The following is a 115,343-nucleotide window of genomic DNA, read 5'->3' as shown; positions in this document are numbered from 1 at the left end:
ACTTCACCCTCACCCGTAGCAACTAACACACCGCCAGTCAGTAAAACGCCAGATAACCCCAGCGCCAAAAGCCTAGTTTTAATATTCATGCAGCACCTGGTAAATATGAGCAAAAAAATGGGCTCCAATACAGGAGCCCAACGGCGACGATCTAACGAGAGCGTATGCAAAAAGGAGCAAAAAGGAACTAGAGAGAAAGCAAAGCCCGTTACGCAGTGGTATCAAGCTTATATAAACTATAGCTGTTTTTAGGGGTAAAAATACGCCATATATGGCGTGTTTTACGCCACATATGGCGTTGGTAGAATGGGATTTGTGTGATATGTAAAACCGATAATTTCTAGGTTTGATTTAAAAGTTATCGGTTTAGTTAGTTGCCAAATATAAGAATTTAGCAATAGCGCTTTAATACGCTGAGTCACATTCTGCGAACGATAGTGGGTTGAGATTAGCGCCGCGTTAAGCGGCGAATGGAATGAGTCCGAATAGATTTTTTTGTTAGAGCCAATTCCGCTTCCATTTTTTCGATAGATACTTCTTTTATCTTAAGGTCAAGTTTCAAACCCAAATCCATTGGCTTTTGAATCTTTGAGTACCACCCGCGAAATCCAAAATAAAAACAGGATACTGCTAAAAATATAATTCCATAGACAATATTTATAAACCCAGTTTCTTTCACCAAGTCAAATTGATATCCATAGTCAGGTTTCGGCTTTGAATCGTAGTCTTTAACTCTTTGAAGATGGCTTTGTTTAATTTGCGTAATAAACTGCACTTCATCTGAACCTTCTGAACGAGGTGTCCAATCTAGAATGTTTTCATCGAGCTTATCTTCAGATATAGATTTCAATCTACGATCAATTTCTCGAACTACGCTTTCTGAAAACATCATTCGGCTTTGTTCATAATTTAACTTCTTCAACTCAAAAGTCAAATAACCTAAGTACATAAAAAAAGCAGTGACAATTGCAACTAACCAAGTACCAGTAATGGCTAAAAATTTATAGAGATTATCTGTTGGTGGTTTTGGGAAAAAATTCATCGATACATCTCAACTTCAATGTGTAGGCTCTAACGAGAATGTAGAATTTCTAAAAATAAAAACACAGTCTAATTTTTATTCATAAAATGGTTAAAAACACGAGGCTTTAATCGTACTCTCCGTAATCAGGCTCTAATGTACCAAAATTGATCGAAGTTATAGGGTTTACAACTTCAATTTCTTCAACATCTAAGTCATATAAATCACCTGCTAAATCACCTGATACAGTAATTAATATTTCAGAAGTAAACTGTTCTTCAACCGAAGCTGTAACATTACTAATATAAACATGCTCTCTGTCTATTGAGTCATATTGATAAAGGGAGAACTCACCTTCAACTTCTACGGTGATATTGGCACTTACTTCGAGGACAATATAATCCTCTGCATGATCAACTATTTTAAAATTAGTGTCAGCTAGCTCGAAGTCATTTAACCAGCCGTGACAACCATCAGGCTCCCAGTAATGAAAAGAGTCTGCTTCTTGATCTGGCGTAAACCCATTAAAGTAACTTTCTACACCGCTTCGTATTTTTCCAACAAAGTCAGCAGCATCATCTTCTTCTTTCGCCAACTTAGAAATTAGAAGAGATAAGAATGCAAAAGGAGCTGTTGCCTTATTAAACTTACTCAAGGCGTCTGCAAAATCTTCGCTGTAATCTATGTTGTCTGATGTTTCACAATAATTTTCCCAATCACCATCACGAGCAACTGCTAATACTTGAATACCACTTTCTTGAGCCCATTTTTCCACCGCTAAAAGAACAATAGCATCTGGGAATTCGTTTTTCTTTTTACCAGTTTCAGCAAAAGGAGCTTTGTTTTCAAAGTATTGCGTTAATAGCTCCGATACTGATAAATAATCACCGCATTCAAGAACTAAAGCACCTGTATTTTCTATGAATTTATCAACACGACTTGTTGCAATTCCCTCAATTTCATTGCTATCTATTAAAATTGATTTGGCATCATTAAGCTCGCTACCTTCGAAAAAAAGATGATCACCAGCATCATTTAGAGCTTTTTCTAAAGATGCTCTGGCACTTTTGACCTTATTTTCCAAGTGGCTTTTAACTTCACCTTTTATGACATCAGGCAATAGATAATCTATATCGCTATCTTTGAATTGGCTTAATTTTCCAAGCAAGCCCTTTTCAAGCTTTAATCCATGCGCATCAAATATAGAGGTATCAACAAGAATTGCTCCATATTCTTCGTTTTCATCTGAACTCATTTGCTACCTCGTAAGTGCACATAACGCTTATTGATCGATTCGTCCGATAAAGCAGACCATTTAAGTTATTGATTAATATCATCCTACATTTTCTATGTCTTTGAAGCAAAGCAATTTAATGACTCTAACACTCAAATAAAAACTTAAATTGCACGTTAAAAGTGTCAACGCCTAATGTAAAAATAATCGTGGGTGGCCATGTTTCGTTACTTATTATGTGCCATTTTACTTTCAATGATTTTTTGTAATTCATCAGAAAATATTTTTATATCTGATATTGCCTCATAAAGGTCATGAGGCAATATATCAATTACTTTATTTTCTTTGGTATAACCATTTCTATGAACGATATCATGTCTTATTTCAACAATTGATTGCACCTTCGAAATATCTAAATTTATTTTACAACCTAGTGTTTTTTCGTAAACACCGATGACTTTATCTATTTTATGAAATAGCATTTCACTAACACATCTAATTGCTAACGCACTTAAATCTGTACCGAAGTTTGTTAAATCAGAAAGTGAATACCTTGCGTTTTTTAGTTGATCAATACGAGTAATAGCATTATTTAAATATACCGAATTTTCAGACATTAAAGCTTTTAATGTATCACCTAAAAATGCCTCAAGCAGTGTTACTGAATATGAGTACGACATTTTAATAACAAGGTTTTCATTTAGAGGCATTTGTTCAGAAAGTGATTTTTGGGCAAGTTTCTTAACGGTTCCTAACTCTTTGGTAAAATTGTAATATATATCGACAGAACCATTTTCTTTTAACCATTTGATCTCTGAAATCCACTCGTACTCGTCATTTAAATGATCTTGATACGCTGAATATTCTAGCAATAGGTCTTGCCATTCTTCTGATTCAAGTGTCAAGTCTTGATCGCTCAATCTTTCACGAATCCATTCTTCAGCTTGCTCTTCTTGTTTATCAAATAAATATTCTTTAATTGAGCTCAAAATACTTCCTTATGGTACCAAAACATAACGAGGCTGTAGAATAACTCTAACAGCCAAATCCAATTAAAAAACGAGTTCCTGAAATCAATCCTAAGCGATTTTAAGACATTAGGTAATACATTTAAAACCCATAAATAGGCTGTTTTTCTTAAAAAAGAGAAATTCTACAGGCGCAATGAAAAAGCCGTCGCCGTGCCTGCGATTATTAAGTGCTAATTACCGGATTTTTCTGGCATATCCCTTTTTGACTACTCTACCGATATAGCTATTTAAGCCTTGCCCGGCTCTTGCTAGTCTATGCATTTCGTTGATGCTGGCGGCACCGGCACTTTGATTCGTGTATAGATAGACTGAACCATCACCGAACTGAACGGTGATTTCGCCTTCTCCAATTTCGTATGCAACAACATTCGAGTTCCCTCCCAAGTTTTTATAACGTTCCATCATCACTTCCTTTTTAGTTGATACTACTTCGATTTGGAGCTCAGGCCCCTTAACAGCTTAATGAACGATTCGACCGATAAAGCCGCCCGTTTAAGTTATTGATGCGCATAACCTTAAATTTTACATGTCTTTAAAGTAAAGCAATTTAATGGCTATTACACTCAAATAAAAAACTTAAATTGCACGTTAAAAATGTCAATATTAAATGTAAGTGATAAAAATAATAATATCAACACATTAGAGCAAGGCGTTACCGCAACTAAACGGTTAGCTTATTATTGCCCATTATTTGCTAAATCTTTAAAACGCATACGTTTTGCTTTAGGCAGCCAATAGCCGTGTGATCAAAGGTTCGCGATTGCGTCTAGCTGTATTTATAAGATGGGGTTAAATTCGAACTAAAAAAAGGCCACCTCGGGGTAGCCATATTTATATTAAAGTTTAAAGCTGTTTAAGCTCATCCCTTAACGATGCAATTTCTCTATCGATTGATTCAACTTCGGTATTGGCCTGCTGCATTACAGCTGTCATTTCCTGTGCGAGGCTTTGTTGCCAAGTTGCGCCAGCTAAATTATTGTTTGCGCGATTACCTTTAGACCTAAGTTGAGCAATTCTTCTATCTCGACTGATAAACGCTTTCTTTTTATCTTGTTCAAGATTTTTAATTAGCCGTTCTATTTTTTGCTTTCTTAGATAAGCAGAAAAATTTTGCTTTTTAGCTGCACTTTTAGTGTCAGATTTATCACTAATTGTAGGGCTGCTTTCGCTTTCGACAATACCAACGTCACCAGACTGAGAAACAACACTGCCCACTCCACTTAAGTCAAGGGGCAGGCTTTGTTCATCACAAGGGTCTGCTTGATACTTGCCATCAGCACACTTATACACTTCTGCTATAACGGGGTTTGCCATCATGGCAATAATAAAAGTTAATATTTTTCTATCCATAGAACACCACCTTGTTGAATTGATTTGATTCTACAACGAGGACAACCTAAAAACAAAAACCAAATTACAAAACTCAGTTAAGCGATAACAAATTGACAAATGCGCCTAAGTGGGGCGATACTAATTAGGTATTGGCAAAATCCAATGCCGGGATTCGAACCCCGCAGTATCACAGGCGCAATAGTCGCCAGCCTTTCGTGCTGGTTTTTTATTGCGTGACTCGGCGCACCACTACTATGGTGGGCTGGGTGAGGCAGCCATTTGGCTGGCCGTTCCTGTGACGGTAGTTCGAACCTTGCTCAGCTCATCACCCAATGATTCGAACCGTTTGGTGATGATTACTCTCGAACACAGGAGTGTCACCCATGAACTTACAACAGTCTAAAAATTACCCTGCACAACTGGTCTTTATCAACGGCCAACAAACCATTACCAATTCACTGATCGTCGCTGATTATTTTGGCAAACGTCATAGTCATGTTTTACGAAAAATTGATGAAATACTTGCTGATGCGCCAAGTGAATTTACGTCAGCCCACTTTTGGGCTAACGTGCAAAATCAACAGGTTGGCACCAGTCAGCGTGATTTAAAGTGCTACCACCTGACCAAAGACGGTTTTATGTTTTTAGTCATGGGCTTTACCGGTGCCAAAGCTGCCGAACTCAAGATCAACTTCATCAATGCCTTTAATGAAGCCCAAAAGCGACTTAGCCGCACTCAACACCCTTTTGAGCGTCAGCGCATGATGTTTACATGGGAAGGCGGCAAAATAGTGAGCTCGCAACCGATACATGATGACCAGTTTGTCACCAGCCGCGACAAATTAGTGCAGTACATGCGCGAACCCCGCTTTTTATCTCTTGAGCAATTGCTAGAAATCAGTGAAGCCGCAAACCAACAAATAGCGACACTAGCAAGATTGGCAGAGAAACAAGCCCGTTTACGCTAAAAACACCGCTAAACGCCCATAAAAATGGCTACATCAAGTAGCCATTTTTTGTTAGGAGGTAATTAGCGTATAACGCCGCCAGCAGCGGAAAAAGCTTGATGGCGCTTTTGTTGCGTCGTTTGCAAAAAAAGTGACAGCGAGTTTTTGTCCGATTTGACTGGCCTTGTTAGCTCTCACTTTGCACCCTAAATGTAGATTTATCTGTAACCTCATCAATCCAAGCCATGTAAGGGCTTGAATTAAAATATCTGCGGAAGACTCCAGCTTCAGGGAACTCTGTATCGCCAACAATTAGTTGAATCTTTTCCGGATTACCCGATCTGTTGTTGACGAAAGTTTGTAAAATTTCCCTATCGCCAAGTGCAGAATACTTAATAAGGAGAGCTCTCGTAAACTGAAATGCCTCATCAGAACTGATGCGATGATTCGGAACATGTTCGTGAAACAACTCGACAAATTCCCCAGCATTGTATTCAAAAAGACGAAAGCACCGTTCGCTCGATTTCAACTGGCTGCATACGCTATAACTTGTGTTCATCTGAGATCCCATAGACGGAGCTAACGTTTTAGTATTTGTGCGTTGCGCTGTTTGCATGGCACAAATCGGTTGTTGGACTTGGCCGTTGCCGAGTCCAGGTTAATGGGTACGCTTTATGCTATAGGAATTTGCTTTTTTTTGATGCCGGCTCTGGGCTGCAAAGCAATGTTGAATTGATTATGAGGCTTGATTTGTATGTGTTCAATTGCAATTCCCTTGTCATAGTGGTGTTCCATCACACTTTTTTAAGTCTAACTGATTCAATGAGGTTAATACACTCGATTGAGTCAGCATTTGGCTCCGCGCAGCGGCTTAGTTCAACGCCCGCATTTGCGGCGACTGAAGTGAAGCGTAAGGGGTCCGGCAGCGATAGCAGCGAACAACATGCGCTTGTTAGTGCTTTGTTGAATAGTATTGATAGATACCTCCGCCTAATAACGAAAAAACTGCCAAAGCTGCTGGAACTTTCATTGATGCTAAGCCCCAAGTGGAAAAATCTATACTAGGGCCTAGAAAAATCACATACACAACAAGGAGGATATATGTTGTGATGGCGAAAAACCCGGCAAACCACCATTTTTTTACGCTAGAAATTTTAACGCAGATGTAGCCCGCTATCACGATTAAAAGCAGCTGTACGATATTTGCCAAATAGCTATCAATGGCTGATTTTTCCTCACTCCAATAGTGCAGCAAAATAAGGACATGAGCCAATGCAAGCACGCCAAAGAATAGAGTGGATATAAATACTGCAATTATGTTTTTCATATAGTATTGAGCACTAACGCCTCATTAAGAGGAAATTTAAAGTTGGCTAAAATGTTGAACGCAGTGAAAACAGCCAACTGTAAATTTTCCTGCTTTAATGTTTTGTTATGTTTAACTAAACCACTGCTTTAGCGTTTCTTTTGCTTTTTCTGCGTGCTCTTTTTTTATATAAGCTGCTACAGCAGCCGTTGCAGCGACAAGAACACCTAAATCATCAGAGTAACCAACAATAGGTGTTATATCTGGAATTGCATCTATTGGTGAAACAAAATATCCAAGAGCACCATAAACCGTAGTTTTAGCCCAAATTGGTGTATCGGAATCTTGAGCAGAATAATAAAGCTTTAGTGCTGGTTCTAAAACAGTTTCCCCTGCGACTTTTGCAAAGTTCTTAGTTTTATTCCAAAAACTATCGTCACTAAATTCTTTTTCAAATTGACTTTCTGACATTGTTAATAACTCCATTTATGATTGAAAAATATAACAGCTTATTGAACGGCTCGACTGATAAAGCCGCCCGTTTAAGTTATTGATTAATATCATCCTACGTTTTCTATGTCTTTGAAGTAAATCAATTTAATGGCTATTACACTCAAATAAAAAACTTAAATTGCACGTTAAAAGTGTCAACATCAAATGTAAAAAAATAAACCAAACAATATCAATACATTAGAGCAGCCCTATTTTTCTCAACGTAGTCCTTTAGGCTGCAAAAAGCCACAGCAAAACGCCCATAAAAATGGCTACATCAAGTAGCCATTTCTGTTTGAAAACCTCATAGGGTATAACGCCTCTTAATGACTTGTTAGGGTTGTTATGAATAATGATTCTTCGAGACTTATTAAAATATCAACACTGTATACATCATTCTAACAGGTTTCAAAATATCGTAGAGGTATATCGCTCTTAGAGCATGGTATTACTTCCGTATACAATATTTCAGTCTCAATATCAGGATTATGCCTACCCGTTTGACTAATACTACTTTTATACAGATTTTTCTCATGGACATTATATAGCGGTAAAATCCCGTATGTATCGCTTACCGAATACGGTCGATATTCTTCTAGTTCATCTATAATCTTTCCGCTTGCATTTATAATAACCCCCGAAATAGATTTCCTAAAAATATTTCCGTCTTGATTAAAATGACACCATTTATCAGTATCTTTTTCTGACAAAACAACCAAATATTTTGATGTGCCAATTTTCCAGAACATATGTATATGACCCTAACGTTTTAGTATTTATGCGTTGCGCTGTTTGCATGGCACAAACCGCTTGTTGGACTTGGCCGTTGCCGAGTCCAGGTTAATGGGTACACTTTATGCTATAGGAATTTGCTTTTTTGATGCTAGCTCTGAGCTGCAGAGCAATGTTGAATTGATTATGAGGCTTGATTTGTATGTGTTCAATTGCAATTCCCTTGTCATTGTGGTGTTCCATCACATCTTTTTAAAGTCTAACTGATTCAATGAGGTTAATACACTCGATTGAGTCAGCATTTAGCTCCGCGCAGCGGCTTCGTTCTGCGGCGTGCCGAAGCGCAGCGAAGGCACGTAACAGCCGATTGTTAGATTTATTACTGCTCATTGAGGCGGATTCGATCCAGTATGAAATCGGCCATTTGCACGGGACTGAATCTATTCATGTCAATGTACCCATCGTGCGCAAATACTCCTGGGATTTCCGCATCATCTGACCGAACGAACATAACGGCATGATCGCTCTTATTATTAATGATCCCACGAATCGCACGCCACTCAATGCCACACCATATTTTCCTTTCGTAGTCACCTGAAAGGAACACTACGATCAAATCTGAATTCTTGAGGTAGACAGTTTGAAGTAGACTATCGAGATTTGGGCGCGCTAGTTGTGCTGTAAAATCATCGTCGTAGAAGATACTTCCCGCTGGCAGAGAACTTTTCAATCTATTGACAATGGATAGAACGGATTCTCTAACTTCGCCGGGGAATGAAAATGCAACCTTAAACCTTAGCTCTTCAAGTTTGCCCGTTCGCCCCACTGGATTGATGAACTTGCGATCAATTAACCCGGCTGAATGTAACAGCCCAAATAAGTCTTTATCTTTTACAGCCCAGTGCGTTCGATTCATTTCCCACTCACCTATATCCAGCAGGTTGCGAATAGGCACTATTTCAGAAAACGGAATTGGGGGAATATCACTCTCAAACTCATATTCGAACATGATCGAACGGCTTCTCTCCTTTATGGAGCGAATATATCCGACTCGCACTGGTTCACTCTTACCTTCATAAGCAAATAGGCAAGGGAATGATTTTAGCAATTCAATGTGTTCAGCTGTAAGAACCTTAAATAGAGTTTTCTCTTTATCGTTAGTATGTTCAAGAAACCTATCTCTTGTGTACTCATAGGCGGGAAGTTCCCATGCCCCATCATGGGCAGTCACTAAAAGGTTGTACATTGCTCATGGCCCCTTGAGAAATCTAACAAGACTGTAGAATAACTCTAACAGCCAAATTCAATTAAAAAACGAGCTCCTGAAATCAATCCTAAGCGTTTTTAAGACACTAGGTAATACATTTGGAACCCATAAAACAGGCTGTTTTTCTTAAAGAAGAGTAATTCTACAGCCTCAACGCCTCATTAAGAGGCTAAAAACAGTTGGTTATATTTTATTTTGGAGGTGGAAGGCCATTTCCATCTTTATCATTTTTAGGTGACATTTTTTTAGAGAGAAAGTCTTCTATATCTTTATCTTTACTATCATCTTTTTTTTGTAGAGTTTTACTATAAGATTTTGCTTCATCTTCATTCCCAAAGGTTTTCATTACATTCCCTTCCGCGTCCAAAACATCAAACAACTCTTTTTCATTATCTAGCCTATTTTTTACCGGATAATTATTTACTGATGCGTCTGAATCCAAGATATTACTCCTTTAAAATATAACGCTTACATAAGCGGAAATTTACAGTTGGCTAAAATGTTTGAGGAACGAAAAACAGCCAACTGTAAATTTTCCGTTTAATGTTCTTGTTAGTTTTTGTCTTGCAACTCTACTCTTTTTAAAGCGATTGAAGCAACTATACCTGCGAAAACTGCAAACCCCATAAAACCTATAATAGATTGGATGGTTGCAATAACCTCTGCAACAATATCGTTAGGAACTATATTACCGTAACCCAGTGTTGTGAGTGTTACGGTACTAAAGTAAAAGTGTTTCCAAGTGCCTTGAATTTCATTTCCACTCGCATCAACAACACTCCCAAACATATAAAGACAGGCAAATAATGCTATATAGTTGAGAATAATAAAAGGAACACTAATTTTTAGCATCGCGGAGTCATAAACAGGCTGAGAAGATTGCTTAATTATCAAAGCCCAAGGCTTATAAACACCTTGTGAAAACCAAAAGCCAAAAAGCATAAATACTATATAAGGCCAAGGTGAATACCAAGCTGTAGCCCAATAAAACAAGTGAGTAAAAAGAATAAAGATTAAAACAGATGCTCTAATTCGAAACTCTGAAGAAAAGGCAAATTGGGCGAATCGAGTTTTAGCTAACCAATGGGAACATTTGATTAATCGGCTTTCTTCTTTATTTTCCATAACTTAATTCAAACTCCGATCAATGGATTAACACTGAGAAAACTAACGCCGCGTTAAGCGGACAAAAATTGTGGGTTATAATGTGTAGCGAAACGTAACCCACTGTTTTTTTGTTCCGTTTAAACGCCTTGTTATGTTAATTTTCACACATTTCACGTTTATTATTTAATATATTCAGTTCATTGGAACGCGTGAAATTTCATTACCATTTGAATCTGTTCTTATCATCACCCCTGACATATTCTCTAGAAATTTTTCATAATATTCATGAGGTGCAAGCGGTTCGTGATAAGGCATTTCACCAGAGACATGGTTCTCTATTAAATCGACTAGAGTGTCGATATGCCAGCATTTCCCTAAAGCTAATTCTTGAAGTTTTGTTGAACCAACAACTCCAGAATAGACCCCTAGTATGTTAAAATTCTTTACCTTCTCATTAGTTACATCATTTTCGTCAAACTCTAATAATGCTGATGTATCGCCAGCATTTATCCGTTTAATTATGTCATTACCTTTCTCATTTTTTGCGGTCATTACATCTACATATTCACTTATTACCACAGGGGAACCTGACATTCCAGGGCGACTCATTGAATCAATCAAAATTAATTTATCTGCTATTTTTAATTTTGGTTCTGTGGCTATGCTACCTCTTTTCCACACAGGCAGATAATAATGATTACTATCCCCAAAAGCATCAAATAATTGATCTTTACTAAATGGGTAACCAAGAATAAATGCGTCTGTTCCGACCGTTTGTTTTATTTGAGAAGAATCTAATTTTGATAATATATCGAAAACGTAGAAATGCTTTTCTACTTCTCTTGAAATTGGTAAAACTACTATATCTACAGCATTTCGTTCAGGATGCTCATCCCAAAGTGGCTTCAAGTTTTTATCATATAGTGGAAACGAAAGCTCGGTTAAAGTGTTTTCCTTGCTAATAACTGTAACCTTTAATATTTCAGGAATGCATACTCCTGTCATTTTTGAAGGCTCAGAAGGATTAAGTCCTGTAACCACATGCCAATTGGTAACTAATAATATTTGATCTTTTGTTTTTACAAAAAAACCCGTGGCATGAGATCTCTTGACCATATCCCCATTACGTCGATCGAAAGCATAGCTTTCGATATATGTTGTTACTCTTGAAAGTTTGTTTATCATTTTAAATTTTCTTAAATAATTTAATTATAGTGGATGCGGACTCATCAAAAACATTTTGAACATAACAGCTTACTGAACGGCTCGACCGATAAAGCCGACCGTTTAAGTTATTGATTTATATCATCCTACATTTGCTATGTCTTTGAAGTAAAGCAATTTAATGACTCTTACACTTAAATAAAAAACGTAAATTGCGCGTTAAAAGTGTCCGCATTAAATGTAAAAAAATTAAACCAAATAATATCAATACATTAGAGCAGCCCTATTTTTCTCAACATAGTCCTTTAGACTGCTTTTTGTTCACATATTCTTATTATGCCCTCAAAACTCATTATAACTGTACATAAACACAGTACAGGTCACGTAAAGGGGGAAGTTATGACTGACACAAAATATTTAGCAGCAAACTAAAGCTATGGACACAAAGATTTAAGCGATCAAAAGTTGCGGTTTAAGACGATCAAAAGTTGAGTGGAATTGTGCATCATCAAATGTAGGGTAAAACACTATTAATTCATTAACTTAATAGGTTTATTTTTTAGGTAAAATTGATTGGCAGAGATCAAGCCTATAAAACAACAACACAACCCCCTAAATTTTTCATATGTAGTGAAGCACTGCGCTTGTCCCCCCCCGCAGTGCACCGAGCCAGAAGGACCCATTAAAAAAGTAATGACGAGTAAAAACAAAAGCTACATAAAATTAATCACTTATCAAAAATCACACTGTCACCATCAATAATATTTATAATCACAACTCACTCCACTAACCCTACCTCTGCCCTTCTCAACCAATACAAATAAGACTTCTTGCTATCGAATCCCATCAAGGCCCACTGCCCTTTGCTGATGTAGTGCGTTCTAATGGCCCGTATACATTGTGGTGTTAACCGTTCAATCATCACATCGAACTGCCTAACCTCACGTGGGGGCGTTATCTCGACCACTGCCGAACTACCGTAAACAATCACTTCACCTAACTTGTCGCACTGGCTTCGGCTTGCGAACCCTTGACCATATTCTTGATGGGCCCAATAGTTACCCCAGCGTGTTAACCCATGACGCAACGCTTTCATGTTCAGCGTCACTTGTTGATGCTGCAGCTGCGGCACATTAATCTTCGCCATCAATCATCGTCCTTATGTCATCAATCCCTAACTTAAACACCTGGGCGCATATTGCCGAAACATCATCAAATGGCACTCTCACATCACCCCGCTCCCAACGCTGATAAGTCCGTTCACTTACCCCGTAAATCTCGGCCACTTCGGTCTGGGTTAGCCCGCGAATATTCCTGCCTGTTTTCAAAAAATCAAACCCGCGTAATGCCATTTCGCCCCCAAAAACCTCTAATTGCATATTCTTCTAATAATGATGCAGTGATCATCACAGCCACCCACTCGCAGTCAGGGTTTGACCGTTCTCACTTTTCACTGACGATCTAGGCAATATCTCGGGCGCAACAGAAGAAAACCCACGATAAATTAAATATTGATGATATTGCTCTAACGCTAAACTCATGCCCTTATCCAAGGTCGATTTAACGTACTTACGCAGCAACACAGGCAAGGCATGATTCAACAAACGTTCACCAATCATGGTATCGACACCTAAGTCAGCAACAATGGTCCTGAACAATCGACGTAAATCATGACTAGTGAAATGTTTAAAGCGGATTTGAGTGTGCCAATCATGAGCACAACGAATGGAAATAGCCCCACTGGTGCCAGGGAACAAATACGCGCGTTTACCAACATGCTTAAGCTGCCAACATTTATAATGCTGAATAAGTGCCTTAGCTGAATCCGTCATCGGTACTCGATGTTCTTCTTTGTTCTTGGCATTACTGGCCGGAATAACCCAATAATCACCTGCAAAATGTTCCCACCGAGCCAAACGAGTTTCGTTAATACGAGTACCAAACATCATCATCAACACAAACAACATCTGCACCGGCATCACCACTGCACCTAAACGAGTAAACAACTCGGCCAAATCTGACTCAAACAAGCGCGTATCCATGGCATCATTCACTTTGATTGAATACGTCACTCGATAACCGGCTAACGGATTAGTGTTAATCAAACGAAGCTTTGAAGCCGCAGCAAACACCGCCTTAAGCTTATTCACCACCTCACGAATATACTTTGGCGCAAACCCCTCAACCAACATCGGTTTAACCAAAATGCCGTCAACCGCAATAAAACTGACTTCATGCAATCGAACATCAGCCAACCGAGGCAACAGGTGACACTTGATCATCGACTTAATATTGCTTCGCCAACTCTTGCTGTAGGTCGTGTTATTGGCAATATGTTCCTGGTACCACTCAAGCAAACTGCCAACCGAATCAAACTGGCCTGTCACCATGCCGCCCACATTACGTTTAGCCAACATCACCGGTAAATCAGCACATAAGGTCTTAATACACATGCTTGGCCAAGTGCCCACCTTTTGCCAAACTGTCTTACCGTTTTCATTCAATACCAAATGAACACTCGCCCGCGTTCGGCCAGCTGCAGCACGTAAACGAATTTCAGGAAACTGCGGATCACGATAATCACGACTCACCCCAGCGCGTAACCAACGCTTTAACGCCGCATCGTTTAACTTGCCAACCTCAACACCAGATGCCGCCTTTACCATAATCAGGCCACCAACCTATATTCCCAAGCGGTGCACTTTTCACGGCGGCGCTTTTGCTTAACCGAATTGGGCAACTCGCGCCAACGGGCACTTAACGCGGTTTCGCTATCGTGCACACCAAACTGGTCAAAACACTGTTGTTGGATTTCGTACAAGGTGAGAAAACGGTCACCGCTTAAAATCCGCATCAAACGCTCTTTTTGAGTCAAAGATTGATTACTCATCGTTAGCACTCCTTAAGCCAAGTTGACGCCTAAACTTTGCCACCAACGCTTTACCCTCAGCAGGTTCAATCCTGCGGGTAGCACGAGTCGGTAACGCTTTAGGCAACTCAACATCAACCAACTCACCATTGCCGTATTTACGACATAAAATCTCGTATTGGCGGGTAAACATGGTTAATACGTCTTTTTCAATGCCGGTAGCAAACAACCAGGTACCACATTGGCGCACAGCCAAGCCAACAACATCATGGCTCCACTTATGGCCCACTACATTGTGATAATGGCGCTTAGCCTCACGATATGCCGAATCTAAATCAGGTAAACCATAGTCATAAGCCGTTGGCTGACACCACAACGCAAACTGGCGTGGTGTTGGCCAAAACTGGCGATCACCCTGCTCGCGTCTTGCCCGAGTTAATCCCATTTGCACTTGATCACGGCTACTCACACCTTGAACGGCAAGCGTTTTAACCCACTCGGCTTTGTGCAACGACTCAACATCATCCTTAGGCGCACCAACCGGAAACAACACGCGCAGCTTTGCAAACACACTATCGACAATCGCCACATCCATTTCAGACAGCTGGCGGCTTGAGCCATTGCCCTGCATAGCGCCAACAATTGAACCGGTATTAACCAATGTTTGAATAGACTTCATATCAATGGATCCTCTGGGTCAAAAACTGAGTGACTCCAATCGGCCTTAATCGCCTGTTTAGCAATCAAGCCAGCGTTAACTAACCAATCGAACTCAAACCCAATCCAGCAACGTGAAGCGCACAACTCAAAAACGTCATCAACAGAACAACCCGCAGCAACCGCTTTCATCAAATGCGGTGCCAGGCGATTAACCGCTGTTTGGGTTAACTTGGCTTTTTTCTGTTTGCGAATGGCTAACCAGTCTTTAAAAACTTGGTCGCTTGGCAAATCAGGCCACTTTGAAAAATCCAAAGGTGATTTTTTCGATGTGGTGACTACATCTTTTAAAGATTCATTGACTGGTTCTAAAGTGACTGGTTCTGGGTGCAGGAGATTCACTAGGGGTAGTGCAGCAGATTCACTAGGTAGTGCAGCAGATTCACTAGGGGGTAGTGCGACAGATTCACTAGGTAGTGCAGCAGATTCACCACCTAATCCTGTATTTTCATCAAAATCCAGATGAAAAACATTAGACGAATTACCCTTAACACCCTTGCGATATTCACGACGCAAAAAGCCCGACTTTTCGAGTTTTTTAACATGGTCCATCACGCTACGACGGCTCATTTCACACTGTTCAGCAATGTAATTATAACTAGGCCAACACTCGCCCTGGTCGTTCGCGTTATCCGCCAATTTCAATAACACCAACTTGCGCAGTGGATTACCCACCTTCGCCTTCATGGCCTTAACCATTAATTCCATACTCATGGGCGTAATCCCCACAAAATCAACTCAGCAAACGCTAAATTGACGTAACACAAATGCTTGCGTAACATGTAATTGCCTCTCTCTGTAGGTATTAACCCCGTTCGGTCGCCAAACTTAAGCGGGGTTTCTTATTTTCAAAACACACATACAAAAAAGTTGATCATTCATTTCTGCTTTCAACATAAATATCTCGCGCCAAGTTAGTCCGTAACTGATAATAAATATCTCGCCGCTTGATGTGCTTTGCCTGATTAACTGGGTCTATTCTAGTTTCTTCAATAGAACGCTCCGCGCGCTTTTCTTGCATCAGCAAATAACCCATAAACCAATCCACGCTGACTTGTGGTAACAACAAGGTATTTGAATCACCTAACAGCACTTTACTCACAATCTTGCCCGCAATAGCCTCCAAACGGTCTGCCTTAACCTCAAGCAATTCGGGTTCACGCTTTAACACATCAATAATTCTGCCAACCTGTGAACGGCTAAAATTATCTAACGCAGTAAATCCATAAAAACATGCTAAATCATGCTTAAATTTGACTTCGCACATTGGTGTATTCTGCTTATTCAATTCAGAATCAGCTTGATTACACGAAGTAAGTTTATCGAGATAGTACAAACAATGTGGTGGTTGAAAACCTTGGACAATAGCCGCCGCATAGATACCCGCAACTTCTTGTGAGACTGGTGCATAACTTTCGTGAACCTGATCTCCCAACCATCGGGTGAAATGATATTTTTCGCCCGTTTTTTCAATAACCCACTTCTCTTTCTTTTCAATCAAACTGTTATCACTTAACTGAGTCATCACCCGCCCCCTTAAACATCAAACAAAAACCAACGGTTAATATCACTGCCAACACAAGCCAAACTAAAATAAATGACCACATATCAACCTCGTTTACGCATCTGTACACTGCGCTGTAAGCGCTCATAATCATCACGACAATCTGCATCACAAAAGCGTTCAGCCGTCGGTGACTCGCAATAAAAACAACGGCCAGTCAATGGCGGTAAAATCGCTTTCGCCTTGGTTAACTCGCTGGCTAAATGCAGTTCAGCTATTTTGTTAGCTTCATCAACGTTATCAGCCATACTAACCAGCCGACTTAAGTGATTTATTGGTTAAATAAGGGAACTTACGCTCAAGCACATCCAAAGACATTGATGTCACCCCGCGAGATTCACGTAGTTCACGGTAAGCGGTTTCAACTTGATGACGGCTTGGATTAATGCCTAAACGAATAACAGCAACTTGTGCATCACAGTTTTCTTTGGTTAACGTAGCCGCCATGTCATCTGCACTTAACGACATAGCATCACTCACATGGTCAACAACAACGGTCACGCCAACCATGCCGTAAACATCGTTTAAATACCCAATGCGTAACTCAACTGGCATCGCCGCCAATATGGCCTGTTCAACATAAAACAAACGCTCAGGTACCGCGTTTTGGTCAGCGTACTGCCCAAGCCAACGGAAAATCTTTTGCGCATTCACTCGAGCATCGTTGTAAATATCATCCGAGTAGGTAAACGAAATCCCCTCTTTAGCCAATACCGTCGCTAGCTTTAAGTCATCGACCGCCTGCACTACCGCAGTGGCCAACGCCGAACGGCTGACTTTAGGTAATTCAAGCCACGTATTAATGGCTTTCATCAATAAATCTAAACGTGATCTTTGTTTCATGCTTTTTCTCCATGCTTACGATTAAAATCAACTTACTTGCTCAAGCTGTGGAATATCTGCTTTTAAAACACCTTCGGTTAATCGTTCAATCTGATAAGCGCGTAACTCAGGCACATCATCAGGCCACTGTGAAATGGCGCCTTTCGTAAGCCCTAAGTTTTTTGCCAACTGACTCTTAGAACCAAAATACAAAATTGCGTCTTTTGTTTTCATAACAACTCCAAATATTCACCAAACACAAGGTTAAGAAAACTATACCAATAAGTCAACAAAAAGGAGCAGATTCTTAACCGATAATTAGTTAAGATGTCTAAACTATGATGAATGAACGAATTAAAGAACGCAGAAAGCTCGTAGGGTTAACGCAGCCAGAGCTTGCTAAGATGATAGGCGTAACAAAAGCAACCATTTCACAATGGGAGTCTGCGGCTACCTCGCCTAAAGGTGAAAACCTTTACAATTTAGCAAAGCACCTGCAATGCGCTACAGATTGGCTTCTTTTTGGTAAAGAATCAAAACCAACAAGCAATGCCGAATGGGCTGGTCCAATGGAAACATGGGATAGCAACACCCCGCTAAATGATGATGAAGTAGAGATACCGTTTTATATGGAAGTAGAACTCGCTGCTGGACATGGCATCGCTGAAGCACCTCATTACAATGGCCCTAAATTGCGCTTTGCAAAATCAACATTGCGTAAATCAAGTGTTGATCCAACCAATGCCGCGTGTGTGCGTGTTAGCGGTAATAGCATGGAACCGGTATTACCCAACGGCTCAACCGTCGGGGTAGATACATCACAAACAGACGTGATCGACGGTAAAATGTACGCCATTAATCACGATGGTATGTTACGCATAAAAACCCTATACAAGTTACCTGGCGGTGGTTTAAGGCTTCGCAGTTTTAACACCGACGAGTGGCCAGACGAACGCTACGAAGGCGAAATCATCAAACAAATCAAAATCATCGGTAAGGTGTTTTGGTATTCGGTGTTGCTTTAAATCTAATCCTGCCAATTAACAACAATCCCATCTTTGACGTAGGCATATCGCTGATAAATACCTTTCTGAAAAACCCATTGTTCAGGCCCATACGCTGAGCGGTTTATTCTCCTCACTGTGCCCCAACTAAACTCCAAAGCCTTAACACTCATACCGACTTCTACTTTATGCGATTTAATCAGTTGATTCTCAAAGTCGCTAAATTCAGATGGATCATAAGGCGCTGGTTGATAAGGTTTGTACTTCTTTGAGGTATCATTTTGGATGACAACTTTTACAGTGCTTTGATCAACGCCTTCAGGACATGGTATATCCTGCATCACAAGCTTCCCTTCTATTTCGCACTTATAAATATCAGCACTCACAGGTACTGGTATAGCCAGAAAAATCGAACTCAACATCAAATATTTACTAACCATAAACCCTCCTTAGTTCAATCATTAATTTATACCATCATTAAGTCAAAAAACTAGCAAAACCCAAAAAGTATAGAAATCTTTACTTTTTACCTTGACTGATGTGTATAGTTATCTTAACCTTTAGCTGTACCCAATAACTGAGGACGGCAAAATGATACTGACAAAAACCCCTACAACAGACAAACAACGTGCTGAACATTTCCACCTGGTCAGTATTCGTTTTGCCTGCCTGCTCACCACCAAACAAGACCCAATGGACTGTGAACGTGTTGCATTGCGTGTAGCAAAACTTGAACGCCAATTAATGCATAGCAATCCAAGCCAACTGTTCATAAGCCAATTTGAAAACCAAGCCGGTGAACTCGGTGACAACCTCGCCATGCGTTACAACCACCACTCTGGCCGCATTACCATTTGGCGCAATACCCCATTACATCAAAGCGGCAAAGTGTTCCAACTGAGGGCGAGTATATGAGTGCAGCAAACGAATACTGCGATCGTGAAATAGCCAAGTGCAAAGACATGATCCGCACTTGGCCCCACGAAGCACCATGCCTTAAGCGCTTAATTAAAGGCTGGCAACGCACTAAACAACAGTTACAACAAAGTTCAACGGTCAAAGAAGTTTTGTAGGGGTTTCTATGTTTTTTGTATTCGGAGTGAGTGAAACATTAGTTAAGAAAGCAGCTGATAAAAAGTGCAGCAGGTTCACTGGTACTTATCCAAATAGACGAGAACTCACTATTGAAGAATACCAACAAAAGCTAGCTAAAACCCGTGATGAACTGTTTTTCAAAATGAAAGTACAAAAACTAAGCCACAGTTTATCGACCCCAAGCTTAGCTAAGCAGTATTCAGAGTTAACAAAAGCACAAGAAAAGTGTCGAGATATAGAAATTCGATACCGAAAACCAACAGGAAGTATCAACCCTAAAACCAAAAAAGAAGTTTTGGAATGGGCAACTTACATAGGCTAACAATCGAAGAGAGCAGCGATTATGAGTTACTTCAAAATTACCAACAATAACGCAGTACAAGCATTTAAATCATTTGAAACAAGCAAAGCGGAGTTTATTGAACAAGCAACTAAATTGGCAACTCACTTCGGTGGTAAACCTATTTTTAGCAACCGAGTTGAACGAGTTTCATTTGCTGGAATCAATTTCCACAACTTTAACCAACTTGAAAAAAATCACCTATGGATGAAGCCTAAAGCGGCAAGTTCGTTTGCTTCATCACCTAAATACGGCAAACCGAAAGCTGCTGACCGCGAGGCATTAGAAGCTATCAAAGCTAAATATAACGCCATGGTTCCCGATGAAGTATCACGCGAACCGCTTCTGGAAGCTATCGGCACTAACTCGGGCAATTGTTTCTTTACTCCTCTTTCACTGTTTCTTCACGATGACGTTATTTATCTCAACACCCGCCTTAGTCTTGCTGATGCAACAGAGATATTCGGCAGTGAGTATGATGCAGCTAAAAGCGCTTATGACACGGCTAAGATTGAGGTAGCAGCATGAGCTATTCACAACTAATCAATGACCCTCGCTTAGATGGGTACACCCAAAGAATGCGCAATGGAAGCACTCAGACCTTTTACCACGGTGACGACCATCGTGACTTTGAGCGTTACCGTGCAGAGGGTGGCCCATCAAACAGCAGTGAGATAAAAATGCACGATAAACCCGACACTATCTATATCGAACCGCCTGAAAAACACATTTACGCGGAGCTTATAGACGGTCAATGGTACTGGGTAAATGGCTGCGGATCATGTAACGGTAAACAGCGTGATTGGACGACATATATTGAATGCGACAAACACAACGTATGTGCTAGCTGTGGTTGTAGTCGTTCACAACTAACAGAGGCACCTTGGGGCGGTAAAAATGGTTGGGTTTGTAAACCATGCGCAGATAAAGAGGATACAGCTAGAAAGGAAAAGGCTTTAGAAAGAGTTGCTGATTATGAATATAACGAGTGGGATTTTTATAGTAATGATGAAATCACCTGTCCTCACTGTAAAGCAATTATTGAATCAGATTGTGATGATTATGAATGCGATAGTGACGATCGCGAGTGCCATGACTGTGGCAACACCTTTGAGCTAACAGCAGTGCACACTGTTACATGGACAACTAAACGCAAGGATGAAGCAGCATGAAATACCTGATTCAAGGCGGTGAAAGCGCTGAACGCCTGCAGCTGCTATTGCAACTCACCAATATTGAATCGCCCGACATAGTGGCCGCATTACAAGACCACTTCGTCACAGGCCACCAAGACTCGGTGGCAGCTATTCGAAACAAAGTTAAAAAAAGCAATTTATCACGGGCAATAGCACGATTAGAGCAAGTGACATTCACAGTCGAACAAATCAAAGAACTGGATTGGCAAAAACTTAAACCAGGCAAGGTGGCGTAAATGAAATCGAAAGCAGCGTTTAACCATATCTTAGGCCACTATCGCGCCCAAAAAGTGGGGTTGCCATTTAATATCCATAGTGGCGACCGAATCAAAGTGGCCATGATACTTGGTGCACTTGATTGTCTTTATTGGCAAGCATTGGGCAATGGCCTAACTAATCTCGCAAAAGGGATTGGTAGAACGATTATTCATTCTTACAAGTACCACCAAATTCGATTACCTGGTCACCCTGTAGCGGGTTACCAAGTTAACGGTTACCCAAAAATAGACTTAAAAGCGGTATTAGGCGGTGCAGCATGAATAAGGTAACCAAAACGTTCAGTACAAAACAAGGTGTGGTCACGTTATCAACCCCGTTCTTCACGCTAATGCACGAACAGCAGCAAGTTGAAGCAACTTATAAACCCAACAACTACAACGGCTGGGGTATGTGCAAAACGTTTAACGCTAGTGAAGTCAGTAACTTTACCCAAGCAGATGCTGAGTTATTTGCGACAACCGCCGATTCAAAACTACGACTACAGGGGTATGCAGCATGAAAAAGTCAGACGTTATCAAAGAAGCATTAAAACAATGGTATGCCCTTCCCCGGGATCAGGTCGGCTCATGCCAGCATTACATGAAAACACTAGCAGAAAAGCTTAAAAAGGAAGGTCAATAATGAGTAATTTAAATCAACAAGAAAGTCACACCAATACAGGAATACAACAAGAACCATTGTTCCTCAACACCAAAGAAGTCATGGTGCGTTATCGGATCGGCTCTACTGCTACATTATGGAAGTGGCGCAAAACTCTTGGTTTCCCAAACCCAATCCATAATGGGCGATTTTACAACATACAAGCACTTAAAAAGTGGGATGAAGAGCAATTGGCATCTTAAGGCAAGGTATCCAACAACATTGCATTTCTATCCCCTTTAGCAGACAGCAGCAGTTTTTCCGTCCACATTTGGTATGCTGCTGCTTGCTCATCTAGCCAATCATGCTTGTTATAAACAGCCATCACACCACCAAGGACATGACCTAGCATTTTTTCTGTTACATGCGGCAAAACACCAAGCTCAGAAAGTCTCGTTGAAATAGTTCTTCTGAAATCATGCAGTCTCCAGTCTGGAATATCTACTCTTGGTCTGATTTCTCTGACTAATTTATTAACCGACGCAATACCAACAGGTCTTTTAAAGTCATTTGGTGCAGGAAAAGTCCATTGAGAGCGATGTAAAGACCATTGTTCTTGAAGCAGATCGAGTAAAGCTGGGCTTATTGGCCGCCTGATAGGTTGGTTAGTTTTACTGTTAACAACCGGAACAGTCCACACCATGCTGTCTAAGTCAAAATCAGCACGACTTGATTTAAGTAGCTCAGACACCCTCGCCCCTGTCATCATGCAAGCCTTTATAGAATTGGTGATGGTTCTTGTTGCTCTTGTTTTGTCTAACTCACGCCAAATTTTCCCGCATTCGAGTACGGTTAACACTCGAGAGCCAACTGTGGAGGCAGAGCCAATGTCTGATACTCTAAGCTGTAACACATCAACCGATTTGATTAATTGTCTTCTTACAGACCAATTTAGTATTGTCTTTAACTGTTTCAGTATCGCGCCAGAGGTTACTCGACTCACTTTTGATTTCTCATCAAAAAAGTCAATCCATTCTCCAAGTGTAATATCATCAACTAACCTATCATCAAAAGCATCAAACAAATGCACACGAAAACATGATTGATAGGTAGCAATCGTTCCAGGTTTTAACGAACTACCTTGTTTAAGTAAAAACTGTTCGCAGCAATATCTGACATTCACTTTGCCTCTTCTTGTATTGCGTTGTTTCCAATACACTCTTGGATCTGTATCATTCGCTAATGCGTTTCTCAGTTCAGGTACGAATTTTCGAGCTTCAGATAATTTAACATCAGGATAGCGACCTAATGTTAGACGTCCAACAGAAGAACGAAAACGGAAGCGGTACTGCCAAGTTATAGTGCCGGCATTACTAATGCGGACACTTAAACCGTCACGGTCAGCAATCTCAGGCTTACCAGTATATGGTTTTCCGTTTATAGAACGTAACTGCGTGTCAGATAAAGACATTTAAAAAATCCGTGTACAGATTTATTACTCGATATAATGAGTTTATGACACAAAACCAAATATGTACACACAGGTGTACGCGGAAGCTAAAGCAGCACAAGAAAACCAACTAAATTAGAATGAAAGGTTTAAAGCGGATTTAACCATGATTTACATAAAGTTAAATGCAAAAATGAGCAGAATAAAATGAAAATAAATCATGAAGAAACCCCATCACTTTACTGGCACGATTATGAAACATTCGGGGCAAACCCAAGCAAAGATCGTCCGTCTCAGTTTGCGGGTATTCGAACCGATTTAGAACTCAACATTATCGGTGAGCCTGAAACCTTTTATTGCAAACTCGCGCCTGACTATTTACCGTCTCCCGAAGCCATATTAATTACGGGGATAACCCCACAACTGGCCAACCTTAAGGGCGTACCAGAAGCTGAGTTTATGAAACGTATTAATACGCTGTTTAGCCAACCCAGCACCTGTGTTGTGGGCTATAACTCATTACGTTTTGATGATGAGGTCAGTCGCTATGGTTTCTATCGTAATTTTATAGACCCTTACGCGCGAGAATGGCAAAACGGTAATTCTCGTTGGGATATCATTGATTTAGTTCGAGCTTGCTATGCATTTCGTCCAGACGGAATAAATTGGCCGAAGAAAGAAGATGGCTCACCGAGTTTCAAGCTAGAGTTACTCACCCAAGCGAATGGTTTAAGTCATGAAAAAGCCCATGATGCTATGTCAGACGTTTATGCCACGATTGCTATGGCTAAACTGATAAAGCAGACACAACCCAAGCTGTACGAATATTATTTTAATTTAAGGCGTAAACAAGCGGTTGCGGATCATATTGATGTCCTTAAAATGCAGCCTTTGGTTCATGTCAGTTCAAAAATTAGTGCGCTGCAAGGCTGTACTACGTTAATCGCGCCAGTGGCATATCACCCAACTAATAAAAATGCGGTGATATGCGTTAATTTGGCCATGGATATCTCGCCATTATTAGAATTATCTGCTCAAGAAATAAACGACCGTATGTATACGTCTCGTCAAAACTTAGCTGAAAATGAGCTCGCAATACCACTCAAACAAATCCACCTTAACAAGTGTCCCTTTATCGGATCGCCAAAATTACTTGACGACGAGGTAGCTGAAAAATTACAGTTCGATAAAGCATTTGCACGTGAGCAATATAAACGCTTAAAAAACCACCCAGAATTGCGCGAAAAGCTTAACCAAGTATTTGAACTTGAATCAGATCGTAAACCGATCACCGATCCTGATTTAATGCTATATAGCGGTGGATTTTTCAGCCATGCTGATAAAACAAAAATGGACATTATTTGCCATACTGCACCACATAATTTAGCAGCTTTGGCATTGCAATTTGATGATCCGCGGATCAATGAAATGTTGTTTCGTTTTCGGGCACGTAATTATCCAGAAACATTAAGCGACAGTGAAGTCCGTAAATGGCGTGATTTCTGTCAACAACGCTTATCGGATGCCGATTATGTGATTAAACTCGAGAACCTGGTCGAAGAAACCAGCGAGAATGAACACAAACAAAAGCTATTAAAAGCCCTATATCAATATTTACAGTCACTATAGTAAATTTTATTTTTACCCAATTTATTTCATCTAAGGATTAAGGGAATGCAAAATCGTTTTTTAGAAAGCATTACTCAACTAGACAAACCTCTGGCCAATGCGCTTGTGCCATTATTACACGAGCAATTTTGCGGTCATATTGATGCAAGTCAATTTGCAGGCCTAGTTAACGCAAGCGGTAAAACAGAGCAACAAGTGCTCATGGATTTATTACCTATTGCCGCAGCACTCGCTAACCCACCGATAAGCGAATTTTATGTCGGTGCTATTGCAAAAGGTGGCAGTGGCGACTTGTACATGGGTGCTAATTTAGAATTACCCGGAGAAGCGTTATTTCACAGTGTTCATGCTGAACAAAGTGCCATCAGTCATGCATGGTTAAGTGGTGAAACAGAAATTGTTGATATCATTGTAAACTTCAGTCCTTGTGGTCATTGTCGCCAATTTATGAACGAACTAGTCAATGGCAGTAAGATAAATATTCACCTGCCTAATCAACCAACCCAAACATTAGCGCATTATTTACCTTATGCGTTTGGGCCGGCAGACTTAGATATAACCGTGCCACTATTATGTAAGCGCGAGCAAGAATTTAATTGTGATTCAGATGACCCAATGATCATCGAAGCCATTGATCAAATGGGCCTCAGTTACGCGCCATATACTAATAGCAATGCCGCTGTTGTATTAGAAACTAACGACGGCGCCACTTTCTGTGGTCGTTATGCTGAAAGTGCGGCATTTAATCCATCAATGCAACCGATGCAAATGGCATTATCCAATTTAATCCGCCATAACCGTCAATACAGCGAAATAAAGCGCGCGGTATTAGTCGAATCATCAGTAGGCAAAATTACCTTGGTCGGCGCTGCTATGGATGCTCTGCATGCAATCGCACCGATTGAGCTTCAACATATGGTTGTAGAACCATTGCTGGGATAAATAACAGCAAACTTACTATGTTAAATATTCAGATAGATGGAAGGCGCTAATAAGCGCCTTTTTTTATTTGGATTAACACTACATTAAACCTAGATTAATAATGTATTATATTTTAACAATCTACTGCTGATACCATGCTAAGCTAATTGACATTTTTAGCATGGATAACATTAAATTATCGGTGTACACATCGTTAAACAAACAACTGTTTATTGCTATTTTAATTATTTACTGGCTAATAATTTTCATCTAATGCAGCGTTTAATCAACAACAGTCTGTAGATAATTTATCTCCTTTAATGGCAGATAATGAGTAGGATTATTACCATGGCCGATATTAATCAATCTTATAGCCAAATTCAGATAATAACTGCAACATTATTAACGGGCACATCGTTATCAATGAACAAACAAATGTAAAGCGAGTCACTATTGCGCATATCGAGCCTTAGCAAAGTTTTACTCTTTATGCTGTTTTGTACAGTCGCTTTAGTATGGGCCATTATCGAAAATGCCAAACCTCTTACGGTCAAAATACTCAACAACTTATTAGCCGACAACCACATAGAAGTGCTTAATTTTGATGCCGAATATGTCTCATTTAATCATATTCGGATCCCCAGGTTAGTCCTAAAAATTGAAGACAGTCATATCGCTATCCAAGAGTTCAATCTTGAGCTGCGTGACAGCCTGCAAATTCTTAAAAACCAACAAATCAACGCCGACGATATCGTTAGCATCAAAACCCAGAGTGTCTATGTTGATTTGGGCGACAGTTTTTTCATTCGTCAATCACAACAAACTGAAGAATCTCCAGCGGCAATGCAACTCAACCTCGCAAAATTACCCACTATTGAGCTAGGTGAAATAAACATTAAGCTACCAGTGCTGGATAAAGATCTCCCACAGCAACACACTTTAAAGATGGACCAGCTTACGTTGACCCAAAAAGGTCAACTAAATACCTTGTGGCGATTTAATGACTTCCCGCTATTTAGCCTAGATGCCAGCTTAGACAAACGTGCTTGGCAATTTAACACCCTTGTTGATTTAGGGTTAAGCTATCAAGGGCTTGATTCATTAGAACAATATTTAAGCTTATTAAACAATAAACAACAGTCACAACAAGCGCAAAGCAACAATATGCTTCATGGTTTGCATACGCAGCTATCACAACTTCTACAACCCATTCGTCAACAGCAAGTCACCATAGAAGGCCAATGGACAGCCAACAGTAAAATTAACTTAATCAGCGGCGAGATGAGCAGTCAGCAATCGATAGACGGATTATCTTTGCACTCGCCACTTTGGCCTAGTGTCTATTTTTCGCCGCAACAACCCATTAAGGCGATGCTTAATTTGGGCAATTACCCGCTACAGGCCTCACTAGACAACAGTAAAACCATCGATGCCTTCGCGCTAAAACTTGATATTGCCCCGCTACACTACCAACTGTCGCCCTCACAAGACGACAGAAATAAATTAATTGCATTGTTAGCCGATGATCACGCCAATCAAATAGTTCATATCATTGAACAGTTAACCCCTAAATCACCTTCTCAGCTAGCCAGTATCGATGTAGGCATGGCCTATCCCGTTGAAGTCGTTATCCCGCTGCAAAATGATGCTCTACCTCTGCAGGTGTCAATTCCTGACCTAAGCGTCAGCATTGAAGGGTTATTGCTCCAAAGCAAATTAAAACTGGCGCACACCACATTCAATAGTCATCAACAATTTAACAGTCATTTCGATTGGGGTATGGCATTGTCGACCCCGGAAGCAACAGCCAAGACACAACAACAGCCAGTTAACACACTCACCACAGCCAACACAACCGTAACCGTTAGTGAAAATATATCCGAACCAACATCAGCACCAGTAACCGCGATGGCTCCAAGTCTAATTGATATAAAAGCCTTATTCCCTGAGATCCCGTTAGAGCAGCTGTCACTTTCTAATGCGAAAGTGAATCTAGTCGGTCAAATATCGCAGTGGCAACAAAATCAACTCGAACTGTCATTGCTGCCAAGCTCCAGCGTAGCCGTCAACAACACAAGTATATTGCGCAGTATTACCAGTGAGAATGAACAACATACCAAGCAGACCAAAAAATCTTCTGCACTATTAGGGTCATTCGGACTTGTGCTTAACGACACCTCGACCATGTCATTCAAACGAAATAATACTCAACTCAATCTATCTCCGTTTACACTGCAAATTGGCCAATTGATTGTTCAGCAAGCAACCCAAGTGGACAACAGTAAACTATCAACCACACTGGCCTCGGTTAACAAAGCCGATATTGCCATCAATCAAGGTATAATCTTGGCGTTACATCAAGATGAGCCCATCGACAAGTCGCTAGAACGTTGGTTACAAAACCCTGCAACCAACGACATAGCTTGGCGTATCAATAAACTCGATATCACCAAGCAACTGGGCAAAAGTCGCCGACAACCACTACTTGCACTTGATAATATTACGGTTACTCAGCAGCTCAATTTATCCAAAGGATTACTGGTTGGTAGCGAACAATGGCAACTCGATACCCTTAACTTAAGCAGTTATCACTTACTTAAATTTGCCGATAAAAAAAGCCCATTATCATTAGCTGGCCAATGGACTTTTGATACCGACATTGAAATAGCACTGAAGACATTACAAAAAGTCCAACCCCTGCCAGATAACTTTACAATTCAAGGCCACAGCAAACTAATCGCAGGTTTTGCATTAAGCGAAATAGGCAACACCAGTCAGTTTGAAATGAAAATTCAACAACAGTTGTCATCTTTGTCAGGTCAATGGGAAGATAAAACCTTTAATGGCGGTGACGTGTTTGCCCAATGCCAATTTAACTGGCAGCAAACTCACGATGGTCCTAATACTCCTGCGGCTGAAAAACACTTTGCTCACAGTCAATTAGTCTGCCCACAAACCGCAATCAGTTTACAGCAAGCTAAACTTGGTTTATCGCTAACAAACTTGAATTTGAATGCCGATATCGAACTCAATAAAGACGGCAATAAAACGCCGACCAATTGGTTACAGCAAGTTACAGGGTTAAGCGAGACCAACATCAACCTTACCGCCAGCGGCGACATGCTTGATGGACGCTTTTTATTACCTGAGTTTGTACTAAAACTGCATGATAAATCTTATGGATACTTATTATTACAAGGGTTGAGCCTAGAAAAATTCTTAGAAGAGCAACCGCAAGTGGGTGTTAAAGCCAATGGCTTATTTGATGGCGTATTACCCGCGGTACTGGTTGATGGCAAAGTGACTGTTACTGGTGGCAAACTGGCTGCGCGAGCACCTGGAGGATTAATTGAAGTTGCCGGAAATCCTGCAATGGATCAGCTAGAATTATCTCAGCCTTATCTTGGATTAGTCTTTACCGCACTTGAGCATCTTAACTATACTGAATTGTCGAGCTCCTTTGACATGATACCCAACGGCGATGCACAGATTAATATTGCAGTAAAAGGTAACAGCCGTGACATTGAGCGCCCTGTTCACCTTAATTACTCTCACCAAGAAAACTTAATTCAGTTATACAAAAGTACTCAGATCGGTAATCAGCTACAAAGCAAAATTGAAGCAAAAGTCCAATAGCAGCATAAAAGGATCGTCCACGTGAAATATTCATCGACATATTTAGTCAGTATCAGCACCATAATGGCATCGTTATGGTTATCAGCTTGTACGCCTACCGTAAAGATAGAGCCACCTGACAAGCCAATTGTCATTAACTTAAATGTTAAAATTGAGCATGAAATTAGAATTAAAGTGGAAAAAGAACTCAATAATTTACTTGAGAATGACGAGTTATTTTAAGCAGAGGTTATCAAGATGAAATCTAGATTCGTTTTAGCCACTGCCGTATGCTTAACCAGTTTATTATGGTGTGCCACTGCTTGGGCAATGACATTGCAACAAGCCAAAACGGCCAGACTAGTAGGTGAGCAAACAAACGGTTATTTAGGTGTTGTCATTCAATCAAAAGAAACACAACAGCTAGTACTCACGGTTAATACCAAACGCAAACACTATTATCAACTCATCGCTGAGAGAAATAAAATTAGCCTAGATAAAATTGCCACTCTTGCGGCTCAAAAAGCGATTGAAGCAGCGGAACCTGGGCATATGATCCAAACGCCACAAGGGCAATGGCTAAAAAAATAACCACGAGAGTTGCCTCTACGTGGTTATGTCTATATCTAACAAACCATTACATGGTCGCCATAACCCAATAATCTAAGCGCTTCTGTGGGTCTGTGACAATCGATTTGCAAGAGTCTTTGTATTTTGACATCAATGCGCCTAAGTTATTCGACCCAGCTAATTTATCAATTTGCTTTTGTTTAGCAGCAACAACATCTTTTTCAACTTGCTCTGGGGCACGGTACTTACCCGCTATCGCCACGGCATCAATTGCAGAGGTTTTTAAACGATCACCCACCGCTTTCATTTGTGGGGCATTCATCGCAGCAATCGCTTCCGAGCTAATTTGATAATACGCTGCACATTCAAGTAGTTCATCAGTGAATGCTTTTTCTGCAGCATCTTCTGCGTGTGCAGTTACACTCATGCATATAGCCGACACAGTAAAAACCCACATAGCAGATTTGTTCATGGTTGTTTCCCTTCGTTTTTAGAAATTTGGAGATAAAGTTAACGATTGATAATGCGCTAAACGAGATGTTAAAAATTGTTCAACTTGAGGCCATTCGGTTTCAATAATCGAAAACACCACAGTGTCACGAATAGTCCCGTCAGCTTGAATTTTATGATTGCGTATAATGCCATCTTGCTTAGCACCCAACCGTGCGATAGCGTTTCGAGAGGCATGATTATGCCAATGCGTCCTGAATTCGACCGCGATAGCATCTAAGGTATTAAATGCATAGCGGAGTAATAATAACTTGGACTCAGTATTAATAGCACTACGTTGATAAGATTTAGCGTACCAAGTGTAGCCTATTTCGAGTCTACGATTAGGTTGGTCCCAGTGGCAAATTCGAGTACAACCAATAATATTGCCAGAGACTTTATCACGCACCGCAAACGCGACCGCTTCGCCTTTGTTTTCACGAGCTAAAGCATGCTCGACATACGCTTTCATACCATCGGCATTAGGAATTTGCGTAAACCATAATGTCCACAAATCGCCATCACTGGCAGCCACAGTTAATCCAGGAACGTGATCGAAAGACAGTGGCTCTAGGATAACATGTTCGCCCATTAAGCAATCTTGTCTATTAATCCAGCTCAAATTAACGCTCCTTATAGTAAAAGGTTACATTACCTTAACTGCATATAGATTTACAGCCAGCAACTACAATGTTTTTATCTATCGCGTAAAAACATTGTTTTGCTGTTGCTACAACCAATCACTAAAGACGGATCCCTTGCCAACGGTAGAATTAAAAACCGTGATTCGCGTTACTCACCCTAAACCAGCCGGCAATACTATTACGGGTTTTTGTGGTCGGCCTGACTTCATGCGGAAAGCGTTCACTTAAAAACAATACCAAGGTACCAATTTTAGGATTAACGACTTCTAAAGGTGCATCAAACTCATCATAAATGATCAATTCGCCACCATCGCTGTGTTGCCAATCTGGATTCAAGAAAAATACTGTCGATAAAATACGATTTTGGCTGCCATGCAACGCATCAACATGTTTTTTATAAAAAGCACCAGGCTCATAAACAGCATAGTGACTTTCAAAGTCAAACAGCCCCATAAACAAACGACGATTTAACCCGTCTTTCAATTGGCTCATAATCGATAAATATTCACGGTCAATATGATCTTGATTGTCTAACCAGCTAATTTTATCCGAGCGAATTTCAGTATTGATTTGTTGTTCAATCCCTCGACCAATGGCGGCTTTTTTAAAATCAATATCTTGCTGAGCTTGCACTTTGTCAAGCAAGGCTAAACTTACATAATCAGGAATGATATCAGATAAAAGGATATACCCTTTATCGACTAACGCATCTGCGATCACATCCAGCATTGCTTCACTTACTTGCGAAACCATATATGCCACATCCAACAGAAAGACTACGCTTTTTACTTTACTCAAGGGCACAGAAAGGAAATTAAGGGCCTGATTTTCGAGGGGGCGTCATTACAAAGTATGATTGCCATACCTTGGTTATTTTCGGCGATTTTATAGAATAAAACCGCCATGAACAACATTTATTAAAATCTTTAAAATTCATAAACTTAAACCAAGCTAACACACAGTACCAGCTAAACCTAATGGTTAAATTTGACTATGTGTTAATACGGCCTCGGTTGAATCATCGCTATGACTATCATCAAGCTTTTGTGCTTCACACGCTGCAACATGACTTTGTTGCATTTTTAAGGCGAGATATAAATCTGAGCGAATAGTAATACCTTCTTCGCCAGACACCATATCTGTTTGTTCAAACCAGCTAATTAACTGCCGCTTACGCCCTGCCAACACTAAACTGACACCACGCTTTCTTAATAACACATCGATGTCGGTCAGCATTGCCATTACGCTTAGATCTAAATGAGTAAAGCAAGGTACCGCATCTATAATCACACATTCGACCGTTTCAAGTTGGTTCTGCCGAGCAAAGCGTTCCAGTAGACGGCGCTTAAAATAGGTGGCATTAAAATAGGTCAACGGAGAATTGAACCGATAAATAAACACACCAGGTACCGATGAGGCTTTGTCGCTGCTATCTAAGCTGCGAATAATGCCTTTAGCATCCAGTCCCAACACTTGATCCGTCGGTCGCATAACCGTACGAAGAAACTGAAACAATCCTAATAACACTGCAAGGGTGATCCCAGGGATCACGCCAATAAAAAGTACTGCGAGGAAAGTGGTTAAAGCTAAATAAAAGGCTTGGCGATCACGTAAACGTAAGCCCCAAATCGCTTTTAAGTCGATAAGGTGCACAGACGCTATCACTAATACTACCCCGAGCGCTGCGCTGGGAATAAACTCTAACGGCGCGGTTAAAAACACCGCCACTACGGCGATTAACACTGCAGCAATCACCGACACTAACTGAGTTTTACCGCCATTCGCATCGTTTACCGCAGTACGAGAATTGGCACCACTCACGGCAAAACCTTGCGATAATGCGGAAGCAATATTGGCTAAGCCCAAGGCTTTAAACTCTTTGTCAGCATCAATGTCGTAACCATTTTTAGCGGCAAAACTGCGCGCGGTCAGCATCATACTCACAAAACTGACCATGGCTAAGTTGAGTGCCGGCATCACTAATTCACGCGCAATACCAATGTTAAACACAGGAGCTTGAAATGATGGCAAGCCACCTGCCACGCTACCAATAACCGCCACATCATAATCGGTTAAATGAAAAGCCCACACCAATGCACCACCGACTGCAATAGCAAACATTGATGCTGGCCATGTCGGTTTTAACCGCTTCATCACAAAATAAACAACCACAGTGAGAATAGCCATCATCAATGTCGGTATGTGAGTTTGTGATAAATAACTTGGCGCACCGCCTAGGCGTTCAAGCAAGTATTTTTCATCAAAGGTAAAACCGAATATTTTTGAGAATTGCCCCACAATAATGGTAATGGCGACACCGTTAAGCAGCCCCATCAGAATGGGTTTGGATAAGAAATCGGCTAACACGCCTAATTTAAATCGACTTGCAATCAAGCACCAAAACCCTGTCATCACGGTCATGGTCATCACTAATTGCCAATGTTTTAGGCTATCGCCGGCCGCTAGAGGGGTCACAACGGCGGCAATTACCGCACATGTTGCAGCATCAGGGCCAACGATTAGTTGTCTTGAGGTGCCAAATAAGGCGTAGATGAGCATCGGCAACACGCATGAATACAAACCTACAGCTGCATTCACGCCCGTTAACTGCGCATACGCAATTGCCACGGGTAAAGCGACTGCAGCAACAGATAAACCAGCACGAACATCATCTTTAAGCCAGCTTCGCTCGTAACGAGAAAAGGTTTCTAAACCAGGCATAAATCCATATAACCGACTCAGTAACACAACAACCTCAATAATAATAAAGCAGGTTGTTATCATAGTTTTATTTCAAATTAATTACGACATATTCACCAACGATAAATAAAATTTCATCCAATAAAAAACGCCAAGCGAGTTAGACTTGGCGTTTTGAGTTACTAATTTGTGGCTAATATAAAATAGCCGTAATGATACAGAAGTAGCGATATCGTTACTGTAAACGTAATTGATATACCACAGTGGTGCCGCTGACTTCATTACCAATTAACAATAATGGCAATCCGGTAGGGCTGTATTGACTAGCAATAAACTTCATCCCCTCAGGACCTAAATCACCCGCTAAAGAGGCATCACCTTCTACTTCGCCAGTGTCGGTATCAATGGCAAAGTCGGCATCAAAATTACGATTACGAACATAATCGACAAACGATACGGCAAAAGGGTTAGTAATGTCGTAGATCATAAAACCACCGGTGCGTTCTAAACCAATAAAGGCATAAGTATGTGAACCTATTTGGCCAATAGCTAATGCCTCTGGCTCCGGGCCTTTGTCGTCGCTGCGGCTATCACCTTTGTTTTCATCGTTGTTGTTATTGAAGTTCATCGCTAATAACGCCGCGGTAATACGCTCGAAATCACTACCACTGTCAAAAACTTGTTGCCCTTCTGCAGTCCAAATCGAAAATGAACGGCCACCGTAAGCGACTATTTTATCCATTAAGCCATCATTATTCTCATCGCCCATACTCGTGGTGACTTTTAAGCGCCCAAGTTGGGTTTTATCTTGTGCGGCAGCAAACTGCGGATGGTTAGGATCTAAATTCAAATCTTCAGCTCGAGCTTCTTCAGAAAAACCGTCATAGTCGCGGGCATCACCTTCGTTGGCCGTTACGATAAAATCAGTATTATTCCATCGATAACTAGCAATAGTATCAGGTTGATACATACCATAAACACCTTCGTAAGTTTGTAAATTTATGGCATCGTCTTTGTCACTGGCATCAATTTTATTAGCGTCTAAACCAAAATCTTTAAGCCCTAATGCAATAATACGCTTTACCGTTGCTGTTGCTATATCAATCACAGCAATAGCATTGTTTTCTTGTAAACTGACATACGCAAATTGACTGTCAGCTGACACTGAAATGTACTCAGGTTCTAAATCTTGCGCCACACTCGCGCCAGGACCATTAATTTTAATCAATGGATTAAGCTCTGAATTACGCGTACCACCAATATTAAAATCTTTAAAATCAATGACAGTTGCCGTGGTTGCTGGCACACCACCCACAATGGCAATTAACGCAACAGAACCTTCAGGGTCAACATCATAAGCGCTATTAGGCTCACCTTCACCGGCAACTAACAACACACTACCGTCAGGGCTAAAAGTGACATTATCAGGTAATGCACCCACCTCAACAAACGACAAATAAACGGGTAATGCGCTTTCAGATAATCGATAGAACGCCACTATACCATTACCTTGAGTAGCGTTACCTAACGCATCGCCTCGCTCAACGGCTGCCGCTAACAAATTACCCGAGACACTGACACTGTTCACGGCGCCCAGTAAGGTTAACCCGGTATCGACGCTAATATTCAATTCGGTCTTTTTGGCAATATTATTTAAACTGTAGCCTGCTTCATCTTGAACGGCTGTTTGAGTTAATGTCGATAAATCGAGTACATCTACTTTGCCACTTTGAGCATTCACCACAAATGCGCTCTGACTCAACGGATGATAATCGACAATTTCTGCAGCACTTAAGCCATAAACACCAGACTGATAACGCCCCACTAAATCAACTGCCAAAGTATTTTGGGTAACATTACAAATCGTTTGAGTTTGGTTGCTATCAACCTCACTCATCTCTAATACGCCGTTACTATTAGTGTCTAATCCAGTGTCAATTTGCTGACCACCAAACGCGCACTGATCATGACCTACAGCAAGAGGGGTTACACTAACCAAAGCAGATAAACCATTATTACCACTGGCTCCATCTACGCCACTATCACCCTTTGAGCCCATTTGGCCGTCATCGCCATCGCACGCTGTTAGTAGCATGGTGGTCATTATTGCAGACACTAACAGTGCCGTTTTTCCTTGAACAAAGCGCATCATAAACTAAAGTTCCGAATAGAGGTTGGTAATCTAAAGCGAATAATCTAATCAAAAACAATGAAGCTTTAATGACAATAATGTTGCATTTATGTGCCATCAATAAAAATCAATATAATGAAAATGTAAGCACAATCTGTATATATTATTCATTACAAAATCAGCCGCAGTAAATGTCTAATATCGTGGTAAACTAGCGTTGATTAAATTAGCATCGTCTGCAACACCTAAAGCACATGAGGTTCACGTGGTATCGCCATCAAAATTCGACTCGTCTCCAGTCTCTGCGGGTATTCCCCACTTAGCGATGCTAATCCCTATGCTTGCCGCTATTGTCGCCATTACGCCTTTAGCCATAGACATGTACTTACCGGCAATGTCCATGCTGGCATTAGGTTTTGAGACCGACATCACCACAGTACAACAGTCTCTCAGTATTTATCTTGCAGGTTATGCCTTAGGCATGCTGATTTTTGGCCCCCTTGCCGATAAAATTGGTCGTCGACCACTGGTGATTTTTGGGTTGTTAGGTTTCACCATTATCAGCTTGTTAATTGCACTTAGTACCAGTATTGAACAGTTTTTAATATTGCGTTTTGCACAAGCTCTCATTGGCGCAGCGGCCACGGTTGTGGTGCCGGGTTATATTAAAGAGATCTATGGCGACAACACCGCCAAAGGTATGTCTTATGTAAGTCTTATCATGATGCTAGCACCATTGCTCGCCCCTACTTTGGGCAGTTTAATTATGGAGGTCGGTGATTGGCATCTTATCTTTTTAAGCCAAAGTTGTTATGCCATCACGTTATTGGTATTAGTATTATTTAAACTAAAAATGCCCAGCGATAAAGATCTTGGCAGTCGCAGTCAAAAGACATTTTTAGGCGGTTACTACACAGTCTTTGCTCGCAATGGCGTCAAACTGAATTTATCCAGCGGTGTATTAACGTCATTTGCTTTCTTTTGTTACTTAACCGCTTCGCCATTTATTTACATGGAAGTGTTTAATTTAGATAAATCGCTGTTTGCGATTTTATTTAGCACCAATGTGGGAGCCTTGATGCTCGCTAATATTGTTAACTCTAGAGTGGTAACCCGATTCGGCTCAAAACGGATGTTACACGTAGCAACATTCTTCGGCGTCATTGCCGCAACCGGCCTACTAGCGGTTAATTTACTTGATTTAAGTTATTATTTTACCGTGTTAATGCTTATCCCTTTAATGGGTTCGCTCGGGGTCATGTCGGTCAATGCAGACGCCATTGTATTAATGAAGTTCAAGCAAGAAACCGGCACCGCAACTGCCGTCATTGGTACGCTAAGATTTGGTTTTGGTGCAGTAGCAGGGCCACTGTTGGCGTACTTTTATGATGGTACTGCCGTGCCCTTTTCAGCGCTGATGCTTGGCGCAATATTGCTAGTCGGATTATGTCAGTTTTTTCAAAGTACCTTACCTAAAACTGAATAACGCAAAATATTTCTGAAATAACATTATGCAGAGACCACTATTTTAGTGGTCTTTTTATTGCCTTATTATTGGTGATAGACACTATCAATCCCCTTTCGCCGAGCAAATAGCAGCACTTAAACATCAAACTCATCACAACAACCAAAAAACAGCTCATAAACATGAAATGATTTCAACCTTGAAAAATAATTAACTAAAGGGGTTGCAGTAAAAATAAATTTACATAAGATGGAGGCTAGTTACTTGTTCAGTAACAATGAAATCAGCCATTGAATATTGCGACAGCAATTTCAATCTTCGAGTTTGGATTATCCTTCAAACTTATTTTTTAAAACGATTACCGTCGTTGTATACAAGATACTGTTTACCATACGGTAACTTAACAAGGATTCATTTCATGGAAAAGCTTTCTGGCGCGAGTATGATCGTGCGCTCATTAATAGATGAAGGTGTCAGCCATATCTTCGGTTATCCCGGTGGTTCGGTATTAGACATCTATGATTCTCTGCATAAAATATCTGGTATTGAACACATCCTAGTTCGTCATGAACAAGCCGCTGTGCACATGGCTGATGGTTATGCCCGTGCAACTGGCAAAGTTGGCGTCGTGTTAGTCACTTCAGGCCCTGGTGCTACCAATGCTATTACTGGTATTGCCACTGCTTACATGGATTCAATCCCACTGGTTGTGTTGTCTGGTCAAGTGCCGAGTAATTTGATTGGTAATGATGCCTTCCAAGAATGCGACATGATTGGTATTTCTCGCCCAATCGTTAAGCACAGTTTTTTAATAACAGATGCAAAAGACATTCCAGAAACGGTTAAAAAAGCCTTTTTCATTGCCGCTACCGGTCGCCCTGGCCCTGTGGTCATTGATTTGCCTAAAGACTGTTTAAGCCCAGATATACTGCATGATTATGTTTATCCGGACAGCGTTAAAATGCGTTCGTATAACCCCACTACATCGGGTCATAAAGGACAAATTCGTCGCGGTTTGCAAGCCCTGTTAGCGGCTAAAAAACCGGTATTATATGTCGGTGGTGGCGCGATTATTTCGGGTTGTGATGCACAAATACTTGCCCTTGCCGAACGTTTAAACATCCCTGTCGTGAGTACTTTGATGGGCTTAGGCGCGTTTCCTGGCACCCATAAGCAGAGTTTAGGCATGCTAGGAATGCATGGTTTATACGAAGCGAATATGGCAATGCACAACACCGATTTAATCTTTGGTATTGGGGTCCGTTTTGACGACCGCACCACCAACAATGTTGAAAAATATTGTCCTAACGCCACCATTTTACACATCGATATTGATCCATCTTCTATCTCTAAAACGGTTCGGGTCGATATTCCAATTGTTGGCTCTGCCGACAATATTTTAGACGGCATGTTAGATCTACTTGATGAATCCAAGGACACCAATGATGCTACTGCTATGGCAGCATGGTGGAGTGACATTGAAATTTGGCGTTCACGAAAGAGCTTAGAGTTCGATCGCACTACAGATAGAATCAAACCACAGCAAGTTATTGAAACATTGTACAAACTCACCAATGGTGACGCTTATGTGGCGTCGGATGTCGGCCAACATCAAATGTTTGCCGCGTTATATTATCCGTTCGATAAACCACGCCGTTGGATTAACTCAGGTGGATTAGGCACCATGGGCTTTGGTTTGCCTGCGGCAATGGGCGTTAAAATGGCGTTCCCTGAAGCGACTGTAGTGTGCGTTACGGGTGATGGTTCTATCCAAATGAATATTCAGGAGCTTTCAACGGCACTGCAATATGATACTCCGGTTAAAATTATCAACTTAAACAACCGCTTCCTTGGCATGGTGAAACAGTGGCAGGACATGATTTATTCAGGTCGTCATTCCCATTCTTATATGGATTCTGTGCCTAACTTTGCCAAAATTGCTGAAGCCTATGGCCATGTGGGAATGAACATTAATCATCCAGATGAATTAGAATCTAAGCTGGCTGAAGCGTTGGCGATGAAAGACAAGTTAGTGTTTGTTGATATCAGCGTAGACGAGACTGAACATGTGTACCCAATGCTGATTCGCGGCGGCGCGATGAACGAAATGTGGCTAAGCAAAACGGAGAAAAGCTAATGCGTCGTATTATTTCTGTATTACTTGAAAACCAACCAGGCGCTTTGTCACGAGTGGTGGGATTATTTTCTCAACGCGGTTACAACATCGAAAGCTTAACCGTTGCGCCGACTGAAGATGTGACCTTGTCACGCTTAAATATTACCGTGATTGCTGATGCCAATATTCTTGAGCAAATTGAAAAACAATTGCATAAGCTTATCGATATTTTGAAAGTGGCTAACATTACCGAGTCGGCCTATATTGAACGTGAAATTGCCTTAGTTAAAGTGAAAGCTCAAGGCGATCAACGCGAAGAAGTCAAACGCACTGCTGATATTTTTCGTGGCCAAATCGTTGATGTTACCGCCAATATTTATACGATCCAAATGGTCGGAACCAGCGATAAAATTGATGCGTTTATCCATGCGATCACCGATATGACCAAAGTGATTGAAATATCGCGTTCTGGTGTGGTTGGTTTAGCCCGAGGTGAAAAATCAATGAGAGCCTAATTACAGGTTGTCTGACACAAAAAAGCAGAGTCCTATTGGGCTCTGCTTTTTTATTGCAATTAAGACAAGTGGCCATAAATAGCTAACTCACACTGTATCGCGGTTTTGTATCGATTGGTTTAGCTTCAACAATATAGCGATATTCGGCATTGCCACTCAGTTGGTCAAACGGATAACAGGTTATCAAGGTTAAATGACTTTCTGCTGTGGGAGCCAGCACATCTAAGTCGGTTTCATGCACCACATGCGTGGTAGTAATTTGATATAACACTCGCTCACCTGCAGTGCTATAAAGCTCAATCATGTCGCCAACCTTAACGTATTGTAAACGCATAAAATGACTGTCTCGATGGCCGGCAATTATCATATTGCCCTGCTCACCCAACGCCGCCCCCGCTAACATTAATCCAGGGCCAAAGGCTAAATTACGCCCAGAGGCCCCCGCTAATACGTATAAGTCACTGCCTAAAGGTTGCAAGCTATCATTGTGTTGTTGCAACACACGCATCTTAGCTACCGGATGAGTGTCTGCCCAAGACCAGGGTTTATGTGGTTGGCTATCTGCCAAGGTTTTTTCAAAAGCCCGTTCAATTAAAAACTGGGCAAAATGGGCTTTAGCTTGCATATAACCTCCCTGTAATAATAATGCACATCCCAGTACGCTTAGAAGCACAATCACAATCCAATGCTTGGTCGGTGATATTGTTCGCTGCATATTTCCGCTCCTGTTTAATCATGTGATTCAATCACTAACAATTGGCCTGGTAAGCGCTGCCTTAACCATAAATAGTGCAACAATCCTAAGCCAAGCAAACTAAAACCAATTAATAACCATAATCGACTAGCGGTACCGGTTTGTGGCAATACTTGCGACGACTGCGATGCATTTAATCCATGGGGCATATGCGGCTGTAACTGCACATCTATAGGGCTATCAATTAATGGGTTAACCGGTGTCACATCCACCGCAACTAAACTGGTTTGACTGGTCACTAAGTGATACAACAAGCCTAATGCTTCAACTTGCTTATTGACGCGGTCGCGGCTGGCATTGTCTTTATAAAGCTCAAGTGATGTTATTTGCGCATTTGCCCATAACAAATCAATCCCCTTAGCTGCTTGATTTTCTTCAAAATCAAGTTGTTGTTGCCAATATTGACCATTAATATTGCCAGACACTATGATGGGCTGTTGTTGGTGTGACGCCGATTTAATACTTACCCAAAGGGGTTCATTTTGGTATAAATCGCTAATGGTGGTCGGCCAATAATCCGGGACACTGCCATCAAGATAATACAAGCCAATATTGGTCAGCACGGGTTGCTCAATTTTATTAAGTAATTGTTCAATTTTTTGCTGCACTTCAGACTCATTGCCAATATAGGTAAATGTTCCTCGACCCATTGTTGCCGCTCGGCGCATAAAATCGGAATTCGGTGCAGAGCCAATTCCGACCGTGAATAATCGGCTGTCACCCAATTGATCATTAATAAGCTGATACAACTCATGTTCGTTGCCAACGGCACCGTCGGTCATAAAAATCACTTGGCGTAACATTTCGCTGTGAGCATCGGTTTGATCTGAATCTTGCTGTACGCTGTCCACCAGCGCAGTTTGTAATGCACTGCGCATTTCGGTGCCGCCATCAGCATCTAGTGACTGAATAAATCGGTTTGCTTTACCAATATTACGGCTATTAGCAGACAATGGCGTGGCAGATAACATTGTTACGTCACTATTAAATTCAATAATATTAAAGCTGTCGATGTCACGCAGTCCCGCTAGTGCGAACTGTAATGCTTGCTTGGCTTGAGTAATAGACTGGCCAGACATAGAACCAGACGTATCGATAACTAAAATCAGTTCTCTGGCAATAAGGTGTTGCTCGCTCACTTCCACACTCGGCGGCATTAACATCAAGAGCGAGTACATATTGTTATCAACCGGATTTGGTTGTCTTTGTGCTGTCTGTTCATGTCCAACGCTATTGTTTATCACATGGGTTTTACCGGTTTGATAAAACGTCGCGGCTTGTGGTAATGCCCCTACGTTAGCCTGCCATTGCAGCACAAAATCACGGTCAGCAATTTGCTTGCCGTCAAAGTTAACACTGTAATGATTACCGGCAATAGACTGTTTAATCGGATGATAAAGACTGTTTAATGAGGTTAGTTCAAAACCGGCATCAATGTTCACCTGCATCTTCACATTTAGTTCAGGTATTACTTGTTTAACAGATGTCGCCGTATTAGCGCTCGATGGCATGGCCAATGGCGGCTGCTCGGTAGTGCGATCTGCTTGCGGGTTATAACGCGGTGTTATCGCTAATGGAAAACGTAAACTAAACAGCCCATCACGATACTCAACCTTTTGTTGATAACTAATTTCTACCACGAGTTGCTCGTGTGGCCCTAAATTGGCCACATCTGAGGTAAACAAATTGCGTCGTTGTTGCTGTAACAAACTCGCTTGTTTACCTTGTTTCTTGGCAGTTTCAAAAGTCTGTAATGCTTGTTTTTTAGGTTGTATTTGTCCTGCTATGACTTTGTCGCCAATGCGTAACTGCATGCTATCGACAGCTGCAGTTTCAGGTAACGGAAATAGGTATCGCCCATTCACCCATTGATCAGAATCATTGATAAACACTTGCTTAACGGTGACCCGATTGAGTAATCCCGACACATCCATGCTCACTTGTGTATCTAGCGCAAAAGCTTGTATCACTTGATTTTGTTGAAAGTACTCTAATGTTCCTTGAGTGATATCGTCTTCTTGATACCCAGACGGTGATGCAAATGCCGTTGTAATACTGGCATAAATGACAAACAACAAACCAAAACACAGCGATTTACAAACAGGTTTAATAGACAAATGTGAGATTAAAAACAACGGGCGCATACTCGCTCCTCACCCATTTAGGCTACAACATCAATGTTTGCGCCTAGATGGGTAATATTCAAAACAAAAAGGAAAATCGACGTGTAAATTTAGTTAGCAGCAAGTTCAGCACCTGGGGCTAATAACTTGAGCGTCACCCGACGATCAAAAAAGTCGTTTTCAAAATTTTGTTCCTGGTGCATTGGCAACGTTGAACCATAAGCCTGTCCATGCAAACGCTCGCGGGCAATGCCTTGGGTAACTAAGTATTGTGTCACTTCAGCTAAACGCTGTTCAGACAAGGCTTGGTTGAAATCATTATCGCCACGGCGGTCGGCATAACCGGTTAAATCTATGGTCAATTCTGGTGACAAGCTCATCATGTAAGCCACATTATCTAATTGTTGTTCAAATAACGGCTCAATATGGCTCGAACCGGTTTTAAACTGCACATTCATTCCAATGGTTAACTCATTAAGCGTTTGTTGTTGATTCGCTTTTTGTTCAGCCAAGTTAGACTGTAATTGATAATATTTCTCCGACACTTGCTCCAACGACTGCTGCTTAGTGCTCAATGCCATTAATTGCTCGTTAGTTTGCGTTAATTTTTGTTCTTGCTGCACTAATTGTTGTTTCTGGACGCTGAGTTCTGCTTCATCGCCAACCGACTTACCAATAAACGTACCGGTAAATGCACCAATAATGGCACCCACTGGGCCGCCGATAACAGCACCGAGTAAAATCCCAGAGCTCAAACCCACTAGCTCTTCTGTGTGTTCGCGCTCTTCGCTCATGTCATTGTCATTGTCATTTGCCCAACTGACGTTTGAAATCATCATGGTAGAAATAATTGTTGCGGCAATAAGTTGCTTTTTCATAAAGAATCCCTTTTAGCGGTTGTTTAAAGTGGTTGTTTAAAAAATGATGGTTATCATCAATACATGAGTTAATGCGTTGCTGATTAACTCTATGTCGCTATTAAACACCTCATAGGTGGCTTTATTGGGGAGCAAAAATGGCAATGTGGCGATCAAATGTGGCAACAATATGGCAATTGCCGTCAACGGCTTTTTTGGTCGATAAAATCCTGTATAGTCAGTACTGTATCTAATTATCAGCCTATTAATTGAAATCATCCCATGAAACGAATTGCCATTGTTGAAGACGAAGCCGCTATCCGCGAAAACTACAAAGATGTCCTGCAACAGCAAGGGTATAGTGTTCAAGCCTATGCAAATCGCCCCGCAGCCATGCTCGCCTTTAATGCCCGCTTACCAGACCTAGCCATTATTGATATTGGTTTAGAGCATGAAATAGACGGCGGCTTTACCCTATGCCAGGCACTGCGTGCAATGTCGAGCAGCCTACCAATCATCTTTTTAACCGCACGCGACAGTGACTTTGACACCGTGTGTGGTCTGCGTTTAGGGGCCGATGATTATTTAACAAAAGAAGTCAGTTTCCCCCATTTAATGGCCCGTATTGCCGCCCTGTTTCGCCGTTCAGAATTAATCGGTTCAAGCCCAATAGAAGACAACTTACTTGAGCGCGGCCACCTCACCATCGATGGCAATCGCATTCAGGTATATTGGAAATCGCAACCCATTGAACTGACCGTGACCGAGTTTTGGATGGTTCATGCCATGGCCAAACATCCAGGACATGTGCGCAGCCGTCAGGATTTAATGCAAGAAGCTAAAATTTACGTCGACGACAGCACGATCACCTCGCACGTTAAGCGCATTAGGAAAAAGTTTATCGTCATCGACGCTGAATTTGACTGTATCGATACCGTTTATGGCATGGGCTACCGCTGGGACAATATCTAACAGATGAATTTACCGATAGGGCTGCGTGCCAAGGTCGTCATTTTGTCGCTGTTTTTACTCTGCCTACCATGGCTTGGGTATGAATATGTGTGGGAAATGGAAAAGTACCTGCGTTATGGCCAAGAAAAAACCCTTGAAGGCACCACTCAAGCGCTTGCTACGGCGCTACATGAGCGACCAAAATTATTTGATAACCAAGCCAGCTTTTTAAACCAAGTTGAAAAAGGCCGCGACTTATACGCCTACCCGTTAGCTGGGCCCATTCAACTCGACGGTAAACTGAGTGACTGGGACTTATACCAACATCGCACCCTCAACTATTCAGACAAACATGTTATTTATCAGCGCAGCGAAACTGAGCCAATCGATATTAGCTTTAGTCATATGGTGGGCAAATACGGCGGCTATTTATACGGCTTTTTCAACGTCAATGACCCGAACCTGATTTTTCGTAACCGTAAAAGCTTACGCATTGATAGAAACGATCACTTAGTCATGGCAACTCAATCGCCCGATGGCATGTTCAGGCGTTATATTATTGCCAATACCCAAAGTGGTTGGCTTAGTGCGTTTGAATTACCCGCCGACCCCAGCCAATCGATGCCCGTTACCCCAGAAGTGCGCATTCAAGGCCAGTGGTTAAAAACCGACAAGGGATACAATATTGAGTTTAGACTGCCACTCGAAATGGTAGGCAGCAAATTAGGTTTTGCGATTCATAATGTAAACGATACAAAAACACGTCAATTAGTGAATGTTATTGGTACCTCTGCCACCGACTCAGTAGCCAGTTTAGGCACGGTATTAGTGCCCTCGCCTGAAATTGAAAATATCATTAAAGGCATGAGCCACAACAGCTCACGTATTTGGGTCGTCGATAATCATGGCCGCGTACTGGCAAAATCGGGTGATATTCGTTCATCGTCCAACACCTGGGCAGATGATATCGAGGTCAATCAACCTGAGTCGTTTTGGCTGCACTTTAAGCAGCAATATATTCTGCCGTTATACTACAAAATATTAACTCGTCCGCCACAAGACTTTATCGATTCACTGCAAGACTCAACTGAACTCACTGGCAGCCATATTGAAAAAGCCTTAAGCGGCAAACAAGGCTCTACATGGCGCTTAACGCCAGACAACAAAGCCGTAGTATTAGCCGCAGCAAGCCCAATTTGGATTGACGATAAAGTCATGGGAGTCGTTATTGCAGAAGAAACCACTCACGGCATTCGCAGCCTGCGTAACCGCGCCCTGGAAAAACTGTTTAACGTCATATTAACTATTATGAGCATGGGCACATTAGCCTTGTTTATTTTTGCCTCGAGTATTTCAAGCCGCATTCGCCGTTTACGTGATCAGGCTGAACTCGCCATCGACAGCCAGGGCCGAGTAAGACAGCAGATTGTGGCATCAAAAAATCGAGATGAAATCGGTGATTTGTCACGCAGCTTTTCAAGTATTGTCAGCCGCCTTGGGCAATACACTCATTATTTAGAAAATATGTCGTCGCGTTTATCGCACGAACTTCGTACCCCTGTTGCCGTGGTGCGCAGCTCACTTGAACACTTAGGCTTGCAACAACTGGACGAGCAATCACAAAAATATGTTAGCCGTGCCCAAGAAGGTGTCAGCCGCCTACACCTTATTTTAAATAACTTAAGCGAAGCAACTCGCTTGGAAGCCAGTTTAACCCAAGCTGAAAGCTGTCGTTTTTCATTAAAGAAAGTGATTAGCGGTTGTATGCAAGGCTATCAAATGACTTATCCAGACCAGCTCTTTAGCATCCACATTGAAGATAAAGCCATGTCTTGTGACGGTGTACCGGAATACATCGCGCAATTAATGGATAAACTGATCAACAACGCCATTGAATTTCATCAGCCCGATAGCGCCATCACCGTCAGCCTGACCCAATATCATAAACAGGCAATATTAAAAGTCAGTAACATTGGTCCTTTACTGCCAAAAGACATGAACAGCCAAATTTTTGAATCTATGGTGTCTATCAGGCCTCAAGGTATTAATGGTAAGCCTCATCTTGGTTTAGGCTTATACATTGCCCGATTAGTTACCGACTTTCACCATGGCAGCATTAAAGCAACCAACATAATAGAGAACGACATTGAAGGGGTTGAAATATGCCTGACGTTACCTTTGAGTGATGAAAAATAGTCAACCACAGCATTTAGGCGCTTTTATTTAGGTTTGTTGGTGCTAGGATGATGAACATCAGTAGATCATTCACCGTAGCGCATTTATCCATGTCATTGATATTTGCTAATAAACATTAGCTAAAACATAAACCATGGACTCTACACATAATGGAAATAACAACATGAGCAAAGACGATAAACTGGCCACCCAAATTGTTAGCGTTGGCCGCGACAAAAAGTTCACTAAAGGCATTATTAATCCGCCAGTATTTAGAGCCTCTACCGTGGTGTTCGACACCATGGATGAGATGCGTTTTGCGATTAAAAACAAAACCAACGGTGAAATGTTTTACGGTCGTCGCGGCACCCCAACCCATTTTTCATTTCAACAAGCCATATGCGAACTTGAAGGTGGCGCTGGCACGGCGTTATACCCTTCTGGTGCGGGCGCGATCAGCAGCGCTTTGTTATCATTTTTAAAAAGTGGCGACCATTTATTAATGGTCGACACAGCCTATGAACCAACCCGCGATTTATGCAATAAAATGCTCGCGGGCTTTGGTATCGAAACCACCTATTACGACCCAATGATTGGCGTAGGCATTCGTGAGTTAATTCGTCCTAACACCAAGGTATTATTTTTAGAATCACCAGGTTCTATCACCATGGAAGTGCAGGATGTACCATCGCTTTGCCGTATCGCTCACGAACATGATGTCATTGTAATGCTGGATAATACCTGGGCTTCACCGATTAATTCTCGCCCATTTGATATGGGGGTCGACATCTCTATTCAAGCTGCCACCAAATACATTGTCGGCCATTCTGATGTGATGATGGGTACGGCTACTGCCAATGAACAACATTGGGAACAACTGCGCGAAAATAGTTACTTAATGGGCCAAACCACCTCGCCTGATGACGTTTATTTAGCCGCGCGAGGCTTACGTACCTTAGGGGTACGTATGGCACAGCATAATAAAAATGCCTTAAAAGTGGCTAATTGGTTGGCGACTCGTGCAGAAGTGGATCATGTCCGTCATCCGGCGTTCGATACTTGCCCTGGTCACGAGTTTTTTAAGCGCGACTTTAGCGGCGGTAATGGTTTATTCTCGTTTGTACTCAAGCAAGGCGACTTAGCGTCAGTCACTGCTTTTGTTGAAAACATGGACCATTTTAAAATGGGCTTTTCATGGGGCGGTTTCGAAAGCTTAATTTTAGGGGTATTCGGTATTAACAATATCCGTACCGCTACTCAATGGGACAGCAGCAAACCATTAATACGCTTACATATTGGACTTGAAGATGCCGACGATTTAATTGCCGATCTCGATGCGGCATTTAGCCGATATAATGCAATACTACAAAAGTAGCCTCTACTCAGCTGCTGAAACGTTTTGCAAAAAACGTTAATGGAATGTTCAAACAATAAGGGAATAAATGAATATCATCAAATTAGTCATACTCAGCCTGTGCATTAGCATTGGCTATTATGCATTAACTATCGTGGCAATTGGCCAGTCTGCTGCTGGTAACTTATTGTGGTGGTTTAATAGCAGTGAATATCCAATACTGGCTCACCTTGCACAGAACTTTGTTGGTATCGGCTTAGCCGCGTTAATCCCTGCGTTTCTAGTGAGAAGTTACGAGCCCGCAAGACAATGGATTGCCATTACCATTATGATTTTAGGCGCCATGTTATTACACGGTAATATCCATTACATGCCATGGGATCCTATGGGTATTGTAAGGTTTGTAAACAACACCTTATTCTACGGTGATATCGGTGCAAAAGTGCTGTTTTTCTATATCTTACTGCTCCCTATACTGTGGTTGTTGCTGCTTAAACGTATGGCACGTATTTAACAGAATCCGAATTTGAGCGCTAAACAAAAGCAAGGTGAACATATCTTGCTAGTCAACATTGCCATCAATCTAAGCCTTGAGCCGTCATCGTCTCAGGGCTTTTTATTATCAATAATAGTTATAAAAACAAAGGCTAAGCAGTTAGCGAAACCGTTGTTCAAAACATACTTTAGGGAATTATAGAAGTGATAAATATCTCAGCGTACTTATGTGATGATATCGCCCGCAAAATGTAAATTACGCCACAAATGAAATGTTATCTCACTCTTGTCGGTCTTATTAAGTACACCACCATTTGCCAACTAGAGTTTAACTATGTGTAGCACACCAAAAACCAATCTAGCCGCTGCCACACCCAAAGTTCCTTTTCGGAGCTTTATGGCCAGTATGACATTGGCACAAAGACAACAGTTCGCCGAAGTCGCGAACCGTGCTGATGAAAGGCGAAAAATAAGAGAAGATCGACTCAAAGGTCAATCTAATAGCAAAAGTGCGGCAAACACGGCTGTAAAACCAAACATGCCATTTATCAAAAGACTGCTTCAATTTTGTAAACAACATATTGTGATATAAGCCTGTATGCCTTTAATGGCTAAACGGCTTATTGCAGATTAGTCTTCTAATACTGAGATAAAAATTCTGTCTGCATTCCACAGTTCAATTATCTTGCGTGTCTTCTTTGAGTTCCAAAAACATTTTCCAAACAAAATAATCCCCGCACCTTCTAACTGACGCCCTTCCGATACATTGAAACGTTCTAATATTGCCGATTTAAATTTAGAGATAGGAATGCCAACATCAGTACAATCAGATGGATTTAACCAATCAAGTTCTTTGTCTAGATGCGAAATCGTACCCCAGTACATTTTAGGCTTTGCCTGTTTAGCATTATCGCTTGGCTCAGCCTCGGCAAAGTTAACAAATAAATTCTTCGCTTTGAATTTATAACCCGTATCAAGCTCAATCAAAGTACTCGACTCAGCTAAGTCGCTACCACGCATTAGGCTATTGAGTATTTTCTCCAGCCCTAGCACTTTGACCTTGGTTTGTTCATTGTTGCCATTGTGTTTACGACTGGCATTATCGATTTTTGGGAGGCTGCTTGAAATGAGGCTTGATGTAGAGGCAACAGTTTGCACCTCTGTAACTGGCTTTTTGGTGTTTGATAACATGAAATCAATGCTAATAATATCAGCATCTGAAATGACTTTATTCACTTCTACGCTATGCCGAGTCTCTCGGTCTCGTTGAGTTGAAAAATGACCTTCATCGCATTCTGCAACATGATATCTAGAGCCAAAACACGCCGCTTTACCGTCTGAGCTTCTCTTACGATAGTAAGCTTTTCCTTTGCACTCAGGGCATTGTAAAAATTGCCTAAACTTTTCAATTTCTGTTTCAGTTAACGCCTGAAATTTCAAAATTGAAAAAGTGTGCTTTTGCCCACCATAAGTACAAACCGCATCAATCATTTGCTAATCCACATTTTCTATAAAAACGTACTTTTAAAATAAGCGATTAAAGGAACCTTAAAACCTAGTGAAACAATAGCAAGTTATTAATAAAAATCCTATTTTCAGGGGAATTACCCATTAACACCATATTGATCATTGCGATTTTACATGTTTTCTGTAAACCATTTGGTAATCTCATTGTGAGCTTTTGCGGTGTTAGATGAAATGAAGTGATTATCATCATAAATTACTAATTTATGCTCAATCTCAGTTTCTTTTAGTGCTTTTGCAAATGTTTTAGAGTGAGAAGCAGAGACTCGATCATCATTTTCGCCATGAATTAATAAAATTGGAACACCAGAAGGGAGTTTGTCCACCCAATTGATAACTGACCTTTCAGCGAGTTTTTTGTTTTCGTTTCCTTTGTAATCTGGAATTCGGTGTTTATATACTTTTTCCATTTCAGGTCGCGTTGCTAGATCTGCATTTAGATCGTCATTTAGTGCAATCGTTGCAACTGCTTTTATATTATCAAGTTGTTTTAGAGCAAGAAATGATTGCATGCCACCTCTACTAGCTCCAAGCATACCTATTTTACTTGTATCAGCTCCGTCAAACTCTCCAATCAGATTCACTAGTTCAACAACATCTTGGACATCAGAACCACCAAATTGATCTTGTTCACCTTTATCTGGTGAACCAAATGTGCCTCGATACTGGCTACCTACGATCACAAATCCCTTATTGGCTATAGGAAAAAGATTGTTCATCATTGCACCAAATACAACGCCACCGAAATTACCATTCCCGCCCCTATTGTAAACTATTACAGGTAGGTCAGTAGTTGACTCTTTAGGTTTGATGACAAAACCAAGAACATCAGTCCCGTCGACATTGTATGTAAAATTAGTACATGAAAGGTTGTTGCTGTAGGTATTAAATTCATCCTTATCAAATTGCTTCTTGAAGCCATCCATTTTATTTTTTAATAACTCGGGATTTTTAATCTTTCTAGAAAATTTTCTCTCCATGAAATTTATCCAATTATCATAACTGGTAAATGGTCCTGAGAAACAATCCCTCTGATTGTATATCTTGCCATTTTGATCAACTTCGTTGGCGCCAAGGGTCGTGCTTATAATTGATAAAAATATCAACCCTAAATATTTCATAAGTTTCCTTATATTATGACTATATTACTAATTTTGAATTTATAGACTCTATCCAATAGCTGCATACTCCCCGAATTCAAGTGTTAATTTTGTCTATGAAAATTAAACTTGGATTCCAGTTTTGAAGCTGTACGTTCTGTAGTGACCACTACATAACGAGCACAGTAAAAGGCGGAAAATAGTTTACTCAAACTTGCAATGAACGAACACAAGTCAGCTACTTTGCTTAATAGCCTTTATTAGATTTTCTGGATCGTTTGTACCCAGACAAACCGTTGTGCCATCTTTAAGTTTTAATTCAACAGCCGTTAGACCAGAAACGTTATATAACCATCCAGTTGAGATTAACCGGATGCCGAGCCCATAGTACCATTTTGTTCTTATCTCTTGTGTCGACTCAATTTCAGATATTTTTATTGATTTATTCCAAAATTTTGGACCAAAAAACCATTTAACTTTCCCATCTTCAACTTTGATTGTTAATGCTGAAAAAAGAATTGAAACCACACCTACAATTAAATACGCAAATCCGATCGGTTCGGTAGGTTGAGTTGCCGAAGCAAAGATAAGCACTAATGTTACAATTCCCATAACTGAAAGCATCGCGATTCCAAGCTGAGTGTTTTTATACTGCATGACGAGCTCCTTTTACAGTTAATCGCTTATTATCCAACCTCGGACAACTCCCTACCTATAATTAATTAACATCACTTCTTTAGCTTGAAGTGCGATAGCTTCCGACACTATTAAAGTAAGGCATGCCTTCTAGACTAACGATAGTTTATCTTGGTCTGGCCATCTTTAATCATTATTTTGAAAAAGTAAATAAACTCTGCTTTATTTACCGAGCAATCTTGGGAGACCGTATTGCAGTGCTTTGACACCCAAATAGTAGGAAATGCGCGGCATGGAATATTGAATAAAAGCGGCTTAAAATCTCTCCAGAAATACTTGATCATTACAGATTATTTAATTTGCTTCAAAGGGAATATTTAAGTTGAAAGTCATAATGACAAAAACAAGTAAGTATCAGAGATGAAGCTCCACGGCACCACGAAAGAGAATGGCGCTTTCTAACGATCATTTGTTACTTTTATTCTTTCCACTAAAAAGTCTACTGCCGCTTTTACTTTTGGGACTAAGTAGCGCTGTTTTTGATACAGCAAGTAAACCGCCATATCAGAATGTTGAGTGATAGCTAACTCATGCTCAAACTTAAGTTCTAGCAATTTACCAGACTCAAGATAAGACGCTAACGCCCATCGAGTTGACATTAAGATACCTTCCCCATCACAAGCCTTTTTCGCCAGCCAGGGTCCGTTATTTGAAATCGCCACCGCCGGTCCTGAAACGTCATGCCATTGACCGTTCATATTACATAACCAAGGAGTTGGACCTGTTGGCGCTTTAAAATACAGGCCATTATGTTGCGTTAATTCCATCGCATTGTTAGGCACACCGTGTTTCTCTATGTAACTTGGTGACGCCACAGGAATAAAGCCATTGTCCATCAGTCTTATTGCTAACACGCGCTCATTGGGCGCGTAACCACCGCGAATAGCAATATCGACATCGTCACGTCCGAGTGTTGATAACTCGTCGCTTAAACTGACATCTAAAACAATTTGAGGGTATAACGCGCTAAATTCATCTAACAACGGCAGTAATATCTTTTCACCAAAACCCACCATCGAACTGATCCGTAAACGCCCCATTGGCGTTGTTTGGTAACTACGAACCGTTTCATTACTTTGCGCTAGTTGATTCAATATTTGCTGTACATCGTTATAATAAATTTGCCCCACTTCGGTTAGTTTAACGATTCGGGTCGAACGCTTTAACAAGGTCGCCCCCAAACTCTTTTCTAAATCAGCAACTCGTCTAGACAAGGATGATGGCGGCACATTAAACGCACTCGCCGCTTTGGTAAAGCTGCCCGTTTCGACTACCTTACTGAAATACCGCATTGCACGTAGTTGATCCAACTTACTTCTCCATTAAATCTGAGTGCTTTGGCTTTATTGTTGTCTTAAAAGCAATAGTGATTAGCATTTTCCCTTATATATAACCAAATTAAAACAGGTAATAATACAGTTAACTTAAACATTGCAACCTTAACCCTGTTGCCGCGTGTTAAAAACAGAGGTGTTAATTGCATTTTTCGGCAAGTAGCACCAGCCTTCACGTAAATGATGGACACTGACTTATGATTACTTTGCACGGTTTTGCAGCTAGCAACTATTACAACCTAGTGAAACATGTACTGCTATACAAACAACTGCCATTTCAAGAAAACCTTATTTACGGTGGTAGTGACGAGTTACTGAAAGTCAGTCCAGCTGGCAAAGTACCTGCTATCACAACGACTGAAGGACTGAATATTTCAGAGTCGAGTGTTATTTGCGACTTTATCGAAGAGACTTACCCTGCAACGTCGCTATACCCTGAAAATGCCGGAGAGCGTGCAGTTGTGCGTCAAATTATGAAAATGGCAGAGCTTTATTTTGAACTGCCAAGCAGACGACTTATACCTTATGCATTTTCTGGCACAGAAGTTCCTGAATCGGTTAACGCTGAGGTCCGCCAAGTGTTAACCCGTGGCATTACCGGTTTAAGTCGTTTGTGTCAGTTTTCACCTTGGATTGCCGGCGAACAATTCACCATGGCAGATATCTACGTTTATTACGTCAACACCATAGTCAGCTCGTTTGGCTCGAGCCAGCTTAACTGGGATGTACTGGCTGAAATACCAGGCATGAAACAGTGGAAAGATGCCATGAGCCAAACGGTTATTGCCCAACAGGTGGAATCCGATCGCCTAGCAAACATGCCCGAATTTATGCAAAAAGTGAAAGCTCAAATCCAAGCGGCGAACGCTGGATAATACTTATTTATACGAAATGATATTAGAGATAAAAACAATCAATACTGACGTTTGACTTGAATTCAATTACAAACAGAAATAGCCAATACCATAAAGTGATTGGCTCAATGAATTAATTATTTTGCAGGAGAGAATCCCAATGACAGATACCAATATCCAACTGACTTCATTGATCAGCGAAGACAATAAATTAACGCTTGCGTTAAAAAACATCGACATGCCACAACCAGGTGCCGATGAAGTGGTTATTCGCATTGAAGCTGCGCCATTAAATCCGTCTGATTTAGCCGTTCTGTTCAGCGCTGCAGATATGACTACTGCGACACAAGCAGGCACTGAACAAAGCCCCGCTATTATTGCGGATGTTCCGGCTAAATTTATGCCAGCGGTTAAAACCCGAGTCGGTAAAGCCATTCCTGTTGGTAATGAAGGTGCAGGAACCGTTGTCGCAGCGGGTTCATCGCCTGCAGCGCAAGCATTAATGGGTAAAACCGTTGCTGTCATTGGCGGTGGAACGTATCGTCAGTACCTATGTGCCAATGTGCAAAGCTGCCTAGAATTGAAACAAGGCACTACCGCTAAAGAAGGTGCATCTTCTTTTGTTAATCCGCTTACGGCATTAGCAATGGTCGAAACAATGCGTGCTGAAGGCCATAAAGCCATTATTCATGCAGCAGCTGCGTCTAATCTTGGCCAAATGTTAAACCGTATTTGTATTGCCGATGGCGTCGATTTAATTAACATCGTCCGTAAAGCGGAACAAGAAACGCTATTACGTGACATGGGCGCAAAATACGTTGTTAACTCAAGCAGTGATACTTTCCTAGCTGACTTAACCGCAGCAATTATTGAAACAGGTGCAACGATTGCGTTTGACCCAATTGGTGGCGGTAAATTAACCAGTGACATTCTTAACTGTATGGAAGTGGCTGCATCGCGTGATATGAAAGAACACAGCGTTTATGGTTCTGACACTTTCAAGCAAGCTTATATTTATGGCGCATTAGACCGTGGTCCTATTACGCTTAACCGTAACTTTGGTTTTGCATGGGGTGTTAATGGCTTCTTATTATTCAATGCGCTAGCCAAGTTAGGCACTAAATCGGTTATGGCGATGCGTAAACGTGTTGCAGATGAAATCACCACCACATTTGCTAGCCACTACACCCATGAAGTGTCATTGGCTGAGGTATTACAATTAAAATCAATAGCGGGTTATTCTAAACATGCTACTGGTGAGAAGTACTTAATTACACCGCAAAAGCAGTTAACCTTCAAAGACCATAACAGCTTAATCGATTGATTTTTAAAGCAATAAAAAGCAGATACTGATTATAGTATCTGCTTTTTATTTGCCTGTTCATCATAGCAACAATCGTGGGTGGCCATGTTATCTTGTATCTTGGACGGATTTTTTTCGACCTTTTGCACATAAGATGACAGTTTCAGGAGTTCCAGCCGAAGGCGAGCATGCCTAACCTTGTTATGTGTATTTGCTTTTATCAACTTGAATCTCCTTAAAAGAGCCTGAAGAAACTAGTATTTTTGAAATCTGCTCGATTACTTTTTTATGATTGGTTTTAGGGATAATAAACAAGCCACCCCAATCATCATTTAATTCGAAGATCCCTCTCTCAAATTCGACTTCCCAAACATAATCATCAGTTACGTAGTCTTCCATTATAATTCTTGAAGGCTTGAGAGCATTTTTCAATATGTAAAGGACATCAGGAAAATCACCAGATCTGTGATCACCGCTAAACTCGATCAAATTATGATCTGATTTATAACCCAGACGGATAAAGAATGAATTCATATTATTTACCAACGCTTCACTCACCGGAACTTTGGGAGCGAAGCGAGAAAAATTCCGACTACAATGATTTGTTAGGCCAACTCTTGAATGCCATATTGACGTTCTATCTTCTCGAACAACAATCGTGGGTGGCCATGTTATCCTCTCTGACACAACTAAACTCACTGTGAATTTAATTACGCTGCTACAACTTCTTTAAGTTGATTGGCCTCTCCATCAAAAAGCTCTTCCCCACACATCATCATGTCGTAGTGCGATTCATGGCCTGACTTCAAAAAAATATTCTTAAAAACGGTCAAGTAAACTTCAACTTGATCATCAATGGCTTGGATAAACAGATCATCAGGTATGCAATGCGAACCATCATTGATCCAGTGCAGAAGTGATAGACAAATTTGTTGCTCTTCATGATTTTCAAATTTAGCAACTATGTCTTCATCACTGAATTTACCCAATATTTTGAAATAATTCTCAAGTATTCGGCGCATAGTATTTTGAATAGTTATCCCAGAACGGTTTTTGCGATCTTTTAGTTCCTGCCACATCAGCTCATAGGCTGAGTTAATTGGGTTTTGCTGTTCATAAGACTGAATAGACGTAACGTTATTGGCTTTGCGAAATATCCAAAAGTGTGTTTTATTACATCCATTCGAGCGTCCATTTTGAAATGATGCTTCTTTATGGAAGTACACATTGTGTGTAAAAAGTAATAGCTGCTTGATAGAAGAACCATCTTTTACTTCTTTAATAATCCCCTTAACTATTGCGCTGACAATATAGAGTACGTTGCTGTCTAGACTGGATATAGGATCATCAATGACGACGACTCGGCTTTGTGCAACGGCATCCCGAGTTAAGGCTCCATTGGCTAACTGCACAAAATATAATAGTGTAATAAAGGTAACTTCTCCTTCACTTAGCGATTCGAAAGCCAATTCACCATTTTGACGCTGAATGACGTAATGATTTTCTAACTGCTGTGAAGGAACAATCTCAAAATTTACAAATCCATAAGCCATTAACAGCCTATTAATCTCATTTACTGCTGGTTGAACACTCGTTGTATGGCGACTTAATTCGGCAAGTTCTGTTTTCATTTTGCTGACTAGGTTTTTGAATTCATCAACTTTACCCCCTAAAGCATCAACAGCTTTTGTAATACCTTTTACTTTCTTGTGATAACTATTAAAATCTTGCTGGATTTCAGCAACTAAAAATATCCATACATCGGAGATAAAGCGTTTTTTTTCCCTGTCATAGTTTGTCGCAACTTCGTTGTGTTTGGCGATTTCCTTATTGGCTTGGATAATCAATAAAGATATTACCTTTACGACATCTTTCGTCACATTTACGTCAACTTTTGAGCTTGGTTTGTCTAGTTTGTTTTCAATTGCCATAATGTTGGCTCTAAATTGCCCTTCGGCACTTTTCAATGCTAATTCAAACTCTTCTATGTCCAGCTTAGAATTTTCGTTTTGCTTCTCTTGTTGCACTAACTGATTGGACACGTAAAAGAATTGTGATACACGCTCGTTGTAATGAGCTGTCATTCTTTTTATTTTTACGAGTAGTTGTTCAAATGATGTATCGAAAAAAAGTTCAATTTTTTTCCTGAACTCATCATCAATCGTTGGTTTTTGACAGAATGGACATATATCACTGGAATGTATGAATTGCCGACCGTGATTAACCCAATCTTGACAACCAAGCACTTCAATTAAACCAGATATATCAACGTCGCTTTGACCTGCTACAACCGTCTGCCAAATAGAATCAGATTCAAGTTCATGAAGCGAATCGAATTCAGGCACTGCTAATAAAGGAAAAGACTTTGGCCTTTGACCTAAGATTGTTGCACCACGAATTTTAAGTTCCTCGTACTTTAACTCTACTCCGTGATTTTCACCCTCAGTTACGGCAATACTTATAATCCTATCTTTAAACAATTCTCTCTTCAAAGAGCCCTTCAGTGCCTCTTTAAAACCAGAGCCATATTTTTTATAAAGGGACCAACATTTTTCAGTGAAGTCAGTATTTAAGGCTATTTGACCTTCTAACTTTTTCTTATGATCTTCAGTGTATTTGGTTAATTGATTTTTAGCATTATCTTGTTCTGATTTTTTACTTTTTATCTCTTCAACTTGCTCCGTAGTAGCTTCACCAAGTGTAAAAACACCTGCTATATCACTACTACCAAAATTTTTATCTCGAAACGCTTTATTGTAAACCAAGGTGGGAAGTGGTTGGTCATTTAACCATTTAATATTGCACTGCTGAAATCGCTCAATACTTGTATCAGTCAAATAGTTTGATGCAGTTGTTTTACCACAACCATTAGCGCCATAAAAAAAGTTAACTTCTTTTAGTCCATTTACTTGAATACCTTGTTCATTATAAGTTGCTATGTTGGCCAGCTTGAATGATTCGATCATACCCTTTCCTTGGTTTATAGTTTATGTTTTCAGTTTTGAGCACAACAATATTAAGTTAGGGAGTATAACTTAATTAATATCAGTGTGATTTTAAGTGTTTACCGAAGAAAGCACTGTGAGATAATCGCTATTGTGGTTAGAAGAATTTAGAACCTTTAGTCTTACATAAAGATAAGTACAAAATGAATAAAAATATATGGCTATTTTAGTTTGACTTGGATTTCAGATTGTTTCAGTTAACACATAACGGAGCATAAATGAGTTAAATACTTTACTTTCAAAGGGTGTGATTCAACTCTGGACTTGAGGACGTTGAAGACTCTTTATAAAAGAATACGTGAGCTGGCCATGGATGGTGAGCTTAACTTTCGCGGTACAGGATGTACCATCGGAAGCGTTAGCATTTTCATTCTTTACTATAAAGAGTTGACCGAAGAAGGATTCAAACGAGGCCAAAAGCTCGATTAATTTCCGTCGCGACATTTTCGCTGTTCAGAAAATGTTGCCGGAAGCTGAGGGTTTGCAAAGGGGTACAAGCGCTTTACCCATTTGCTCTGGTGTGGGTGAAGCGCCACGACGTTAGTGGCCGCAGGCCATAGCCTAAACAAGCTTTGGGGCATACATAAGTTAAAGATTTTACTTTCAAAAGGTGTGATTCAACTCTGAACTTGAGGCCGTTGAAAAATCTTTATACAAGAATGCGTGAAGCTCACATGGCCTTTCTCGCACCAAATTGCTGAAATGGACGTTGACGAGAACCTCAGTCAGCATGTGAATGAGGTTTCGTCGGATTTGTTCGGCTTCGCCTCATATCAATACCAAATATGTTGATTATCCTTAGCACGTCAGTAATAGCGCCTATGAATCTCGCAATTCTCGACGTAAGATCTTGCCAACATTTGATTTTGGCAATTCATCTCTAAATTCAATTATCCTTGGGTTTTTATAACCGGTAAGATATTTTCTACAATGTTTTTTTATTTCATCAACGGTCACATTACCTTTGCGTACAATAAATAATTTAACTATCTCTCCTGTGACGTCATCAGGAATGCCAATGGCCGCAGCTTCGATGATGTGAGGGTGAAGGGTTGCAACCTCTTCAATTTCAGTTGGAAAAACATTAAATCCCGACACTAGAATCATATCTTTTTTACGGTCTTCAATATAAAAAATCCCATCGTCATCCATTCTTCCTATATCGCCAGAGCTTAACCACCCTCCGACATGCATTACAGTATTGGTTTCGGCTTCTTGTTGCCAATAGCCTTTCATCACTTGGGGCCCTCTAATTTGAATTTCACCAATTTGGTTAGGACCTAAAGGTTCATGTTCATCATTAACGATACGGAGTTCAGTGCTGGGTAAAGGGACACCAATTGAAGAAATAAATGATTGTTGTTGATGAGTACCTGCAGCGACCACTGGGGAACATTCAGTTAAGCCATAACCTTCTATGACAGGCATTCCAGTGAGTTCTTGCCAACGATCAGCAATATGTTTCTGCGTCGGCATTCCACCTGCAATAGTAAAACGAGCGTGACTAAAATCTAATTCTTGAAAACCAGCATGATTGTTTAGACCATTAAAAAGTGTATTTAAACCAAAAACCATTGTGAATGGATATTTACTTAAATCTGCTACAAAACCATCTATATCTCTTGGGTTGGTAATGAGTAAATTCGTTGCACCGAGAAAGAGCATAAACATCATACTCACTGAGTTGGCAAAAATATGATAAAGCGGAAGTGGGGTTACTGCATATTCCTTATCATATAAGGTTCTTGGGCTAAAATGAGCATGAACCTGTAGAACGTTAGAAATAATATTACTATGAGTCAGCATTGCCCCTTTCGCAGGACCCGTCGTTCCACCTGTATATTGGAGGTATGCTAAATCATCTACTGTTATTTGGGGATCAATAAAGGGAAGTTTCTTGCCTTCGGTTAATGCTCTACGCAATGAAATAGCGTCGGGAATATGATATTTAGGCACTATTTTTTTGACATGTTTGATAAGAAAGTTAACCAATGTACGCTTATGAATCGCTAACTCATCGCCGATTTTGGTTAACATAACATGCTTAATGTTAGTCTCATGCAGTATTTGCTGAAGGTTATTACCAAAATTTGTTACAGCAACAATAGCACTGGCCCCTGAGTCTCGTAATTGATGTTTTAATTCTCGAGGGGTATAAAGTGGATTAACGTTGACAATTATGAGTCCTGCTTTTAATGCACCTAAAATAGTGATGGGATATTGCAATAAATTAGGCATCATCAAGGCGATTCGTTCGCCTTTTTTCATTTTTAGTTCGGATTGTAGATAAGCAGCAAAAGCGTTACTTTTACTTTCGAGATCTTGATAGGATAAGCTATGTCCCATATTAATATATGCTGCTTTTTTAGCATGCGTATTAAAAGGCTCTTTAAACAAATCATTGATATTGTTATACATACTTGAATCTATTTTTGTGGGCACATCCTCAGGATATTGTGTTAGCCACGGTTTATCATTTGTCATTATAGCCATCATTAATGTTGTTTAAACATCACTATTGTAAATTAACTTACCTAATCAGTATAAAAATAATAGACTGAATTCAATGAATTAACTACTGTTCTAGGGGGTTATCAGTAGCTAATCTCTCGGAGTGTGACTCATCCCTGCTTTTATCGCTTTTCCGCTTCACTCTACCTTTCTTCAACAATGGAAAAAGCATTCAGCTACTGCATTATCATGACAGTTTCTACTGTAGCAAATACATGTATCAGAGGTTGTTGTTAAAGTAAGCTTCGTTAGTCAGACACATTAACAAAAAAGCAGGATAAATCGCCATGGCGACTTTTTCATATCTGTTGTTTAAGTCAATAGAGAAAATGTTGCGGGGTGGCTGGGCCGTTTCTCTTGGTCTGGTGTGACGCGCCAGGACGTTAGTGGCCGCACCATATCGACAACAACAAACGCTATAATCAATATCCCCCTACTCCTCAACCTGCAACCTGCAACCTGCAACCTGCAACCAATATTCTCTCACTCACAAATAGTAAATCAATCACCCTACAGGCATTTTTTATATTTAATCGTTGTTTTCTGAATTGAATTAGCATTAGATGTAAGCAGGTTGTATTTGAAGGAAGAAATTACTGAATGAAAAATATTATTTGCGATATTGATGGTGTGCTACTGCATGACAACAAGCTAATCCCTGGAAGCGACAAGTTTATTCACCGCGTACTTGAACAAGGTAATCCGCTGGTTATCCTCACTAATTATCCCGTTCAAACTGGCAAAGACTTACAAAATCGACTCGGCGCTGCAGGTATTAATGTACCAGAAACCTGCTTTTATACCTCAGCCATGGCTACGGCAGACTTTCTAAAACACCAAACCGGCAATAAAGCCTATGTAATTGGCGAAGGTGCACTGACACACGAACTTTACAATGCCGGTTTCACCATAACGGATATTAATCCAGACTTTGTCATTGTCGGTGAAACCCGCTCTTACAACTGGGATATGATCCATAAAGCATCTCGTTTTGTTGCTGGCGGTGCACGCTTTATTGCCACCAATCCAGACACCCACGGCCCTGCATTTAGCCCAGCATGTGGCGCATTATGTGCAGCCATTGAGCGTATCACAGGTAAGATGCCATTTTATGTGGGTAAGCCTAGCTCGTGGATTATCCGCTCGGCGTTGAATCATATACAGGGACATTCTGAAAACACCGTTATTATTGGCGATAACATGCGCACCGATATTCTGGCTGGCTTCCAAGCGGGTCTAGAAACGATTCTGGTGACGACTGGCGTAAGCCAAATGAGTGATATAGACAAAGAACCTTTCAGACCAAATCATGTGTTTGCCTGCGCTGGCGATATCGACGTCGTTTAATTAGCACCAGTTAATGTCCGCCAGTTAATAAACTGAGCACCCAAGACACAATTTACATTAGGTAACACAATTCCAAGCCAGTGAACTTGTTTTCAAGCACTGGCTTGCTTCATTATGCTTGTCTGAAATAAAAACGAATAACAATAACAGGACATAGCATGAAACGATTGTTTCCTTTTTGCGCCATTGCCTTACTGTCAGCATGTAACGGCGATGATGCTAAACACGCTGCAACCGACGATATCATTCCGGCGAAAGTGACTGCGGTAACCTTTGACGAACAACGCTTTAGAACCGATATTGAAACATTATCGTCGGATAAGTTTGAAGGTCGCGCGCCAACAACCCAAGGCGAAAAGCTCACCATAGAGTATTTGTCTGCCGCCTTCAGCCAAATGGGGCTTAAAGGCGCTTATAAAGGCAGTTTTTTGCAACCAGTTCCAATGGTGAGCTACACCGCTAGCGAACAACAGCAGGTTACTTTAGCTGGGTTGGATTTACAGTACCGCCAAGATATCGTGTTAAGCAGTCGTCACGATAGTAGCCAGGTGAGTATTAAAGATGCGCCATTAGTGTTTGTAGGTTACGGTATTAATGCGCCTGAATATGGCTGGAATGATTACCAAGATCTCAACATGAAAGGCAAAATTGCCATCATTTTAGTCAATGACCCAGGCTTTGCACATCCTGAAGGTGCCAAGTTCAATGGTAAGGCGATGACTTACTATGGTCGTTGGAGCTATAAATTTGAAGAAGCCAGTCGCCAAGGCGCGTTAGGCGCAATTATTATTCATGATACCGAACCTGCCTCTTACCCTTGGTCGGTAGTTGAAAACAGCTGGACCGGTGCTCAACAAGATTTAGTTCAAAGCAAAGCAGAACAAGATCAGCGGGTCCAAGTTGAAGGTTGGTTAACCTTAGACAGTGCTACGGCCTTATTCGATAAAGCGGGCTTGTCATTAACGTCATTAATGGATCGCGCCGCTACCAATTCACTCAATGTCGATTTAGCCCAAACAGCCAGCATTGAATTTGCCAATAAAGCCGAATATGCCGACAGTTTTAATGTGGTTGCAACATTAGCTGGCAGAAAACAAGCTGATGAGCAGATTTTATTTACTGCCCATTGGGATCATATCGGTACCGATGAAACCAAAGACGGCGACCAAATTTATAATGGCGCGTTAGATAATGCCACTGGTACCGCCGGTATTTTAGAAATTGCCCGCCAGTTTGCCCAGCAAGCTAAACAAGGGCATGGCTTGGCCCGTTCATTAACCTTTATTGCCACTACGGGTGAAGAACAAGGCTTATTAGGCTCACGTTATTATGCTGCAAACCCAATTTATCCAATTGATAAAACCGTGGCAGTATTTAACCTCGACAGCACCAATATTTATGGTAAAACCAAAGATTACACGATTGTCGGTAAAGGCCAGTCTGAGTTAGAAAACTATTTAGACCGCGTTGTCGCTAAACAAAATCGTACCAGCCAAGGTGAGCTAAACCCTGCATCAGGCGGCTTTTTCCGTTCAGATCACTTCAGCTTTGCTAAATTAGGCGTGCCAGCAGTATTTGCCGGTGGTGGTAACGAACCGCTTGATGAAGCTACCGCACAATACAAAACGGCAATGCTGGTCAAAATGAAGGGTTGTTACCATAACGTTTGCGATCATTATCGTCCTGAATGGGATTTATCCGGTTCATTACAAGATTTAGGCGTGTATTACCAAGCTGCGGCAGAGTTAGGTAATAACCAAGATTGGCCAGGATACTTTGCCGGTTCTGAATTTAATCAATTACGTCCTGCAGATTAGTACAGTACTACCCTATTCCTTCCCCCCAAGGATTGGCCCATCACGTATTTGATGGGCTTTTTTATTGGTATTTGGCTATTAGCATTTATGTCATTAAGCTTTGTGTCATGAGTATCTGATTTAAGCCTTTAGATAACCTGACTTACACTTTATTAAATTCATTTAGCGCTTCGATGGCTAAAGCCGCCTTTTCTGTTTGCACAAAAATATGGTCATGATAATAAGCGGCAATAACATTAGCGCTAATGCCTTTTTCGGTAAGTTTATTGGCCACTGCAGCCGTTAAACCAACGGCATCCAGACTAGAGTGTACCGTTAAGGTAATGCCTTTAAATACCGATTCAAAAGACAAGCCGCCCTCTATAGCAGCCGCTTTGGTTAATACTAATGTCAGCCCTTCAGATTCGCGAAACATCGCGAGTGGCGATAAAGTTTGATAATCGCCATATTGGCCGCCCGGCACTGAGCAAAAAACGTATTCGTCATCTAATAATACCGGTGACATCGATGCAAGTAATGCCGTTAAATTTGTTTCACCTACCATACTTTTTTCCTTAAATATGTTTCCGTTATAAAGCGATTTTATGGATCACGCTCTTGTGTTGCAATAAAAAGCGCCAGCCTTAATAAAATGTGGCTTAACGTAAATGCAGCTTTGCTGCTTGTTACACATAAGTGACCCATATAAGTGACTAACAGAAGTGACTAACAGAAGTGACTAACAGAAGTGACTAACAGAAGTGATCAACATAACCCTATCCAGTATTAAAACACTTAACAAGTTTAGCGCTGCTTGGTTGACTATCACCGAGTGAATTGAAGCCCCATTATCGCGCATCAACATGCCACGTAGGCACGATTATGGCTACGTTAAAGGCGTTAAATGACCATTAAGCCCCACTTTTGTTCAAATAAACATCATACGCACAGCATTAGTGCAATTATGGCTTTTAGTGGTATTTGATTATGAAATCTTAAAAAAAATAGCCATAATCACGATAAAAATAAAGATATATCAATAAAAACGACATTTAACAAAACATTACTCAAACAAAAAGATATTTAAAAGAGATAAAATCATTAAAATAGCTATATTTATGATGTTATCTCAAAAAACAAGCTTGGCAGTTAACCAAAATGCTGGCAAAGTAGGAACCAGATAAAGATTAGCCAACGCTGCTGGAGCCGTATTATGTGTTCAATATTTTCAATTTTAGACATCAAAACTGATGCAAGCAAACTTCGCCAAGTGGCGTTAGAAATGTCAAAACTGCTGCGTCACCGCGGCCCAGATTGGTCTGGCATATATGCTGATGACAAAGCCATTTTAGCTCATGAACGTTTATCGATTGTTGACGTTGACCACGGAGCGCAGCCACTTATCAGCCTTGATGGCAACATAGTGTTAGCCGTAAACGGTGAAATTTATAACCACAAGCAGTTAAAAGCTCAGCTAGGTGACAAATACCAGTATCAAACTAACTCAGATTGCGAAGTGATCTTATCACTGTACCAAGAATACGGTTGTGACTTTTTAGACAAACTGAACGGTATCTTCGCATTCGTACTGTATGACAAAGCCAAAGGCACGTACTTAATCGGTCGCGACCACATGGGCATTATCCCACTTTATACAGGTCTAGATGCATCTGGTAACTTCTACGTTGCTTCTGAAATGAAAGCATTAATGCCTGTGTGTAAAACAGTTGCTGAGTTTTACCCAGGACAGTATTTATATTCAGCCGACGGTAAACCAACCCAGTATTATCATCGTGAATGGCGTGATTTTGATGCCGTTAAAGATAACCCAGCTAGCATTGAAGAATTACGTGAAGCATTAGAAGCTGCAGTAAAACGCCAGTTAATGTCTGATGTTCCTTACGGAGTATTATTGTCTGGTGGCCTAGATTCATCAGTGATTTCTGCCATTACACAAACATATGCAAAACACCGTATTGAAAACGACGGCGAAACCGGCGCATGGTGGCCACAACTGCATTCATTTGCCGTAGGGTTAGCTGAGTCTCCAGATTTAGTCGCAGCGCAAAAAGTGGCCGATGCCATTGGCACAATTCATCACCCTATTGTGTATACCTTCCAAGAAGGCTTAGATGCAATTAAAGAAGTGATTTATCACTTAGAAACGTACGACGTAACCACTATCCGTGCCGCTACGCCAATGTATTTAATGGCACGTAAAATTAAAGCCATGGGCATTAAAATGGTGTTGTCTGGCGAAGGTGCTGACGAACTATTTGGTGGCTACCTATATTTCCACAAAGCGCCAAACGCGCAGGCGTTCCATGAAGAATTAGTCCGTAAGCTTGATAAGCTGCATTTATTTGATTGCTTGCGTGCCAACAAAGCTATGGCAGCATGGGGACTTGAAGCACGTGTGCCTTTCTTAGATAAAGAGTTTATTGACGTAGCAATGCGCATTAACCCTGAAGCGAAGATGTCTAAAGATGGTCGTATCGAGAAGCACATTTTACGTCAAGCGTTTGAGCACAAATTACCAAAAGAGGTGGTATGGCGCCAAAAAGAGCAGTTCAGTGACGGCGTAGGTTACTCGTGGATTGATGGCTTAAAAGCTCATGCGGCAGAAAACGTAGATGACGTGCAATTTGCTAACGCAAAATTCCGTTTCCCATACAACACGCCAGAGTCGAAAGAAGCCTATTTTTACCGCAGCTTCTTTGAAGAGTTTTTCCCATTAGCCAGTGCCGCTGAAACAGTGCCAGGTGGAAAAACAGTTGCCTGTTCAACCCCTGAAGCACTATTGTGGGATGTAAGTTTACAAGGGCTTAACGACCCATCGGGCCGTGCAGTTAAAAACGTTCACGCTAGCGCGTATTAGCATTACGTGTCCTGTTCCTAAAATGTAAACGCATTTTAAGAACAGATGGCATTAACAGAAAAGCACACCCATTAATGGTGTGCTTTTTATTGTAAAAAATTACGATCTAAAATCATTCATATAAAACTAGTCATTTTCTGACATTTTTTTATTGAGATGAATAGTGCCAGTTTCTTTTCTCTTTTTGATTTTTATGTTGATAAGTTCCACCGTTAACGAGAATGCCATTGCAAAATAGATGTATCCCTTTGGTACATGGAAATCGAGTCCCTCAGCAACTAAAGTGAATCCGATTAACAATAAAAATGACAATGCGAGCATTTTAATCGTCGGATTTTCTTCAACAAATATACTGATTGGTTTGGCGGCGAACAACATCACAATGACAGATAAAACGATAGCAATAACCATAATCGATATATTGTCAACCAAGCCAACAGCAGTAATGACTGAATCTAATGAAAATACAATATCGAGAATCGCGATTTGAATTAACACTGAGTAAAAGCCAACTTGTGCAACACCATGAGTTGATTCGGTCGGAATATCAAAGCTCGTATGAATTTCATGAGTTGATTTGGCTAATAAAAATAAACCGCCAAAAATTAAAATCAAATCACGGCCTGAAATAGCATTATCTAACAAGGTGAAAATAGGCTCTACGAGTCCCATGATCCAAAATAAACTTAATAGTAGACCTAACCTAGCTACCATCGCTAAACCTATCCCGATAAGTCTTGCTTTATCTCTTTGATGAACAGGTAACTTTCCAACCACAATCGAGATAAAAATAATATTATCGATACCTAGTACAATCTCGAGTGCTATCAGGGTTAAAAGTGCCACCCATGCTTGCGGATCTGCTATCCATTCGAACATATACTACCTCTATAATTGAATTACATTGCCATAGGTTACTCTCGCAGAGAATCTACATTAGCCAAAAATTAACCACAATAGACAACATTTGTTTTGTGAAAATATATTTTTTCTAAGCATTTATTTTAAATTTGCTATGAATGATTTTAAAAGTTAGTTTTAAGAAATAAACTTTATTTATATTGAGATACCATGACAGACATCAGCATTTTTAATCTTGAGATGACCGACCGCAGTCAATTAAAACCTAAACATGATACCAACGGCTTAACCGTGGTTGAGGTGAAAATAAAACAATATCAATTCAATCGTTTTTTATATCAATTTGTGGGTGCTGCGTGGGAGTGGACAGATAAATTAGCCTTGTCCGATAGCCAATGGCAGGAATACAGCGAAGCGGATAATTTGCATTTGTTTGTCGCGTATAAAGACGGTGCACCAGCGGGTTACTTTGAGTTGCAGCAACAAGGTGACGCGACTGTCGAGATTATGTATTTTGGTTTAAGTGAACGCTTTATCGGTAAAGGCTTTGGCGGCTATTTACTGACTCAAGCTATTGAACAAGCGTGGTCGCTACCTAACACCCGCCGTGTTTGGGTGCATACTTGCTCATTAGATCACCCAAGCGCTTTACAAAACTACCAAGCTCGCGGGTTTAGCTTATTTAGAACCGATACCGAACCGAGAACCAACCCAACTGCGGTGTAGCTCAATACGATATTTGTAGTGCTCAACAATTATAGATTAGCGGCCTACTAGCGTTTTTTACGCGCGATAGCGCGTTGTTGTAACGTTTCCAGCAATGCGCTTTTTTGTTGTTGGTCCATTGTATGCCAAGCCAGAATCTCATCGAGCGAGCGATGGCAACCTAAACAGATATCCTGTTGATCTAAACAACATTGCCTCACACAAGGTGAGGCAATTTGATTGTCGTTATTCTGACCAGACGGCATATTCGTTACCATTAACGTCGGTAAAATGGAAACGTCTACCGCCAGGAAAACTGAATACAGCTTTGGTGATGAGTCCACCAGCCTGAATAATTTTAGCTTCTATGGCGGCTAAATCTTGGCTATAAAGCACAATTAACGGACTGCCGTTTGCTAAGGTGAATTGAGAGTCTGCTTGATAAAAGCCACCATCAATTCCGACCTGCAAAAAACAACTGTATTGAGGACCATAGTCTTGAAACTGCCAACCAAAAACCTGAGTAAAAAAGGCTTTGGTTGCGATGAGGTCTCTCACGGGTATTTCTAAATAATTAATACTATGATGTTGACTCATACTCACCTCTGTTACTCTGTTATTTGGCTGACAATATTATATGGCAGACAATATCATATGGCAGACAACGCCATGAAAATAATACGTTTTTGGGGTTAACTGTATTGCTGCAGCAATGCCGCTACGGCACCAATAATACCGCCGAACACACCACCCCACACAACTAACCAACCCAAATGGGTTTTAATCATGTCTTGAATGATTTGTTTCACTAATTCTGGCGTAAGTTCATTTAAACGCTGTTCAACAATATTGGCCACTTTAGCTTGCATATCTGCGATAACATCTGGCTTTTCAAGCTCATTGACTAAAATAGCATTGAACTCTTCACTTTGAGCCAGTTCAACTAACGACAGTTTCATTTTTTCAATAAATGGCTCTTTCAGTGGGATCAACGCCTCGGTTCCACCAAACATCGCTAACATGCCACCAAATGATGACTTTTCGATAGTCGACACTAATGCATCAAATGATGGCGCTAAATCAATTTTTTCAATCACAGGGGTTAAATCAATACTACTGGCACTACTGGTTGTCAAAAAGCGATCGATATTCTCTTGAGTAAAAAATTGCTGCATCATTAAATGTTTAATGCCCGCTTTAAACTCTTCAAATCGTGATGGAACCACACCGGAACCATACAAACCGGGGACTTTTTCAAACAACATATGGATTGCTAACCAGTTGGTTAATGCACCCGACAACGCAAATAACCCTATTGTCATGACAATTTGTTGTTGTAACACATACCCAACCAGCATAAAGACAGCCGCGATAAGGTTGGTTAATACGCTCTTATTCAATCTCTTTTCCTTAACATCTATGATGATAAAATAATAAAAAACCTCAGCTATTTTATCAGAAATAACTGAGGTCTACATAATTCATCGTTCATCTCATCACAGACTTAATTACCATGGTTAATGGTAAGCAAATAATACTGATCAATTTACGCCGTACAACTTAAGGATTCAGGTTCGATAGGCACTTGGGAATCATGGTGGTTAATCAATAATACCCCAGTACTTTGTGCCAACAACTGAGCCTTTTGGTACATTTGGCTAACAACATCCTGCTGCTGATATTGAGGTTTTACAAACACATCTTCCAAATACCACACAGGAGCAAGGCGCAATGAAGAAAACGACGGGTATAATTGAATAAAGCCCACCATTTCATCGTCTCTGATGGAGACAAAAATCATCGAATCATTTTCGGCCAAGCGATGCTTCAAAAAATGATGACACGCTGGATAGTCAGAGGGCTGTTGTAGTTGCTGCCGATATAGATCAAATAGCAGGCTCAATGGTTCTAAATCGATGCTCGAAGCTAGACGTATTTGCATTTCTCATCCTTGAAAAGAGGATTAAATACCGCGTATGAATATCGCAGATATCATGCCTATTAAGTAATGGCATCAAGCCATCAGGTTAAAACAATATGTCACTGTAAGTGTTTAACGCACAAAACAAAATGAACCTATATAAAAAAGACAAATAGAAAAATCTATTAATTACATAAGCTTAAATATAAAGTTAACATCAATAAACATAAATGTAAATTAATCTATTATCCTGACAAAATAATCATTCGTTACGATTGTTTTTTTGGTAAAATAGTCAGCTGTTGCCACTGTTTTGTATCAAGATTACCTCTTATGACCTCGTTTTTTGCGCAATTGCGCTCAGCGGTTACACCGCGCTCTCGTATTCTAAAATTTGCCCTTTATGGATTAACTGTTTATCTATTGGGTTGTGCTGTTCTCGGCGGATTGATTCCATATATTGCCAAACAACAAGCACCAACGATATTAACCGAGCAATTAGGCAGAAACGTTACCCTACAAGACATTAGTATCAACCCATTTACGTTAGAACTAGCGGTATCGGGTTTTGAAATCAACGAACTTGATAGCCCGAAAACGTTTGCGTCATTCGCCGCGGCCTATGGCAACATTCAATTATGGCAATCGATCTCATCTTGGGCGATAGTGATTGAAGATATCCGTCTACAACAACCCACCTTTAGAGTGGCGCGTACTGAAACGGCAAATCAACAAGTTGTATTTAACTTCAGTGACATTATTACTCGCCTAAGCCAAAATAGTCAGCCAACACCAATGAGTACTGAACCGAGTGTTATACCGGCGATAAACATTGCTAATATTCAGATCCAACAAGGCGTGTTTACCCTAGACGACAACGTCACAGATACCCACATTAATTATCCCAACATCAATGTGTCATTGGCACAATTCAATAGCTTGAGTAGTGCGTTAAACGACAAGCAAGACCAAGTAAATCGTTATAACTTACGCATAGAAGATCAATTCAAAGGCTCGGTCGCATTGCAAGGGCAATTCCAATTAGCGCCCCTGGCAATAAAAGGCGATGTTAAGGTGACTGGAATTGATTTATCACGTTACTGGTCTTTTATTGATCAACTGTTTGCGATTAACTTAGCTGAAGGCACGCTGAGCCTAAACGGACAGTATGACGTGATATTGCAAGACAAAAACTTAGCACCAATAAGCCATATCAATGTCACCAAAGCACAGATAGTGATTAAACGTTTTAAAGCGTTACATCAGCAAGATGAAAAAATCGCCATTGATGTCTTAGCATTAAATAATATCAATTTAGACAGCCACAAAAAACGCGTTAGCATTGGTGAGTTCCATACCGAAAAAGGTAATATCAAACTCAATATCACTCCTACTGGTGCTGATTTGGTTGCTTTATTGCTGCCTAAAGACACTGAGTTAACAACTACCGTAGATACCTCAGATTTATCTTCTACAGCCTCAACGACTACCGAGTCTGCTATTACCGAATCAGCTATTACCGAATCAGCTACTACAGACACGATAGATTCAGAGACTGCAGATTTAGGCAGTATAGATATAGAGAAAGCTAACTCAGATGAGCAAAAAGCTGACAGCACAAATGTGGCTGATACCATTACTGATAAAGCCATCGCGACCGTTAAACAAGTCACCACTGATCTCAACACAAAAGCAGCTAGCGATACAACTGCAAAAACAGATACAGAAACAGATGCAGAACCACTATTAGCGCAGCAATCACCACCATCAGCGACACAAGATGCTACGAAAGAAACGACAGTTGAGACAGACTCACAAACGACTCAACAAAAAACAGCAGTAACGTCTAACTCCATCGATGCTGACTCCCCTTGGTTAGTCACACTAGACAAAATCAGTATCGCGCAGTATCAAGTTAAACTGGGTGAAGGCATTGCCAGTGATAAGATTATTCTTTGGCAAATCGGCCCGATTGACCTCACTACTGGGGTAATAAAATCAGATCTATCCAGCCCGATTAATTATCAATTTTCGGCAGGAATTAATCAACAAAGCTTATTAACGTCAACAGGACAAGTTGATGCATTAGCGCAAACAGTGAATGCTGAAATCGACTTTAGTAATATGTTGCTGTCACGTTTACAACCTTATATTGCTCCTTACATCAATATCACTATTGAAGATGGCATGTTTTCCACTAAGGGCATTTTGCATGCAGACGCTAAAGACACGCTAACCTACTCTGGCAGTGCAAACATCAGTCAATTACACATTAACGATAACGTGTTAAAACAACCTTTGCTGACATGGCAAACCATGGACATCAACCAATTATCGTTTGATCGCCAACAAGCTAACATTGATATTGATGAAATAAACTTCGATAAGCTGTTTAGTCGCCTGATTATCTCACCCGACCGCAGCACCAATATTAGCGAGTTGATCAATACTCCTGCAGACGTAAAACAAACCACTGCTAGTGTCGAGACAGATAGTGTTGAGACAGATAGTGTTGAGACAGATAAAGTTGCTGTTAGTCCAAGTAAAGCTGAACAAGCGACCTTATCGACAGGCAATGAGCAATCCACCACCGATGCGCCACAAATGAAGCTCAACATTAATAAGATTGGCTTTAAAGACAGCTCGGCCTTCTTTGCGGATAATTCGTTAACGCCCAATTTTGCTTCGGGCATTGAAATGCTTAACGGCCAGATCACCAACTTATCATCAAATCCAGAAACCACTGCATCAGTTGATTTAGCGGGAAAAATAGACAAATACGCACCGGTGACGTTAAAAGGTGATGTTAACCCGTTATTAGCACAACCTTATCTTGACCTTAATTTGAACTTTGACAAAGTAGAGCTCACCTCGGTTAACCCTTACTCGGGCACTTATGCTGGTTATTATATTGATAAAGGTCAGTTGTCACTGGATCTAAACTATCAGCTTAAAAACAATGAATTAGTTGGCAGTAATCATGTAGTGATTGATCAACTCGAATTAGGTAAACGCAGTAACAGCAGTTTAGCAACCAGCCTACCGGTGACATTAGCGATAGCATTATTGCAAGACCGACATGGCGTAATTGATTTAGGCGTTGATGTGTCTGGGGATATTGATTCTCCTAGCTTTAGTTTTGGTAGCATCATCATTAATGCACTAGGCAATATCATAACCAAAGCGGTGACCTCACCGTTTTCATTCTTAGCTGGTCTTGTGGGCAGTGATGAACAAATAGATAAAATCAGTTTTGAGTATGGACGCAGCAACATCTCACTTAAACAAAAAAGCACCTTAGACAAACTGGCTAAAGCGTTAATAGACAGGCCGCTGCTTAATCTAAATATTAAAGGCAGTATCGACATAATTAACGATAAACAAGCATTAGCAGAAACCAAACTGCATAAGCAACTGGCTAACGCTGCGGGGATAAAATTCAAAGATTTCCCCAAAAGTGTCTCTGCCAGCAAATACCCTGTTACGGGGCCATTAGCAGATGCATTGTATCAATTGGTTGAGCAAGAGTTATCGCAGGATCCATTAGACATCAAGCAAAAATTACAGCAGAAAAAACCAAAACTGACTGAAGCAGAGCTGATCACGCGTTGGCACATTGGTTTGTACAATATGCTTAAAAATCACCAACAGTTTACTGCAGATGAATTTGGCCTTTTAGCCCAAGACCGCGCTAAAGCGGTTAAAGCCTATTTAATTGCTCAAGCAGGAATTGATGCAGGTAAAATATTTGTGCTTGAAAGCCGTATCAACACCGCAGAAGATGCCGCAGAAGCATTGCTTGAACTACAAGTAAAATAACCTGTCTGTGGCTGTTAACCGCTATCTACATCGGGTAGACTGCGCATACATTGCAAACGAGTAATCACAAACGTTTGTAATCATGATGTATCATTAATATTGTTAAGATTGAGGTTATCTATGTTTATCGTTCGCTGGATTTTAGGTCGAATTATTTTGTTGTTAAATTTTGTGTTTGCTCCTAAAAAGCGCCAACGTCCACAAGATCAACAAGCTATTGTCGATCAACAAACTCAATCATTGGCATTGTATCAATACGCCGCCTGCCCTTTTTGTGTCAAGGTTCGTCGTGATATGCGTCGCCAAAATTTAACCATTAACTTAGTCGACGCCAAACAAGATGACAACAAAAGCGTGTTAGTAAGCCAAGGTGGCAAGCTACAAGTGCCTTGTTTACGTATCGAACAAGACGGCAACACCCAATGGTTATATGAGTCAAAAGCCATTACCAGCTACCTCAACGAACGTTTCGCATAAAGCACTGGTTATGTCATGTCGCCACAGTTTATCTCAACACTGTGGCTAACATATTGCTGTAGAAATATTTTTACCCTGGCCATGCTTGTATCAATAAAGGTCATGATAATATATTGCAGCATTTATTCGAGTTTCATTTAACATAAGAACGAATGAGGTAATGAGTGTCAAAAATAAGCTTAATCATCTGCAGTCTCATACTGCTTAGCGCCTGTAGCGCAAGCGAACCTGATCCTATGGACTTTGCGGGGCAGTTTCGCGATGCATTCAGTACTCAAATTAAAGGTAATGGGATTAAGTTGTTTGTCTATAAAGCAAAATTAGCTACCGCCCTTGACCGCAGCATTCCTGGTGATTCCCCGCTAGAAAGAAGAATTCGCAGTAAACAAGATGCACAGAGTTATTTAATTGAACAACGTAACGCAGAGAATCGCCTCGAACTATGGCATCAACAAATTGATCTGGGTCTTAGAAAAACCATCGAAATGAATGGTTATTGTAAAGCCGGTTTTATTGAATTAAGTCGTTATGTTGAAACTGAGCGCGGTGAAATTCGTGGCGAATGTAATGATGGTGCTACCGCTGAAGATATTAAAAAATTCGGCGCCTAATTGCCAAGCCGATGCAGCTTTAACTGACTTAATAGGTTAATTATTGTCGCTGACGGATAAAACACTATATCCAGCTAAGCAATTAAGCTAAAATTAGCATCCAAATTTTCTCGTGATGTTGCCGTAGGCTCCAAGACCAGTGTCATCACGCTCCGATAAGCCGTGTATCGTCTAGAATGATATTAATAGTTTGTCGTTTACAAAGTAAGAAATCAGATGAATAGAAAGCAAGAGATGATCAAAAAATTGGCCAAACGTGCCAAGGCTCGCCAAAATAAAGTGGTGCCGGCTAACCCAAGTAACAAGCCTGTTGAGCGTTATATCTCTAAAGCTGAACGTGAGAAAATTGCGTTAGCGGAAGCGGCTGAACAAACAGTTGCCACAGAAGCCAGCACAGAAACTGACAAAGACTAACACCCATTTACAAGGTGTCAGTATCAAAAATCCCCTATTATTGGTCAAGGCCAAAAATAGGGGCTTTTTATTATCAGCTCTGTGGGCATTAGCCAGAGATTAAATATCTATCATAGCATCACGTCTCGATCCCAATCACATGTAAACTCTATCGCATATACACTAAGTCACATCTAAACTGAATCACATCTACACTAAGTCACATCTTCACTGAGTCTCATCTTCACTGAGTCTCATCTTCACTGAGTCTCATCTTCACTGAGTCTCATCTTCACTGAGTCTCATCTTCACTGAGTCTCATCTACACTGAGTCTCATCTACACTGAGTCTCATCTACACTGAGTCTCATCTACACTGAGTCTCATCTACACTGAATCACATCTAAACTAAGTCACATCTACATAGCATCTATCAGATCAATTGATTTTATCGCTGCTTTTCTCACTGCCAATGTTATCGGTACTAGCGCCATCAGCACCGGCTTTTTCAGTATCATTTGTGTCGCCATTGGCTGTATCGGCGTTGTCTTGTTGAGCAACTTGCTTACACAGTGGATCTTCATCTAATTGAGCCATCTGAGTGCGCCCTGGCATAGGTGAAGGAGCGGCCACCATATCAATGTTTATCGCATCGTCTTCTAGTAGTTGTCGATTAGCACCCGCTGAAAGCATACCTTGGCGGCTAATTTTGTCGACTAATCGATATGCACATAAAATACCTATCACACCAAATATAATTGCCCCAATCACCTGACCAATTAACACCCCAAATACACCGCCCCACTGGGCGCCAAAATACACAAATGGTATGGTGCCGATGGTTGCTTTACCGACATTAAAAAAGGTCGAGTATTTAGCCTTACCTAAATTATTAAATGAGGCATTGGCAATAAACAAAATGCCCGAAAAGATAAAGAACACCGCGATGTACTGACAGAAAAACAAAATAAGCTCTGCCGCATCGCCTTTCATATCAAAACTACTAATAATGACATTTCGTAATAAAAACAGTACCAGTGACACCACCAGAACATAAACAACACAAAATTGAATCGCTTTGTTTAAACTCAATCGAACTCGTTCAATTTCATTGGCACCAAAGTTTTGCCCCACTATCGGTCCGACTGCGCCAGACAGTGCAAAAATCATCCCGAACGAGACGGGGATCAAACGTCCTAACACCGCCCAGCCAGCTACATAACTATCACCAAAATCAGCTATGGCACGCGTTACCACCGCATTACCAATGGGAGTTGCCACATTGGTGAGCATTGCAGGTGCGGCTATGGCAAAAATCACCCCTAGGTCTTGCTTGAACTCAATCCACGAAAATTGACCTAACAGCTTATGCTTAACCACCACTCCGCGAGCTGAGATGACAAACACCGCAATACGGGCCAATACCGATGCAGCCGCAGCACCTTCAATACCCATTGATAAACTAAAGATAAAGATAGGGTCTAATACGGCGTTAACACCGCCACCAGCTAGTGTCGACATCATCGATAGTTTGGCATCACCCACTGCACGCAGCGCGCCGCCAAGCGCCATTGCTAAACAAATAAATGGTAAGGATGGCACCAGAATATACAAATAGCTTTCAGCCAATTCCGCAGTGCGCCCTGTTGCACCCACCAACGCTAACAATTCGGGAATAAACGCTATGACAACTGCAGCCACCAGCACACTGGTAATTAACGTCACGATGGCACTGTTTAAAAATAATCTCTTGGCTAACTTTATGTTTTTCGACCCCACCGCTTTTGACACCAAAGCGCCTAGAGCAATCGATAAGCCGATACCTATCGAAGTCGTAAAAAATGAAATCGTGCTAGCATAACCTGCTGCTGCGGCGAGCTCTATTTCACCAAGTAAGCTTAAAAAGAAAATATCGAGTAAGTCGACCACAAAAAGTGCCGAAATACCCACAGCAGCAGTAGAGCTCATCACCAGGATATGGCGTAAAATGGAACCCTCAACAAATTTAGCAGCGGTCATCAATATCCTTGTGTGTCTATAATAAAAATCAAATCTAAATCAGCTTTACAGGCTGTAACCCTAGAGTTTTTCAAGTTCGCTACCACAATGATTACAATATTCAGCATCTTTATCGTGGCCTTTTTTGCCACAATTGCTGCATTTACGTAAATCACGGGTTCTGACCATTTCATGTGAAATTTCAGCGGTTAAAATACCGGTGGGGATCGCAATAATCGAATAACCAATCAGCATAGTAAGTGCCGCAATCCCTTGGCCCAATGGCGTTTGCGGCGTAATATCTCCGTAGCCAACGGTGGTAATGGTCACCACGGTCCAATACATGGACTTAGGAATGGAAGTAAAGCCATTGTTAGGGCCTTCAACCACATACATAACCACACTTAACACCATAATAATCAGGCTTACCGAGAAGAAAAACATAAACACTTTTCGACCGGACTGCACCATGGCTTTGAGCAATATTTGGCCATCGCTTAGGTATCGAAGTAACTTTAATACTCTAAACACCCGGAATAAACGCAGTACTCTTAACGCTAACGCGACATTGGCACCAGGGAAAATCAACCCTAAATAACTGGGTAAAATTGACACTAAATCCACTACACCAAAAAAACTGCGTGCATAGTGTAACCGATTAAGCGAGCAATAGAGCCTTAATATGTACTCAACGGTAAACAATACCGTAAAGGTCCATTCGGCGATACTAATATAGTCACCGTAAAGGGAATTAACATATTCTGTGGTATCGATAAAAATCAATATCACACTCAGTACAATACAGACCATAAGGGCAATATCGAAACGTTTTCCTGCTGGGGTTTCGGTACCAAAAATCACACTTCTAAGCTGTTTTTTTAGTGGACTGTCGGATTTTTCTTCGATATTCATCTTATTATTCACTGTCTCGGGTAATAAATTGCAAATAAACTCGGTTAACTAATATCAATTAACCCTTGTTGTCGTTAAAATCTAACATTGACTGTCGAGTTTTAACATTCGAAATAGGGTCATTTTACAATAAAAATTAAAAAGGTCATTGGTTTACGGAGATTTCATGCGCGCGTTGTACATAATATTTATAGCCTTAATTTTCAGCCCGTCATTGGCGGTTGCCTCTTCAAGCCAAACTACAGCAAAAGTAGATTTAGTTGTCGTCAATAAATCTGAATCACGCTTATCTGTCATGCGTGACGGAAGAGTGATTAAAAGTTACCTTATTGCCATGGGCGATGTGCCAAGTGGTCATAAGCTTAAAGAAGGTGATCAACGTACTCCGCAAGGTCGTTATGTATTAGATTATAAAAAATCTGATAGTGCATTTTATAAATCGATTCATATCTCTTATCCCAATGAAGAAGATAAATTACGAGCTGATGCATTAGGCATTAGAGCCGGTGGCATGATTATGATCCACGGTGAAAACCCTCGTTCAACTTTACCGCCAGAAGAAGCACAAAAGTACAACTGGACCAATGGATGTATTGCCGTCACCAACAAAGAAATGGATGAATTGTGGCAAATGATTGATGCTGGTACACCGATTGAAATATGGCCATAAGCTTATTCAATCTCAACCATACCATTTTTTGCTTTGTTTCTTGGGTTATTAAATGAATTACCAACATCTACAACATACTTGGGCAGGCTTTAGCCAGCGCATTAGCGCGTTTATTCATCGGTTAGGTTTAGACAACTTAGCATTGAATTGTGATCATGCTGCTCTGCGGGTGAACGATAATCAAACAGCGCAGTTACTCGTCGATGAATTTAGTCAACACGGCAAAATCATCTCTAATAACATCATCAACGGTCGGCCGATTTTAATCATTAAATTAGCCGAACCATTAGTTATCGGTGCGATGAAAATTCAATGTGTTGAACTGCCCTTTCCATCTGACAAATCTTATCCGGTTGAAGGTTGGGAGCATATCGAATTAGTGTTCCCATCACAGGCACAAACCTGTGATGAACTCGTCGCAGAGCTTATTGAAAAAGTGCCACTACTGGCTGATGTTATTGCGGGTAATACTATTGCAGGTAATACTATTGCAGGTAGTACTATTGCAGGTAGTAACGAAAACAGTGATATTAAGGTTAAACAAAGTTCGCCAAAAGGTGATAAAGAGCGCCTTGCTAACCCAACTATCGCATTTAAGGCCAATGGCATTTGCGTTAAAGTACACCCGCACGATATTCAAAAAATTGTTGAGAGTGAACAAGCCTGCTAGGCATAGTACTAATAACGCTTTGTCTGGAAACTGCAGCACTAATATAAAACAAGCCAAACTCAGTTATGCCAATGCTATAACTGAGTTTGGCTTGTTTAGATCAATGATAGAAAGGTTGTAAATCATTAAGCTTTTCAAAACCCATTTAGAGGTCAGTTTTTATGCTTAATTAAAAATCTTAGCGCTAAGTAATGCAAAACAGGCAAAGCTGTGTGTGCCAGTAACAATGAATCAAACAAAAAAATCCACTTTACAATAACCCACTTATCTTTTCCTGTGCACAAGCTATGGCTAAAAAATGCTACACACTCACCTTCTGGGGTCATTAATATTACGATGGCAATGCCAAAAATAATGAAGAAGAGTAATAGTCGCTTACACATTTCATAAATTAGCGCTTTGCTAGGCTTTACCTTTATCACAAATCAATTTACTCAATTAATCTTGTCATAAACAAGCTATTAGGATCTAGTTCATAGTCCGCAAATGGGCCGCTGTAATCAAATTGATGTCGTTCATACAAACGCCTTGCTGGCGCAAAAAAATCCATCGATCCAGTTTCCAAACTCAACCGCTGATAACCACAAGACTTAGCTACGCCCAATATGTGCGATAACAATGCCGATGCTACTCCTTGGTTTCTCGCCATTGCAGCCGTTCGCATAGACTTAATTTCGCCGTGGGTTGGCGTTAACTGTTTTATCGCTACGCACCCAAGTACTATGTCACCTTGTTTGGCACACCAAAAAGTAATTGATGGATGTTTTAAGGCTTCAATATCTAATGCATGAACACTACCCGGTGGCGATGTTGCATACATGTCAGCCAAATGTGCTTGCAGTAACTCAACCACGCCAGAGCCCTGTAAATCATCAATCATAATATCCATGTGCCAAGGCTTCCTTTTGAACTATGACCGTTTATGAAATGCATTTTTATCGAGTAGTTTAATCACCAAATCGATACGTTTATGAGCTAAATAATCATCTCGATGGCTAAAGCCAATCGCGACAAATAACAGTAGCAACCACACAAAATTTTGTTCTACTAATAGGTCTACTTTTGCAATATATAAAATAGCGCCAATAGTCGCCAAACACATCAGCCATTGGATTAACCAAGTATATGGTTTGGGTCTCAGTTTATCTAAATCTGAACGTAAAGCGGTAATGCTATCCGTTTCATAAGATTGGATAATATTATCTGCTTGAGATTCATTCATTTTTACACTCCATTGTAAAAGCCACTCAGTTAATGAGCGAAACGTGGTTAATTAAACCGTTGCGACAATACCCTAAAAGTGAGTCGTGTCACCTAGATTTTATTGAAAACGATTTTACTGAAAACTATTTTGCTGAAAACGTCGATTTTATTGAGAACATGACTCATTTATTAACCACATAACTCCAGTATCATGGTTTGAGTCAGTAATGCACTACCCTCTCGTAGAGTCTGTGTTTCACCAACAGCAACAAAACCAATTGATTTATAGAGATTAACAGCGGCCTCGTTAGCAATAGTAACCTCTAAGCAAACGACTTTTCGATTAGATTTTTTGGCCCAATCAATAATGCTATTCAGTAATAACTTACTAAGTCCATATCCGCGCGCGCGTGGTGACATCCACATTTGATACACATGTGCAGCATCAGTATTCATAGGACTAGAACTAGAACTATGGATCTGTCCCCATGCTAAGCCTACAGCGACGCCATCAAGTTCAGCGATCAGTGGCAATGCATGCTTTGCTCGATTGCTTGCATTAAGACGAGAAATCCACTCTTCGTCGGTAAATTCAGCTTCTCGTTCATAAGTCGAGCCAAACGAATCTGGCGAGTCTTGTAATGCTAATAAACGTAACCTTCTATAGATTTCCCAATCACTCATCAGCAACACTCTGATTTGAACATTAGCCATATTTACAATTTTACACCTCACGTTTTAGTCTTTCTCGACGCCAGATAACTGACGAAACGACCCACTTAACACTCCTCAGTTTCAGCATTAAATTCTAGACTAAACTCATATTTTACAACAGATTAAACCTTAATGGTTCGTTTGTTGAAATTATCAATTTATTAAGCAATTATTGACAATAGCGGCATTTGCAGACCTATAATAAATAACCTGAGATTATTTTTGATATCTCCAGCATTGAGGCCTTACCAGTAAACTCAAACCTAACTTTGCCTATCGCTGAAAAGTATATTTCTAGTTCGGAATCGAGATCGAATGTCCCCGATGTTTCAATTGAGTAAGCGACAATATTTTTGTAAGGCAAAGATGTAAAATCTTTTTTACTTCCTGTAATGCCTTGAACATTAACAGCGATAATTCTTTTACTGGTAAAAATGACACCATCACGCATGGATTTATATGAATCAATGACTCGTTCATCATCGATAAGTAAATCGCGGGCTTTGTCTGCAAAATCAGAATTCTGCTTCAGTTTGAAAAAACCTTTATTATTAAAATCTATCATCTAACATCCTTTTTACATCTGACATCCAAAGGGATTGAATTAATACAAATTTTACGACATAAACAGCTCAGTAAATTTCGTGGTTATCGTATTCTAGTGAATAGCCTTAGCTTAATGTAATAACAATTACATTACAAAATGCAACTGAAGCAAGCATTTATCTCAGTTTGTATTAGCTGATAAATAGCGATAAAGCCTGTGATTGGCATTTCATCAATAATGTCGTTTTAGAACACAACAAGAAGTCAATATGACAACTTAGCGTCATATTGACAATATACAGCATGTCTTTATGACACCAATAAAATTCACTAAATATACATTACCTGCATATAATCAATAAGATAAACAGTTGGCATGCACTCTGCAATAACGAAGTTAACTTTTGAAATATCTCTATCAACTTTAACTTCTAATTTATTACAGGTGTACATATGACAATTCACATTAAAAATAACATCGATTGGGTTGGACAACGTGACTGGGAAATATTGGACTTCCATGGTACTGAATATAAAACCACCAAAGGCACCAGTTATAATAGTTACCTTATTCGTGAACAGAAAAATGTTTTAATCGATACTGTTGACCATCGTTTCAGCCTGCAATTTATCCAAAACCTTGAGATGGAAATTGATCTCGATAAGATTGATTACATCGTCATTAACCATGCGGAAGAAGATCACTCAGGTGCCTTAGCGGCTTTAATGGCTAAAATTCCCAATACCCCGATTTACTGTACCGAAAATGCTATCGACTCTATTACTGGCTTACATCACCATACAGAGTGGAATTTTAATATTGTTAAAACCGGCGATACCTTAGACATTGGTAACGGTAAGCAGCTGGTGTTCATTGAAACTCCTATGTTGCATTGGCCTGACAGCATGATGACCTATTTAACGGAAGATGCTGTGTTGTTTAGCAATGATGCGTTCGGTCAGCATTACTGCGATGAGCATTTGTTTAATGACGAAGTAGACCAAATTGAATTGATGGATCAATGTTTACGCTATTATTCCAATATTTTAACCCCGTTTAGCTCGCTGGTTACCGCCAAAATTAACGAGGTGCTAAGCTTTAACCTGCCCGTTGACATGATTGCTACCGCCCATGGCGTAGTGTGGCGCGACAACCCAGCACAGATTATTCATCAATATCTGCAATGGGCAGATAACTATCAGGAAGACAGAATCACCATTTTTTATGATTCGATGTCTAATAACACCCGCATGATGGCCGATGCCATTGCTCAAGGCATCCACGACGTTGACCCTGTTGTGTCGGTTAAAGTGTTTAACGTGGCCCGTCATGATAAAAATGACATATTAGCCAACGTGTTCCGCTCCAAAGGTATTTTGGTAGGCTCATCAACCATGAACAATGTCATGATGCCGAAAGTCGCGGGAATGCTAGAAGAGATCACAGGCCTGCGCTTTAAAGATAAAAAAGCCGGAGCATTTGGAAGTTATGGCTGGAACGGCGGCGCCGTTGACCGTATTCACACCCGTCTTACAGATGCCGGATTTGAAACCATTGTCGGCTTAAAAGCAAAATGGCGACCAGATGGTAAAGCGATGCGCGAATGCCGTGAGCACGGTCGCCAGATAGCTAAAAGCTGGGCATGGCATGATTTAAGTAATGTAAAATCCATTTCACCGGCATCGCTAGCTAAGAGCGCTCAAGCCACTGTAACCACTAAGCCAACTCAAGCAACTCAAGCAACCAAACCGACATGTACAACAGCGACGGCAATGAGTGATTCACAAAATATGCTCTGCACTGTGTGTAATTGGGTATATGAGCCAGTATTGGGTGAGCCTAATCAAGATGTAACACCAGGTACACCGTGGAGCGAAGTGCCAGACTTTTTCCTTTGCCCAGATTGCGGCCTTGGCAAAGATGTTTTTGTCCCTATCGCTGAGAGGAAAGCATCATGAGCGCACCCATCATTATCATCGGTAGCGGCTTTGGCTCATACCAACTAATCAAAACCATTAGACGCACAGATAAGCATTTACCGATAACCGTGTTCACCCTTGATGAAGGCCACGATTATAATAAACCGGACTTGAGCCATGTATTTAGTAACAAGCAAAACAGTGCGGACTTAATCCGCCTTACTGCACAAGAGTTTGCCTCCGAGAATAATATTACTCTGCATGCTTTTACCAAGGTTGATTGCATTGATAGTGAACAGCAAGCGGTGTTTGTTGAAGGTGTTGCTTACCCTTATACAAAACTGGTGCTAGCAACAGGAGCAAAAACCTTTGTGCCATCAATGCTTGGTAACGCAACAGACAGTGTGGTCACCTTAAACAGTCTTAGTGAGTTTAATAATGCGCAGCTGCAACTACAAAATGCACAACGTGTTTTGGTTATTGGAGCGGGTATTATCGGCACTGAAATAGCCATGGATCTTAATCGCAGCGGTAAAAACGTCGTGGTGGTTGATCCAAGTCACGGCGTGATGGCAACCATGCTGCCAGATTTAGTCGCCAGTGTTTTACAAAAGAAGATGGTCGATAACGGTGTTGTATTTGAGTTTGGCCGTACCATTAGTTCGCTAAACAAAATTGAATCAGGTATTTGTGCCACACTCAGTTGTGGTAATACCCATATTGTCGATTGTGTTATTTCAGCTGCGGGATTAAAGGCTAATGTTGGCTTAGCACGAAAGTCAGGATTCAAAGTCAATAATGGCTTAGTGGTTAATCTGCAACTGCAAACCTCAGCGAACAATGTTTATGCCTTAGGAGATTGCGCCGAAATCAATGGTAAGGTGATGTCCTACTTGCAGCCCATTATGTTAAGCGCCAATGCGTTAGCGAAAACCTTATTAGGCCAACCGACAGATTTGAAACTACCGGCTATGTTAGTCAAAGTTAAAACACCGCAAATGCCCATTCAATTAGGCGGGAATACCGTAATTGACGTTGCATCGTGGCAGGTTGATATTGATGCTCTGGGTTGCTCAGTAAAAGCGTACAATGAGCAAAAACAGATAATCGGTTTTGTGGTAACAGAAGGCCACATGAACAATACCTTCCCGCTACTCAGAGCCTTACCAGCAAGTCTTTAGTATTTTATCGAGTAGGCTTTACTCATAAAGCCTACTCATCAATCAACTTAACCTGAATTTGGGATAAGGGATGAACTTATGCTATTTAAAATCAGCATGTTAACCCTCCTCACTTTCAAGCTTGTCATTGGTTATGCGAACAAGGCGAATTGACGCGTCAATAGCTAGCCTATTGTAAGTCGATTCAACGCAGTTAGCAGGGCAAAGGGCTGTTTGAAAGGCGTTTATTATCCCGAGTTCAGGTTATTTAGGAGAACATTATGTCTCATCAACGTATCCCAGCAAACTGGACAATTCAACGCTCTACGCCATTTTTCACCACTAAAAATGTGCCTGATGCGCTACTGACTCACCACAATACCGCCGAAGGTGTATTCGGCCAGTTATGTGTAATGGAAGGTGTGGTCACGTATTTTGGTTTTGCAGACAGCGAAGCAACTGAACCAGAAGTAAAAGTGGTGATCAAAGCAGGCCAATTTGCCACTAGCCCACCAGAGTACTGGCATCGTATTGAATTAAGCCCTGATGCCCAGTTCAATCTTAATTTCTGGTCTGAAAAAGATAAAACCGGCCAAGCGATGTTTAATAAGAAATAATTAATTGAAGCTGTGGCAGATAAAAAAATCAATATTGAGAGACATATCAAGCTACTGATATAGTCGTTTAATCAGCGGGTTAATTAACGATAAGATCATAATGTATTATGCTCTTATCGTTTTAACTTGCACAAAACACACATTAAATCGTTAAAGGTTATTTTACTCGAATTGAAAAATGACTGTGAATCGATTTTAACATTGATGTGCCTGTCAGCCGCACCAATCAATTAATCTTGAGCGAGCCCATGCGGTCTTTATGACCTTTAACACAACTTTAATCAGTTAATAGCCGTCATAAACGATGAGCGTTAACTTTCGCCTAATCTAAATTGCGCTAACAAAGGATAATGGTCTGAGCTTTTAGTCATAATGACCCGAGATGACTCTAAAGTTAGTCCTCGATAATAAAGGTGATCAATTGGATAGCCCATCACGGTTGTGCGTTTGTCATCCGCGGGGATCACCGCTTTTAGCCCTAATTTCTTTGTCATCAAGGCTAACATTGATAATCTGGCTTGACGCCAAGTATTTAAATCCCCGCCGAAAATTATCGGTCCTTTATGAGCACTTAACGCTGGTAGTAGCTGCTGTAACTGCGCAGCATAACTGTCTAGATCATACTCAAAGTTAATACTGTGCAAGTTAGCCACCAGCAAAGTTTCACCATTCGATAAGGGGAAATAACTTAACAAACTCGACTTGGGAAACTGTATTAGGGGTTCAGCCGTCAAATAACCGCAACTTTCACTCGCAGCAACTTGAGACAAGCTCATCACCCCTAGTGGTATATGGTCTTGGCTAAATGCTTGCACCATCGCCAATTGTTGGTGATGTTGTTGGCGCCACAACTGAAACTCGTCAGATAACTTCACCTCTTGCAGCAACAATAATTGATGTTGTTTAGCTAACTGACTGAGCAGCGTTTGCCAGCCAGCATTTTGCTGTTTATAAACATTCCAGCTCGCGACCGCCAGTTGGCCATCAGTATCCAATTTAGCGATAGGTGTGGCTTTTACACATTGTGCAGCAAACGACTCTTGCTCATTATTAATCACTTGAGGCTCTGTGGCTAAATGCACAAATTTTGGCACAACCACAACTGTCATCATCAACAATATGACGATAACCAGACTTCCCCATCGAGCAAGCCCAAGCAGTTTACGCTTAGGCTGTAAGGTCGATGTTGGCTTTGAGCGAAAAATACCGATGGATGAATACCTCTATTCGTTTTGGGAGGGCTATCTGAAAATGACTTAAAGTGACTTAAAGTGATGCTAGCGTTTGGTTCGCTTTAAACTGAATAGCACCAGAGTCTTTATAATAAAACAAACTGTTTGATATACCCAGCCGTACAGACGGATGACTGTAGACCATACCGATTGAAAACCTGATATGATAAGTGCATGTTTTTCTACATGATTGATACACTGGCTAGCTATGGTTGAGCTTTATAAAATATTAACGATAATCAGCGTATTAGCTTATTGGCTGCTCATTGCTGGTATCACCACGCGTATTGTCTATAAACGGCGATCTATTGGTGTTTCCTTAGCTTGGATGATGCTTATTTTTGTTGTCCCCATCTTAGGTATTTTCCTTTATTTCCTCGTTGGCGAGATGAACCTTGGTAAAACCCGCGCAGTGAGAGCTAAAGAGATGTACGGCCCCTATCGGGAATGGTTTCGTCGACTGTTTGCCATTCAGCAATATCGTCCTCACAACTTAAGTGATTACGCGATTCCCATAAGCCATTTATGTGAAAAACGTCTGGGCATTCCTACGTTAGCCAATAATCAACTAACACTTAAATCATCCGCCGAAACGATTTTAACAACCCTGATTGAAGACATACAACAAGCGCAAACCTCGATTCATTTAGAGTTCTATATTTGGCATCCTGGTGGGCTTGCTGACCAAGTTGCCCAAGCACTTATTCAAGCTGCTCAACGCGATGTGGCAGTGAGAATATTATTAGATGCTGCAGGAAGTCGAACCTTTTTTAACAGTAAGTGGCCAAAAAAAATGCGTGAAGCTGGCATAAATTTGGTATCCGCACTGTCTGTTTCTCTTGTACGTATGATCTTCCGCCGTTTAGATCTTCGCCTTCATCGTAAAATAGTCGTGATAGACAACCAAATCGGTTATACCGGCTCAATGAATCTAGTCGATCCTAAATATTTTAAGCAAAGCGCTGGTGTTGGTGAGTGGGTTGATGTCATGGTGAGAATTACCGGCTCCAGTGTGCCAGTGCTTAACTGCATTCTCGCCTGGGATTGGGAAACCGAAACAGACCAGAGAATGTTACCCGAACCGCCACAATGCCATCCGCACGACGAGGAACCATCTGACATGGTTCAAGTTATTCCATCAGGACCCGGTATGCCTGAGGATATGATCCAACAAGTTTTATTGCTCAGTATTTATCAAGCAAAACACAGCATCACCATCACTAGCCCTTATTTTGTCCCCAGTGAAAACCTACTGTTTGCATTAACAGCAGCTGCATTACGGGGGGTGGAGGTCAATTTAATCATACCCGATAAAAACGACTCAATGATGGTGGAATGGGCCAGCAGATCTTTCTTTGGCGAGTTACTGAATGCAGGTGTCAATATTCATCGTTTTCGTGGCGGTTTACTGCACACAAAGTCAGTGGTCATTGACCTGCACCATAGTCTAATCGGCACAGTTAATCTTGATATGCGCAGCCTATGGCTTAACTTTGAAGTGACTCTTTCTGTTGAAAATTTAGAATTCACTCAATCGCTTAGTGAAGTCCAACATCAATATATGGCTAATTCAATAAAAATGGATGCGCGCCAGTGGCGTAAAAGACCGTTAGTTAAACGATTAGTCGAGCAGTTTTTTTACTTATTTAGCCCACTACTTTAACGATAAAGTAAAAATCAATGCGACTTTGCTAGGTCGCTAACCACCAGTAAATGCAGGTTGATCAGTTGCTATTTTTCAGTAAATATTATGTCGCCATAATACGTTTCTGCATCTTTGCCACTGTTGTCGGTATCGGTCATAATCGCAATCATATCGATGTATTGATACGCTTTGCGGTTAGCGTTTTCACTGCCTTTATCCCCAAATGTTTCAATCAAATCTTGATACACATTGCGTTTTTCTTCATACCACTGACTTTGCTGCGATTGCTGTCCTCGCACAGACATCATTTTAACACTTGAGCCAGCAAAAGCGTTGTTCCAAACCAAGCCTTTGGCTTGATTGCTCGACCAAACATAGTTTAATGATTTGGTGTTCCACACCATAAAACCACCATCAATAACCACGTAAACTCGCGCCACAAAATCATCACCAGCTTTACTTCGCTCGTCTAACTCCGGCAGCGTCTTTTCAACTAACCAACTCCAGTTTAGGTAAGGCGTTGCAATGAGGTCAATTTGCTTTTCTAGCACCAGGCCTGACGCGGAATGGTGACTAAGTGCTTTTAGCGCTAGGCGCCCTTTATAGTCTCCAACGCTGTAAATTGATTCACCAGAGAATACTTTGGTGGTCCAACTCTCAATCCCGTTATCACTCAATAAAGTCACATTGGTTGCAGCTTGCACGTTCACACAAACTGTTACGCTATAAAGAAATATAATCCATCGCAACATATGCACTTCCTATCGCCCTACTCGCTTGTATCACACTGAGTTCACCCGCTAGAGTGAGCTAAACTGGGTGATCGGTTTTACTATTTAATCATGAAGGTAAAGAATACAGCATGACATAGAGCAAGTACCATCAATAGATAATTTCATTTTAAGGTTAAATCACGTAAACTACGCGCTGTTTTTTAAGTCTCTTTTTAGGTAAATCATGATCCGTTTAAACCAAGTAAAATTGCCTCTCGACCATAATGAAGATGCGCTGCAACAACTCGTATTGCAAAGGCTCTCTATCTCAGCGGATCAGCTGGTTGATATACATGTGTTTAAGCGTGGCTACGATGCCCGTAAAAAGAATTTAATTTCGTTAATTTATACATTAGATGTGACATTAGCCAATGTAGACGAAGCCGCGTTATTGACATCACTTGCTGACGACCATAATATCCGCGTGTCGCCAGATACCGATTATAAATATGTCGCGACTGCTCCAGAAGGCTTAACGGAACGTCCATTGGTAATAGGCATGGGACCATGCGGCTTGTTTGTTGGGCTTATGTTGGCACAAATGGGCTTTAAACCGATTATTTTAGAGCGTGGAAAATCTGTCCACGAACGCGCTAAAGATACCTTCCGTTTTTGGCGTACCAGTGAGTTAAACACTGAATCAAACGTACAATTTGGTGAAGGTGGCGCTGGCACATTCTCTGATGGGAAGTTATATAGCCAAGTTAAAGACCCTGGCTTTAAAGGCTTAAAAGTCAAACAAGAATTTGTCGCTGCGGGTGCACCAGCTGAAATCATTTATGTTAGTAAACCACACATAGGTACCTTTAAGTTGGTCACCATGGTGGAAAAAATGCGCCGCGAAATAATCCGTTTAGGCGGTGAAATTCGCTTTGAAACCCGTGTTGATGAAATCAACATTACTGACCGTCAAGTGACTGGTGTCACCCTGAGAAATGGCGAAGTACTGCATTCTAAGCATGTTATTGCTGCGATTGGTCACAGTGCCCGTGATACTTTCCAAATGTTACATGATAAAGGCGTGTATATGCAGGCGCAGTCATTTTCGATTGGCTTTCGTATTGAACATAAGCAAGAGATGATTGATAAAGATCGCTTTGGCGTTAACGCGGGTCACCCAATGTTAGGTGCAGCAGATTATAAGTTAGTCCACCATTGCAAAAGTGGTCGCAGTGTTTACAGCTTTTGTATGTGCCCTGGTGGTGTGGTTGTGGCGGCGACGTCTGAAGAACATGCAGTAGTGACTAATGGCATGAGCCAATATTCGCGTAGTGAACGTAATGCCAACAGTGCCATTGTGGTTGGCATTGATCCGAGTGATTTTGACAACGATCCACTTCAAGGTATTGCGCTACAACGTAAATTGGAACGCCACGCCTATATCATGGGCGGCAGCAATTATGATGCTCCAGCGCAAATGGTCGGTGACTTTTTAGCTGCAGGTGTTGGTAAACCGTTTGAAAACGTTGAGCCGTCTTATAAACCCAACGTAAAAATGACCGATTTAAGCGATGCATTACCGCAATTCGCTATCGATGCTATTCGTGAAGCCATTCCAGCATTTGGTAAAAAAATTCGTGGTTTTGACAGTAAAGATGCCATGTTAACCGGCGTTGAAACTCGTACCTCTTCACCGGTACAAATTAAACGTGGTGCCGATTTTCAAAGCATTAACACCAAAGGTTTATATCCTGCAGGTGAAGGCGCCGGTTATGCTGGCGGGATTTTATCGGCGGGTATTGACGGTATCAGTATTGCAGAAGCCGTTGCATTAGACATGATTAAAGAAATGACAAACAGTTAAACCCATCTTTAATAAACAGAGCAATCATATTTGAATGCTCTGTTTATTGCTTCATCGCAACAATAACATTAGATTTATTTTCAAATTCAGAGCCATTCATGATGAGGTTTTCTATTAGATACTCAGAGATGGAAATACAATACCTAATGCCTTTTATTAACATGCCTTACCATTTGCTATACAACGTCTCGGTCTGATGGATGGTTTACCCCATCACTCGTTTGTACATCACCTAAATCAAATGGATTAACACCGTCTAAACAAGCTATGTTAAAACCGTATTCAGTCGGGTTTGAGCGACGTTGATGATGAGTATAAATACCACAATGAGAACAGAAATAATGTTTCGCGGTATTGGTGTTAAATTGATAAAGCGTTAACACATCTTGACCTTTTACCACCCTAATCCCGCCCAGTTTAACAGAGCCAGCAATCGCACCTTTTCTACGACAAATTGAACAATCACAGCGTCGTGGATTTTCGATACCATTGGGTAACGTGAGCTCGAGTTCAACGGCACCACAATGACATGTTGCTTTGTGCTTTAACTCAATAACGGTATTACCCACTTGCTTGATCATAACCAGAGCCCTTTGTGATGTCGACGATAAGCATTTAGTCGTTCGATATAAGTTTGTCGCTTAAAGTGAGAAAACGTTTCAACATAATCAGTTTAGTGAGGCAAATAGCGTTGACGTTGTGGTGAATTCAGGACGTATGAAGTGCAAGTTATCAAGCGAATAGCATTACCATTGAATAAAGGGTTCCGGTTCAATCGTCATACCGAAACCCTAACATATGGCTTAACACTATTTTGCCGCTTTTTCCGCTGCCAGTACTGTCGCCATTGACGGTACAATCGAAACGGGGTCTAAACGCATTTGGAACCAGTTTAAGCGCCAGTCTAAATGCGGGCCAGTCACTCGACCGGTGGCACCAATTTCAGCGACCTTATCACCCTGCACAACTTTATCACCAACGGTTAAATACAATTTACTCAGGTGCAAAAAGGTAGAGCTAACACCATAGCCGTGGTCGATAATCACTGTGCCACCAGAATAAAACATATCTGGCTCAGCTAACGTAATAACACCATCTGCTGGCGCAACCACTACCGTGCCTGTTGGACGGGCAACATCAACACCAAAATGCGGATTACCTGGTACGTCGTTGTATACCCGCTGGCTGCCATAAACACCTGAAATTCTGCCAGTAACCGGCCAAATAAATGTTTGCATAAATGCCTGTTGTTGACTAAATAAGTCTCTGGCAGCGCGAGTCTGTTTGGCATCTTTTGCCGCTCTGGCTTGGGCTATTGGATCCGGCTTCATTATTTTTTGGCTGATGCCTGTGACGCGATCAATTTGGTATTGTCGTGCGGCTATGGTTAACGGCTTAATTTCTGTTAATCCGTCTGGATAAATGACTTTAAACACTTGTTCTGACTTAGCGTCTCTATCAAATCCAATGGCAAACTGACCATTTGGGGTGACCTTTACCGATTGGCCATTAAGTAATACTTTACTGCCGACCGGCACTGCGCCGCGCACCAATGCACCTTGTTCAAACTGGCCTTGAAATGTCACAGCGGCAATCGCACTAGCACTTAAGCCACAAAAGCTGACCACCAGCATTGCAACTGTTGATATCGATTTTAAAACGGTATTTTTTAATAACATAATCGAAACGCATTCCTTGTTAATAACACCAAAAAACATAAAAAAAGGGCCACCTTAAGGCAGCCCATTAATAATACTTGATTAACCTCTTACCGCAATGGCCCCTTTGCCAATACCTTCATAAGCGATAACTTTAAAATGACTTTCAGGCGCTTGACTTGCCAATGTCTTTGCCATGTATTCAGCTAGCATCTCAACCGTGGTGTCGTGAGGAATTAAGTCACAACAATGCTTAGGCATCGCTAATTGAAAATCACCTTGAGGCGCAACATAGTGAAAACCAAAATGAGTTTCGTCGCTGATTTTAGTCTGCTTCGACAACTCTAGTGTTTTCACTGACACTAAGTCTTCTTCAGTGCCGAGGTAAATATCATGCCAACGTTCTGCCCAGTATTGGTCCCATTTCGGCTCTGCAATACCATTTTCAAATACGGTTACCGGGCTACGATGACCATGCGCAATACGCTGACAGTTACCGTCATGTTTACGTAATCCGTGGCTGTAATGGTAAAACGGGGTATCGAGCACTTCGCTGCGCAATGTGAGGCTGATGCCTTGGACATTTTCAGGTAACACTTCACGTAAGGCTTTTTTCAAAAAGTCATTAACGCTTTGGTAGTCAATCACTTCTGTAGGAATAAGCGCAAATGCTTGTGAAGGACATGCTAAATGTATGTCACCTTTTTCACTGCTAAAATCCATCCAAACTCGGTCGCTTTTTTGCTGCCAGCGCACTTCGCTACACGCAGTAGGGATTAACAAGCGATGATCGGCTACATCATCAATGGTGTTTTTGATGATGCGTTTAACCTTGCCAAAGTCGAGCACCATATTTTGCTCATCTAAGCCGCCATCTAATAGCACATCGACAATCCAGCTTTCACCAACCATGCCACGAACAGGACAAAGGTAAGAGAAATCGATAACGGTTAAATCTTTTACAAACAGTTGCATTAATGCTCCTAGGCAGAAAAACAGTCCACCTCAGTATAAATGTATTCCTAACGGCGCATGCCAGTGGAAGGTCTATCTTACGTGATCGGAATTTATCCGACTATCAACTCTTAGTCTAACATTCACGGGTTAATTGCCACGTTCTGCTAGTGATGATTAATAACGCGCCAGTATATTCAATGCCAGCACAAGACAACGTTGATACCCTAAATAATATCAACGACATTCTAAACAAAAGCCACGCTTTGAGCGAGTAAACATCGTAGATAAATGTAATAAATCGATAAAGCTGCTGCAATGCACCTGAATCGGATAATAATCTTGCTAGGGGGAACAGCAACAACGATATGCTGAGCATTTTATAAAACGCTTAGAAAAGGATTAACGTGTTTACTTGAAAGGTTAACGATATTAATAGCGTTAAGGTCAAATTATGACGGTTCCTGGTAACCACCAATAAATACTGCGACCAACGTAATGGTCAGAAAAATCTGACAGCACAGCAGTAATAATAAAATTAGTGACGGCATAAAACTATTCCTTGTTAATCCAGACAGCTAGGAGCATTAGGTATAGTGATGTTAGCAATCAAAAGCGCAAAAATAGTGCAGATTTAAAGGAGTTTTGCCGAAACTAAAGCTGATCAGTAATACACATTAATCGCCAGCTACTAAGCTTACCCATTACATTAGGATGCTTATTAAACGGCTTTAAAACGTAAAATAGACTTACCAATAAAATGCAGCATTACTCTACCTTATAACCCACACCATAAATGGAATGCAGTAACTCCTTTTGTTGGCTGGCTTGGGTTAACTTATGTCGTAGATTTTTCACATGACTGTCAATGGTACGTGAACTAACAATACGATCGTCGACATAACACACCTGCATGAGGCTATCTCGAGAGTGCACCACACCTGGCCGTTTTAGCAAAGTATGCAGTAATCTAAACTCAACAGGGGTTAATTCTACGTTTTGTTGGTCGACCTGACATTTAAAGCGTTCGATATTGATTTGTAGATGTTTATAACGAATAACCTGCTCGCTTTGACTGCCATGGGTATTCTCAACTCGTCTTAAAATCGTTTTTACCCGAGCAACGACTTCCCTAGCCGAAAATGGCTTACACACATAATCGTCTGCGCCGATGTCTAAGCCCATTAAGCGGTCAATTTCATCTACCCGCGCCGTTAACATTAACACTGGCAGCATTGAAAATTGTCTCAACTCACGACAAATGGTTAAACCATCTTTATAGGGCAACATCAAATCTAGAATCATAAAGTCAATTTGTTGAGACTTAATTGTTTCAATTACATCACGACCATCGTGTTGTACCAAGGTGTTAAAACCTTCGAGGGTTAAAAAGTCGACTAAAATCTGCGCTATTTTAGGCTCGTCTTCTACCACTAATATGGTCAATGGTTGTTGATGAACATGTCCACTCATAGTCATTCCCTGTGCATAGGTAATTGTACTTCAATACAAAGCCCACCCAATGGTGATGGGAAGGCCTTAATGGTGCCATCATGCGCTTCGACAATATTCTTACAGATGGTTAAACCAAGACCTGCACCACTACCACGGCGTGTGCGGGCACTGTCTTGGCGATACAATGGCTCAAACAGGTGTTCACACTCTTCAATGCTGGCACTGGGCTTAGTATCATTGATGGTTAATATCATCATTTTGGCTTGTTGTGACAATCGCACATCAATTACCCCAGGACTGTCTGTGTAAGCCATAGAATTCATTAGTAAATTAATAAATAGCTGTTCAAGCCGAAGCACGTCGGCAGATAAATACACCCCCGGCTGGAGCTGACTTTGTAGCGTTAGGCCTTTATCTTGTAGGCTGGTAGCCATACTATTAAGCGTGCTGTGTAGTGACTCACTGACGTTCACCCGCTGAAAATGATATCGGAGTCCACCAACATCAGATAAAGACAGTTCATACAAATCATCGACTAAGTGCTTCATGCGCAACACTTCTTGTTCGAGTGAGTTCAGCTGTGTGTTATCGAACGCTCTGATCCCTGCTTTAATCGCATCAATCTCACCACATAATATACTCAATGGCGTGCGCAGTTCATGAGAAATATCAGCTAACCAACGATTTTTAGCACTGCGGTTTTTCGATAGCGTCATGGCGAGATGATCAATATTGGTCATTAATTGACCCAGCTCATCTGCACGCTGAGGTGATAAGCGTTCATCATAATTACCTTGAGATAAATACGATACTCCCAGCATAACTTGTTTAACGGGGATCAGTAGAAAACGTGACAACCACCAAGCAATTGCACTGGCAAGCAGTAAACACAATAAACCGATTCCGATACTGGTCCAACGTTGTTGCTGAGAAAATGCGGTAGCTGAAGACGATTCAACTTCACGAATAGGGCTACTGTATAAATAGCCTACTATACGATCGTTGAATAACAAGGTTAAGCTAATCCGATTATCCACATTGCCAATATCAACGCCGCTAATAAACTGTTGTTCTGCTGAGTATAACCCCGTCGGTGGACCAGAAGGTGGTGAAAAAGGTGGCCGTTGCCTAGGAGGACCTAAACGTCGTTCAGGTCCCATTGGAGGACGATTATCACCTGCAGGTCTTGGCGGTCTTGCCCCGTCGCCTGGTCTATTTCTTTTTGGAAATGGAGCGTGAAGCGAAATGGCTTGTGTTAATGTTTTTTGATTAATCGACTGCCACACTTGTGTAGATTGTTGATCTGTCATTACTGATGGATCGGTTTGTGCTTCCGGATTAGCCGCATAAAGTGTCAATAGTTCATCCGATAAATGCTGTAAACGTTCTTGTTCTAATCCGTTGATATAGTCTAAAAAACCTTGGTCAAAACTCCACCTCGCTAACGATAACGTGGCGATAAGTACAATACTGGTTAGGCCAACGAAGGCCAAGAAAAGCTTTTGAGATATTTGCATAAAATACATTATAACCAGCTATATACGCATAAACTAGTCGCGATAAATAACTGATAAAAATCTCCTCCAATTCTGCACAATTACTCCACATTGTTAGGTTATATTACCTTTAGTTACCTAACCAAGGAGTGTCACTATGACTCTTAAGCCAATCAGTATTGGTCTACTTAGCTTTATGTTATTAGCATCTTTAGCTGCTAATGCTAACCCGCATGATAGAAAGCCACCTAAAGAAGCTGTTGAAGCGTGTGCTAACAGTGTTGAAAATGATCAGGTTAGTTTTGACACCCCGCGGGGCGACACCCTTGAAGCAAGTTGTCAAATTATCGATGGCGAGCTTGTCGCTGTACCTGCCAATGGTCCTGACGATATGAAACAACCACCAAAACAACGTAATTAACAATAATATGTTGCTAGGTAGTTTCATCAAAAATAGATTACAGAGAATATCTAAGGAGTAAATATGCAAGTGACGAGTGGTAATACTTCGATGCAAATGACATCGACCGAAAACACACAAAGACCTCCGCGTCCTGATGGCCCGCCGCCACCAAAAGGCGGTGTCCCGCCTGGGCTAGATACAGCGGTATCGACCTTGTCTGATGATCAACAGCAATTAACCACAGACATGTTGTCATCATTGACCGACGAGCAGCAAGAGTCGTTGAAGTCTATGTTAGATGAATTAAAACCACTTACAGATGGATTAACTGACGAGGACATCGGCAGTATTTTCTTTGAGGCATTGAGCAGTATTTATAATGGTGATAACACCGCAACGGCTAACAGTAATTCAACCTCTGTGAACGTAGATATTTACGCTTAATACAGCATTAAAAAGTCGTAATAGTGATATAAAAGCAGCTTACAAATTATGTAAGCTGCTATTTTATTTACTTTAATTCAATATCAGTGGCCAGGTTAATACGGTTATGGAATATCGGTAAAAACTCGTTAAGATCTTGTGGCAATCGCGGTTTACTGTACAAATACCCTTGAACCAAATCACAGCCATTGAGCCGCAGAAAATCTGCTTGATCGATAGTTTCCACACCTTCAGCAATAATCTGCAAATTCAATGCATGCCCCAGTGCAATAACCGCTTTAGCAATCGCAGTGTTATTTGCATCATGAGGGATATCACGTACAAAAGATTGATCGATTTTCAACTTATCAATTGGTAACTTTTTGAGATAATTGAGAGATGAGTATCCGGTACCAAAATCGTCAATACTCAAGGCAATGCCCATGGCGCCAAGCAATTTCAAATCACGAATAATCGCGTCTGGATCATTCATCATGCAAGACTCGGTGACTTCTAATTCCAAATGTTTGGCCGGTAATCCCGTTTCCAATAAAATCGAGCGCACTTTATCGACAAAATCATTTCTTTGCAGCTGTAAGCTGGCTACATTTACCGAAATGCGTTCAAACATTTTACCTTGGGTTAGCCATTCAACCCCTTGTAAACAAGCGGCCTTTAATACCCACAAACCTATATCCCAAATCAAACCAATCTTCTCTGCTAATGGAATAAACTCTGCTGGAGAGATATTGCCGTAGACAGGATCAGACCAACGAATTAACGCTTCAAAGCCACTAGGAGACAGATCAGACAGTTTCAACTTAGGTTGATAAACTAAATAAAAATCTTCATTCACCAGCGCTTGGTGCAATGCTGTTTGCAGTTTTAATTGCGCTACAGCCTGTTTGGTCATCGACTCAGTATAAAAGGCATAATTATTTCGCCCATCTAACTTGGCTCGGTGCATTGCAGCGTCGGCATTACGTAATAAGCTGTCGTGATCATCACCATCACTTGGGTATATCGCCACTCCCATACTGGCGGTAAGGCGTACAGATTGGGTATTGTCCAATATAAATGGGCGTTCAAATACACTGCGAATACGGTCAACCGATGACGTTACAGAATCAGTTCCCATAATGCTCGGCAACATGACCACAAACTCATCACCACTTAAACGTGCTAATACGTCAAAATCAGATAAAGCGTAAGATAAGCGTTTAGCCAATTCAACCAGAATTTCGTCGCCAATAACATGGCCTAAACTGTCGTTAATGTGCTTAAAGAAATCGATATCTAAAAACACAATAGCCAGCTGCTTTTTAGCCCGATGAGAGTGATTTACCTCTTGCTCTAGCAGTGACATAAATTGCATCCGATTAGGCAATTGTGTCAACGGATCAAAATAGGCTAAGTTTTTCAGCTTTTCTTCATTTTGTTTTTGCGCTGAAATATCGGCAAATACGGCAACATAATACTGAATGATATTGAGTTTATCGAATACAGCACTGATGGTTATCGCTTGCGGAAAAATAGCACCATGCTTACGGCGATTCCAAATTTCACCATGCCATTTGCCTTGGACTAATAAGGTATTCCACAATCGTTCAAAAAAGCTTTTAGGATGGCGACCTGAACTCAGCATTCTAGGGTTTTGGCCTATAACCTCTTCGCGGCTGTAACCGGTAATATCAGTAAACGCTTGGTTAATTTCGGTAATATTGCCATTACTGTCTGTTATCACTACCCCTTCGACTGCATTTTGAAACACATTGGCGGCTAATATGAGTTGATCCTGCGCCTCTTTGTGTTTGGCAATATTGCGAGTCATCCCTATTACCCCGGTCAATTGACCTTGGGTATTATAAATGGGCGCTTTAATGGTTTCGAGCCAAACCTTATTAAAATTAACATCAACTTCTTCACATTCAGACACCACTACAGTCGAACCATTACTGATGGCTAATTTATCACTCTCAATAAATTCATTTGCAGTGCGTTGATCAAAAAGGTCAAAGTCGGTTTTGCCAACAATTTGTTCTGTAGACTTTCGCCAAGCTCGCTCAACACTTTTATTGCACGCTACATAGTGTCCGTTAGCATCTTTAACCCACATATGTTCATCAAAAGCATCAATAAATGACTGTAAATCAACATCGAGCGACACAGACTCAGATGCATTAGAATCAACAGCTAAGGAATTGATATAATAACGAATGGCATTACTTAGCATATCCGCTATGCGTGTTTGCATTGCCGACAAGGGCTTAAATAATGTTTGCTGAGATGGTTCGATAGCTTTGTCACTAAAGGTGATCACACCGATGATATGACCTTTAGATGAACGAATAGGCTGATGATAAACGGTAACATGTTTGTCTACCGTTTGGACACTTTGAGCATCTGCCGCTTTAAGATGTTGTAACAAGCTATCTTGATGTTGTCGCTGGGTATTGTCATCAATACCTTGGCTGGTACAAATAGCTTCAATACTGTTTTCAGCATTAATTTGGTAAAACATGATGGTAAGACGAAACTCGGCAGAAATATCATTTATTTCTAGCTGCCATTCTCTTAATTGTACTTGAGAAATAGCTTTTTTAAGCATATTAAGATCCTGATAATGTTTAATAGACCATGTTAAACGAGCCATACTCAATATGTATGAATACTGTAACAAGTAGTGTTATGAATATAAGTGCCGAGTCTAACTATACATCAGAACCTATCCTATACGCTGTGATTAAACAACAAAATGCAATCGATTCGAGCGGTTAATACTATTAGTTAACTATAATTACCCGATTAATAGGGCATATTCAATCATAACCTAACCCAATAAATAAAAAAGGAGCCAAAAGGCTCCTTAGTTTAACTTTACTATAAATGATGATAAACGCATGAATACTAGCTGTTTTTTAATGCAGCTATACGCTTCTCTAATGGAGGATGGCTCATCATTAACTCAGCCATTGAACGTTTGCCATTAATACCAAAGGCTGACATTTGTGCTGGCATAGCGCCAGATTCAGGCCCTTGACGTAAACGTTCTAATGCGGCGATCATTTTATTTTTGCCTGCTAAACGTGCCGCGCCTTCATCAGCTTTAAACTCACGAATACGTGAAAAGTAAGCTACGATAATCGATGCCAAAATACCGAATAGCATATCAAGTACAAATACTACAGCCATGTAGGCGAACATACCTAGGCCTTCACCTTCTTCGTCATTACTGGAAACAAAATTGTTAATAATGCCAGCAACAACACGCGCAGCAAAAATAACAAAAGTATTCACCACACCTTGGATTAAGGTTAATGTCACCATGTCACCGTTCGCCACGTGGCTCACTTCATGTGCAAGTACACCTTCAATTTCATCTTGAGTCATACCGTAAAGCAAACCAGAACTCACAGCAACAAGCGCATTGTTTTTACTTGGACCCGTTGCAAATGCGTTCATTTCTGGCGACTGGTAAATAGCCACTTCAGGCATCTTAATACCAGACTTTTCAGCTTGGCGTGCAACCGTTTCAACTAACCAACGTTCCATACTGTCACGTGGTTGCGTAATAACTTCACAGCCCATGGTTTTCTTCGCCATCCATTTTGAAATGGCTAAACTGATAAACGAGCCACCAAAACCAAAAATGGCAGCAAATACTAACAGTCCACCCATCGTTGAGGTATTAACCCCAAGAATAGACATTACAATTGAGGCAACCAGTAAGATGGCAAAGTTGGTTGCAATCAACAAAAATATACGCTTCATTTAAGCTCCTGTATGGCAAAAGTGCCGATTTACGATTGTTACTACAGACATAATATGTCCATAAAATGAAAATTCAAGCTTAGTTATATTAAAAAAGATTTATGACTCTTTTTTTAACTTGATAAAACATCGTCTTGAAATTCACGCGAGCAGAGTCTAGGGAGAATTGATTAATTGAAACTGAAAAATAGACTACAAAAACAAACTCTGTGTCGGCAATGATTAATCTTTGATAAACTGTCAAAAACTGAAACCAAAAAGGACTTTTTATGCCCATTAATGCATTAATGTTGAGTGCCTCACGGGTCGGTAATTCGACATATCTAAGCCATACCGTTGAGCTTATTCGTCCACTCACTCAACCAGGACAACAATGGCTGTTTATTCCTTATGCTGGCGTCAGTGTAAGTTATGATGAGTATTTAACAAAAGTGCAAACGGCACTTGAACCCCTAACAATTACCATTAGTAGTATTCATCAGTTTGCAGACCCAAAACAAGCCATTCAAGATGCTGCAGGCATTTTTGTTGGTGGTGGCAATACATTCCAATTGCTCAACGAATTGTATCGCTACGACTTGCTGCACTTAATTCGTGAAAAAGTAGAAAATGGCATGCCGTATGTGGGCTGGAGTGCGGGATCAAACATTACTGGTGCCAGCATTCGTACCACCAATGATATGCCAATTGTCGAGCCGCCCTCGTTTACCGCATTGGGTATATTGCCATTCCAATTAAATCCGCATTACACCAACTACCAAATGCCAGGCCATAATGGTGAAACTCGTGCACAACGGCTGTTAGAATTTACCATGGTCGATCCACTGACACCGGTGATAGGAATCCAAGAAGGCAGCGCGCTATGGCGCCAAGGCGATAAATTACACCTTATTGGTAATGAGACGGCTTATTTATTCCATGGTAAACAACAAGAAGTTGAACTTACCGCTAACAGCGACTTGTCACACTACCTTTAGTCAGCTTACCTGCTCTTAACCTATTACGTTTGCTGATAATCGGTTTTGATCAAAACCATTGGGCTTACTCTATAAGCCCAATGGTGCATATTGATAAGCTACTCGCCATCGTATTGATTTCGCTCACTGGGAATATCCGTTGAGTATTCAACAAACTCAACTTCAAATCCGCTTGGGTCAATAAAGTAACGGCTTTTATAAAAAGGGTCATGTCCGCCCATAATCGCCACCTCAAAACCCACTTGTGACAATCTAGCAACTAATGCATCAATATTGTCCACAACGTAAGCGAAATGTGCCAAACCCAATGCATTACTTTTAAGATCGCGCACCTCGCCACTACCAGAATCATTTAACGATAAATAATGATAATCATCACCAAAGTGAAGCCATTTCCGCGGCGTACCATGCCAAACAGACTCGCCACCACCACGCACTCGCCAGTGTGGAAAGGCCGCTTTATAAAATACTAATGATTCATCTAAGTCATTAACTACTAAATTTAAATGTTCTAATCGCATCACTTATCTCCTTATGGTTAATGCAACACAGCTTAATACCTCAAGCTAACTTGAGGTAAAGCATTATTTTTGCAAAAATGATAAAAAAAATCGGAGGTTGAATGTCAATAGATGCAGAACTAAGTGTTGGCCAAGTCGCCAAACGTTGTGGAATAAACATCTCTGCGATTCACTTTTATGAGCAAAAAGGTCTTATCAGCAGTTGGCGCAATAATGGTAATCAACGTCGTTATACACGAGACGTTATCAGGCGAATATCACTCATCAAAGCTGCGCAACAATTAGGGATATCGTTGGATGATATCAAGCATGCTTTTGCTGCTTTACCCAATGAACGAACAGCGACTAAAGAAGACTGGGCAGAATTATCAAATGTTTGGAATAAATCACTTACGCTGCGGATAACCCAGATGCAAAAATTGAAAGATTCGCTCGAAGGTTGCATCGGTTGTGGTTGTTTATCGATGAAAAATTGCCCACTGTATAATCCTAACGATATTCTTGCAGATCAAGGCCCTGGCCCAGTGCTTTTGAATAAATGATGAATACAAAAAACCTAGTTTGATAACAAACTAGGTGTAAGCAATTGGCTAAATTGGGGGGAGATAAACTAGAAGGTTGAGAATATGGCTTAAATGCTATTAACACCTAAGCCATCAATCGTATTAATTCACAATAACGCCTTAACTAAGGGTGTTGGTAGCAACAATATCAATTTTACGAGGTTTCATTGCTTCTGGAATTTCACGTACTAAATCAATATTTAATAAACCGTGTTCTAATTCCGCACCGATTACTCGTACATGATCTGCTAATTGAAAAGTGCGCTCAAAACCACGCTCAGCAATCCCTTGATGCAAATATTTACGTTCATCACTTGTAGCTGTCTTATTACCTTTTACTAATAGTTTTTCACCTTCACTCATAATATCGAGTTCTGGCATAGAAAAACCCGCGACGGCCATCGTTATCCGATAACGATTCTCGCCTAAAAGTTCAATATTATAAGGAGGATAACCACTGTTGCTATTGTTAGCTGCAGCATGTTCAGCAAGTTGTGCTAAACGATCAAAACCAATAGCACTACGATAAAGAGGTGTTAAATCTGGAGAAATATTAAAATTACGCATGTTCATACCCTTGTCTAAAGCAATATGTAAAAATGACCACAGTCTGTTTGTGGTGTTTAGTTTTCACAGCCCTTACGGCACTGTGGTAGCAAGTTTACTGAAACCTCAATCGAGCATTTCATGATTCGCTCCTGCTACAGAATTAGATATATGGACCTCTGGCGCTATATCAAGTGCAATGGATAAAAAAGTGAGTTACTAATAACCTAAAATAAAAAATAGACTTTATAATCAATAGGTAAAATAATAATTAATTTATAACATAATGAATAAGTTGGTGTTCATTTCACAATGATGACTTTTGTCACTAGTATTTCTGCTTGAAAACGTCACAATAATAGACAATAAATAAAAACAATTAAGGACGCATTATGAACCCACCAACATTGGCATTATTAATTCCTATTCTGGCCATTTTAGGCAGCTTTATTGTCACTATAATGAAGCTCAAGCAACGGCAATCGCATACGACTGCAGAACAAGAAACTAACAATAAAGCACTGCATGATGAAATTAACGCCCTGCGTCAACGAATTGAAGTACTTGAACGTGTTGTTACCGACGATGCTTATGACCTAAAGCAAAAAATAAATAACGCGTAACACTGCCAGAGAGAATCTTAAACAACGCCACCTTATTGAGTGTATTGAGTGGTATTGTTGATTTCATAAAGTTGCTCATCTTAAATAGCCATTTAATTAATGCCATCGAAATAAGCGAGCTCTTTGATTGCGGTCATTATGGAGAGTTAAGGGCTACATATTGTTTTTTTGACACAAAACAGCCCGCTATATGATAGCGGGCTGTTTCGCGACTCTCTCAAGTCAATTAGGCGTCTGGAAATGACCTACTCTTTTATCCCCGAAGGGGACGCATGGGCATATTCGACAAACTGCTGTCATGTTTTGGCCAAAAACAAACTCTACACTATAAATTGCAGACGTAAAAAAGCCCGCTAGATAATAACGAGCTGTTTCGCGACTCTTGCAGCCAATTAGGCACCTGGAAATAACCTACTCTTTTATCCCCGAAGGGGATGCATGGACATATTCGACAAACTGCTGTCATGTTTTGGCCAATAACAAACTCTACACTATAAATTATAGACGTAAAAAAGCCCGTTACGTTAGTAACGGGCTTATCACTACTCTTTCGAGTCAATTAGGCGCCTGGAAATGACCTACTCTTTTATCCCCGAAGGGGACGCATGGGCATATTCGACAAACTGCTGTCATGTTTTGGCCAATAACAAACTCTACACTATAAATTATAGACGTAAAAAAGCCCGTTACGTTAGTAACGGGCTTATCACTACTCTTTCGAGTCAATTAGGCGCCTGGAAATGACCTACTCTCGCATGGGGAGACCCCACACTACCATCGGCGATACTGTGTTTCACTTCTGAGTTCGGAATGGGATCAGGTGGTGCCACAGCTCTATGGTTTCCAGACAAATTTGTTTATCTAACGCACTATTCTTGATGCATTAAATAATAATTCGGAAAGCTGATTGCTTTTACTCTTATTAAGAGTCTTGAGTTCGACAAGTACACGGATGTACTTGATGTCATAAACGCATGGAGCATTTTATGACCACTGTTTAAGCGCCTCATTCTAACACTAAGGTCAGTAAAACCCATCTGGGTTGTATGGTTAAGCCTCACGGGTCATTAGTACAAGTTAGCTCAACGCCTCACAACGCTTACACACCTTGCCTATCAACGTAGTAGTCTCCTACGGCCCTTTAGAGAGCTTAAAGCTCTAGGGATGACTCATCTTAGGGCTCGCTTCCCGCTTAGATGCTTTCAGCGGTTATCGATTCCGAACGTAGCTACCGGGCAATGCCATTGGCATGACAACCCGAACACCAGCGGTTCGTCCACTCCGGTCCTCTCGTACTAGGAGCAGCTCCCTTCAATCATCCAACGCCCACGGCAGATAGGGACCGAACTGTCTCACGACGTTCTGAACCCAGCTCGCGTACCACTTTAAATGGCGAACAGCCATACCCTTGGGACCGACTTCAGCCCCAGGATGTGATGAGCCGACATCGAGGTGCCAAACACCGCCGTCGATATGAACTCTTGGGCGGTATCAGCCTGTTATCCCCGGAGTACCTTTTATCCGTTGAGCGATGGCCCTTCCATTCAGAACCACCGGATCACTATGACCTACTTTCGTACCTGCTCGACGTGTATGTCTCGCAGTTAAGCTGGCTTATGCCATTGCACTAACCGTACGATGTCCGACCGTACTTAGCCAACCTTCGTGCTCCTCCGTTACTCTTTGGGAGGAGACCGCCCCAGTCAAACTACCCACCAGGCACTGTCCTCAACCCCGATAAGGGGCCAGAGTTAGAACATCAAAACTACAAGGGTGGTATTTCAAGATTGACTCCACTCAGACTAGCGTCCAAGCTTCAAAGTCTCCCACCTATCCTACACATGTAGGTTCAATGTTCAGTGCCAAGCTATAGTAAAGGTTCACGGGGTCTTTCCGTCTAGCCGCGGGTATACGGCATCTTCACCGCAATTTCAACTTCACTGAGTCTCGGCTGGAGACAGCGTGGCCATCATTACGCCATTCGTGCAGGTCGGAACTTACCCGACAAGGAATTTCGCTACCTTAGGACCGTTATAGTTACGGCCGCCGTTTACCGGGGCTTCGATCATGAGCTTCTCCGAAGATAACCCAATCAATTAACCTTCCGGCACCGGGCAGGCGTCACACCGTATACGTCATCTTGCGATTTTGCACAGTGCTGTGTTTTTGATAAACAGTTGCAGCCACCTGGTATCTGCGACTGCCGTCAGCTTAGGGAGCAAGTCCCATCACCAACAGCAGCGTACCTTCTCCCGAAGTTACGGTACCATTTTGCCTAGTTCCTTCAGCCGAGTTCTCTCAAGCGCCTTGGTATTCTCTACCCGACCACCTGTGTCGGTTTGGGGTACGATTCCCACTAACCTGAAGCTTAGAAGATTTTCCTGGAAGCATGGCATCAACTACTTCATCACCGTAGTGACTCGTCATCAGCTCTCAGCCTGTACATTAAAGTACGATTTCCCGGATTTGCCTAAGAAATCAACCTACCACCTTAAACGCGGACTACCAACGCCGCGCTAGCCTAGCCTTCTCCGTCTCTCCATCGCAGTTAGCGGAAGTACAGAAATATTAATCTGTTTCCCATCGATTACGCCTTTCGGCCTCACCTTAGGGGTCGACTCACCCTGCCCCGATTAACGTTGGACAGGAACCCTTGGTCTTCCGGCGAGGGAGTTTTTCACTCCCTTTATCGTTACTCATGTCAGCATTCGCACTTCTGATACGTCCAGTGTGGGTTACCCCTTCACCTTCAACCGCTTACAGAACGCTCCTCTACCGCGCACTTCCTAAGAAATGCACCCGTAGCTTCGGTGGTATGTTTAGCCCCGTTAAATCTTCCGCGCAGGCCGACTCGACTAGTGAGCTATTACGCTTTCTTTAAATGATGGCTGCTTCTAAGCCAACATCCTAGCTGTCTAAGCCTTCCCACATCGTTTCCCACTTAACATACACTTTGGGACCTTAGCTGACGGTCTGGGTTGTTTCCCTTTTGACAACGGACGTTAGCACCCGCTGTCTGTCTCCCGAGTAGTACTCATTGGTATTCGGAGTTTGCAAAGGGTTGGTAAGTCGGGATGACCCCCTAGCCTTAACAGTGCTCTACCCCCAATGGTATTCGCTCGAGGCGCTACCTAAATAGCTTTCGAGGAGAACCAGATATCTCCGAGTTTGATTGGCCTTTCACCCCCAGCCACAAGTCATCCGCTCATTTTTCAACATAAGTCGGTTCGGTCCTCCAGTTGATGTTACTCAACCTTCAACCTGCCCATGGCTAGATCACTCGGTTTCGGGTCTACACCTTGCAACTAAACGCGCAGTTAACACTCGGTTTCCCTACGGCTCCGCTATTCGCTTAACCTCGCTACAAAATGTAAGTCGCTGACCCATTATACAAAAGGTACGCAGTCACGGTCTCAAGAACCGCTCCCACTGCTTGTACGTATACGGTTTCAGGTTCTATTTCACTCCCCTCACAGGGGTTCTTTTCGCCTTTCCCTCACGGTACTGGTTCACTATCGGTCAGTCAGGAGTATTTAGCCTTGGAGGATGGTCCCCCCATATTCAAACAGGATGTCACGTGTCCCGCCTTACTCGTTTTCATCTATGGTTAGTTTTCATGTACGGGGCTATCACCCTGTGCCGCTGTGCTTTCCAACACATTCCACTAACACCCCATAGACTTAAGGGCTAATCCCCGTTCGCTCGCCGCTACTAGGGGAATCTCGGTTGATTTCTTTTCCTCCGGGTACTTAGATGTTTCAGTTCCCCGGGTTTGCCTCACTACACTATGTATTCATGTAGTGATAACAGCTTATGCTGCTGGGTTTCCCCATTCGGATATCGTTAGCTCAAATGCTTATTACTAGCTCGCCAACGCTTTTCGCAAGTTATTACGTCCTTCATCGCCTCTGACTGCCAAGGCATCCACCGTATACGCTTGGTCACTTAACCATACAACCCAAATGAGTTTCACTTGCGTGAACATCTGGGCCATATCATGACCAGCTGGTTTTTACTTGTCTCACCTCCGACCAGGAAGTGGACTCGCCTTAGTTTTTTAGAATATTCAAGACACTTAAACAGTGTTTTGAGAACTCAAGTGTTAATGCTTTCGCATTAACGTTTTTCGCACTAACATCATCACACCAATAACAACGAATCGTCATTCATGCGCCTTTAGTTAGTACTATCAGCTTTCCAAATTGTTAAAGAGCGGGCTTAAAAAAGCCAAAGATAAAATTTCGTTTATCTTTGGCATCTCTAACCTATGCATATGCTTATCGTCATGATAAGTGTAAATGGTGGAGCTATGCGGGATCGAACCGCAGACCTCCTGCGTGCAAGGCAGGCGCTCTCCCAGCTGAGCTATAGCCCCATTTACATGCAGTTGAGATTAATATCAAGTATCCAATCATAAGATTGGCGAAGCCAAATCGAATTTTAACAAGTTAATTCAATGCGACGTTTAGTTGACTAAACGAGTATTTAATTAACGCAGATAAAATGAAGATTTGGTGGGTCAGAGTGGACTTGAACCACCGACCTCACCCTTATCAGGGGTGCGCTCTAACCAGCTGAGCTACAGACCCATTCTTTTTGGTCTTTTAACCCTTACTCGGCGTTACTTTCTTCGTTTCTCAGTCATGTGCTAAACGCACACTCCCTGCGAGACTCATCAAGTGCCTTGATTAAGAATCAAAATCCTCAAAAATACCTTTCGATATCTTTCTCTTTCTTCTATCAAGTAATCTGTGTGAACACTCACATGCATCTCTGCACTTTAGGTATTGAGTTAGTCATATAGGTAAGGAGGTGATCCAGCCCCAGGTTCCCCTAGGGCTACCTTGTTACGACTTCACCCCAGTCATGAACCACAAAGTGGTGAGCGTTCTCCCGAAGGTTAAACTACCCACTTCTTTTGCAGCCCACTCCCATGGTGTGACGGGCGGTGTGTACAAGGCCCGGGAACGTATTCACCGTGGCATTCTGATCCACGATTACTAGCGATTCCGACTTCACGGAGTCGAGTTGCAGACTCCGATCCGGACTACGACGTACTTTGTGAGATTAGCTCCACCTCGCGGCTTTGCAACCCTCTGTATACGCCATTGTAGCACGTGTGTAGCCCTACTCGTAAGGGCCATGATGACTTGACGTCGTCCCCACCTTCCTCCGGTTTATCACCGGCAGTCTCCCTAGAGTTCCCACCATTACGTGCTGGCAAATAAGGATAGGGGTTGCGCTCGTTGCGGGACTTAACCCAACATTTCACAACACGAGCTGACGACAGCCATGCAGCACCTGTCTCACAGTTCCCGAAGGCACAAGTCCATCTCTGGTCTCTTCTGTGGATGTCAAGAGTAGGTAAGGTTCTTCGCGTTGCATCGAATTAAACCACATGCTCCACCGCTTGTGCGGGCCCCCGTCAATTCATTTGAGTTTTAACCTTGCGGCCGTACTCCCCAGGCGGTCTACTTAATGCGTTAGCTTGGGAGCCCAGTGACTAAGTCACCAAACTCCGAGTAGACATCGTTTACGGCGTGGACTACCAGGGTATCTAATCCTGTTTGCTCCCCACGCTTTCGTGCATGAGCGTCAGTCTTTGTCCAGGGGGCCGCCTTCGCCACCGGTATTCCTCCAGATATCTACGCATTTCACCGCTACACCTGGAATTCTACCCCCCTCTACAAGACTCTAGTTCGCCAGTTCCAAATGCAATTCCCAGGTTGAGCCCGGGGATTTCACATCTGGCTTAACAAACCGCCTGCGCACGCTTTACGCCCAGTAATTCCGATTAACGCTCGGACCCTCCGTATTACCGCGGCTGCTGGCACGGAGTTAGCCGGTCCTTCTTCTGTAGGTAACGTCACAGTAATAGTTTATTAAACTATTACCTTTCCTCCCTACTGAAAGTGCTTTACAACCCGAAGGCCTTCTTCACACACGCGGCATGGCTGCATCAGGGTTTCCCCCATTGTGCAATATTCCCCACTGCTGCCTCCCGTAGGAGTCTGGGCCGTGTCTCAGTCCCAGTGTGGCTGATCATCCTCTCAGAACAGCTAGGGATCGTCGCCTTGGTGAGCCATTACCTCACCAACTAGCTAATCCCACCTAGGTTCATCCAATCGCGGAAGGCCCGAAGGTCCCCTCCTTTCCCCCGTAGGGCGTATGCGGTATTAGCAGTCGTTTCCAACTGTTATCCCCCTCGACTGGGCAGATCCCTAGGCATTACTCACCCGTCCGCCGCTCGTCACCTCAGGAGCAAGCTCCCTTGTGTTACCGCTCGACTTGCATGTGTTAGGCCTGCCGCCAGCGTTCAATCTGAGCCATGATCAAACTCTTCAATTAAAGTTCTTTTGAAAACCCCACTCTTATAAATAAGAACGACGCTTTCGGCTCAATGAATTCTGATTTCATTTAAAAGACTCGGAAGAATCAATTAAATGTTTGTACATATTACTATGAACACTCATCGTTGCATTGAGTTTAAATTTTTGATTGCCAACATTCCGAAGAACAGAAGACAATTTCGAATAACTCAATACCTGTGAATGTCCACACAGATTACTTGATAAATTATTAAAGAGCGGACCTGGTAACTAGCGTTAGACGCTGCGTTCCGTGTCAGTGGGGTGTATTATAGGGAAAACTTTTTATAGCGCAAGAGCTTTCTACGGTTTTTATGACTATTACGGCCCAACTGCATACTATTTGAACTTAAAGCCATATTTATTGAAGTTTTTGCTGACTTTATAACCATAAATGGCTCGCTACAACGAACAGCAAATTTATTTTATCTACCTATATAAGGCTTATTATGCGGCTCAGCGTGGTTTAAGTGGCTAATTTAGCTTGTTGAGACCAAAACATAACTGAAACGGCGTTAATTTCATGTTAACTTCGTAGCAACTTTTAGTAGCACGAACGATTTGGCGTTAATGGATGACATATCTTTATTTGGATTAGGGGTTTGTTAGCAACAAAAATATGCTGACTAGTATATAAAGGAAGAGAAAGTCTAAAACTAAGTAATTGTTACACTGAAAATCTCTGTTCATATAGAAGTCGGTGAAAGCTTATATATGAACAGTTGAAATGATAGCTTTGAATTGGCGATTCTATTATTTTGTGAGTAATTGACTTAGCAGACTCGGAACGTCAGCGATACTGTCAACCACTGCACTGGCAAGTTCAACTCCGGCTTCGTCTACTACTTTACCTGAACGAACCAAAATGGCAGTGTTAATGCCAGCCGCTTTTGCTGCGCGCATATCATCAGCTTTATCACCCACCATTACAGACTGGCTCATATCGATTTTCAAGAATTCTGCAGCATCGAGCATCATGCCGGGTTTTGGCTTTCTGCAATCGCAATCTTGCTTATATCCACCTAGGCCTTTTTGTGGATGATGCGGGCAATAGTAGATACCATCAAGTTCGACACCTTTATCGGCAAAGTTCCAATCCATCCATTCCGTTAAATGATGAAAATCATCTTCACTGTACATGCCACGAGCAATGCCGGATTGATTGGTCACCACTATTAATAGGTAACCCATTTGCTTTAATGCAAGGCACGCTTCAAATACACCGTCGATATATTCAAAGTCGTCCACTGTATGAACGTAACCATTGTCTTTATTGATCACACCATCACGATCGAGAAATACTGCTTTATTCAACCTAACACTCCTTAAACTCTTTCTTGTGTCGATTATCCCATTGAGATGAATTTGGGGCCAGATAATCTGAATATTTTTATTAATTTGTTTATTTACCGCCATTTTATGAGCTTAATCTGCATAATTGTATAGGTTTCACTTTATAAAGCGGCGGCTAAGCGTTACCCTTGCTCGAAGAAATTAGTGATTATTATAGAATACATGAGCAATATACCTCCTATTATTCATAAAACGCGTACGCAACTTGTTGTAGAGGCGCTCAGAGAACGGATCCTTTCTGGTGATATACAAGGAGGAGAACCGCTCAGGCAGTCTGCTATTGCAGAACAGTTAAATGTAAGTCGCATTCCCGTTCGTGAAGCGTTAGTTCAGTTAGAAGCTGAAGGCTTAATTAATTTCGAACCGCATAAAGGCGCGACGGCAACATTGTTATCTGTTGAGCAAGTCACTGAATTATTTGAATTGCGCGCTATGATCGAATCGGATTTGTTGGCTAAGGCCATCCCTAACCTATCTGACAATGATATTGCCGAAGCTGAAGCCGTACTGGTTAAACTTGAATTGGCATTTAAACTGAAAGAATCAGTAGCAAGTTGGAGTGAGCTTAATACTCGATTCCATACTCGTTTATACCAAGCGGCTAATCGACCTCATACAATGGAAGTGGTTAACGGTTTAAACACCAATTGCGATCGCTATATTCGTCTGCAGTTGTTATTTACTGGCGGGATCCCTATCGCCGAAAGAGAACATCGAGTGTTACTCGAATTATGTAAAAAACGTGACATCGCAAAAGCCACTACTTTGCTGCGTGAGCATATCTTGCATGCTTCGGCTTCAATCACGAAACTGGTAGAACAAAAGATTAAGTCATAATAACAAATCTTAGTCATGACCATTTAAGCATTTAATATCAACAGATTAATTTTAAGCTGTTGTTTTTGTATATAAATTCAATTAACTATTGAAACGTATTGAGAGAACTTCTTATGCAGTATGCACACATTACCGGTTGGGGGAAGTCAGTTCCGCCCGCAACATTGACCAATGAAGATTTAGCCACATTCATGGAAACGACGGATGAATGGATTAAAACACGTACTGGTATTAGTAAGCGTAACATCAGTCACGTCAATACTTCTGAAATGGCGTCGGTTGCAGCTAAGCATGCACTTGCCGCTGCAGGGATTGATGGCAGTGAATTAGATTTAATTATTCTAGCCACCGCCAGCCCTGATACCTTGATCCCAAATATTGCGTCTACGGTACAGGCCAATATTGGCGCTACCTGCGGTGCATTTGATATTAACGCTGCTTGCAGTGGATTTTTGTATGGCGTTGGCTTAGCTAGCTCAATGATAAAAAGCGGCCAAAGTAAGAAAATTCTCATTATTGGCGCTGAACGTTTATCTTTTTACCTTGATTGGTCTCGACGTGAAACCGCTGTGTTATTTGGTGATGGTGCTGGTGCTGTTGTGCTAGAAGCCAGTGACCAACCTGGTGGCGTATTAGGTTATGAATTAAATAACGATCCTGAAGGTCGCGATATTTTAAAGTCTAACTTTGGCACCCAGATGGATAGATTTGACAATGACTCATTGGATTTTTACATTCATATCAATGGTCAAGATGTGTTTAAACGTGCGATTCATGGCATGGGAAGTTTAAGTAATAAGGTATTAGACAAATGTGGTATCAACATCGATGATGTCGACTTTGTTATTCCGCATCAGGCAAACGAACGTATTATTGATACTTTAGTAAGCCGAATGAAAATTCCAAAAGAAAAAGCTTTCGTCAATATCGCTGATTATGGCAATACATCGGCTGCCACTATCCCGATTGCGATTTGTGATGCGTTATCTCAAGGTAGAATTGAAGCCAATCAAACGATTCTATCTTGCGCGTTTGGTGCTGGATTAACCTCGGCTGCCTTACTGCTAAAATGGGGCGAACGCACCACGCCAATTAACACCAGTGATGCAGCATTACCGCCTTGCGATAAAACCGCACTTGAATTGATTAAACCTGCGGTTGATTATTTTTTCAATAAAGCTAAAAACGCAGAATAAGCAGTATTGTGCGTTTAATAGAAAAGCCAGTCTCGATGACTGGCTTTTCTTTTCTAGCGAAATACATTAATTAAGTCTTTAACCGACAACTTTTTAATATCTCCCATCGCTGCCACTTGAGCCAACAATAACTCTGCACAAGATAATGC

Annotated in this window: 115 protein-coding genes, 2 tRNA genes and 3 rRNA genes (2 of these 120 running past the window's edge); 49 read left to right on the top strand and 71 right to left on the bottom strand. The window is 41.2% G+C overall.

The annotated features are described in order from the left end of the window. From GUY17_RS08720 to GUY17_RS08695, 6 genes are all read right to left on the bottom strand, one after another. Nucleotides 1-89 carry the 5' portion of a lysozyme gene (locus tag GUY17_RS08720; protein WP_162022894.1) on the bottom strand. Its footprint begins 379 nt before the window's first position, so 89 of the gene's 468 nt are visible here — the first part of the coding sequence; the start codon lies at nt 87-89; its stop codon lies off the left edge, out of view. A 359-nt stretch (nt 90-448) separates the two neighbouring features. Next, a complete protein-coding gene (locus GUY17_RS08715) occupies nt 449-1,042 on the bottom strand; it encodes a hypothetical protein (protein ID WP_162022893.1) in 594 nt (197 codons plus the stop codon). A 106-nt stretch (nt 1,043-1,148) separates the two neighbouring features. Then, a complete protein-coding gene (locus tag GUY17_RS08710) occupies nt 1,149-2,276 on the bottom strand; it encodes a PIN domain-containing protein (RefSeq protein ID WP_162022892.1) in 1,128 nt (375 codons plus the stop codon). Nucleotides 2,277-2,482: 206 nt separating this feature from the next. Continuing rightward, nucleotides 2,483-3,244: a HEPN domain-containing protein gene (locus GUY17_RS08705; RefSeq protein WP_162022891.1), complete on the bottom strand. Its 762-nt coding sequence runs from the start codon at nt 3,242-3,244 to the stop codon at nt 2,483-2,485. A gap of 216 nt (nt 3,245-3,460) precedes the next feature. Continuing rightward, complete coding sequence (locus tag GUY17_RS08700; protein WP_217351068.1) at nt 3,461-3,691, bottom strand: hypothetical protein; 231 nt, start codon at nt 3,689-3,691, stop codon at nt 3,461-3,463. A gap of 438 nt (nt 3,692-4,129) precedes the next feature. Next, a complete protein-coding gene (locus GUY17_RS08695; RefSeq protein ID WP_162022890.1) occupies nt 4,130-4,636 on the bottom strand; it encodes a hypothetical protein in 507 nt (168 codons plus the stop codon). A 365-nt stretch (nt 4,637-5,001) separates the two neighbouring features. Here GUY17_RS08695 and GUY17_RS08685 point away from each other — a divergent pair, with 365 nt between their 5' ends. Then, on the top strand, nt 5,002-5,586 hold the full coding sequence (locus GUY17_RS08685; protein ID WP_162022888.1) for a Rha family transcriptional regulator: 585 nt from the start codon (nt 5,002-5,004) through the stop codon (nt 5,584-5,586). A 166-nt stretch (nt 5,587-5,752) separates the two neighbouring features. Here GUY17_RS08685 and GUY17_RS08680 read toward each other — a convergent pair whose 3' ends face one another. From GUY17_RS08680 to GUY17_RS08590, 18 genes are all read right to left on the bottom strand, one after another. Beyond that, nucleotides 5,753-6,124: a hypothetical protein gene (locus tag GUY17_RS08680; protein WP_162022887.1), complete on the bottom strand. Its 372-nt coding sequence runs from the start codon at nt 6,122-6,124 to the stop codon at nt 5,753-5,755. A gap of 393 nt (nt 6,125-6,517) precedes the next feature. Further along, nucleotides 6,518-6,892, bottom strand: coding sequence for a hypothetical protein (locus GUY17_RS08675; RefSeq protein ID WP_162022886.1), 375 nt, complete (start codon nt 6,890-6,892; stop codon nt 6,518-6,520). Nucleotides 6,893-7,003: 111 nt separating this feature from the next. Next, complete coding sequence (locus tag GUY17_RS08670) at nt 7,004-7,342, bottom strand: YkvA family protein (protein WP_162022885.1); 339 nt, start codon at nt 7,340-7,342, stop codon at nt 7,004-7,006. A gap of 419 nt (nt 7,343-7,761) precedes the next feature. Further along, the gene (locus GUY17_RS08665; protein WP_162022884.1) at nt 7,762-8,112 is read right to left on the bottom strand and encodes a hypothetical protein; all 351 of its coding nucleotides are present in this window, start codon (nt 8,110-8,112) and stop codon (nt 7,762-7,764) included. 362 nt (nt 8,113-8,474) lie between these two features. Further along, nucleotides 8,475-9,341, bottom strand: a complete 867-nt coding sequence (locus GUY17_RS08660) for a TIR domain-containing protein (protein WP_162022883.1) — start codon at nt 9,339-9,341, stop codon at nt 8,475-8,477. A 211-nt stretch (nt 9,342-9,552) separates the two neighbouring features. After that, nucleotides 9,553-9,804 carry a hypothetical protein gene (locus GUY17_RS08655; protein WP_162022882.1) on the bottom strand — a complete coding sequence of 84 codons (252 nt, stop codon included), beginning with the start codon at nt 9,802-9,804 and terminating at the stop codon, nt 9,553-9,555. Between the two features lie 110 nt (nt 9,805-9,914). Continuing rightward, nucleotides 9,915-10,487: an ion channel gene (locus GUY17_RS08650; RefSeq protein WP_162022881.1), complete on the bottom strand. Its 573-nt coding sequence runs from the start codon at nt 10,485-10,487 to the stop codon at nt 9,915-9,917. Nucleotides 10,488-10,661: 174 nt separating this feature from the next. Next, entirely contained in the window at nt 10,662-11,654 is a 993-nt protein-coding gene (locus GUY17_RS08645; RefSeq protein ID WP_162022880.1) for a serine protease, read from the bottom strand. A gap of 757 nt (nt 11,655-12,411) precedes the next feature. Next, the gene (locus GUY17_RS08640) at nt 12,412-12,780 is read right to left on the bottom strand and encodes a hypothetical protein (protein ID WP_162022879.1); all 369 of its coding nucleotides are present in this window, start codon (nt 12,778-12,780) and stop codon (nt 12,412-12,414) included. Then, nucleotides 12,767-13,012 (bottom strand): helix-turn-helix transcriptional regulator, encoded by a 246-nt coding sequence (locus GUY17_RS08635; protein ID WP_254439889.1) that lies wholly within the window; start codon nt 13,010-13,012, stop codon nt 12,767-12,769. Before GUY17_RS08635 ends, GUY17_RS08640 begins: the two co-directional genes overlap by 14 nt. Before the next feature lie 27 nt (nt 13,013-13,039). Continuing rightward, on the bottom strand, nt 13,040-14,299 hold the full coding sequence (locus GUY17_RS08630; protein WP_162022878.1) for a site-specific integrase: 1,260 nt from the start codon (nt 14,297-14,299) through the stop codon (nt 13,040-13,042). 2 nt (nt 14,300-14,301) lie between these two features. Next, entirely contained in the window at nt 14,302-14,523 is a 222-nt protein-coding gene (locus GUY17_RS08625; RefSeq protein ID WP_162022877.1) for a hypothetical protein, read from the bottom strand. Continuing rightward, nucleotides 14,516-15,181, bottom strand: a complete 666-nt coding sequence (locus GUY17_RS08620) for a replication protein P (RefSeq protein ID WP_162022876.1) — start codon at nt 15,179-15,181, stop codon at nt 14,516-14,518. Before GUY17_RS08620 ends, GUY17_RS08625 begins: the two co-directional genes overlap by 8 nt. After that, nucleotides 15,178-15,933 (bottom strand): helix-turn-helix domain-containing protein, encoded by a 756-nt coding sequence (locus GUY17_RS08615; protein WP_162022875.1) that lies wholly within the window; start codon nt 15,931-15,933, stop codon nt 15,178-15,180. The genes GUY17_RS08620 and GUY17_RS08615 overlap by 4 nt, the downstream gene beginning before the upstream one ends. A 160-nt stretch (nt 15,934-16,093) precedes the next feature. After that, nucleotides 16,094-16,744, bottom strand: coding sequence for a hypothetical protein (locus tag GUY17_RS21195; RefSeq protein WP_254439888.1), 651 nt, complete (start codon nt 16,742-16,744; stop codon nt 16,094-16,096). An 83-nt stretch (nt 16,745-16,827) separates the two neighbouring features. Beyond that, nucleotides 16,828-17,031: a hypothetical protein gene (locus GUY17_RS08600; RefSeq protein WP_162022874.1), complete on the bottom strand. Its 204-nt coding sequence runs from the start codon at nt 17,029-17,031 to the stop codon at nt 16,828-16,830. Between the two features lies 1 nt (nt 17,032). Further along, complete coding sequence (locus GUY17_RS08595) at nt 17,033-17,626, bottom strand: toxin YdaT family protein (RefSeq protein WP_162022873.1); 594 nt, start codon at nt 17,624-17,626, stop codon at nt 17,033-17,035. Nucleotides 17,627-17,653: 27 nt separating this feature from the next. Further along, nucleotides 17,654-17,839, bottom strand: a complete 186-nt coding sequence (locus tag GUY17_RS08590) for a Cro/CI family transcriptional regulator (RefSeq protein ID WP_137225729.1) — start codon at nt 17,837-17,839, stop codon at nt 17,654-17,656. Nucleotides 17,840-17,943: 104 nt separating this feature from the next. On the opposite strand from GUY17_RS08590, the gene GUY17_RS08585 reads away from it, so the two are divergent. Beyond that, nucleotides 17,944-18,630, top strand: a complete 687-nt coding sequence (locus GUY17_RS08585) for a S24 family peptidase (RefSeq protein WP_162022872.1) — start codon at nt 17,944-17,946, stop codon at nt 18,628-18,630. 2 nt (nt 18,631-18,632) lie between these two features. On the opposite strand, the gene GUY17_RS08580 is transcribed toward GUY17_RS08585, so the two are convergent. Continuing rightward, entirely contained in the window at nt 18,633-19,049 is a 417-nt protein-coding gene (locus GUY17_RS08580) for a hypothetical protein (RefSeq protein WP_162022871.1), read from the bottom strand. A 151-nt stretch (nt 19,050-19,200) separates the two neighbouring features. Here GUY17_RS08580 and GUY17_RS08575 point away from each other — a divergent pair, with 151 nt between their 5' ends. From GUY17_RS08575 to GUY17_RS08535, 10 genes are read left to right on the top strand one after another with little or no spacing between them, the layout of a single operon-like run. Continuing rightward, nucleotides 19,201-19,524: a hypothetical protein gene (locus GUY17_RS08575; RefSeq protein ID WP_162022870.1), complete on the top strand. Its 324-nt coding sequence runs from the start codon at nt 19,201-19,203 to the stop codon at nt 19,522-19,524. Continuing rightward, nucleotides 19,521-19,682 (top strand): hypothetical protein, encoded by a 162-nt coding sequence (locus GUY17_RS08570; RefSeq protein ID WP_162022869.1) that lies wholly within the window; start codon nt 19,521-19,523, stop codon nt 19,680-19,682. Before GUY17_RS08575 ends, GUY17_RS08570 begins: the two co-directional genes overlap by 4 nt. 8 nt (nt 19,683-19,690) lie before the next feature. Continuing rightward, nucleotides 19,691-20,026 (top strand): hypothetical protein, encoded by a 336-nt coding sequence (locus GUY17_RS08565; RefSeq protein ID WP_162022868.1) that lies wholly within the window; start codon nt 19,691-19,693, stop codon nt 20,024-20,026. 21 nt (nt 20,027-20,047) lie between these two features. Continuing rightward, nucleotides 20,048-20,572: a hypothetical protein gene (locus tag GUY17_RS08560; RefSeq protein ID WP_162022867.1), complete on the top strand. Its 525-nt coding sequence runs from the start codon at nt 20,048-20,050 to the stop codon at nt 20,570-20,572. After that, complete coding sequence (locus GUY17_RS08555; RefSeq protein ID WP_162022866.1) at nt 20,569-21,216, top strand: hypothetical protein; 648 nt, start codon at nt 20,569-20,571, stop codon at nt 21,214-21,216. The genes GUY17_RS08560 and GUY17_RS08555 overlap by 4 nt, the downstream gene beginning before the upstream one ends. Then, on the top strand, nt 21,213-21,476 hold the full coding sequence (locus GUY17_RS08550) for a PapB/FocB family fimbrial expression transcriptional regulator (protein ID WP_162022865.1): 264 nt from the start codon (nt 21,213-21,215) through the stop codon (nt 21,474-21,476). The genes GUY17_RS08555 and GUY17_RS08550 overlap by 4 nt, the downstream gene beginning before the upstream one ends. Beyond that, nucleotides 21,477-21,779, top strand: a complete 303-nt coding sequence (locus GUY17_RS08545; RefSeq protein ID WP_162022864.1) for a hypothetical protein — start codon at nt 21,477-21,479, stop codon at nt 21,777-21,779. Continuing rightward, nucleotides 21,776-22,018 (top strand): hypothetical protein, encoded by a 243-nt coding sequence (locus GUY17_RS08540; RefSeq protein WP_162022863.1) that lies wholly within the window; start codon nt 21,776-21,778, stop codon nt 22,016-22,018. Before GUY17_RS08545 ends, GUY17_RS08540 begins: the two co-directional genes overlap by 4 nt. After that, complete coding sequence (locus GUY17_RS21285; RefSeq protein ID WP_259395480.1) at nt 22,015-22,140, top strand: hypothetical protein; 126 nt, start codon at nt 22,015-22,017, stop codon at nt 22,138-22,140. Before GUY17_RS08540 ends, GUY17_RS21285 begins: the two co-directional genes overlap by 4 nt. After that, nucleotides 22,140-22,361 carry a hypothetical protein gene (locus tag GUY17_RS08535; RefSeq protein WP_041412895.1) on the top strand — a complete coding sequence of 74 codons (222 nt, stop codon included), beginning with the start codon at nt 22,140-22,142 and terminating at the stop codon, nt 22,359-22,361. The genes GUY17_RS21285 and GUY17_RS08535 overlap by 1 nt, the downstream gene beginning before the upstream one ends. Here GUY17_RS08535 and GUY17_RS08530 read toward each other — a convergent pair. Further along, entirely contained in the window at nt 22,358-23,569 is a 1,212-nt protein-coding gene (locus GUY17_RS08530) for a site-specific integrase (protein ID WP_162022862.1), read from the bottom strand. The two genes, GUY17_RS08535 and GUY17_RS08530, sit on opposite strands and share 4 nt — an antisense overlap. A 186-nt stretch (nt 23,570-23,755) precedes the next feature. Between GUY17_RS08530 and sbcB the strand changes: the two genes are divergently transcribed. From sbcB to GUY17_RS08505, 5 genes are all read left to right on the top strand, one after another. Then, complete coding sequence (gene sbcB / locus GUY17_RS08525; RefSeq protein ID WP_162022861.1) at nt 23,756-25,177, top strand: exodeoxyribonuclease I; 1,422 nt, start codon at nt 23,756-23,758, stop codon at nt 25,175-25,177. 45 nt (nt 25,178-25,222) lie between these two features. Beyond that, nucleotides 25,223-26,119 (top strand): cytidine deaminase, encoded by an 897-nt coding sequence (gene cdd / locus GUY17_RS08520; RefSeq protein WP_101087538.1) that lies wholly within the window; start codon nt 25,223-25,225, stop codon nt 26,117-26,119. A 468-nt stretch (nt 26,120-26,587) separates the two neighbouring features. Further along, nucleotides 26,588-29,734 carry a YdbH domain-containing protein gene (locus GUY17_RS08515; protein ID WP_162022860.1) on the top strand — a complete coding sequence of 1,049 codons (3,147 nt, stop codon included), beginning with the start codon at nt 26,588-26,590 and terminating at the stop codon, nt 29,732-29,734. A gap of 63 nt (nt 29,735-29,797) precedes the next feature. Beyond that, nucleotides 29,798-29,956 (top strand): YnbE family lipoprotein, encoded by a 159-nt coding sequence (locus tag GUY17_RS08510; RefSeq protein ID WP_081430160.1) that lies wholly within the window; start codon nt 29,798-29,800, stop codon nt 29,954-29,956. A gap of 15 nt (nt 29,957-29,971) precedes the next feature. Then, nucleotides 29,972-30,304: a YdbL family protein gene (locus tag GUY17_RS08505; protein ID WP_101087536.1), complete on the top strand. Its 333-nt coding sequence runs from the start codon at nt 29,972-29,974 to the stop codon at nt 30,302-30,304. Nucleotides 30,305-30,350: 46 nt separating this feature from the next. Here the strand turns inward: GUY17_RS08505 and GUY17_RS08500 are convergent, their stop codons facing one another. The 5 genes from GUY17_RS08500 to GUY17_RS08480 form a co-directional block, all read right to left on the bottom strand. Then, the gene (locus GUY17_RS08500; RefSeq protein ID WP_242445178.1) at nt 30,351-30,740 is read right to left on the bottom strand and encodes a hypothetical protein; all 390 of its coding nucleotides are present in this window, start codon (nt 30,738-30,740) and stop codon (nt 30,351-30,353) included. Nucleotides 30,741-30,773: 33 nt separating this feature from the next. Further along, nucleotides 30,774-31,364 (bottom strand): GNAT family N-acetyltransferase, encoded by a 591-nt coding sequence (locus GUY17_RS08495; protein ID WP_162024323.1) that lies wholly within the window; start codon nt 31,362-31,364, stop codon nt 30,774-30,776. 181 nt (nt 31,365-31,545) lie between these two features. Further along, complete coding sequence (locus tag GUY17_RS08490) at nt 31,546-32,169, bottom strand: 2OG-Fe(II) oxygenase (protein WP_162022859.1); 624 nt, start codon at nt 32,167-32,169, stop codon at nt 31,546-31,548. Nucleotides 32,170-32,397: 228 nt separating this feature from the next. Continuing rightward, complete coding sequence (locus tag GUY17_RS08485; RefSeq protein WP_162024322.1) at nt 32,398-34,137, bottom strand: SulP family inorganic anion transporter; 1,740 nt, start codon at nt 34,135-34,137, stop codon at nt 32,398-32,400. Nucleotides 34,138-34,351: 214 nt separating this feature from the next. Further along, nucleotides 34,352-36,268 carry a choice-of-anchor I family protein gene (locus GUY17_RS08480; RefSeq protein WP_254439887.1) on the bottom strand — a complete coding sequence of 639 codons (1,917 nt, stop codon included), beginning with the start codon at nt 36,266-36,268 and terminating at the stop codon, nt 34,352-34,354. A 304-nt stretch (nt 36,269-36,572) separates the two neighbouring features. Here GUY17_RS08480 and GUY17_RS08475 point away from each other — a divergent pair, with 304 nt between their 5' ends. The 3 genes from GUY17_RS08475 (at nt 36,573) to ilvN (ending at nt 40,343) form a co-directional block, all read left to right on the top strand. Further along, nucleotides 36,573-37,733, top strand: a complete 1,161-nt coding sequence (locus GUY17_RS08475; protein WP_162024320.1) for a multidrug effflux MFS transporter — start codon at nt 36,573-36,575, stop codon at nt 37,731-37,733. A gap of 397 nt (nt 37,734-38,130) precedes the next feature. After that, nucleotides 38,131-39,849, top strand: coding sequence for an acetolactate synthase 3 large subunit (locus GUY17_RS08470; RefSeq protein WP_101087533.1), 1,719 nt, complete (start codon nt 38,131-38,133; stop codon nt 39,847-39,849). Then, the gene (gene ilvN, locus GUY17_RS08465; protein WP_101087532.1) at nt 39,849-40,343 is read left to right on the top strand and encodes an acetolactate synthase small subunit; all 495 of its coding nucleotides are present in this window, start codon (nt 39,849-39,851) and stop codon (nt 40,341-40,343) included. The genes GUY17_RS08470 and ilvN overlap by 1 nt, the downstream gene beginning before the upstream one ends. An 82-nt stretch (nt 40,344-40,425) precedes the next feature. Here the strand turns inward: ilvN and GUY17_RS08460 are convergent, their stop codons facing one another. The 3 genes from GUY17_RS08460 to pdsO all read right to left on the bottom strand — a co-directional run bounded on the left by GUY17_RS08460 (nt 40,426) and on the right by pdsO (nt 44,098). Next, on the bottom strand, nt 40,426-41,058 hold the full coding sequence (locus tag GUY17_RS08460; RefSeq protein ID WP_101087531.1) for a class GN sortase: 633 nt from the start codon (nt 41,056-41,058) through the stop codon (nt 40,426-40,428). A 14-nt stretch (nt 41,059-41,072) separates the two neighbouring features. Next, nucleotides 41,073-43,241: a marine proteobacterial sortase target protein gene (locus GUY17_RS08455; protein ID WP_162022858.1), complete on the bottom strand. Its 2,169-nt coding sequence runs from the start codon at nt 43,239-43,241 to the stop codon at nt 41,073-41,075. 89 nt (nt 43,242-43,330) lie between these two features. Beyond that, on the bottom strand, nt 43,331-44,098 hold the full coding sequence (gene pdsO, locus GUY17_RS08450) for a sortase-associated OmpA-like protein PdsO (protein WP_162022857.1): 768 nt from the start codon (nt 44,096-44,098) through the stop codon (nt 43,331-43,333). A 261-nt stretch (nt 44,099-44,359) separates the two neighbouring features. Here pdsO and pdsR point away from each other — a divergent pair, with 261 nt between their 5' ends. The 4 genes from pdsR to GUY17_RS08430 all read left to right on the top strand — a co-directional run bounded on the left by pdsR (nt 44,360) and on the right by GUY17_RS08430 (nt 49,071). After that, entirely contained in the window at nt 44,360-45,049 is a 690-nt protein-coding gene (gene pdsR, locus GUY17_RS08445; protein ID WP_011637090.1) for a proteobacterial dedicated sortase system response regulator, read from the top strand. Between the two features lie 3 nt (nt 45,050-45,052). Beyond that, nucleotides 45,053-47,224: a proteobacterial dedicated sortase system histidine kinase gene (pdsS, locus tag GUY17_RS08440; RefSeq protein ID WP_162022856.1), complete on the top strand. Its 2,172-nt coding sequence runs from the start codon at nt 45,053-45,055 to the stop codon at nt 47,222-47,224. A gap of 163 nt (nt 47,225-47,387) precedes the next feature. Beyond that, on the top strand, nt 47,388-48,578 hold the full coding sequence (locus tag GUY17_RS08435; RefSeq protein ID WP_162022855.1) for a cystathionine beta-lyase: 1,191 nt from the start codon (nt 47,388-47,390) through the stop codon (nt 48,576-48,578). 67 nt (nt 48,579-48,645) lie between these two features. After that, the gene (locus GUY17_RS08430; protein ID WP_162022854.1) at nt 48,646-49,071 is read left to right on the top strand and encodes a hypothetical protein; all 426 of its coding nucleotides are present in this window, start codon (nt 48,646-48,648) and stop codon (nt 49,069-49,071) included. A gap of 611 nt (nt 49,072-49,682) precedes the next feature. On the opposite strand, the gene GUY17_RS08425 is transcribed toward GUY17_RS08430, so the two are convergent. The 4 genes from GUY17_RS08425 to GUY17_RS08410 form a co-directional block, all read right to left on the bottom strand. Next, nucleotides 49,683-50,543, bottom strand: a complete 861-nt coding sequence (locus tag GUY17_RS08425; RefSeq protein WP_162022853.1) for a hypothetical protein — start codon at nt 50,541-50,543, stop codon at nt 49,683-49,685. Nucleotides 50,544-50,689: 146 nt separating this feature from the next. Further along, nucleotides 50,690-51,697: a S9 family peptidase gene (locus tag GUY17_RS08420; protein WP_162022852.1), complete on the bottom strand. Its 1,008-nt coding sequence runs from the start codon at nt 51,695-51,697 to the stop codon at nt 50,690-50,692. A 213-nt stretch (nt 51,698-51,910) separates the two neighbouring features. Then, nucleotides 51,911-52,333 carry a hypothetical protein gene (locus GUY17_RS08415; RefSeq protein WP_101087523.1) on the bottom strand — a complete coding sequence of 141 codons (423 nt, stop codon included), beginning with the start codon at nt 52,331-52,333 and terminating at the stop codon, nt 51,911-51,913. Nucleotides 52,334-52,770: 437 nt separating this feature from the next. Further along, a complete protein-coding gene (locus GUY17_RS08410; protein WP_162022851.1) occupies nt 52,771-53,682 on the bottom strand; it encodes a LysR family transcriptional regulator in 912 nt (303 codons plus the stop codon). A 221-nt stretch (nt 53,683-53,903) separates the two neighbouring features. Between GUY17_RS08410 and GUY17_RS08405 the strand changes: the two genes are divergently transcribed. Continuing rightward, nucleotides 53,904-54,581, top strand: a complete 678-nt coding sequence (locus tag GUY17_RS08405; protein ID WP_162022850.1) for a glutathione S-transferase family protein — start codon at nt 53,904-53,906, stop codon at nt 54,579-54,581. A 139-nt stretch (nt 54,582-54,720) separates the two neighbouring features. Further along, a complete protein-coding gene (locus GUY17_RS08400) occupies nt 54,721-55,884 on the top strand; it encodes a zinc-binding dehydrogenase (RefSeq protein WP_162022849.1) in 1,164 nt (387 codons plus the stop codon). A gap of 180 nt (nt 55,885-56,064) precedes the next feature. Here the strand turns inward: GUY17_RS08400 and GUY17_RS08395 are convergent, their stop codons facing one another. The 3 genes from GUY17_RS08395 to GUY17_RS08385 all read right to left on the bottom strand — a co-directional run bounded on the left by GUY17_RS08395 (nt 56,065) and on the right by GUY17_RS08385 (nt 61,364). Beyond that, nucleotides 56,065-56,397: a hypothetical protein gene (locus GUY17_RS08395; RefSeq protein ID WP_162022848.1), complete on the bottom strand. Its 333-nt coding sequence runs from the start codon at nt 56,395-56,397 to the stop codon at nt 56,065-56,067. A 176-nt stretch (nt 56,398-56,573) separates the two neighbouring features. Continuing rightward, nucleotides 56,574-58,829, bottom strand: coding sequence for an AAA family ATPase (locus tag GUY17_RS08390; RefSeq protein WP_162022847.1), 2,256 nt, complete (start codon nt 58,827-58,829; stop codon nt 56,574-56,576). Nucleotides 58,830-59,687: 858 nt separating this feature from the next. Further along, complete coding sequence (locus GUY17_RS08385; RefSeq protein WP_162022846.1) at nt 59,688-61,364, bottom strand: AMP-binding protein; 1,677 nt, start codon at nt 61,362-61,364, stop codon at nt 59,688-59,690. A gap of 615 nt (nt 61,365-61,979) precedes the next feature. On the opposite strand from GUY17_RS08385, the gene GUY17_RS08380 reads away from it, so the two are divergent. Together GUY17_RS08380 and GUY17_RS08375 are read left to right on the top strand one after the other, a co-directional pair. After that, on the top strand, nt 61,980-62,726 hold the full coding sequence (locus tag GUY17_RS08380; RefSeq protein WP_011637074.1) for an HAD-IIA family hydrolase: 747 nt from the start codon (nt 61,980-61,982) through the stop codon (nt 62,724-62,726). A gap of 158 nt (nt 62,727-62,884) precedes the next feature. Next, the gene (locus GUY17_RS08375) at nt 62,885-64,543 is read left to right on the top strand and encodes a M28 family metallopeptidase (RefSeq protein WP_162022845.1); all 1,659 of its coding nucleotides are present in this window, start codon (nt 62,885-62,887) and stop codon (nt 64,541-64,543) included. A 142-nt stretch (nt 64,544-64,685) separates the two neighbouring features. Here GUY17_RS08375 and GUY17_RS08370 read toward each other — a convergent pair whose 3' ends face one another. Then, on the bottom strand, nt 64,686-65,087 hold the full coding sequence (locus tag GUY17_RS08370) for an ACT domain-containing protein (RefSeq protein ID WP_162022844.1): 402 nt from the start codon (nt 65,085-65,087) through the stop codon (nt 64,686-64,688). A 648-nt stretch (nt 65,088-65,735) separates the two neighbouring features. Here GUY17_RS08370 and asnB point away from each other — a divergent pair. Continuing rightward, nucleotides 65,736-67,400 carry an asparagine synthase B gene (gene asnB, locus GUY17_RS08365; protein WP_162022843.1) on the top strand — a complete coding sequence of 555 codons (1,665 nt, stop codon included), beginning with the start codon at nt 65,736-65,738 and terminating at the stop codon, nt 67,398-67,400. Between the two features lie 126 nt (nt 67,401-67,526). Here the strand turns inward: asnB and GUY17_RS08360 are convergent, their stop codons facing one another. After that, nucleotides 67,527-68,279 carry a TerC family protein gene (locus tag GUY17_RS08360; RefSeq protein ID WP_011637070.1) on the bottom strand — a complete coding sequence of 251 codons (753 nt, stop codon included), beginning with the start codon at nt 68,277-68,279 and terminating at the stop codon, nt 67,527-67,529. A 192-nt stretch (nt 68,280-68,471) separates the two neighbouring features. Here GUY17_RS08360 and GUY17_RS08355 point away from each other — a divergent pair, with 192 nt between their 5' ends. Continuing rightward, a complete protein-coding gene (locus GUY17_RS08355; protein ID WP_162022842.1) occupies nt 68,472-68,987 on the top strand; it encodes a GNAT family N-acetyltransferase in 516 nt (171 codons plus the stop codon). A gap of 47 nt (nt 68,988-69,034) precedes the next feature. On the opposite strand, the gene GUY17_RS08350 is transcribed toward GUY17_RS08355, so the two are convergent. The 4 genes from GUY17_RS08350 to GUY17_RS08335 all read right to left on the bottom strand — a co-directional run bounded on the left by GUY17_RS08350 (nt 69,035) and on the right by GUY17_RS08335 (nt 70,908). Then, nucleotides 69,035-69,232 (bottom strand): DUF1289 domain-containing protein, encoded by a 198-nt coding sequence (locus tag GUY17_RS08350; protein WP_192116125.1) that lies wholly within the window; start codon nt 69,230-69,232, stop codon nt 69,035-69,037. Then, on the bottom strand, nt 69,213-69,563 hold the full coding sequence (locus GUY17_RS08345) for a VOC family protein (protein ID WP_162022841.1): 351 nt from the start codon (nt 69,561-69,563) through the stop codon (nt 69,213-69,215). Before GUY17_RS08345 ends, GUY17_RS08350 begins: the two co-directional genes overlap by 20 nt. 95 nt (nt 69,564-69,658) lie before the next feature. Then, a complete protein-coding gene (locus tag GUY17_RS08340) occupies nt 69,659-70,366 on the bottom strand; it encodes a DUF445 domain-containing protein (protein WP_162022840.1) in 708 nt (235 codons plus the stop codon). Nucleotides 70,367-70,512: 146 nt separating this feature from the next. Continuing rightward, the gene (locus tag GUY17_RS08335; RefSeq protein ID WP_101087506.1) at nt 70,513-70,908 is read right to left on the bottom strand and encodes a GNAT family N-acetyltransferase; all 396 of its coding nucleotides are present in this window, start codon (nt 70,906-70,908) and stop codon (nt 70,513-70,515) included. Between the two features lie 312 nt (nt 70,909-71,220). Here GUY17_RS08335 and GUY17_RS08330 point away from each other — a divergent pair, with 312 nt between their 5' ends. The 4 genes from GUY17_RS08330 (at nt 71,221) to GUY17_RS08315 (ending at nt 76,208) form a co-directional block, all read left to right on the top strand. Then, nucleotides 71,221-74,706 carry a DUF748 domain-containing protein gene (locus GUY17_RS08330; protein WP_162022839.1) on the top strand — a complete coding sequence of 1,162 codons (3,486 nt, stop codon included), beginning with the start codon at nt 71,221-71,223 and terminating at the stop codon, nt 74,704-74,706. Between the two features lie 120 nt (nt 74,707-74,826). Next, nucleotides 74,827-75,183 carry a glutathione S-transferase N-terminal domain-containing protein gene (locus GUY17_RS08325; RefSeq protein ID WP_162022838.1) on the top strand — a complete coding sequence of 119 codons (357 nt, stop codon included), beginning with the start codon at nt 74,827-74,829 and terminating at the stop codon, nt 75,181-75,183. Nucleotides 75,184-75,347: 164 nt separating this feature from the next. Next, complete coding sequence (locus tag GUY17_RS08320) at nt 75,348-75,794, top strand: hypothetical protein (protein WP_101087503.1); 447 nt, start codon at nt 75,348-75,350, stop codon at nt 75,792-75,794. Nucleotides 75,795-76,010: 216 nt separating this feature from the next. Further along, nucleotides 76,011-76,208: a DUF2986 domain-containing protein gene (locus GUY17_RS08315; protein WP_011637061.1), complete on the top strand. Its 198-nt coding sequence runs from the start codon at nt 76,011-76,013 to the stop codon at nt 76,206-76,208. A gap of 416 nt (nt 76,209-76,624) precedes the next feature. Here GUY17_RS08315 and GUY17_RS08310 read toward each other — a convergent pair whose 3' ends face one another. Both GUY17_RS08310 and GUY17_RS08305 read right to left on the bottom strand, forming a co-directional pair. Beyond that, nucleotides 76,625-78,205, bottom strand: coding sequence for an MATE family efflux transporter (locus tag GUY17_RS08310; RefSeq protein ID WP_162022837.1), 1,581 nt, complete (start codon nt 78,203-78,205; stop codon nt 76,625-76,627). A gap of 60 nt (nt 78,206-78,265) precedes the next feature. After that, the gene (locus tag GUY17_RS08305; RefSeq protein ID WP_162022836.1) at nt 78,266-79,096 is read right to left on the bottom strand and encodes an ion transporter; all 831 of its coding nucleotides are present in this window, start codon (nt 79,094-79,096) and stop codon (nt 78,266-78,268) included. Between the two features lie 166 nt (nt 79,097-79,262). Here GUY17_RS08305 and GUY17_RS08300 point away from each other — a divergent pair, with 166 nt between their 5' ends. Together GUY17_RS08300 and GUY17_RS08295 are read left to right on the top strand one after the other, a co-directional pair. Further along, nucleotides 79,263-79,766, top strand: a complete 504-nt coding sequence (locus GUY17_RS08300) for a murein L,D-transpeptidase family protein (RefSeq protein WP_101087500.1) — start codon at nt 79,263-79,265, stop codon at nt 79,764-79,766. A 52-nt stretch (nt 79,767-79,818) separates the two neighbouring features. After that, a complete protein-coding gene (locus tag GUY17_RS08295) occupies nt 79,819-80,436 on the top strand; it encodes a VOC family protein (RefSeq protein WP_162022835.1) in 618 nt (205 codons plus the stop codon). Between the two features lie 430 nt (nt 80,437-80,866). Here GUY17_RS08295 and GUY17_RS08290 read toward each other — a convergent pair whose 3' ends face one another. Both GUY17_RS08290 and GUY17_RS08285 read right to left on the bottom strand, forming a co-directional pair. Beyond that, nucleotides 80,867-81,325 carry a GNAT family N-acetyltransferase gene (locus tag GUY17_RS08290; protein WP_101087498.1) on the bottom strand — a complete coding sequence of 153 codons (459 nt, stop codon included), beginning with the start codon at nt 81,323-81,325 and terminating at the stop codon, nt 80,867-80,869. Between the two features lie 21 nt (nt 81,326-81,346). Beyond that, on the bottom strand, nt 81,347-81,658 hold the full coding sequence (locus GUY17_RS08285; protein WP_101087497.1) for a hypothetical protein: 312 nt from the start codon (nt 81,656-81,658) through the stop codon (nt 81,347-81,349). Between the two features lie 32 nt (nt 81,659-81,690). Here GUY17_RS08285 and GUY17_RS08280 point away from each other — a divergent pair, with 32 nt between their 5' ends. Beyond that, nucleotides 81,691-81,840 (top strand): hypothetical protein, encoded by a 150-nt coding sequence (locus GUY17_RS08280; RefSeq protein WP_162022834.1) that lies wholly within the window; start codon nt 81,691-81,693, stop codon nt 81,838-81,840. Here GUY17_RS08280 and GUY17_RS08275 read toward each other — a convergent pair. Beyond that, a complete protein-coding gene (locus GUY17_RS08275; protein ID WP_162022833.1) occupies nt 81,829-82,353 on the bottom strand; it encodes a GNAT family N-acetyltransferase in 525 nt (174 codons plus the stop codon). The genes GUY17_RS08280 and GUY17_RS08275 overlap by 12 nt on opposite strands. Before the next feature lie 196 nt (nt 82,354-82,549). Continuing rightward, the gene (locus GUY17_RS08270) at nt 82,550-82,918 is read right to left on the bottom strand and encodes a PH domain-containing protein (RefSeq protein ID WP_162022832.1); all 369 of its coding nucleotides are present in this window, start codon (nt 82,916-82,918) and stop codon (nt 82,550-82,552) included. A 434-nt stretch (nt 82,919-83,352) separates the two neighbouring features. On the opposite strand from GUY17_RS08270, the gene norV reads away from it, so the two are divergent. The 3 genes from norV to GUY17_RS08255 all read left to right on the top strand — a co-directional run bounded on the left by norV (nt 83,353) and on the right by GUY17_RS08255 (nt 86,596). Then, nucleotides 83,353-84,858 carry an anaerobic nitric oxide reductase flavorubredoxin gene (gene norV / locus GUY17_RS08265; RefSeq protein WP_101087494.1) on the top strand — a complete coding sequence of 502 codons (1,506 nt, stop codon included), beginning with the start codon at nt 83,353-83,355 and terminating at the stop codon, nt 84,856-84,858. Then, nucleotides 84,855-86,000 (top strand): NADH:flavorubredoxin reductase NorW, encoded by a 1,146-nt coding sequence (gene norW, locus GUY17_RS08260; protein WP_162022831.1) that lies wholly within the window; start codon nt 84,855-84,857, stop codon nt 85,998-86,000. Before norV ends, norW begins: the two co-directional genes overlap by 4 nt. Before the next feature lie 260 nt (nt 86,001-86,260). Next, a complete protein-coding gene (locus GUY17_RS08255; protein ID WP_101087492.1) occupies nt 86,261-86,596 on the top strand; it encodes a DUF1971 domain-containing protein in 336 nt (111 codons plus the stop codon). Between the two features lie 311 nt (nt 86,597-86,907). On the opposite strand, the gene GUY17_RS08250 is transcribed toward GUY17_RS08255, so the two are convergent. Next, complete coding sequence (locus tag GUY17_RS08250; protein WP_259395491.1) at nt 86,908-87,714, bottom strand: endonuclease/exonuclease/phosphatase family protein; 807 nt, start codon at nt 87,712-87,714, stop codon at nt 86,908-86,910. Between the two features lie 322 nt (nt 87,715-88,036). On the opposite strand from GUY17_RS08250, the gene cls reads away from it, so the two are divergent. Beyond that, on the top strand, nt 88,037-89,491 hold the full coding sequence (gene cls / locus GUY17_RS08245) for a cardiolipin synthase (RefSeq protein WP_162022829.1): 1,455 nt from the start codon (nt 88,037-88,039) through the stop codon (nt 89,489-89,491). 68 nt (nt 89,492-89,559) lie between these two features. Here cls and GUY17_RS08240 read toward each other — a convergent pair whose 3' ends face one another. Next, nucleotides 89,560-90,225, bottom strand: a complete 666-nt coding sequence (locus tag GUY17_RS08240; RefSeq protein WP_162022828.1) for a DUF3047 domain-containing protein — start codon at nt 90,223-90,225, stop codon at nt 89,560-89,562. Nucleotides 90,226-90,430: 205 nt separating this feature from the next. On the opposite strand from GUY17_RS08240, the gene GUY17_RS08235 reads away from it, so the two are divergent. Then, a complete protein-coding gene (locus tag GUY17_RS08235; protein WP_162022827.1) occupies nt 90,431-92,050 on the top strand; it encodes an NAD(P)/FAD-dependent oxidoreductase in 1,620 nt (539 codons plus the stop codon). 176 nt (nt 92,051-92,226) lie between these two features. On the opposite strand, the gene GUY17_RS08230 is transcribed toward GUY17_RS08235, so the two are convergent. The 5 genes from GUY17_RS08230 to GUY17_RS08210 form a co-directional block, all read right to left on the bottom strand. Next, nucleotides 92,227-92,631 (bottom strand): GFA family protein, encoded by a 405-nt coding sequence (locus GUY17_RS08230; protein ID WP_162022826.1) that lies wholly within the window; start codon nt 92,629-92,631, stop codon nt 92,227-92,229. A 228-nt stretch (nt 92,632-92,859) separates the two neighbouring features. Beyond that, entirely contained in the window at nt 92,860-93,684 is an 825-nt protein-coding gene (locus GUY17_RS08225; RefSeq protein ID WP_254439928.1) for a M23 family metallopeptidase, read from the bottom strand. Between the two features lie 126 nt (nt 93,685-93,810). After that, a complete protein-coding gene (locus GUY17_RS08220) occupies nt 93,811-94,683 on the bottom strand; it encodes a 6-carboxytetrahydropterin synthase (protein WP_162022824.1) in 873 nt (290 codons plus the stop codon). 747 nt (nt 94,684-95,430) lie between these two features. After that, nucleotides 95,431-96,135, bottom strand: coding sequence for a response regulator (locus GUY17_RS08215; protein WP_162022823.1), 705 nt, complete (start codon nt 96,133-96,135; stop codon nt 95,431-95,433). A gap of 2 nt (nt 96,136-96,137) precedes the next feature. Then, a complete protein-coding gene (locus tag GUY17_RS08210) occupies nt 96,138-97,634 on the bottom strand; it encodes an ATP-binding protein (protein ID WP_162022822.1) in 1,497 nt (498 codons plus the stop codon). Between the two features lie 136 nt (nt 97,635-97,770). On the opposite strand from GUY17_RS08210, the gene GUY17_RS08205 reads away from it, so the two are divergent. Beyond that, entirely contained in the window at nt 97,771-98,034 is a 264-nt protein-coding gene (locus GUY17_RS08205) for a hypothetical protein (RefSeq protein ID WP_162022821.1), read from the top strand. 63 nt (nt 98,035-98,097) lie between these two features. Beyond that, nucleotides 98,098-98,460 (top strand): hypothetical protein, encoded by a 363-nt coding sequence (locus tag GUY17_RS08200; RefSeq protein ID WP_242445174.1) that lies wholly within the window; start codon nt 98,098-98,100, stop codon nt 98,458-98,460. A 67-nt stretch (nt 98,461-98,527) separates the two neighbouring features. On the opposite strand, the gene GUY17_RS08195 is transcribed toward GUY17_RS08200, so the two are convergent. Together GUY17_RS08195 and htpX are read right to left on the bottom strand one after the other, a co-directional pair. After that, nucleotides 98,528-101,047, bottom strand: a complete 2,520-nt coding sequence (locus tag GUY17_RS08195) for a bifunctional diguanylate cyclase/phosphodiesterase (RefSeq protein WP_162022820.1) — start codon at nt 101,045-101,047, stop codon at nt 98,528-98,530. A gap of 299 nt (nt 101,048-101,346) precedes the next feature. Further along, nucleotides 101,347-102,210, bottom strand: a complete 864-nt coding sequence (gene htpX, locus GUY17_RS08190) for a protease HtpX (protein WP_162022819.1) — start codon at nt 102,208-102,210, stop codon at nt 101,347-101,349. A gap of 269 nt (nt 102,211-102,479) precedes the next feature. Here htpX and pepE point away from each other — a divergent pair, with 269 nt between their 5' ends. Then, complete coding sequence (gene pepE, locus GUY17_RS08185; protein WP_162022818.1) at nt 102,480-103,187, top strand: dipeptidase PepE; 708 nt, start codon at nt 102,480-102,482, stop codon at nt 103,185-103,187. A gap of 98 nt (nt 103,188-103,285) precedes the next feature. Here the strand turns inward: pepE and GUY17_RS08180 are convergent, their stop codons facing one another. Continuing rightward, nucleotides 103,286-103,708, bottom strand: a complete 423-nt coding sequence (locus GUY17_RS08180; protein ID WP_123777910.1) for a VOC family protein — start codon at nt 103,706-103,708, stop codon at nt 103,286-103,288. A 101-nt stretch (nt 103,709-103,809) separates the two neighbouring features. Between GUY17_RS08180 and soxR the strand changes: the two genes are divergently transcribed. After that, complete coding sequence (soxR, locus tag GUY17_RS08175; RefSeq protein ID WP_162022817.1) at nt 103,810-104,250, top strand: redox-sensitive transcriptional activator SoxR; 441 nt, start codon at nt 103,810-103,812, stop codon at nt 104,248-104,250. 141 nt (nt 104,251-104,391) lie between these two features. Here the strand turns inward: soxR and GUY17_RS08170 are convergent, their stop codons facing one another. Continuing rightward, a complete protein-coding gene (locus GUY17_RS08170) occupies nt 104,392-104,838 on the bottom strand; it encodes an Hsp20 family protein (protein WP_101087476.1) in 447 nt (148 codons plus the stop codon). A gap of 371 nt (nt 104,839-105,209) precedes the next feature. Here GUY17_RS08170 and GUY17_RS08165 point away from each other — a divergent pair, with 371 nt between their 5' ends. Continuing rightward, nucleotides 105,210-105,440 carry a hypothetical protein gene (locus GUY17_RS08165; protein WP_101087475.1) on the top strand — a complete coding sequence of 77 codons (231 nt, stop codon included), beginning with the start codon at nt 105,210-105,212 and terminating at the stop codon, nt 105,438-105,440. A 732-nt stretch (nt 105,441-106,172) separates the two neighbouring features. Here the strand turns inward: GUY17_RS08165 and rrf are convergent. The 6 genes from rrf to gmhB form a co-directional block, all read right to left on the bottom strand. Next, nucleotides 106,173-106,288 (bottom strand): 5S ribosomal RNA (rrf, locus tag GUY17_RS08160). Nucleotides 106,289-106,486: 198 nt separating this feature from the next. Next, a 23S ribosomal RNA gene (locus GUY17_RS08155) occupies nt 106,487-109,391 on the bottom strand. 348 nt (nt 109,392-109,739) lie between these two features. Next, nucleotides 109,740-109,815: transfer RNA gene (locus tag GUY17_RS08150), tRNA-Ala, on the bottom strand. 137 nt (nt 109,816-109,952) lie between these two features. Further along, a tRNA-Ile gene (locus tag GUY17_RS08145) sits at nt 109,953-110,029 on the bottom strand. A 216-nt stretch (nt 110,030-110,245) separates the two neighbouring features. Then, nucleotides 110,246-111,788: ribosomal RNA gene (locus GUY17_RS08140) — 16S ribosomal RNA — on the bottom strand. Together the 16S, 23S and 5S rRNA genes with 2 tRNA genes alongside form the textbook arrangement of a ribosomal RNA operon. A gap of 773 nt (nt 111,789-112,561) precedes the next feature. Beyond that, complete coding sequence (gene gmhB / locus GUY17_RS08135; protein ID WP_101088188.1) at nt 112,562-113,122, bottom strand: D-glycero-beta-D-manno-heptose 1,7-bisphosphate 7-phosphatase; 561 nt, start codon at nt 113,120-113,122, stop codon at nt 112,562-112,564. A gap of 201 nt (nt 113,123-113,323) precedes the next feature. Here gmhB and GUY17_RS08130 point away from each other — a divergent pair, with 201 nt between their 5' ends. Both GUY17_RS08130 and GUY17_RS08125 read left to right on the top strand, forming a co-directional pair. Beyond that, nucleotides 113,324-113,998 (top strand): GntR family transcriptional regulator, encoded by a 675-nt coding sequence (locus tag GUY17_RS08130; protein ID WP_101088186.1) that lies wholly within the window; start codon nt 113,324-113,326, stop codon nt 113,996-113,998. Nucleotides 113,999-114,111: 113 nt separating this feature from the next. Beyond that, a complete protein-coding gene (locus GUY17_RS08125; protein WP_101088184.1) occupies nt 114,112-115,194 on the top strand; it encodes a ketoacyl-ACP synthase III in 1,083 nt (360 codons plus the stop codon). A 53-nt stretch (nt 115,195-115,247) separates the two neighbouring features. Here GUY17_RS08125 and GUY17_RS08120 read toward each other — a convergent pair whose 3' ends face one another. Next, a protein-coding gene (locus GUY17_RS08120) for an exonuclease domain-containing protein (RefSeq protein ID WP_101088182.1) crosses the window boundary here: on the bottom strand, nt 115,248-115,343 show its final stretch. The gene runs 594 nt beyond the window's last position; 96 of the gene's 690 nt are visible here — the last part of the coding sequence; its start codon lies off the right edge, out of view; the stop codon is at nt 115,248-115,250.

This window comes from Shewanella sp. Arc9-LZ (genome assembly GCF_010092445.1).
GTDB lineage: Bacteria > Pseudomonadota > Gammaproteobacteria > Enterobacterales > Shewanellaceae > Shewanella.
This window is presented reverse-complemented; position numbering and strand designations above follow the sequence as displayed.

What these genes read in the sequence shown, in the direction of transcription:
- GUY17_RS08715 (WP_162022893.1), bottom strand. Translation starts at nt 1,042, where the DNA reads ATGAATTTTTTCCCAAAACCACCAACAGATAATCTCTATAAATTTTTA.
- GUY17_RS08710 (WP_162022892.1), bottom strand. Translation starts at nt 2,276, where the DNA reads ATGAGTTCAGATGAAAACGAAGAATATGGAGCAATTCTTGTTGATACC.
- GUY17_RS08700 (WP_217351068.1), bottom strand. Translation starts at nt 3,691, where the DNA reads ATGATGGAACGTTATAAAAACTTGGGAGGGAACTCGAATGTTGTTGCA.
- GUY17_RS08695 (WP_162022890.1), bottom strand. Translation starts at nt 4,636, where the DNA reads ATGGATAGAAAAATATTAACTTTTATTATTGCCATGATGGCAAACCCC.
- GUY17_RS08685 (WP_162022888.1), top strand. Translation starts at nt 5,002, where the DNA reads ATGAACTTACAACAGTCTAAAAATTACCCTGCACAACTGGTCTTTATC.
- GUY17_RS08680 (WP_162022887.1), bottom strand. Translation starts at nt 6,124, where the DNA reads ATGAACACAAGTTATAGCGTATGCAGCCAGTTGAAATCGAGCGAACGG.
- GUY17_RS08675 (WP_162022886.1), bottom strand. Translation starts at nt 6,892, where the DNA reads ATGAAAAACATAATTGCAGTATTTATATCCACTCTATTCTTTGGCGTG.
- GUY17_RS08670 (WP_162022885.1), bottom strand. Translation starts at nt 7,342, where the DNA reads ATGTCAGAAAGTCAATTTGAAAAAGAATTTAGTGACGATAGTTTTTGG.
- GUY17_RS08665 (WP_162022884.1), bottom strand. Translation starts at nt 8,112, where the DNA reads ATGTTCTGGAAAATTGGCACATCAAAATATTTGGTTGTTTTGTCAGAA.
- GUY17_RS08660 (WP_162022883.1), bottom strand. Translation starts at nt 9,341, where the DNA reads ATGTACAACCTTTTAGTGACTGCCCATGATGGGGCATGGGAACTTCCC.
- GUY17_RS08650 (WP_162022881.1), bottom strand. Translation starts at nt 10,487, where the DNA reads ATGGAAAATAAAGAAGAAAGCCGATTAATCAAATGTTCCCATTGGTTA.
- GUY17_RS08645 (WP_162022880.1), bottom strand. Translation starts at nt 11,654, where the DNA reads ATGATAAACAAACTTTCAAGAGTAACAACATATATCGAAAGCTATGCT.
- GUY17_RS08640 (WP_162022879.1), bottom strand. Translation starts at nt 12,780, where the DNA reads ATGGCGAAGATTAATGTGCCGCAGCTGCAGCATCAACAAGTGACGCTG.
- GUY17_RS08635 (WP_254439889.1), bottom strand. Translation starts at nt 13,012, where the DNA reads ATGCAATTAGAGGTTTTTGGGGGCGAAATGGCATTACGCGGGTTTGAT.
- GUY17_RS08630 (WP_162022878.1), bottom strand. Translation starts at nt 14,299, where the DNA reads ATGGTAAAGGCGGCATCTGGTGTTGAGGTTGGCAAGTTAAACGATGCG.
- GUY17_RS08625 (WP_162022877.1), bottom strand. Translation starts at nt 14,523, where the DNA reads ATGAGTAATCAATCTTTGACTCAAAAAGAGCGTTTGATGCGGATTTTA.
- GUY17_RS08620 (WP_162022876.1), bottom strand. Translation starts at nt 15,181, where the DNA reads ATGAAGTCTATTCAAACATTGGTTAATACCGGTTCAATTGTTGGCGCT.
- GUY17_RS08615 (WP_162022875.1), bottom strand. Translation starts at nt 15,933, where the DNA reads ATGAGTATGGAATTAATGGTTAAGGCCATGAAGGCGAAGGTGGGTAAT.
- GUY17_RS21195 (WP_254439888.1), bottom strand. Translation starts at nt 16,744, where the DNA reads ATGACTCAGTTAAGTGATAACAGTTTGATTGAAAAGAAAGAGAAGTGG.
- GUY17_RS08600 (WP_162022874.1), bottom strand. Translation starts at nt 17,031, where the DNA reads ATGGCTGATAACGTTGATGAAGCTAACAAAATAGCTGAACTGCATTTA.
- GUY17_RS08595 (WP_162022873.1), bottom strand. Translation starts at nt 17,626, where the DNA reads ATGAAACAAAGATCACGTTTAGATTTATTGATGAAAGCCATTAATACG.
- GUY17_RS08590 (WP_137225729.1), bottom strand. Translation starts at nt 17,839, where the DNA reads ATGAAAACAAAAGACGCAATTTTGTATTTTGGTTCTAAGAGTCAGTTG.
- GUY17_RS08585 (WP_162022872.1), top strand. Translation starts at nt 17,944, where the DNA reads ATGATGAATGAACGAATTAAAGAACGCAGAAAGCTCGTAGGGTTAACG.
- GUY17_RS08580 (WP_162022871.1), bottom strand. Translation starts at nt 19,049, where the DNA reads ATGGTTAGTAAATATTTGATGTTGAGTTCGATTTTTCTGGCTATACCA.
- GUY17_RS08575 (WP_162022870.1), top strand. Translation starts at nt 19,201, where the DNA reads ATGATACTGACAAAAACCCCTACAACAGACAAACAACGTGCTGAACAT.
- GUY17_RS08570 (WP_162022869.1), top strand. Translation starts at nt 19,521, where the DNA reads ATGAGTGCAGCAAACGAATACTGCGATCGTGAAATAGCCAAGTGCAAA.
- GUY17_RS08565 (WP_162022868.1), top strand. Translation starts at nt 19,691, where the DNA reads ATGTTTTTTGTATTCGGAGTGAGTGAAACATTAGTTAAGAAAGCAGCT.
- GUY17_RS08560 (WP_162022867.1), top strand. Translation starts at nt 20,048, where the DNA reads ATGAGTTACTTCAAAATTACCAACAATAACGCAGTACAAGCATTTAAA.
- GUY17_RS08555 (WP_162022866.1), top strand. Translation starts at nt 20,569, where the DNA reads ATGAGCTATTCACAACTAATCAATGACCCTCGCTTAGATGGGTACACC.
- GUY17_RS08550 (WP_162022865.1), top strand. Translation starts at nt 21,213, where the DNA reads ATGAAATACCTGATTCAAGGCGGTGAAAGCGCTGAACGCCTGCAGCTG.
- GUY17_RS08545 (WP_162022864.1), top strand. Translation starts at nt 21,477, where the DNA reads ATGAAATCGAAAGCAGCGTTTAACCATATCTTAGGCCACTATCGCGCC.
- GUY17_RS08540 (WP_162022863.1), top strand. Translation starts at nt 21,776, where the DNA reads ATGAATAAGGTAACCAAAACGTTCAGTACAAAACAAGGTGTGGTCACG.
- GUY17_RS21285 (WP_259395480.1), top strand. Translation starts at nt 22,015, where the DNA reads ATGAAAAAGTCAGACGTTATCAAAGAAGCATTAAAACAATGGTATGCC.
- GUY17_RS08535 (WP_041412895.1), top strand. Translation starts at nt 22,140, where the DNA reads ATGAGTAATTTAAATCAACAAGAAAGTCACACCAATACAGGAATACAA.
- GUY17_RS08530 (WP_162022862.1), bottom strand. Translation starts at nt 23,569, where the DNA reads ATGTCTTTATCTGACACGCAGTTACGTTCTATAAACGGAAAACCATAT.
- sbcB (WP_162022861.1), top strand. Translation starts at nt 23,756, where the DNA reads ATGAAAATAAATCATGAAGAAACCCCATCACTTTACTGGCACGATTAT.
- cdd (WP_101087538.1), top strand. Translation starts at nt 25,223, where the DNA reads ATGCAAAATCGTTTTTTAGAAAGCATTACTCAACTAGACAAACCTCTG.
- GUY17_RS08515 (WP_162022860.1), top strand. Translation starts at nt 26,588, where the DNA reads ATGCTGTTTTGTACAGTCGCTTTAGTATGGGCCATTATCGAAAATGCC.
- GUY17_RS08510 (WP_081430160.1), top strand. Translation starts at nt 29,798, where the DNA reads ATGGCATCGTTATGGTTATCAGCTTGTACGCCTACCGTAAAGATAGAG.
- GUY17_RS08505 (WP_101087536.1), top strand. Translation starts at nt 29,972, where the DNA reads ATGAAATCTAGATTCGTTTTAGCCACTGCCGTATGCTTAACCAGTTTA.
- GUY17_RS08500 (WP_242445178.1), bottom strand. Translation starts at nt 30,740, where the DNA reads ATGTGGGTTTTTACTGTGTCGGCTATATGCATGAGTGTAACTGCACAC.
- GUY17_RS08495 (WP_162024323.1), bottom strand. Translation starts at nt 31,364, where the DNA reads ATGGGCGAACATGTTATCCTAGAGCCACTGTCTTTCGATCACGTTCCT.
- GUY17_RS08490 (WP_162022859.1), bottom strand. Translation starts at nt 32,169, where the DNA reads ATGGTTTCGCAAGTAAGTGAAGCAATGCTGGATGTGATCGCAGATGCG.
- GUY17_RS08485 (WP_162024322.1), bottom strand. Translation starts at nt 34,137, where the DNA reads ATGCCTGGTTTAGAAACCTTTTCTCGTTACGAGCGAAGCTGGCTTAAA.
- GUY17_RS08480 (WP_254439887.1), bottom strand. Translation starts at nt 36,268, where the DNA reads ATGATGCGCTTTGTTCAAGGAAAAACGGCACTGTTAGTGTCTGCAATA.
- GUY17_RS08475 (WP_162024320.1), top strand. Translation starts at nt 36,573, where the DNA reads ATGCTAATCCCTATGCTTGCCGCTATTGTCGCCATTACGCCTTTAGCC.
- GUY17_RS08470 (WP_101087533.1), top strand. Translation starts at nt 38,131, where the DNA reads ATGGAAAAGCTTTCTGGCGCGAGTATGATCGTGCGCTCATTAATAGAT.
- ilvN (WP_101087532.1), top strand. Translation starts at nt 39,849, where the DNA reads ATGCGTCGTATTATTTCTGTATTACTTGAAAACCAACCAGGCGCTTTG.
- GUY17_RS08460 (WP_101087531.1), bottom strand. Translation starts at nt 41,058, where the DNA reads ATGCAGCGAACAATATCACCGACCAAGCATTGGATTGTGATTGTGCTT.
- GUY17_RS08455 (WP_162022858.1), bottom strand. Translation starts at nt 43,241, where the DNA reads ATGCGCCCGTTGTTTTTAATCTCACATTTGTCTATTAAACCTGTTTGT.
- pdsO (WP_162022857.1), bottom strand. Translation starts at nt 44,098, where the DNA reads ATGAAAAAGCAACTTATTGCCGCAACAATTATTTCTACCATGATGATT.
- pdsR (WP_011637090.1), top strand. Translation starts at nt 44,360, where the DNA reads ATGAAACGAATTGCCATTGTTGAAGACGAAGCCGCTATCCGCGAAAAC.
- pdsS (WP_162022856.1), top strand. Translation starts at nt 45,053, where the DNA reads ATGAATTTACCGATAGGGCTGCGTGCCAAGGTCGTCATTTTGTCGCTG.
- GUY17_RS08435 (WP_162022855.1), top strand. Translation starts at nt 47,388, where the DNA reads ATGAGCAAAGACGATAAACTGGCCACCCAAATTGTTAGCGTTGGCCGC.
- GUY17_RS08430 (WP_162022854.1), top strand. Translation starts at nt 48,646, where the DNA reads ATGAATATCATCAAATTAGTCATACTCAGCCTGTGCATTAGCATTGGC.
- GUY17_RS08425 (WP_162022853.1), bottom strand. Translation starts at nt 50,543, where the DNA reads ATGATTGATGCGGTTTGTACTTATGGTGGGCAAAAGCACACTTTTTCA.
- GUY17_RS08420 (WP_162022852.1), bottom strand. Translation starts at nt 51,697, where the DNA reads ATGAAATATTTAGGGTTGATATTTTTATCAATTATAAGCACGACCCTT.
- GUY17_RS08415 (WP_101087523.1), bottom strand. Translation starts at nt 52,333, where the DNA reads ATGCAGTATAAAAACACTCAGCTTGGAATCGCGATGCTTTCAGTTATG.
- GUY17_RS08405 (WP_162022850.1), top strand. Translation starts at nt 53,904, where the DNA reads ATGATTACTTTGCACGGTTTTGCAGCTAGCAACTATTACAACCTAGTG.
- GUY17_RS08400 (WP_162022849.1), top strand. Translation starts at nt 54,721, where the DNA reads ATGACAGATACCAATATCCAACTGACTTCATTGATCAGCGAAGACAAT.
- GUY17_RS08395 (WP_162022848.1), bottom strand. Translation starts at nt 56,397, where the DNA reads ATGAATTCATTCTTTATCCGTCTGGGTTATAAATCAGATCATAATTTG.
- GUY17_RS08390 (WP_162022847.1), bottom strand. Translation starts at nt 58,829, where the DNA reads ATGATCGAATCATTCAAGCTGGCCAACATAGCAACTTATAATGAACAA.
- GUY17_RS08385 (WP_162022846.1), bottom strand. Translation starts at nt 61,364, where the DNA reads ATGATGGCTATAATGACAAATGATAAACCGTGGCTAACACAATATCCT.
- GUY17_RS08380 (WP_011637074.1), top strand. Translation starts at nt 61,980, where the DNA reads ATGAAAAATATTATTTGCGATATTGATGGTGTGCTACTGCATGACAAC.
- GUY17_RS08375 (WP_162022845.1), top strand. Translation starts at nt 62,885, where the DNA reads ATGAAACGATTGTTTCCTTTTTGCGCCATTGCCTTACTGTCAGCATGT.
- GUY17_RS08370 (WP_162022844.1), bottom strand. Translation starts at nt 65,087, where the DNA reads ATGGTAGGTGAAACAAATTTAACGGCATTACTTGCATCGATGTCACCG.
- asnB (WP_162022843.1), top strand. Translation starts at nt 65,736, where the DNA reads ATGTGTTCAATATTTTCAATTTTAGACATCAAAACTGATGCAAGCAAA.
- GUY17_RS08360 (WP_011637070.1), bottom strand. Translation starts at nt 68,279, where the DNA reads ATGTTCGAATGGATAGCAGATCCGCAAGCATGGGTGGCACTTTTAACC.
- GUY17_RS08355 (WP_162022842.1), top strand. Translation starts at nt 68,472, where the DNA reads ATGACAGACATCAGCATTTTTAATCTTGAGATGACCGACCGCAGTCAA.
- GUY17_RS08350 (WP_192116125.1), bottom strand. Translation starts at nt 69,232, where the DNA reads ATGCCGTCTGGTCAGAATAACGACAATCAAATTGCCTCACCTTGTGTG.
- GUY17_RS08345 (WP_162022841.1), bottom strand. Translation starts at nt 69,563, where the DNA reads ATGAGTCAACATCATAGTATTAATTATTTAGAAATACCCGTGAGAGAC.
- GUY17_RS08335 (WP_101087506.1), bottom strand. Translation starts at nt 70,908, where the DNA reads ATGCAAATACGTCTAGCTTCGAGCATCGATTTAGAACCATTGAGCCTG.
- GUY17_RS08330 (WP_162022839.1), top strand. Translation starts at nt 71,221, where the DNA reads ATGACCTCGTTTTTTGCGCAATTGCGCTCAGCGGTTACACCGCGCTCT.
- GUY17_RS08325 (WP_162022838.1), top strand. Translation starts at nt 74,827, where the DNA reads ATGTTTATCGTTCGCTGGATTTTAGGTCGAATTATTTTGTTGTTAAAT.
- GUY17_RS08315 (WP_011637061.1), top strand. Translation starts at nt 76,011, where the DNA reads ATGAATAGAAAGCAAGAGATGATCAAAAAATTGGCCAAACGTGCCAAG.
- GUY17_RS08310 (WP_162022837.1), bottom strand. Translation starts at nt 78,205, where the DNA reads ATGACCGCTGCTAAATTTGTTGAGGGTTCCATTTTACGCCATATCCTG.
- GUY17_RS08305 (WP_162022836.1), bottom strand. Translation starts at nt 79,096, where the DNA reads ATGAATATCGAAGAAAAATCCGACAGTCCACTAAAAAAACAGCTTAGA.
- GUY17_RS08300 (WP_101087500.1), top strand. Translation starts at nt 79,263, where the DNA reads ATGCGCGCGTTGTACATAATATTTATAGCCTTAATTTTCAGCCCGTCA.
- GUY17_RS08295 (WP_162022835.1), top strand. Translation starts at nt 79,819, where the DNA reads ATGAATTACCAACATCTACAACATACTTGGGCAGGCTTTAGCCAGCGC.
- GUY17_RS08290 (WP_101087498.1), bottom strand. Translation starts at nt 81,325, where the DNA reads ATGGATATTATGATTGATGATTTACAGGGCTCTGGCGTGGTTGAGTTA.
- GUY17_RS08285 (WP_101087497.1), bottom strand. Translation starts at nt 81,658, where the DNA reads ATGAATGAATCTCAAGCAGATAATATTATCCAATCTTATGAAACGGAT.
- GUY17_RS08280 (WP_162022834.1), top strand. Translation starts at nt 81,691, where the DNA reads ATGAGCGAAACGTGGTTAATTAAACCGTTGCGACAATACCCTAAAAGT.
- GUY17_RS08275 (WP_162022833.1), bottom strand. Translation starts at nt 82,353, where the DNA reads ATGGCTAATGTTCAAATCAGAGTGTTGCTGATGAGTGATTGGGAAATC.
- GUY17_RS08270 (WP_162022832.1), bottom strand. Translation starts at nt 82,918, where the DNA reads ATGATAGATTTTAATAATAAAGGTTTTTTCAAACTGAAGCAGAATTCT.
- norV (WP_101087494.1), top strand. Translation starts at nt 83,353, where the DNA reads ATGACAATTCACATTAAAAATAACATCGATTGGGTTGGACAACGTGAC.
- norW (WP_162022831.1), top strand. Translation starts at nt 84,855, where the DNA reads ATGAGCGCACCCATCATTATCATCGGTAGCGGCTTTGGCTCATACCAA.
- GUY17_RS08255 (WP_101087492.1), top strand. Translation starts at nt 86,261, where the DNA reads ATGTCTCATCAACGTATCCCAGCAAACTGGACAATTCAACGCTCTACG.
- cls (WP_162022829.1), top strand. Translation starts at nt 88,037, where the DNA reads ATGGTTGAGCTTTATAAAATATTAACGATAATCAGCGTATTAGCTTAT.
- GUY17_RS08240 (WP_162022828.1), bottom strand. Translation starts at nt 90,225, where the DNA reads ATGTTGCGATGGATTATATTTCTTTATAGCGTAACAGTTTGTGTGAAC.
- GUY17_RS08235 (WP_162022827.1), top strand. Translation starts at nt 90,431, where the DNA reads ATGATCCGTTTAAACCAAGTAAAATTGCCTCTCGACCATAATGAAGAT.
- GUY17_RS08230 (WP_162022826.1), bottom strand. Translation starts at nt 92,631, where the DNA reads ATGATCAAGCAAGTGGGTAATACCGTTATTGAGTTAAAGCACAAAGCA.
- GUY17_RS08225 (WP_254439928.1), bottom strand. Translation starts at nt 93,684, where the DNA reads ATGCTGGTGGTCAGCTTTTGTGGCTTAAGTGCTAGTGCGATTGCCGCT.
- GUY17_RS08220 (WP_162022824.1), bottom strand. Translation starts at nt 94,683, where the DNA reads ATGCAACTGTTTGTAAAAGATTTAACCGTTATCGATTTCTCTTACCTT.
- GUY17_RS08215 (WP_162022823.1), bottom strand. Translation starts at nt 96,135, where the DNA reads ATGAGTGGACATGTTCATCAACAACCATTGACCATATTAGTGGTAGAA.
- GUY17_RS08210 (WP_162022822.1), bottom strand. Translation starts at nt 97,634, where the DNA reads ATGCAAATATCTCAAAAGCTTTTCTTGGCCTTCGTTGGCCTAACCAGT.
- GUY17_RS08205 (WP_162022821.1), top strand. Translation starts at nt 97,771, where the DNA reads ATGACTCTTAAGCCAATCAGTATTGGTCTACTTAGCTTTATGTTATTA.
- GUY17_RS08200 (WP_242445174.1), top strand. Translation starts at nt 98,098, where the DNA reads ATGCAAGTGACGAGTGGTAATACTTCGATGCAAATGACATCGACCGAA.
- GUY17_RS08195 (WP_162022820.1), bottom strand. Translation starts at nt 101,047, where the DNA reads ATGCTTAAAAAAGCTATTTCTCAAGTACAATTAAGAGAATGGCAGCTA.
- htpX (WP_162022819.1), bottom strand. Translation starts at nt 102,210, where the DNA reads ATGAAGCGTATATTTTTGTTGATTGCAACCAACTTTGCCATCTTACTG.
- pepE (WP_162022818.1), top strand. Translation starts at nt 102,480, where the DNA reads ATGCCCATTAATGCATTAATGTTGAGTGCCTCACGGGTCGGTAATTCG.
- GUY17_RS08180 (WP_123777910.1), bottom strand. Translation starts at nt 103,708, where the DNA reads ATGCGATTAGAACATTTAAATTTAGTAGTTAATGACTTAGATGAATCA.
- soxR (WP_162022817.1), top strand. Translation starts at nt 103,810, where the DNA reads ATGTCAATAGATGCAGAACTAAGTGTTGGCCAAGTCGCCAAACGTTGT.
- GUY17_RS08170 (WP_101087476.1), bottom strand. Translation starts at nt 104,838, where the DNA reads ATGCGTAATTTTAATATTTCTCCAGATTTAACACCTCTTTATCGTAGT.
- GUY17_RS08165 (WP_101087475.1), top strand. Translation starts at nt 105,210, where the DNA reads ATGAACCCACCAACATTGGCATTATTAATTCCTATTCTGGCCATTTTA.
- GUY17_RS08130 (WP_101088186.1), top strand. Translation starts at nt 113,324, where the DNA reads ATGAGCAATATACCTCCTATTATTCATAAAACGCGTACGCAACTTGTT.
- GUY17_RS08125 (WP_101088184.1), top strand. Translation starts at nt 114,112, where the DNA reads ATGCAGTATGCACACATTACCGGTTGGGGGAAGTCAGTTCCGCCCGCA.